Origin of the sequence: Neisseria sp. P0017.S009 (genome assembly GCF_051957375.1) — a bacterium.
In the GTDB taxonomy this organism is placed as follows: domain Bacteria; phylum Pseudomonadota; class Gammaproteobacteria; order Burkholderiales; family Neisseriaceae; genus Neisseria; species Neisseria perflava.
The window spans coordinates 1-110,215 of record NZ_JBQCWL010000006.1 but is presented as its reverse complement, the minus strand read 5'-3'; the positions used below and the strand labels follow the sequence as shown (position 1 = coordinate 110,215).

General features: G+C 49.8%; 121 protein-coding genes, 6 tRNA genes and 1 pseudogene (1 of these 128 cut by a window edge). 37 read left to right on the top strand and 91 right to left on the bottom strand.

Features of this window, described 5'->3' with window-relative positions; all coding sequences use genetic code 11:
- Positions 1-600, top strand: partial view of a biliverdin-producing heme oxygenase gene (locus ACTHTG_RS08590; RefSeq protein WP_440360641.1) — the 3' portion only. 24 nt of this gene lie to the left of the window's left edge; 600 of the gene's 624 nt are visible here — the last part of the coding sequence; its start codon lies off the left edge, out of view; it ends in the stop codon at positions 598-600.
- A gap of 175 nt (positions 601-775) precedes the next feature.
- Positions 776-3,148 (top strand): TonB-dependent hemoglobin/transferrin/lactoferrin family receptor, encoded by a 2,373-nt coding sequence (locus ACTHTG_RS08585; RefSeq protein ID WP_440360640.1) that lies wholly within the window; start codon positions 776-778, stop codon positions 3,146-3,148.
- Between the two features lie 77 nt (positions 3,149-3,225).
- Here the strand turns inward: ACTHTG_RS08585 and mnmC are convergent, their stop codons facing one another.
- Entirely contained in the window at positions 3,226-4,836 is a 1,611-nt protein-coding gene (gene mnmC, locus ACTHTG_RS08580) for an FAD-dependent 5-carboxymethylaminomethyl-2-thiouridine(34) oxidoreductase MnmC (protein ID WP_440360639.1), read from the bottom strand.
- 133 nt (positions 4,837-4,969) lie between these two features.
- Here mnmC and ACTHTG_RS08575 point away from each other — a divergent pair, with 133 nt between their 5' ends.
- Positions 4,970-5,560, top strand: coding sequence for a tyrosine-protein phosphatase (locus ACTHTG_RS08575; protein WP_440360638.1), 591 nt, complete (start codon positions 4,970-4,972; stop codon positions 5,558-5,560).
- Positions 5,561-5,634: 74 nt separating this feature from the next.
- Here the strand turns inward: ACTHTG_RS08575 and cysE are convergent, their stop codons facing one another.
- A complete protein-coding gene (cysE, locus tag ACTHTG_RS08570) occupies positions 5,635-6,453 on the bottom strand; it encodes a serine O-acetyltransferase (RefSeq protein ID WP_070873812.1) in 819 nt (272 codons plus the stop codon).
- A gap of 150 nt (positions 6,454-6,603) precedes the next feature.
- Between cysE and grpE the strand changes: the two genes are divergently transcribed.
- The 3 genes from grpE (at position 6,604) to ACTHTG_RS08555 (ending at position 9,884) form a co-directional block, all read left to right on the top strand.
- Positions 6,604-7,164 carry a nucleotide exchange factor GrpE gene (gene grpE / locus ACTHTG_RS08565; RefSeq protein WP_049336248.1) on the top strand — a complete coding sequence of 187 codons (561 nt, stop codon included), beginning with the start codon at positions 6,604-6,606 and terminating at the stop codon, positions 7,162-7,164.
- Positions 7,165-7,468: 304 nt separating this feature from the next.
- Entirely contained in the window at positions 7,469-9,397 is a 1,929-nt protein-coding gene (dnaK, locus tag ACTHTG_RS08560; RefSeq protein WP_049336246.1) for a molecular chaperone DnaK, read from the top strand.
- 268 nt (positions 9,398-9,665) lie between these two features.
- The gene (locus ACTHTG_RS08555; protein ID WP_049336244.1) at positions 9,666-9,884 is read left to right on the top strand and encodes a hypothetical protein; all 219 of its coding nucleotides are present in this window, start codon (positions 9,666-9,668) and stop codon (positions 9,882-9,884) included.
- 73 nt (positions 9,885-9,957) lie between these two features.
- Here the strand turns inward: ACTHTG_RS08555 and ACTHTG_RS08550 are convergent, their stop codons facing one another.
- Entirely contained in the window at positions 9,958-11,298 is a 1,341-nt protein-coding gene (locus ACTHTG_RS08550; protein WP_049336242.1) for a DUF2868 domain-containing protein, read from the bottom strand.
- 162 nt (positions 11,299-11,460) lie between these two features.
- Positions 11,461-11,545, bottom strand: a tRNA-Leu gene (locus ACTHTG_RS08545).
- A 161-nt stretch (positions 11,546-11,706) separates the two neighbouring features.
- Here ACTHTG_RS08545 and ACTHTG_RS08540 point away from each other — a divergent pair.
- From ACTHTG_RS08540 to ACTHTG_RS08525, 4 genes are all read left to right on the top strand, one after another.
- On the top strand, positions 11,707-12,372 hold the full coding sequence (locus ACTHTG_RS08540) for a hypothetical protein (protein WP_039862446.1): 666 nt from the start codon (positions 11,707-11,709) through the stop codon (positions 12,370-12,372).
- Entirely contained in the window at positions 12,365-12,958 is a 594-nt protein-coding gene (gene ribA / locus ACTHTG_RS08535; protein WP_004520747.1) for a GTP cyclohydrolase II, read from the top strand. The genes ACTHTG_RS08540 and ribA overlap by 8 nt, the downstream gene beginning before the upstream one ends.
- A 125-nt stretch (positions 12,959-13,083) precedes the next feature.
- A tRNA-Val gene (locus ACTHTG_RS08530) sits at positions 13,084-13,159 on the top strand.
- A 32-nt stretch (positions 13,160-13,191) separates the two neighbouring features.
- Positions 13,192-13,268: transfer RNA gene (locus tag ACTHTG_RS08525), tRNA-Asp, on the top strand.
- Positions 13,269-13,569: 301 nt separating this feature from the next.
- Here ACTHTG_RS08525 and ACTHTG_RS08520 read toward each other — a convergent pair.
- The 33 genes from ACTHTG_RS08520 to ACTHTG_RS08360 all read right to left on the bottom strand — a co-directional run bounded on the left by ACTHTG_RS08520 (position 13,570) and on the right by ACTHTG_RS08360 (position 39,994).
- Positions 13,570-14,349 carry a DNA adenine methylase gene (locus ACTHTG_RS08520; protein WP_249552299.1) on the bottom strand — a complete coding sequence of 260 codons (780 nt, stop codon included), beginning with the start codon at positions 14,347-14,349 and terminating at the stop codon, positions 13,570-13,572.
- An 81-nt stretch (positions 14,350-14,430) separates the two neighbouring features.
- Positions 14,431-14,544, bottom strand: coding sequence for a zinc finger domain-containing protein (locus ACTHTG_RS08515; protein WP_079453713.1), 114 nt, complete (start codon positions 14,542-14,544; stop codon positions 14,431-14,433).
- A gap of 162 nt (positions 14,545-14,706) precedes the next feature.
- Entirely contained in the window at positions 14,707-15,195 is a 489-nt protein-coding gene (locus tag ACTHTG_RS08510; RefSeq protein WP_249552269.1) for a hypothetical protein, read from the bottom strand.
- A 2-nt stretch (positions 15,196-15,197) separates the two neighbouring features.
- On the bottom strand, positions 15,198-15,821 hold the full coding sequence (locus ACTHTG_RS08505; protein ID WP_440360637.1) for a hypothetical protein: 624 nt from the start codon (positions 15,819-15,821) through the stop codon (positions 15,198-15,200).
- Positions 15,802-18,099 (bottom strand): tail fiber domain-containing protein, encoded by a 2,298-nt coding sequence (locus ACTHTG_RS08500; RefSeq protein WP_440360636.1) that lies wholly within the window; start codon positions 18,097-18,099, stop codon positions 15,802-15,804. Before ACTHTG_RS08500 ends, ACTHTG_RS08505 begins: the two co-directional genes overlap by 20 nt.
- 2 nt (positions 18,100-18,101) lie before the next feature.
- Positions 18,102-18,668 (bottom strand): YmfQ family protein, encoded by a 567-nt coding sequence (locus tag ACTHTG_RS08495; RefSeq protein WP_004520434.1) that lies wholly within the window; start codon positions 18,666-18,668, stop codon positions 18,102-18,104.
- The gene (locus ACTHTG_RS08490; protein ID WP_004520435.1) at positions 18,665-19,732 is read right to left on the bottom strand and encodes a baseplate J/gp47 family protein; all 1,068 of its coding nucleotides are present in this window, start codon (positions 19,730-19,732) and stop codon (positions 18,665-18,667) included. Before ACTHTG_RS08490 ends, ACTHTG_RS08495 begins: the two co-directional genes overlap by 4 nt.
- Positions 19,729-20,082, bottom strand: coding sequence for a phage GP46 family protein (locus ACTHTG_RS08485; RefSeq protein ID WP_004520436.1), 354 nt, complete (start codon positions 20,080-20,082; stop codon positions 19,729-19,731). The genes ACTHTG_RS08490 and ACTHTG_RS08485 overlap by 4 nt, the downstream gene beginning before the upstream one ends.
- Positions 20,083-20,193: 111 nt before the next feature.
- Complete coding sequence (locus ACTHTG_RS08480; protein WP_004520437.1) at positions 20,194-20,823, bottom strand: phage baseplate assembly protein V; 630 nt, start codon at positions 20,821-20,823, stop codon at positions 20,194-20,196.
- Positions 20,824-21,990 carry a phage baseplate assembly protein gene (locus ACTHTG_RS08475; protein WP_440360635.1) on the bottom strand — a complete coding sequence of 389 codons (1,167 nt, stop codon included), beginning with the start codon at positions 21,988-21,990 and terminating at the stop codon, positions 20,824-20,826. It lies immediately after the preceding gene.
- On the bottom strand, positions 21,974-23,341 hold the full coding sequence (locus ACTHTG_RS08470) for a DNA circularization protein (RefSeq protein ID WP_070587411.1): 1,368 nt from the start codon (positions 23,339-23,341) through the stop codon (positions 21,974-21,976). The genes ACTHTG_RS08475 and ACTHTG_RS08470 overlap by 17 nt, the downstream gene beginning before the upstream one ends.
- Before the next feature lie 9 nt (positions 23,342-23,350).
- Positions 23,351-25,483, bottom strand: a complete 2,133-nt coding sequence (locus ACTHTG_RS08465; protein WP_070587415.1) for a phage tail tape measure protein — start codon at positions 25,481-25,483, stop codon at positions 23,351-23,353.
- Positions 25,480-25,647 carry a hypothetical protein gene (locus ACTHTG_RS08460; protein ID WP_263339393.1) on the bottom strand — a complete coding sequence of 56 codons (168 nt, stop codon included), beginning with the start codon at positions 25,645-25,647 and terminating at the stop codon, positions 25,480-25,482. The genes ACTHTG_RS08465 and ACTHTG_RS08460 overlap by 4 nt, the downstream gene beginning before the upstream one ends.
- 41 nt (positions 25,648-25,688) lie before the next feature.
- Entirely contained in the window at positions 25,689-26,081 is a 393-nt protein-coding gene (locus ACTHTG_RS08455) for a hypothetical protein (RefSeq protein WP_440360634.1), read from the bottom strand.
- Positions 26,082-26,192: 111 nt separating this feature from the next.
- On the bottom strand, positions 26,193-26,663 hold the full coding sequence (locus tag ACTHTG_RS08450) for a hypothetical protein (protein ID WP_440360633.1): 471 nt from the start codon (positions 26,661-26,663) through the stop codon (positions 26,193-26,195).
- 58 nt (positions 26,664-26,721) lie between these two features.
- Positions 26,722-27,096 (bottom strand): hypothetical protein, encoded by a 375-nt coding sequence (locus ACTHTG_RS08445; RefSeq protein WP_004520443.1) that lies wholly within the window; start codon positions 27,094-27,096, stop codon positions 26,722-26,724.
- 12 nt (positions 27,097-27,108) lie between these two features.
- Positions 27,109-28,536 (bottom strand): phage tail sheath subtilisin-like domain-containing protein, encoded by a 1,428-nt coding sequence (locus tag ACTHTG_RS08440; protein ID WP_049335909.1) that lies wholly within the window; start codon positions 28,534-28,536, stop codon positions 27,109-27,111.
- Complete coding sequence (locus tag ACTHTG_RS08435) at positions 28,533-28,715, bottom strand: DUF2635 domain-containing protein (RefSeq protein ID WP_004520445.1); 183 nt, start codon at positions 28,713-28,715, stop codon at positions 28,533-28,535. Before ACTHTG_RS08435 ends, ACTHTG_RS08440 begins: the two co-directional genes overlap by 4 nt.
- Positions 28,708-29,379, bottom strand: coding sequence for a DUF1834 family protein (locus ACTHTG_RS08430; protein WP_004520446.1), 672 nt, complete (start codon positions 29,377-29,379; stop codon positions 28,708-28,710). Before ACTHTG_RS08430 ends, ACTHTG_RS08435 begins: the two co-directional genes overlap by 8 nt.
- Complete coding sequence (locus ACTHTG_RS08425; protein WP_004520447.1) at positions 29,363-29,788, bottom strand: gp436 family protein; 426 nt, start codon at positions 29,786-29,788, stop codon at positions 29,363-29,365. The genes ACTHTG_RS08430 and ACTHTG_RS08425 overlap by 17 nt, the downstream gene beginning before the upstream one ends.
- Complete coding sequence (locus tag ACTHTG_RS08420; protein ID WP_004520448.1) at positions 29,788-30,213, bottom strand: hypothetical protein; 426 nt, start codon at positions 30,211-30,213, stop codon at positions 29,788-29,790. The genes ACTHTG_RS08425 and ACTHTG_RS08420 overlap by 1 nt, the downstream gene beginning before the upstream one ends.
- A 41-nt stretch (positions 30,214-30,254) precedes the next feature.
- A complete protein-coding gene (locus ACTHTG_RS08415) occupies positions 30,255-31,157 on the bottom strand; it encodes a Mu-like prophage major head subunit gpT family protein (RefSeq protein WP_004520449.1) in 903 nt (300 codons plus the stop codon).
- Positions 31,158-31,179: 22 nt separating this feature from the next.
- Positions 31,180-32,235: a phage protease gene (locus ACTHTG_RS08410; protein WP_039862366.1), complete on the bottom strand. Its 1,056-nt coding sequence runs from the start codon at positions 32,233-32,235 to the stop codon at positions 31,180-31,182.
- A gap of 217 nt (positions 32,236-32,452) precedes the next feature.
- A complete protein-coding gene (locus ACTHTG_RS08405; protein WP_440360632.1) occupies positions 32,453-32,749 on the bottom strand; it encodes a phage virion morphogenesis protein in 297 nt (98 codons plus the stop codon).
- A gap of 306 nt (positions 32,750-33,055) precedes the next feature.
- Entirely contained in the window at positions 33,056-34,393 is a 1,338-nt protein-coding gene (locus ACTHTG_RS08400; protein WP_070587420.1) for a phage head morphogenesis protein, read from the bottom strand.
- Positions 34,386-35,939 (bottom strand): DUF935 domain-containing protein, encoded by a 1,554-nt coding sequence (locus ACTHTG_RS08395; RefSeq protein ID WP_440360631.1) that lies wholly within the window; start codon positions 35,937-35,939, stop codon positions 34,386-34,388. Before ACTHTG_RS08395 ends, ACTHTG_RS08400 begins: the two co-directional genes overlap by 8 nt.
- A gap of 77 nt (positions 35,940-36,016) precedes the next feature.
- Positions 36,017-37,639 carry a phage terminase large subunit gene (gene terL, locus ACTHTG_RS08390; RefSeq protein WP_070624800.1) on the bottom strand — a complete coding sequence of 541 codons (1,623 nt, stop codon included), beginning with the start codon at positions 37,637-37,639 and terminating at the stop codon, positions 36,017-36,019.
- Positions 37,640-38,467, bottom strand: coding sequence for a phosphoadenosine phosphosulfate reductase domain-containing protein (locus ACTHTG_RS08385; protein ID WP_141750523.1), 828 nt, complete (start codon positions 38,465-38,467; stop codon positions 37,640-37,642).
- Complete coding sequence (locus ACTHTG_RS08380) at positions 38,460-38,966, bottom strand: DUF1804 family protein (RefSeq protein ID WP_049337983.1); 507 nt, start codon at positions 38,964-38,966, stop codon at positions 38,460-38,462. Before ACTHTG_RS08380 ends, ACTHTG_RS08385 begins: the two co-directional genes overlap by 8 nt.
- Before the next feature lie 2 nt (positions 38,967-38,968).
- A complete protein-coding gene (locus ACTHTG_RS08375) occupies positions 38,969-39,166 on the bottom strand; it encodes a hypothetical protein (protein WP_440360630.1) in 198 nt (65 codons plus the stop codon).
- The gene (locus ACTHTG_RS08370) at positions 39,163-39,429 is read right to left on the bottom strand and encodes a hypothetical protein (protein ID WP_004520458.1); all 267 of its coding nucleotides are present in this window, start codon (positions 39,427-39,429) and stop codon (positions 39,163-39,165) included. The genes ACTHTG_RS08375 and ACTHTG_RS08370 overlap by 4 nt, the downstream gene beginning before the upstream one ends.
- Before the next feature lie 11 nt (positions 39,430-39,440).
- Entirely contained in the window at positions 39,441-39,779 is a 339-nt protein-coding gene (locus ACTHTG_RS08365; protein ID WP_070588180.1) for a hypothetical protein, read from the bottom strand.
- Positions 39,776-39,994 carry a hypothetical protein gene (locus ACTHTG_RS08360; protein ID WP_049227008.1) on the bottom strand — a complete coding sequence of 73 codons (219 nt, stop codon included), beginning with the start codon at positions 39,992-39,994 and terminating at the stop codon, positions 39,776-39,778. The genes ACTHTG_RS08365 and ACTHTG_RS08360 overlap by 4 nt, the downstream gene beginning before the upstream one ends.
- Positions 39,995-40,006: 12 nt before the next feature.
- Here ACTHTG_RS08360 and ACTHTG_RS08355 point away from each other — a divergent pair, with 12 nt between their 5' ends.
- Complete coding sequence (locus tag ACTHTG_RS08355; RefSeq protein ID WP_070588178.1) at positions 40,007-40,177, top strand: YegP family protein; 171 nt, start codon at positions 40,007-40,009, stop codon at positions 40,175-40,177.
- Between the two features lie 44 nt (positions 40,178-40,221).
- Here ACTHTG_RS08355 and ACTHTG_RS08350 read toward each other — a convergent pair whose 3' ends face one another.
- The 21 genes and pseudogenes from ACTHTG_RS08350 to ACTHTG_RS08250 form a co-directional block, all read right to left on the bottom strand.
- Positions 40,222-40,527, bottom strand: coding sequence for a hypothetical protein (locus tag ACTHTG_RS08350; protein WP_193388906.1), 306 nt, complete (start codon positions 40,525-40,527; stop codon positions 40,222-40,224).
- Entirely contained in the window at positions 40,424-40,843 is a 420-nt protein-coding gene (locus ACTHTG_RS08345) for a hypothetical protein (RefSeq protein WP_070624795.1), read from the bottom strand. Before ACTHTG_RS08345 ends, ACTHTG_RS08350 begins: the two co-directional genes overlap by 104 nt.
- Entirely contained in the window at positions 40,815-41,051 is a 237-nt protein-coding gene (locus ACTHTG_RS08340) for a hypothetical protein (protein ID WP_049350587.1), read from the bottom strand. The genes ACTHTG_RS08345 and ACTHTG_RS08340 overlap by 29 nt, the downstream gene beginning before the upstream one ends.
- A gap of 160 nt (positions 41,052-41,211) precedes the next feature.
- The gene (locus ACTHTG_RS08335) at positions 41,212-41,388 is read right to left on the bottom strand and encodes a hypothetical protein (protein ID WP_168163219.1); all 177 of its coding nucleotides are present in this window, start codon (positions 41,386-41,388) and stop codon (positions 41,212-41,214) included.
- The gene (locus ACTHTG_RS08330) at positions 41,385-41,930 is read right to left on the bottom strand and encodes an N-acetylmuramoyl-L-alanine amidase (RefSeq protein WP_440360629.1); all 546 of its coding nucleotides are present in this window, start codon (positions 41,928-41,930) and stop codon (positions 41,385-41,387) included. The genes ACTHTG_RS08335 and ACTHTG_RS08330 overlap by 4 nt, the downstream gene beginning before the upstream one ends.
- A 144-nt stretch (positions 41,931-42,074) precedes the next feature.
- Entirely contained in the window at positions 42,075-42,755 is a 681-nt protein-coding gene (locus tag ACTHTG_RS08325; protein ID WP_083300560.1) for a hypothetical protein, read from the bottom strand.
- 1 nt (position 42,756) lies between these two features.
- A complete protein-coding gene (locus tag ACTHTG_RS08320; RefSeq protein ID WP_002233845.1) occupies positions 42,757-43,197 on the bottom strand; it encodes a Mor transcription activator family protein in 441 nt (146 codons plus the stop codon).
- Positions 43,197-43,598 carry a gp16 family protein gene (locus ACTHTG_RS08315; RefSeq protein WP_070588173.1) on the bottom strand — a complete coding sequence of 134 codons (402 nt, stop codon included), beginning with the start codon at positions 43,596-43,598 and terminating at the stop codon, positions 43,197-43,199. The genes ACTHTG_RS08320 and ACTHTG_RS08315 overlap by 1 nt, the downstream gene beginning before the upstream one ends.
- Positions 43,599-43,759: 161 nt before the next feature.
- The gene (locus tag ACTHTG_RS08310) at positions 43,760-44,005 is read right to left on the bottom strand and encodes a hypothetical protein (RefSeq protein ID WP_049336424.1); all 246 of its coding nucleotides are present in this window, start codon (positions 44,003-44,005) and stop codon (positions 43,760-43,762) included.
- Positions 44,005-44,526, bottom strand: coding sequence for a host-nuclease inhibitor Gam family protein (locus tag ACTHTG_RS08305; protein WP_049336426.1), 522 nt, complete (start codon positions 44,524-44,526; stop codon positions 44,005-44,007). Before ACTHTG_RS08305 ends, ACTHTG_RS08310 begins: the two co-directional genes overlap by 1 nt.
- 23 nt (positions 44,527-44,549) lie before the next feature.
- The gene (locus ACTHTG_RS08300; protein ID WP_049336428.1) at positions 44,550-45,038 is read right to left on the bottom strand and encodes a hypothetical protein; all 489 of its coding nucleotides are present in this window, start codon (positions 45,036-45,038) and stop codon (positions 44,550-44,552) included.
- Positions 45,035-45,520 carry a hypothetical protein gene (locus tag ACTHTG_RS08295; protein ID WP_049343887.1) on the bottom strand — a complete coding sequence of 162 codons (486 nt, stop codon included), beginning with the start codon at positions 45,518-45,520 and terminating at the stop codon, positions 45,035-45,037. The genes ACTHTG_RS08300 and ACTHTG_RS08295 overlap by 4 nt, the downstream gene beginning before the upstream one ends.
- Positions 45,517-45,957 carry a hypothetical protein gene (locus tag ACTHTG_RS08290; RefSeq protein ID WP_049343886.1) on the bottom strand — a complete coding sequence of 147 codons (441 nt, stop codon included), beginning with the start codon at positions 45,955-45,957 and terminating at the stop codon, positions 45,517-45,519. Before ACTHTG_RS08290 ends, ACTHTG_RS08295 begins: the two co-directional genes overlap by 4 nt.
- Complete coding sequence (locus ACTHTG_RS08285) at positions 45,957-46,124, bottom strand: hypothetical protein (protein ID WP_168162677.1); 168 nt, start codon at positions 46,122-46,124, stop codon at positions 45,957-45,959. Before ACTHTG_RS08285 ends, ACTHTG_RS08290 begins: the two co-directional genes overlap by 1 nt.
- A 79-nt stretch (positions 46,125-46,203) precedes the next feature.
- Positions 46,204-46,326: a hypothetical protein gene (locus ACTHTG_RS08280; RefSeq protein WP_256388733.1), complete on the bottom strand. Its 123-nt coding sequence runs from the start codon at positions 46,324-46,326 to the stop codon at positions 46,204-46,206.
- Positions 46,323-46,478, bottom strand: a complete 156-nt coding sequence (locus ACTHTG_RS08275; RefSeq protein WP_162837291.1) for a hypothetical protein — start codon at positions 46,476-46,478, stop codon at positions 46,323-46,325. Before ACTHTG_RS08275 ends, ACTHTG_RS08280 begins: the two co-directional genes overlap by 4 nt.
- Before the next feature lie 99 nt (positions 46,479-46,577).
- Entirely contained in the window at positions 46,578-46,817 is a 240-nt protein-coding gene (locus ACTHTG_RS08270; RefSeq protein ID WP_049336928.1) for a hypothetical protein, read from the bottom strand.
- 27 nt (positions 46,818-46,844) lie between these two features.
- Positions 46,845-47,087: a toxin PIN gene (locus ACTHTG_RS08265; protein ID WP_070588169.1), complete on the bottom strand. Its 243-nt coding sequence runs from the start codon at positions 47,085-47,087 to the stop codon at positions 46,845-46,847.
- Positions 47,088-47,102: 15 nt separating this feature from the next.
- Positions 47,103-48,016: pseudogene (locus tag ACTHTG_RS08260) on the bottom strand (AAA family ATPase).
- Between the two features lie 35 nt (positions 48,017-48,051).
- Positions 48,052-50,052: a transposase gene (locus ACTHTG_RS08255; protein ID WP_308538421.1), complete on the bottom strand. Its 2,001-nt coding sequence runs from the start codon at positions 50,050-50,052 to the stop codon at positions 48,052-48,054.
- A 74-nt stretch (positions 50,053-50,126) separates the two neighbouring features.
- Positions 50,127-50,375, bottom strand: a complete 249-nt coding sequence (locus ACTHTG_RS08250; RefSeq protein ID WP_039862369.1) for a helix-turn-helix domain-containing protein — start codon at positions 50,373-50,375, stop codon at positions 50,127-50,129.
- A gap of 237 nt (positions 50,376-50,612) precedes the next feature.
- Between ACTHTG_RS08250 and ACTHTG_RS08245 the strand changes: the two genes are divergently transcribed.
- Positions 50,613-51,332 carry a S24 family peptidase gene (locus ACTHTG_RS08245; RefSeq protein ID WP_004520485.1) on the top strand — a complete coding sequence of 240 codons (720 nt, stop codon included), beginning with the start codon at positions 50,613-50,615 and terminating at the stop codon, positions 51,330-51,332.
- 231 nt (positions 51,333-51,563) lie between these two features.
- On the opposite strand, the gene parE is transcribed toward ACTHTG_RS08245, so the two are convergent.
- Complete coding sequence (gene parE, locus ACTHTG_RS08240; RefSeq protein WP_004520486.1) at positions 51,564-53,549, bottom strand: DNA topoisomerase IV subunit B; 1,986 nt, start codon at positions 53,547-53,549, stop codon at positions 51,564-51,566.
- A 68-nt stretch (positions 53,550-53,617) separates the two neighbouring features.
- The gene (locus ACTHTG_RS08235) at positions 53,618-54,154 is read right to left on the bottom strand and encodes an RNA pyrophosphohydrolase (RefSeq protein WP_004520487.1); all 537 of its coding nucleotides are present in this window, start codon (positions 54,152-54,154) and stop codon (positions 53,618-53,620) included.
- A gap of 118 nt (positions 54,155-54,272) precedes the next feature.
- Between ACTHTG_RS08235 and ACTHTG_RS08230 the strand changes: the two genes are divergently transcribed.
- The 4 genes from ACTHTG_RS08230 (at position 54,273) to ACTHTG_RS08215 (ending at position 57,369) form a co-directional block, all read left to right on the top strand.
- Positions 54,273-54,485: a hypothetical protein gene (locus ACTHTG_RS08230; RefSeq protein WP_440362642.1), complete on the top strand. Its 213-nt coding sequence runs from the start codon at positions 54,273-54,275 to the stop codon at positions 54,483-54,485.
- Positions 54,482-55,618, top strand: a complete 1,137-nt coding sequence (locus ACTHTG_RS08225; RefSeq protein WP_004520489.1) for a polyamine ABC transporter substrate-binding protein — start codon at positions 54,482-54,484, stop codon at positions 55,616-55,618. The genes ACTHTG_RS08230 and ACTHTG_RS08225 overlap by 4 nt, the downstream gene beginning before the upstream one ends.
- Before the next feature lie 107 nt (positions 55,619-55,725).
- Entirely contained in the window at positions 55,726-55,998 is a 273-nt protein-coding gene (locus ACTHTG_RS08220; RefSeq protein ID WP_204789055.1) for an ACT domain-containing protein, read from the top strand.
- A gap of 15 nt (positions 55,999-56,013) precedes the next feature.
- Positions 56,014-57,369 carry a PFL family protein gene (locus ACTHTG_RS08215; RefSeq protein WP_440360628.1) on the top strand — a complete coding sequence of 452 codons (1,356 nt, stop codon included), beginning with the start codon at positions 56,014-56,016 and terminating at the stop codon, positions 57,367-57,369.
- A 66-nt stretch (positions 57,370-57,435) separates the two neighbouring features.
- Here the strand turns inward: ACTHTG_RS08215 and ACTHTG_RS08210 are convergent, their stop codons facing one another.
- A complete protein-coding gene (locus ACTHTG_RS08210; protein ID WP_285071011.1) occupies positions 57,436-58,965 on the bottom strand; it encodes a helicase HerA-like domain-containing protein in 1,530 nt (509 codons plus the stop codon).
- A 241-nt stretch (positions 58,966-59,206) separates the two neighbouring features.
- On the opposite strand from ACTHTG_RS08210, the gene ACTHTG_RS08205 reads away from it, so the two are divergent.
- Both ACTHTG_RS08205 and murI read left to right on the top strand, forming a co-directional pair.
- A complete protein-coding gene (locus ACTHTG_RS08205) occupies positions 59,207-60,436 on the top strand; it encodes a multidrug effflux MFS transporter (protein WP_440360627.1) in 1,230 nt (409 codons plus the stop codon).
- A gap of 61 nt (positions 60,437-60,497) precedes the next feature.
- A complete protein-coding gene (gene murI / locus ACTHTG_RS08200; RefSeq protein WP_049343929.1) occupies positions 60,498-61,307 on the top strand; it encodes a glutamate racemase in 810 nt (269 codons plus the stop codon).
- Positions 61,308-61,369: 62 nt separating this feature from the next.
- Here murI and nadC read toward each other — a convergent pair whose 3' ends face one another.
- Together nadC and ACTHTG_RS08190 are read right to left on the bottom strand one after the other, a co-directional pair.
- Complete coding sequence (nadC, locus tag ACTHTG_RS08195; RefSeq protein ID WP_440360626.1) at positions 61,370-62,251, bottom strand: carboxylating nicotinate-nucleotide diphosphorylase; 882 nt, start codon at positions 62,249-62,251, stop codon at positions 61,370-61,372.
- 72 nt (positions 62,252-62,323) lie between these two features.
- Entirely contained in the window at positions 62,324-63,262 is a 939-nt protein-coding gene (locus tag ACTHTG_RS08190) for an NUDIX hydrolase (RefSeq protein ID WP_070607558.1), read from the bottom strand.
- 157 nt (positions 63,263-63,419) lie between these two features.
- Between ACTHTG_RS08190 and nadA the strand changes: the two genes are divergently transcribed.
- On the top strand, positions 63,420-64,532 hold the full coding sequence (nadA, locus tag ACTHTG_RS08185; RefSeq protein WP_070607555.1) for a quinolinate synthase NadA: 1,113 nt from the start codon (positions 63,420-63,422) through the stop codon (positions 64,530-64,532).
- A gap of 51 nt (positions 64,533-64,583) precedes the next feature.
- Positions 64,584-66,092 (top strand): L-aspartate oxidase, encoded by a 1,509-nt coding sequence (nadB, locus tag ACTHTG_RS08180; RefSeq protein ID WP_070607552.1) that lies wholly within the window; start codon positions 64,584-64,586, stop codon positions 66,090-66,092.
- Between the two features lie 162 nt (positions 66,093-66,254).
- Here nadB and pgmB read toward each other — a convergent pair whose 3' ends face one another.
- The 3 genes from pgmB to ACTHTG_RS08165 all read right to left on the bottom strand — a co-directional run bounded on the left by pgmB (position 66,255) and on the right by ACTHTG_RS08165 (position 70,618).
- On the bottom strand, positions 66,255-66,920 hold the full coding sequence (gene pgmB / locus ACTHTG_RS08175) for a beta-phosphoglucomutase (protein WP_440360625.1): 666 nt from the start codon (positions 66,918-66,920) through the stop codon (positions 66,255-66,257).
- A gap of 12 nt (positions 66,921-66,932) precedes the next feature.
- Positions 66,933-69,191 carry a glycoside hydrolase family 65 protein gene (locus tag ACTHTG_RS08170; RefSeq protein ID WP_440360624.1) on the bottom strand — a complete coding sequence of 753 codons (2,259 nt, stop codon included), beginning with the start codon at positions 69,189-69,191 and terminating at the stop codon, positions 66,933-66,935.
- A 74-nt stretch (positions 69,192-69,265) separates the two neighbouring features.
- Positions 69,266-70,618: an SLC45 family MFS transporter gene (locus ACTHTG_RS08165; protein WP_308538419.1), complete on the bottom strand. Its 1,353-nt coding sequence runs from the start codon at positions 70,616-70,618 to the stop codon at positions 69,266-69,268.
- 339 nt (positions 70,619-70,957) lie between these two features.
- On the opposite strand from ACTHTG_RS08165, the gene ettA reads away from it, so the two are divergent.
- Complete coding sequence (gene ettA / locus ACTHTG_RS08160; protein WP_107769254.1) at positions 70,958-72,634, top strand: energy-dependent translational throttle protein EttA; 1,677 nt, start codon at positions 70,958-70,960, stop codon at positions 72,632-72,634.
- A 65-nt stretch (positions 72,635-72,699) separates the two neighbouring features.
- Here the strand turns inward: ettA and mtrR are convergent, their stop codons facing one another.
- Positions 72,700-73,335, bottom strand: coding sequence for a multidrug efflux system transcriptional repressor MtrR (gene mtrR / locus ACTHTG_RS08155; RefSeq protein WP_308538418.1), 636 nt, complete (start codon positions 73,333-73,335; stop codon positions 72,700-72,702).
- A 232-nt stretch (positions 73,336-73,567) separates the two neighbouring features.
- On the opposite strand from mtrR, the gene ACTHTG_RS08150 reads away from it, so the two are divergent.
- The 3 genes from ACTHTG_RS08150 to ACTHTG_RS08140 are packed head-to-tail and all read left to right on the top strand — an operon-like array spanning position 73,568 to position 79,523.
- Positions 73,568-74,836, top strand: a complete 1,269-nt coding sequence (locus ACTHTG_RS08150; protein WP_440360623.1) for an efflux RND transporter periplasmic adaptor subunit — start codon at positions 73,568-73,570, stop codon at positions 74,834-74,836.
- A gap of 11 nt (positions 74,837-74,847) precedes the next feature.
- Entirely contained in the window at positions 74,848-78,060 is a 3,213-nt protein-coding gene (locus tag ACTHTG_RS08145; protein WP_049336203.1) for an efflux RND transporter permease subunit, read from the top strand.
- A gap of 56 nt (positions 78,061-78,116) precedes the next feature.
- Complete coding sequence (locus tag ACTHTG_RS08140) at positions 78,117-79,523, top strand: efflux transporter outer membrane subunit (protein WP_107811059.1); 1,407 nt, start codon at positions 78,117-78,119, stop codon at positions 79,521-79,523.
- A 70-nt stretch (positions 79,524-79,593) separates the two neighbouring features.
- Here the strand turns inward: ACTHTG_RS08140 and ACTHTG_RS08135 are convergent, their stop codons facing one another.
- The gene (locus ACTHTG_RS08135; protein WP_049336199.1) at positions 79,594-80,931 is read right to left on the bottom strand and encodes a GTPase/DUF3482 domain-containing protein; all 1,338 of its coding nucleotides are present in this window, start codon (positions 80,929-80,931) and stop codon (positions 79,594-79,596) included.
- A gap of 573 nt (positions 80,932-81,504) precedes the next feature.
- On the bottom strand, positions 81,505-81,966 hold the full coding sequence (locus ACTHTG_RS08130) for a winged helix-turn-helix transcriptional regulator (protein ID WP_079453694.1): 462 nt from the start codon (positions 81,964-81,966) through the stop codon (positions 81,505-81,507).
- Positions 81,967-82,182: 216 nt separating this feature from the next.
- Between ACTHTG_RS08130 and alr the strand changes: the two genes are divergently transcribed.
- The gene (gene alr, locus ACTHTG_RS08125) at positions 82,183-83,241 is read left to right on the top strand and encodes an alanine racemase (protein WP_440360622.1); all 1,059 of its coding nucleotides are present in this window, start codon (positions 82,183-82,185) and stop codon (positions 83,239-83,241) included.
- Between the two features lie 59 nt (positions 83,242-83,300).
- Here the strand turns inward: alr and ACTHTG_RS08120 are convergent, their stop codons facing one another.
- On the bottom strand, positions 83,301-84,044 hold the full coding sequence (locus ACTHTG_RS08120; protein ID WP_036493902.1) for a pseudouridine synthase: 744 nt from the start codon (positions 84,042-84,044) through the stop codon (positions 83,301-83,303).
- Between the two features lie 330 nt (positions 84,045-84,374).
- On the opposite strand from ACTHTG_RS08120, the gene ACTHTG_RS08115 reads away from it, so the two are divergent.
- Entirely contained in the window at positions 84,375-86,456 is a 2,082-nt protein-coding gene (locus ACTHTG_RS08115) for a carbon starvation CstA family protein (RefSeq protein ID WP_049336196.1), read from the top strand.
- Positions 86,446-86,640, top strand: a complete 195-nt coding sequence (locus ACTHTG_RS08110; RefSeq protein WP_003747442.1) for a YbdD/YjiX family protein — start codon at positions 86,446-86,448, stop codon at positions 86,638-86,640. Before ACTHTG_RS08115 ends, ACTHTG_RS08110 begins: the two co-directional genes overlap by 11 nt.
- Before the next feature lie 117 nt (positions 86,641-86,757).
- Here the strand turns inward: ACTHTG_RS08110 and ACTHTG_RS08105 are convergent, their stop codons facing one another.
- The 5 genes from ACTHTG_RS08105 to ppsA form a co-directional block, all read right to left on the bottom strand.
- Positions 86,758-87,048: a chaperone modulator CbpM gene (locus ACTHTG_RS08105; RefSeq protein WP_049336193.1), complete on the bottom strand. Its 291-nt coding sequence runs from the start codon at positions 87,046-87,048 to the stop codon at positions 86,758-86,760.
- Positions 87,049-87,063: 15 nt separating this feature from the next.
- Entirely contained in the window at positions 87,064-88,023 is a 960-nt protein-coding gene (locus tag ACTHTG_RS08100) for a DnaJ C-terminal domain-containing protein (RefSeq protein ID WP_063068882.1), read from the bottom strand.
- Between the two features lie 205 nt (positions 88,024-88,228).
- Positions 88,229-88,711, bottom strand: a complete 483-nt coding sequence (locus ACTHTG_RS08095; RefSeq protein WP_107738035.1) for a hypothetical protein — start codon at positions 88,709-88,711, stop codon at positions 88,229-88,231.
- Positions 88,712-88,883: 172 nt separating this feature from the next.
- A complete protein-coding gene (locus ACTHTG_RS08090; RefSeq protein WP_440360621.1) occupies positions 88,884-89,588 on the bottom strand; it encodes a peptidoglycan DD-metalloendopeptidase family protein in 705 nt (234 codons plus the stop codon).
- Positions 89,589-89,858: 270 nt separating this feature from the next.
- Positions 89,859-92,243: a phosphoenolpyruvate synthase gene (gene ppsA / locus ACTHTG_RS08085; protein WP_440360620.1), complete on the bottom strand. Its 2,385-nt coding sequence runs from the start codon at positions 92,241-92,243 to the stop codon at positions 89,859-89,861.
- A 412-nt stretch (positions 92,244-92,655) separates the two neighbouring features.
- On the opposite strand from ppsA, the gene ppsR reads away from it, so the two are divergent.
- Positions 92,656-93,477 (top strand): posphoenolpyruvate synthetase regulatory kinase/phosphorylase PpsR, encoded by an 822-nt coding sequence (gene ppsR / locus ACTHTG_RS08080; RefSeq protein WP_004520520.1) that lies wholly within the window; start codon positions 92,656-92,658, stop codon positions 93,475-93,477.
- A 55-nt stretch (positions 93,478-93,532) separates the two neighbouring features.
- Here ppsR and dcd read toward each other — a convergent pair whose 3' ends face one another.
- The 4 genes from dcd to ACTHTG_RS08060 form a co-directional block, all read right to left on the bottom strand.
- Entirely contained in the window at positions 93,533-94,099 is a 567-nt protein-coding gene (gene dcd, locus ACTHTG_RS08075) for a dCTP deaminase (RefSeq protein WP_003680541.1), read from the bottom strand.
- Positions 94,100-94,225: 126 nt separating this feature from the next.
- The gene (locus tag ACTHTG_RS08070; RefSeq protein WP_004521094.1) at positions 94,226-94,657 is read right to left on the bottom strand and encodes a hypothetical protein; all 432 of its coding nucleotides are present in this window, start codon (positions 94,655-94,657) and stop codon (positions 94,226-94,228) included.
- 22 nt (positions 94,658-94,679) lie between these two features.
- Complete coding sequence (locus ACTHTG_RS08065; protein ID WP_039862574.1) at positions 94,680-95,462, bottom strand: ADP-ribosylglycohydrolase family protein; 783 nt, start codon at positions 95,460-95,462, stop codon at positions 94,680-94,682.
- A 78-nt stretch (positions 95,463-95,540) separates the two neighbouring features.
- The gene (locus ACTHTG_RS08060) at positions 95,541-96,440 is read right to left on the bottom strand and encodes a recombination-associated protein RdgC (protein WP_004521096.1); all 900 of its coding nucleotides are present in this window, start codon (positions 96,438-96,440) and stop codon (positions 95,541-95,543) included.
- A gap of 133 nt (positions 96,441-96,573) precedes the next feature.
- Between ACTHTG_RS08060 and ACTHTG_RS08055 the strand changes: the two genes are divergently transcribed.
- A tRNA-Glu gene (locus ACTHTG_RS08055) sits at positions 96,574-96,649 on the top strand.
- Positions 96,650-96,774: 125 nt separating this feature from the next.
- The gene (gene serS, locus ACTHTG_RS08050; protein ID WP_308538413.1) at positions 96,775-98,070 is read left to right on the top strand and encodes a serine--tRNA ligase; all 1,296 of its coding nucleotides are present in this window, start codon (positions 96,775-96,777) and stop codon (positions 98,068-98,070) included.
- Positions 98,071-98,135: 65 nt separating this feature from the next.
- Here the strand turns inward: serS and ACTHTG_RS08045 are convergent, their stop codons facing one another.
- From ACTHTG_RS08045 to ACTHTG_RS08035, 3 genes are all read right to left on the bottom strand, one after another.
- On the bottom strand, positions 98,136-98,375 hold the full coding sequence (locus tag ACTHTG_RS08045) for a putative hemolysin (RefSeq protein WP_440360619.1): 240 nt from the start codon (positions 98,373-98,375) through the stop codon (positions 98,136-98,138).
- A 129-nt stretch (positions 98,376-98,504) separates the two neighbouring features.
- Complete coding sequence (locus tag ACTHTG_RS08040) at positions 98,505-99,308, bottom strand: transporter substrate-binding domain-containing protein (protein ID WP_440360618.1); 804 nt, start codon at positions 99,306-99,308, stop codon at positions 98,505-98,507.
- A 76-nt stretch (positions 99,309-99,384) separates the two neighbouring features.
- Entirely contained in the window at positions 99,385-99,636 is a 252-nt protein-coding gene (locus ACTHTG_RS08035) for an NGO1151 family protein (RefSeq protein ID WP_070588139.1), read from the bottom strand.
- 166 nt (positions 99,637-99,802) lie between these two features.
- Between ACTHTG_RS08035 and ACTHTG_RS08030 the strand changes: the two genes are divergently transcribed.
- The 4 genes from ACTHTG_RS08030 (at position 99,803) to ACTHTG_RS08015 (ending at position 102,888) form a co-directional block, all read left to right on the top strand.
- Complete coding sequence (locus tag ACTHTG_RS08030; protein ID WP_440360617.1) at positions 99,803-100,603, top strand: hypothetical protein; 801 nt, start codon at positions 99,803-99,805, stop codon at positions 100,601-100,603.
- A gap of 117 nt (positions 100,604-100,720) precedes the next feature.
- The gene (locus ACTHTG_RS08025; protein WP_440360616.1) at positions 100,721-101,278 is read left to right on the top strand and encodes a DUF3465 domain-containing protein; all 558 of its coding nucleotides are present in this window, start codon (positions 100,721-100,723) and stop codon (positions 101,276-101,278) included.
- A 144-nt stretch (positions 101,279-101,422) separates the two neighbouring features.
- Positions 101,423-102,592 (top strand): O-succinylhomoserine sulfhydrylase, encoded by a 1,170-nt coding sequence (metZ, locus tag ACTHTG_RS08020; protein WP_004521103.1) that lies wholly within the window; start codon positions 101,423-101,425, stop codon positions 102,590-102,592.
- An 89-nt stretch (positions 102,593-102,681) separates the two neighbouring features.
- Positions 102,682-102,888 (top strand): DUF2788 domain-containing protein, encoded by a 207-nt coding sequence (locus tag ACTHTG_RS08015; protein WP_004521104.1) that lies wholly within the window; start codon positions 102,682-102,684, stop codon positions 102,886-102,888.
- 67 nt (positions 102,889-102,955) lie between these two features.
- On the opposite strand, the gene ACTHTG_RS08010 is transcribed toward ACTHTG_RS08015, so the two are convergent.
- Both ACTHTG_RS08010 and ACTHTG_RS08005 read right to left on the bottom strand, forming a co-directional pair.
- A complete protein-coding gene (locus ACTHTG_RS08010) occupies positions 102,956-103,747 on the bottom strand; it encodes a Cof-type HAD-IIB family hydrolase (protein ID WP_004521105.1) in 792 nt (263 codons plus the stop codon).
- Between the two features lie 198 nt (positions 103,748-103,945).
- Positions 103,946-105,337 (bottom strand): 3'-5' exonuclease family protein, encoded by a 1,392-nt coding sequence (locus ACTHTG_RS08005; protein WP_039862575.1) that lies wholly within the window; start codon positions 105,335-105,337, stop codon positions 103,946-103,948.
- Positions 105,338-105,452: 115 nt separating this feature from the next.
- Between ACTHTG_RS08005 and ACTHTG_RS08000 the strand changes: the two genes are divergently transcribed.
- A tRNA-Arg gene (locus tag ACTHTG_RS08000) sits at positions 105,453-105,529 on the top strand.
- Positions 105,530-105,541: 12 nt separating this feature from the next.
- A tRNA-Glu gene (locus ACTHTG_RS07995) sits at positions 105,542-105,616 on the top strand.
- Positions 105,617-105,741: 125 nt separating this feature from the next.
- Here the strand turns inward: ACTHTG_RS07995 and ACTHTG_RS07990 are convergent.
- From ACTHTG_RS07990 to ACTHTG_RS07970, 5 genes are all read right to left on the bottom strand, one after another.
- Positions 105,742-105,972: a hypothetical protein gene (locus tag ACTHTG_RS07990; protein ID WP_049336972.1), complete on the bottom strand. Its 231-nt coding sequence runs from the start codon at positions 105,970-105,972 to the stop codon at positions 105,742-105,744.
- Positions 105,973-106,055: 83 nt separating this feature from the next.
- Positions 106,056-106,466 (bottom strand): tetratricopeptide repeat protein, encoded by a 411-nt coding sequence (locus tag ACTHTG_RS07985; protein WP_239661361.1) that lies wholly within the window; start codon positions 106,464-106,466, stop codon positions 106,056-106,058.
- A gap of 18 nt (positions 106,467-106,484) precedes the next feature.
- Positions 106,485-106,994: a hypothetical protein gene (locus ACTHTG_RS07980; protein ID WP_049336973.1), complete on the bottom strand. Its 510-nt coding sequence runs from the start codon at positions 106,992-106,994 to the stop codon at positions 106,485-106,487.
- A 148-nt stretch (positions 106,995-107,142) separates the two neighbouring features.
- Positions 107,143-107,535, bottom strand: coding sequence for a hypothetical protein (locus ACTHTG_RS07975; RefSeq protein WP_049336974.1), 393 nt, complete (start codon positions 107,533-107,535; stop codon positions 107,143-107,145).
- Positions 107,536-107,537: 2 nt separating this feature from the next.
- Complete coding sequence (locus tag ACTHTG_RS07970; protein WP_049336975.1) at positions 107,538-107,831, bottom strand: hypothetical protein; 294 nt, start codon at positions 107,829-107,831, stop codon at positions 107,538-107,540.
- A 217-nt stretch (positions 107,832-108,048) separates the two neighbouring features.
- On the opposite strand from ACTHTG_RS07970, the gene ACTHTG_RS07965 reads away from it, so the two are divergent.
- Entirely contained in the window at positions 108,049-108,258 is a 210-nt protein-coding gene (locus tag ACTHTG_RS07965; protein ID WP_440362641.1) for a hypothetical protein, read from the top strand.
- Between the two features lie 2 nt (positions 108,259-108,260).
- On the opposite strand, the gene ACTHTG_RS07960 is transcribed toward ACTHTG_RS07965, so the two are convergent.
- Together ACTHTG_RS07960 and ACTHTG_RS07955 are read right to left on the bottom strand one after the other, a co-directional pair.
- Positions 108,261-108,506: a hypothetical protein gene (locus ACTHTG_RS07960; protein ID WP_049336976.1), complete on the bottom strand. Its 246-nt coding sequence runs from the start codon at positions 108,504-108,506 to the stop codon at positions 108,261-108,263.
- 5 nt (positions 108,507-108,511) lie between these two features.
- Positions 108,512-110,215, bottom strand: a 1,704-nt coding sequence (locus ACTHTG_RS07955; RefSeq protein ID WP_440360615.1) for an RHS repeat-associated core domain-containing protein, incomplete at its 5' end; no start/stop codon positions are given.

Sequence of the window (110,215 nt, the reverse complement as noted above, 5' to 3'; positions counted from 1 at the left end):
TTCGCCAAACGCTTGAAAGAGCAAACCACGACAACGCACGACAGCGTTGATAACTTGGTTATGTCCGTTCAGCCTTTTGCCAGCAAAGAAAACTACATCAAATTCTTGAAACTTCAATCTGTTTTCCACAAGGCTGTCGATCACATCTATAAAGATGCCGAATTGAACAAAGCCATTCCAGAGCTTGAATACATGGCACGTTACGATGCCGTGACTCAAGACTTGAAAGACTTGGGCGAAGAGCCTTACAAATTTGACAAAGAATTGCCACACGAAACCGGTAATAAAGCCATCGGCTGGCTGTATTGCGCCGAAGGTTCTAATTTGGGCGCGGCATTCTTGTTCAAACACGCTCAAAAACTCGAATACACCGGCGAATTCGGCGCACGCCACTTGGCCCCGCATCCAAACGGCCGAGGCAAACACTGGCGCGCATTTGTCGAGCATCTGAACGCTTTGAACTTGACTCCGGAAGCTGAAGCGGAAGCCATTCAAGGCGCACGCGAAGCTTTTGAATTCTATAAAGTGATTCTGCGTGAAACCTTCGGTTTGCCGGAAGGTACGGAAGCGCCTGAAGGTATGACGCCGCACAGACTCTAAAAAAATAATTAAATCAAACAGACAAGGTCTCGGCGTAGATGTTTGCAGAGGCCTTTAATTACACTACAAAGTTTTGTCTGAACGGGTTGCTGTCTTATTAATCATTAATGATTATCAGAAATTTTTTATGCATTAACTGATGGATGAACAATCCATTACATCTTGAGTTGATAATATGAAACCATTACAAATGCTCCCTATTGCCGCACTGGTCGGCAGTATTTTTAGCAATCCAGTATTAGCAGCAGATGAAGCTGCAACTGAAACCACACCCGTTAAAGCAGAGATAAAAGAAGTCCGCGTTAAAGGTCAGCGCAATGCGCCTGCAGCCGTGGAACGTGTCAACCTTGGCCGTATCCAACAAGAAATGGTACGTGACAACAAAGACTTGGTACGTTATTCCACCGACGTTGGCTTGAGCGACAGTGGCCGCCATCAAAAAGGCTTTGCCGTACGCGGCGTGGAAGGCAACCGTGTCGGCGTCAGCATTGACGGTGTAAACCTGCCTGATTCCGAAGAAAACTCGCTGTATGCCCGTTACGGCAACTTCAACAGCTCGCGTCTGTCTATCGACCCCGAACTCGTGCGCAACATCGAAATCGTGAAGGGCGCAGACTCTTTCAATACCGGTAGCGGTGCATTGGGTGGCGGCGTGAATTACCAAACCCTGCAAGGTCATGATTTGCTGTTGCCTGAGCGTCAGTTCGGCGTGATGATGAAAAACGGTTACAGCAGCCGCAACCGCGAATGGACAAATACACTTGGGTTCGGTTTGAATAACGACCGCGTGGATGCCGCTTTGCTGTATTCGCAACGTCTCGGCCATGAGACTGAAAGCGCGGGCGAGCGTGGTTATCCGGTAGAGGGCGCCGGCAGCGGAGCGAATATCCGTGGTTCTGCGCGCGGTATTCCTGACCCGTCCAAACATAAATACCACAGCTTCTTGGGTAAGATTGCTTACCAAATCAACGACAACCATCGTATCGGCGCATCTCTCAACGGTCAGCAGGGCCACAATTACACGATCGAAGAGTCTTATAACCTGACCGCTTCTTCTTGGCGCGAAGCCGATGACGTAAACAGACGGCGCAATGCCAACCTGTTTTACGAGTGGACGCCCGATTCGAATTGGTTGTCGTTGTTGAAAGCGGACTTCGATTATCAGAAAACCAAAGTAGCGGCGGTTAACAACAAAGGCTCGTTCCCGATGGATTATTCTACCTGGACGCGCAACTACAATCAGAAGGATTTGGACGAAATCTACAACCGCAGCATGGATACAACCTTCAAACGCATTACATTGCGTATGGATAGCCAACCATTGCAAATGGGCGGCCAACATCGCTTGTCGTTTAAAACTTTCGCCAGCCAGCGTGAGTTTGAAAACTTAAACCGCGACGACTACTACTTCAGCGGCCGTATTTTACGCACGTCCAGCACGATTCAACATCCAGTGAAAACCAACAACTACGGTTTCTCGCTGTCTGACCAAATCCAATGGAACGATGTGTTCAGCAGCCGCGCAGGTATCCGTTACGACTACACCAAAATGACGCCGCAGCAACTGAATGCCGAGTGTCATGCCTGCGACAAAACACCACCTGCAGCCAACACTTATAAAGGCTGGAGCGGTTTTGTCGGCTTGGCTGCACAGCTGAGTCAGACATGGCGTTTGGGTTACGATGTAACTTCCGGTTTCCGCGTGCCGAATGCGTCTGAAGTGTATTTCACTTACAAACACCGCTCAGGTAACTGGTTGCCTAATCCGAACCTGAAAGCCGAGCGCAGCACCACCCATACCCTTTCTCTGCAAGGCCGCAGCGAAAAAGGTACTTTGGATGCCAACCTGTATCAAAGCAATTACCGCAACTTCCTGTCTGAAGAGCAGAAGCTGACCACCAGTGGCGATGTCGGCTGTACTCAGATGAATTACTACTATGGTATTTGTAGCAATCCTTATTCCGAAAAACTGGATTGGCAGATGCAAAACATTGACAAGGCCCGAATCCGGGGTCTTGAGCTGACAGGCCGTCTGAATCTGGACAAAGTAGTCTCTTTCGTACCTGAAGGCTGGAAGCTGTTCGGCTCGCTGGGCTACGCGAAAAGCAAACTGTCGGGCGACAACAGCCTGCTGTCCACTCAGCCTCTGAAAGTGATTGCCGGTGTCGATTACGAGAGCCCGAGCGAGAAATGGGGCGTGTTCTCCCGTCTGACTTATTTGGGTGCGAAAAAAGCCAAAGACGCACAATATACCGTTTATGAAGACAACGGCTGGGGTACGCCTTTGCAAGAAAAAGTAGTAGATTATCCATGGCTGAACAAGTCGGCTTATGTGTTTGATATGTACGGCTTCTACAAACCGGTGAAAAACCTGACCCTGCGTGCAGGCGTGTATAATGTGTTCAACCGCAAATACACCACTTGGGATTCCCTGCGCGGCCTGTACAGCTACAGCACCACGAACTCTGTGGATAAAGACGGCAAAGGCTTAGACCGCTACCGCGCCCCTGGCCGCAACTACGCCGTATCGTTGGAATGGAAATTCTAATCAGTTAACGGATAGCTAAAGGCCGTCTGAAAGTTTTGATGACTTTCAGACGGCCTTTTTTATTTAAAACGAAATCTTTAAACGGATAACAACGGCTGCTGCCGAACAATCGCGCGGATGATGGCGCGGTTGGGGTGTAGTGCGGTTCTCAGTCTTTGTGATAGCGGATGCGGCAAGCCGAGTATTTCGGCTGCAATGGCGGCGGCGCAGATGGGGGCTGTCGCCAGGCCGCGTGTGCCGTGTGCCGTATTGATGTAGGCATGGGGCAGGTAAGGGCAGGGGATATTGTCGAGGCGGTAGTTTTTGTCCAATGCCAGCTTGGCGTAGGCGGACTGCATGGCGGCGATGTCGCCGAGTGCGCCGACAACGGGCAAGTGGTCGAGGCTGTCGCAACGCAGGGCGGCATGGCCTTGTGTGTCTTGAAGGCCGTCTGAAAACGAATTTTGCTCAAACAGGGATTGTGCCAATGGCGGATTAAGCTGGTGCAGGGCGGCACGGTTGTCGGCTTCTTCGTGCGGATACCAAGTTTCATTGTTGCTGTTGAGGACAAATGTTGCGCCGTAGCAGTGGCAGCCTTGCCAGCTCGGGCTGATGTAGCTTTCTCCGGAAATGGGGCAACGCAGCTTTTGTGAAAACGGGCTGGCGGACACAACGCCGGTTTGTCCGCGGATTTGGCGGAAAGGCAGGGCGGAGACGTTGGTGTCGGCGGCATTCGGGCTGTGCGCGCCCATACAGTAAACGATATGGCTGGCATTGAAATGCGTATTTGGCGTGTGTGCCGTCCATTGTGCGCCGTTATGCGATACGGTGGTCAGCGGCGAGTGTTCGTGTAACTCGATCAGCGGATGGTTCAATAAGGCATGCACGACGGCTGGCGGATTCAGCCATACGCCTTGCGGCCAGTAAAGGCCGTCTGAAAATACGTCTATGCCTGCGATGGACGCAGCCTCTTCGGCAGATACGCTGCGGTAGAGGTGTTTATGCTGGTGTTGCAAACCCAAGGCTTGATTGCGTTTGCGTTCGCTGTCGTCAAAATTCAAATGCAATACGCCGTTGCCGCCCCATACGTCGGAGTCGGGCAGCAAGTCTTCCAGCAATCGGCGCGTGTAGCCGTAGCCTGTCAGCAGTAACTCGGTTTGTTCGGTATCGTGTGGCGAAATTTTGGCGTAGAGCAAGCCTTGGCGGTTGCCGCTGCCTGCCTGCGCTGCTTTTCCGGCCTCTAAAACGGTAACGCGTACGCCGTGTTCCGCCAGTTTGCGTGCGGTCGCTGCGCCGGCAATGCCTGCGCCGATAATCAGGACGTGTTCGGGCGCGGCTTGATGTTCTGGCCGCCTGAACCAAGGTTTTAGGGGAGTTGGGGCGGATTGGGGTATGGCTTTGGTTTGCCATTCGATATGAGGGAAATGTTCGTATAAGCGGTCGGCGCGGTGTGGTGGAACCAGCCAAAGGTGCACGTCAGGCAAGAGGTTTTCTAAAACATTGACGCTGTTGAACTGAAGGCATTTCATAGCTTGAACGAGGCTGTTGTTCAGACGGCCTTCAAGCTCGGAAGGATGATTTGACAGCGGAAAATCGGGAATATGGTTTTCAGGCAGGCAGACAATCAAATAAAGCGGCGCGGTATGTTGTTCGATGGCGCGGCAAAGGGTAGCAAGGGGAGGTGTGGTGTTCCAAGCAAGGCAGGTCATGATGAAAGGCCGTCTGAGAAAAGAGGCTTTATTGTAACGATTGTAACGCGGTTTGCGCGGATAGAATATCCGGACGGGTTTTGATAAAATCTTTCGATATTTGTTTTCTCATTGATTTTCATACAGGAATTTTATGCGCCGTCTTTTATTGTGCCTTCTCGCTTCCGGCTTGCCCGTTGCCTGTTTATCCGCGCCGCCGGATAACGGCGGTCAAGCCTTTCAGCCCGAACGGTGGGCAACACCCATTAAACACGATGCCAACCTTTATCGCATCGATGACAAGCTTTACCGCAGCGAGCAGCCCGTTGCCGAAGATGGCGAAGCCATCGTCAAGCTGGGCATTCAAAGCGTGATCAACCTGCGTTTTTTCGACCGCAACGATGACGACCATTTGAATGCGTATGGTTTGACCTTGTTAAACCGTCCGTTGCTGTCATGGAGCATTAAGCCGAAAGAGATTGCGGAAATCCTATACCTGATTGAAAAACAACAGCAAAACGGTGCGGTACTTATCCATTGTTATCACGGTGCGGACCGTACCGGTTTGATTGCCGGAATGTACCGCATCATTTATCAAGGCTGGCCGGTGGAAGAGGCAAAAGCCGAAATGCAACACGGGCCTTACGGTTATCACAGCATTTGGAAAAACATTGCCAAGCTGTTTACCGAAGAGAAAGTCAAGCAGGTTAAAACGCATTTGGAAGCCTTGCGCAAACGCGGTTGACGCCAAGATTCAAAACATAAAAAGGCCGTCTGAAAGATTTGTTTTTTCAGACGGCCTTTTTAATGGCAGACGGTTTAAATCACAAAATCCGTAGATGATAATTGAATGCTTTGATCCATATCGGCAGACGGGGTTTTGGAAGAGCGGCCGACCGGTTTGGCCGGTACGCCGACAACGGTAATTGAAGACGGTACGTCAGCAACCACCACGCTGCCTGCGCCGATTTTGGCATTTTCGCCGATGCGGATGTTGCCCAGAATCGAAGCGTTCGCACCAATCATCACGCCATTGCCGATTTTCGGGTGGCGGTCGCCGCTTTCTTTGCCCGAACCGCCCAGCGTTACGCCGTGGAGGATGGAAATGTTGTTGCCCAAGACGGCGGTTTCGCCGGCCACAAAACCGGTGGCATGGTCGAGCATTAAACCATGACCGAAACGGGCAGCCGGGTGGATATCGACACCGAAGACTTCCGACATGCGGTTTTGCAGGAAATACGCCAGCGTTTTACGGCCGTTTTGATAGAGCCAGTGGTTGATGCGGTGTGCCTGTACGGCGTGGAAGCCTTTGAAATACAACAGCGGCAGCGAATATTCGTCACAAGCCGGGTCGCGCTCGTAAATAGCTTTCAAGTCGGCCTCGACACATTTGCTGATGCGGGTGTCCGCACTTAAAGCCTGCTGATAAATTTCAAACAGCGCACGCACGTCCATAATCGGACTGCCGAGCTTGCTGGAAAGATGGTAGGCCAATACCGAATCGAGAGACTGGTGGCGCAATACGGTTTGATGCAGGAAGCTCGCCAGCATCGGTTCGGCCGCGGCGGCGGTTTCGGTTTCTTCGCGGATGGTGTGCCACAGATTAAAATCAGTTGAATTCAAATGGTCTTTTTTCATATTCGAGGCCGTCTGAAGAATAAAATCAGATGGCTATCTTACCGTTTTCCAACGTCTTTTAACAAGGCATTTGATAATCGACGTTCAAATGCTTGAAGTTTTTTCAGACGGCCTTATATATGAAACATCGAATATCAACACGCTAAAAGGATGTCAGAAATGACGGAGCATAACGAACAACATCAACACGAAGCAGAAGAAGCGGCAGCCGTAGAAACTGCCGAAACCGTTGAAACCGAACAAGCAGAACCGACTTACGAAGAGCTTCAGGCGCGTGTCACCGAGTTGGAAGGCCAACTCAAAGACAGCGAGTTGCGCGGTTTGGCAAACGAGCAAAACCTGCGCCGCCGCCATCAGCAAGAAATTGCCGATACCCATAAATTCGCCGGACAAAAATTTGCGGCCGAAATGCTGCCTGTCAAAGACTATCTTGAAATGGCGCTGCTCGACCAAAGCGGTAATTTCGATGCCCTGAAAATGGGCGTGCAAATGACTTTGAACGAGCTGCAAAAAGCATTTGATGCCACACACATTAAAGAAATCAACCCACAGCCGGGTGACAAACTCGATCCGCACCAACATCAAGCGATGCAGGCAGTCGTCAGCGAGCAAGAGCCGAATACCATCGTCAGCGTGATGAAAAAAGGCTACACACTATCTGACCGTGTGCTGCGTCCTGCGATGGTTGTCGTGGCGAAAAAAGAAGATTGAAGGCACCGCTTGATAAAGTTTATCAAGCATAAAATCTTCAGACGGCCTTATCTGGTTTTAAAGCCTGATGTTCCGCTATTGGAAAATCATTCCGATAAACCGGAATCGGAAAATTAAAGCCGGCCATCTGAAAAAAGAATAAACGGCTTGTGGATAAATAAATCAAATACTTGAATTTAATTTAAAAAAAAATTCAAATTAAGCCTTGAAAAAAAATGAAGCAACCTTATTTACAAGCCATCGGAACGAAATGTTCCACAGGATTATTAATTTAGAAAAGTTTATTTATTAGGAGCAACATAATATGGCAAAAGTAATCGGTATTGACTTAGGTACAACCAACTCTTGTTTGGCCATTTCTGAAAACGGTCAAACCAAAGTCATCGAAAATGCAGAAGGTGCACGCACCACTCCTTCCGTTATCGCTTATTTGGACGGCGGCGAAGTCCTCGTCGGCGCACCGGCAAAACGCCAAGCCGTAACCAACGCTAAAAACACCATCTACGCTGTAAAACGTTTGATCGGTCATAAATTTGAAGACAAAGAAGTCCAACGCGACATCGAATCCATGCCTTTCGAAATCATCAAAGCCAACAACGGTGACGCATGGGTGAAAGCGCAAGGCAAAGAGTTGTCTCCGCCGCAAGTTTCCGCAGAGGTCCTGCGCAAAATGAAAGAAGCCGCTGAAGCTTACTTGGGTGAGAAAGTCACCGAAGCCGTGATTACCGTTCCTGCCTACTTCAACGACAGTCAACGTCAAGCGACTAAAGACGCAGGTCGCATCGCAGGTTTGGACGTAAAACGCATCATCAACGAGCCGACCGCTGCCGCTTTGGCATTCGGTATGGACAAAGGCGACAACAAAGACCGCAAAGTAGCCGTATATGACTTGGGTGGCGGTACTTTCGATATCTCCATCATCGAAATCGCCAACCTCGACGGCGACAAACAATTTGAAGTATTGGCTACCAACGGCGATACTTTCTTGGGCGGTGAAGACTTCGACCAACGCTTGATCGACTACATCATTGACGAGTTCAAAAAAGAACAAGGCATTGATTTGAAACAAGACGTAATGGCTCTGCAACGTCTGAAAGAAGCTGCTGAGAAAGCTAAAATCGAATTGTCCAGCGGTCAGCAAACTGAAATCAACCTGCCATACATCACTATGGACGCAACCGGTCCGAAACACTTGGCCATGAAAATTACCCGCGCCAAATTCGAAAGCCTGGTTGAAGACTTGATCCAACGTTCTATCGAGCCTTGTAAAGTTGCATTGAAAGATGCCGGCTTGAGCACCAGCGACATCGACGACGTGATTTTGGTCGGCGGTCAAAGCCGTATGCCGAAAGTACAAGAAGCCGTTAAAGCCTTCTTCGGTAAAGAGCCTCGTAAAGACGTGAACCCTGACGAAGCTGTTGCCGTAGGTGCAGCGATTCAAGGCGAAGTATTGAGCGGCGGCCGTAGCGACGTATTGCTGCTGGACGTAACTCCTCTGTCTTTGGGTATCGAAACCATGGGCGGTGTGATGACCAAGCTGATTCAAAAGAACACTACTATTCCGACTAAAGCGTCTCAAGTGTTCTCTACTGCCGAAGACAACCAAAGCGCAGTAACCATCCACGTACTGCAAGGCGAACGCGAACGCGCTTCTGCCAACAAATCTTTGGGTCAGTTCAACTTGACCGACATCGCACCTGCACCACGCGGTATGCCACAAATTGAAGTTACTTTCGACATCGACGCCAACGGTATCTTGCACGTTTCTGCCAAAGACAAAGGTACTGGCAAAGCAGCCAACATTACCATCCAAGGTTCTTCAGGTTTGAGCGAAGAGGAAATCGAACGCATGGTAAAAGATGCCGAGGCCAACGCTGAAGAAGATAAAAAACTGACTGAATTGGTCGCTTCCCGCAACCAAGCCGAAGCTCTGATTCACTCTGTGAAAAAATCTCTGGCTGACTACGGCGACAAACTCGACGCTGCCGAGAAAGAAAAAATCGAAGCTGCGTTGAAAGAAGCTGAAGAAGCAGTTAAAGGCGACGACAAAGCCGCTATCGATGCCAAAGCCGAGGCTTTGGGCGCAGCCAGCCAAAAATTGGGCGAAATGGTTTACGCTCAAGCGCAAGCCGAAGCACAAGCAGGCGAGGGCGCACAAGCCGAGTCTTCAGTTAAGAAAGACGACGACGTTGTAGATGCCGACTTTGAAGAAGTAAAAGACGACAAAAAATAATTGATGCCATCTGAAAAAAAGCGCGAATCGAAAGGTTCGCGCTTTTTGTCGTTTGGGAAATGTGTAAAGACGTTTTGTCAAAATTGACGGTAAACTTTCAAAACCTTGCTACATCATTGTGTCGCCATACTTCTATTGCCAAATTTTGAACAGATTTCGCCGAATGCTGACAGCAGCTGACAGTCAAAGCCATTAATATTTGTCCATCGCTTGAGTGCGAATAAATTCTTATTTTTACCTCAAATCAACTCCTTGAAAGAAGATAAATATGAAAAAACTGATTCAAATGACCTCTTTGATGGTTGCGGCTGCCGGCTTGGTATTTGCTCCTGTCGCTTCTGCACACGGCAAACACGAAATGCATCCGAAACAAGAGCGTATGCACGAAAAAGCCAAACTGCAAAAAATGAAAAAACCTGCACCTAAAGCCAAACACCACGCAGCCAAGCCCAAACATCATCAAGAGCATCGCCACGAACATCATTAAGATGAACCCTCAACAATAAATAAGGCCGTCTGAAACCCAAACATCAGTTTTCAGACGGCCTTCGGTTTATCTGTCAAATAGCGCTTTGCCGTTTTTCTTGTGCCAAACGGGTCGGCTCCAGCCAGGCAATGTTTCTCTCTGCCAGCGCATCGCGCCAATAATCCAGTTTGGTATCCAAATCTTCAGAGAAACTGTCTTGATTCAAAAGCTGAATGATAACGCCGCCGTCCGTAGCTTCGGCCAAGCGGCTGATTTGACGCAAAATGCCGCGGTCGGGAACAGTTTGCGTGCGTACGCCGATGAGAAGTTGCGCCGGAGTTTGTTTCAATTCGGCTTCTAATTGTTCCAAATCTTTTCTGCCGGCGGCCACGCCTTTGTCTATCCATTCTTGCGCCAAAACGCCGGAAAACCAAAGCGGATCAGGCCATTCCGTTTCCAGTGTAACAGCCCATTTGGGCGCATTATTCAGCGTAATTTTAGATGAAACGGGAACGATGTTTTCCTGAAAATCATCGGCGTCGACAATTTTCGTTTGCCATGTGCGGAGGATGTTTTGATAGTAGGGCTGATTCAAATCCAAACGTTCGCGAAGGGTTTTTAAAGTAATCTTGCAAGCCAGCCAAGCAAGCAAGCGCGGCAGAATGCCATAGCAGATAATGCTGCCGATGAGTAAACCCGCCCAAGCGCGTGCATCTTCGATATGATTGTTCAGACGGCCTGCAATTACTGCCTGACTGTCGGGAACAGGAAAGCCCAAACGTTCCGGCAGCCATGACAAAGCCTCAACCGTTTTCACCAATGCCGTATTACTTAAAAGCGTACTTTCCCAGTTGAACGTATATTGACGCACCAAAAGCAGCAGCAAAACAGAAACCAACATTCCCGACAGCGTGCATAGCCACAGACCGTGTGAAGTTGCACCAATCAGCCAACGCGTTTGCGGTTTGCGCCATTCATCCACATAAAGCCGCAAAATTGCCTGATTGACAGGATCTTTGCCTCGGAACCAAGTTGCCGGACTGCTGATAAAGTGCACATTTTTCAAATGCAGGAATAAAGTCGCCAGCCACACCAGCAGCATGACTGTATTCATGCCCAAAATCCCGGCCAATACCAGAAAAAAGTTCAGCCCCTGATTGTCCATCAAAAGATAAGTACTGGAAAAACCGACCGTAAACAACAACGTCGCCGCAACAATCCAAAGCCAAAACGAGCCTGTCTCCACCTGTTGCAACACATATTTCAAATGCTGGTCGCGGTCAATAATTTGGGCACGGTGTATCAGTTTTTCCTCGTTGCCGCCATCAATATGTCGCAACGCTTCCGTCGCCTGAACGGGATCTCCCGGAAAAATATAGGCACGTTCTTCAAGGATACGGACCAATTCGACAAGTTTTTGCGATGGATTCAACATAAATGATAGGCCGTCTGAAAGATAAGTGGAAACGTCTGTTATACCCCCAAATAAACCCCTTTTTTGCAAAGGTCAAAAAATTAAAAGCAGTTTTGATTTTGAATAGGGTATATAGTGGAATAGATGTAAAAAAAGCAGCCCGAAAGCTGCTCATTTTGAGTGTGGTGCGGACGGAGAGACTCGAACTCTCACACCTCGCGGCGCCAGAACCTAAATCTGGTGCGTCTACCAATTTCGCCACGTCCGCACTAATTTGAACCGTGGATTATACACAAGATTAATGGGGGTGCAAAGTCTTGTTTGCTTGAATTTTTCGGCTTATCCCTTATATAATGGTTTATTCCGGCCGTCTGAAAGCAGGGTTTGTTTTCAGACGGCCTCAACTTTACTATTGGTGAGGAAGGGCAGATGCCTGCTTTATTGATTAAAGATTTTTTGCAGACGCAAGGTTTGAAGTTGCCTGCGGATGAGATACATGTTGCTTATTTGACTGCCCAGGCTGTGATTAAAATGGGAAATGCTTCTGTTGAGCGTTCGATTTTGTGGCCGTCTGAAGACGGTTGGCAGTTGGCGGATTATGTTGATGCCGAACATGAATTGTTGCTGAAACAGATTTTTATGGCTTTGGATTCGGTTGCCGAGCGCACCGAGCATTTGAAAAGCGCAGCGGTTTATACAGCGTTTCCGAAAGATGGCGCGTTGTCTCTGGTTCGACTGAGCCGTTGGGGCGTGCCGTTGGAAAATGTGATTCCAATCGACGAGCAGTCCGGACAGGCTTTTTTGGCTGTGCGTACGGCGCAAAGCGGTTGGATGAATGTTTGTCAGAATGTGGCGTATTGGCAGGAAATTGGTGAATTGTCGGACGAACGCAATCATCCCGGTTTGAGTCAGATTTCAGTTCCTGTCTGTATGCCCAGCGGTGCGGTTTTGGGTGTGGTACATGCCGAGTTTGATGTCAAAGACGGCGCGCCCGATGAAGTATTGGTGGCTTGGATTGCCCTTGCCTTGGCGCTGTTGGATTCTTTGAAAAATCTGTTGGGCGTGGCTGAAAGCGAGGAAGCGGAAAATGAGTAACGCGTTGAAGTTTGTCGCGTCATGCCGTTTGCCTACGGAATGGGGCGAATTTACCATGCACGGCTTTGAAGAAGAGAGTGGTCAGGAGCATGTTGCATTGACGATGGGCGATGTTTCAGACGGCCTGCCTGTGTTGTCACGTATTCATTCCGAGTGCTTGACTGGCGATGCTTTATTTTCGGTGAAATGTGATTGCGGCCCTCAGCTTCAAGCAGCAATGCAGACCGTTCAGAAAGAAGGGCGTGGCGTTATCGTATATTTGCGCCAAGAAGGCAGGGGCATTGGTTTGATAAACAAAATCCGTGCTTATCGTCTGCAAGATCAGGGCTTGGATACGGTTGAGGCCAATGTAGCGCTCGGCCTTCCTGTTGATGCACGCGACTTCACTTTGGCCAAGCAGATTTATGATTATCTGCATATTCGTGAAGTCAAGTTGTTGACCAATAATCCTGAAAAAATCCAAACATTGAAAGATTCCGGCATTAATGTGGTCGAACGGATTGCATTACATGTCGGCGAAAATGTGGAAAATGAACGTTATCTGCATACTAAAGCGGATAAATTGGGACATTTGATTTTTGATTGATAGAACGGTATATTGGTAATTTTTGAGGTTAAATAAAATATTCCATATTCTTTCAATGGGATATATTTTTATTTAAATAAAAATCTTGCGCGTAGCCTGATTTTTTGATTTAATGTCAGCTTATCGGGTGATTAGCTCAGTTGGTAGAGCGTCTGCCTTACAAGCAGAATGTCGGCGGTTCGACTCCGTCATCACCCACCAAGTTTCCTTTCATTGTCTTTGACAGTGGATGCGCGGTGGTAGCTCAGTTGGTTAGAGTACCGGCCTGTCACGCCGGGGGTCGCGGGTTCGAGCCCCGTCCGCCGCGCCATTATTTAAAAAGCACTGATTATATCAGTGCTTTTTTATTTGTCTTAAAGACACATCAGCTGCGAAAATAGGAACAGGTAAGTACAGGGTATTGAAATACTGTTTAACCTTAAATTCTGATGATTTTGAAAAAGGTCGTCTGAAACTTTTAAAGTTTCAGACGGCCTTTTGTAAGCCGCCGCCGACTTTTGCACTTTGTTGCAGTAACTTTTGCACTCTATGCCCCGCGAAAGTTTCGGCAGCTTTTGCACTATATCGGATGATGAGAAATAAGAAAAGCGACGCTACCGTCGCTTTTTATTTTACCAATTACATACGACCAATTCTCCACTGGTTTTACCAGTTTTATTTCTTCCGACCGTATAAGCCAATTCAAGTTGAGTGATACGGAAATCCTTAAATAATTCCCTAATATCAGGGTGGTCATTAATGGATAGCATGACCTTACCCTTACTCTCTGCCATTACCTTGGCCAGTAATTCATACTGCTCCCAGCCAAATGATTGGTCATAGCCTGCGGTCTGCCAATATGGTGGGTCTGCATAGAAGAAGGTGTGCTCACGGTCATATCGTTTGAAGCAACGATCCCACGATTCATTCTCGATATAAACACCTTTTAAACGGTCTTTAGCAGCCTTTAATTTAGCCTCAATCTGAGATGCATCCCACGCTTTTGACGTGGTAGCTGTCCCGAAATGCTGCTGGACGGTTTTGCCGCCGAAGGCATTGTGCTGAAGATAGAAGAAGCGAGCGGCGCGTTGAATATCTGTCATGCATTCGGGCGGCGTGTTTTGCAGGCAGGCGAATGTCTCGCGGCTGGTCAGCGTCCACTCGAACTGACGGACGAACTCGTCGAAATGGTGTTGTACCACACGATAGAGATTGATGAGCTGTCCGTTGATATCGTTGAGCACTTCAACTTTTGCAGGAACCGGGCGCATAAAGAACAATGCTGCGCCACCGGAAAACAACTCGACATAACAAGAATGCTCGGGGAACATAGGCAAAAGATGTTTTGCCAAACGACGTTTGCCACCCATCCAGGGGATAATAGGTAATGTCTGTTGCATTTTTTGCATCATATATACTCCTAAATTATGGCATTCGCGATGCTCTAAATCAGATTAAATATGATGCTCAAAGGCATTCTTTTGATTTATTAATTAGCTGAAAGAATTGATATTTTTACAACGAGCGCATTTTATTTGCACACAGCCGCTGCCTTTTGCCAGCAACTTCCCACAAAACTTACAGCGTAATTCACGATAGATTTGCATTTGCATCCACTCCTGTATCAGATAGAATGCCTCGGTCTCTAGAGACTAAGGCGGCCTTAGAAGTCAATGCAGGTATGCTCTGCTTGGCTGGCGTAACAGTGTTGCCGCACTGTTACGTCGCCGTCCCACTTATATTTAAAATCCTCCCGAAGGCCCCCTTATTCAGACGGCCTTTCTTTTACCTTGTGACAACTCTGCCAAGTTAACCGGCGAACGTAATGACGGCTCGGTCACTCCCATTACCTCACCGCACCATTCTGAGCAGAACCATTTATCTGCAGACTGCCTCAAAAAACGACGGAAAAATGATGTCACGCATAACACACCCAACAAATCATAACGCTTGCCCTTAGTGTTTCTCCATAAAGAAAACAAACGACCCATGACAATTTGTTGATTATCCAGCACAATCAAATCCCACTTTTCGGCAGGCAACGGCATACGTTTACAGCGCACACCGCCATCACGAAAAGATGATGAATAGCAGTCAAAAAGGCCGTCTGAAAACGCTACCGGCACCGCAATTTCACAGTGAGAATATTGACCGCCGGTAACTTTGCGTATTACCCATTCGACAATGCGGAAAGCTAAGTCCTTGGGTGTTTTTATCGTCTTGCGGCCTTTATATAAAGACAAATAGACTTTTGCCATTTTCAGACAGCCTCCGGCAAGGAGAATGCAATCTCGATTTTGTCTAAATCAGATTGTTTTTTAGCAGCCTCAATCTTGCTTTGCAGTGCTTGGCGCTGGCCTGCCACATGGGCGGCAAGTTGCTCATAGGCCAGCGTTTTACGTAAAGCAGCAGACTTAAGCACATCAGCGGGAATACCGCGAGCTGTGGCAATACCGTCAAGCACCGGAGTTGGCGCGTTTTTATCTAACTGCCAAGCCTTTGCTTCGGAAGCCTGAATTGACCAGCTTGCGAACTCAAATTCAGGTACGCTGTCGATGCCGGCATGCTTGTTAATAAAAGCCTGAGCGGCAGCATTTAATGCGACGAGTTTTCCGGATTTTACGCCGTCAATATTTGCCGATTCAGGCGGGGTCAGGCTGATGCCATCGGGCAAATCACCTAACTTATCCCACACCTGCTCTTGCTCACCGACAAAAACTACGCATCCGCGATAGTCGGGAATTATCTGCCAACCTTGCCCATCCCACTGGGCAGCCTGATATCGTGCGAGATCAGGCATTTCAGCTTCGATGCTGGCGCGCCCGTCATCAAAATATTGCTCCTCTACGAACAAGCCGTCTTGGTCAATCACGCATCTTGTCATTTTTTAACTCCTCAATCTGCTTCTTAAGGTCATCAATTTGAGCAGACATTTCTTGAATCGCTTTTGTTAAAACGGGCACAAATGTCTCGTACTCAATTGTGTAAGTGTCCATCCTGCAATTCACCATCGGCAGTTTGCCGTACTCAGCTTCTAATGCAGCAACATCTTGAGCAATAAACCAATGCTGGATGCGGTCTTCTTTGTAGCGTCCGTCTTTGGTTGGGGCCCGCCACCACTCCCGCAGTTTTTCTGCGCGCTCTTCCGGCGGCAAATCGGTAAAAAGTTCGTCGGTATAGGCGTCTCGGCGGTCATATACTCCAGTTACCGGTCGCAGCTTTTTAACAAAATCCAAACCGATATCCAGTGGTGCGATATCCGTTTTGTCGCGGGCATCCGAACGAATATTTACCGCTGTCGGGGCGTACAATGTTTGTCCCGACCCGCCAAGCTGAATCTCGTTACTTCCATTGATTCGCGCACCGTAACCAATCGCAATGGCATTAGTTATTTTCCCGCTTAAAACATTTCCCTGAACATTTCGATATCCTGCTGAATCGCCAATAAAAACGCACTGCTCACTACTAATAGTAGGCGCGCACCAATATCCCACAGCAACACTTGAATAATGCGTTCCATTTCTGAATGATGATGCCCCAACCGCTACAACTTTTTGGGGGTTACTGCTTGTCAACATGGCATCTGCACCAATAACAGTAGAATATGCACCGCTGACTGCATCTTTCAGTGCATTCGTACCAATCACTGTTAACTCTTCATTCTTCGCTGCCGAAGATGATGACGAATAGACATATTTAAGCTCCGCCACTCCTGATGCGTTAAGTTCTTTAGGACTACGGACTTTAATACTACTTTCTGTTACTTCAACCACTTCAGCAGGCACTACATCACCCTGAACTGTCTTGGCTTCGCCTGAAGTGAGGCGGATTCCCACCCAATAACCGACTTTTGCGCCGCGAATATTGCCAAATGTCAAAGTAATATTATTGCCGCTTTGGGTATAATTTCCGCTCTCAGTGCCAGTCCATAGCACATCGCCTCCATTCGGAGCGCTGGTTCGTTCTAAGTTCTCTAACGCCGAAGCACCAATCGCGGTCACTTTTTCAGCTTTTTTTGTATTTCTTGCGGCACCTCCACCGATTGCGGTTTGCGCATCTCGTCCTTGGTACATCTGTAAAACAGATTCGCCGATAGCTACGGTGCGAGATGTTGGGGACGGCCAAAAAACTTCAATATCGCCAGTCAGTCCTATTGGGGCAACACCGGCCAACGCTGCCGAACCTAATACCACATTCGAATAGCCAGTTCCCAGCCCCTGACCTGAATTTCTGCCGATTGCTACATTTGAAAAGCCGCTAGTGATACCGCGCCCAGCATTACCGCCGATACCGATGTTGCGCGTGCCGGACATCTTAGACTGGTCGTACCATTCCGTTTCGGCCTGTACATTAATAAGACTGTCTGGGCCAATAGAAATATTGTCGCGACTAATACGGGAAAAACCTTGTGAACGATCCCCAATTGCGATAGCTGAAACACACTTTTCAGTTTGATTCATTGCACCTTCGCCAATCGCTACAATTCCAGCACCAGTCCACTCATTCGATTTAATGTTCTCAGCGGCCCCTGAGCCGGAAATGAATCGACCGATACCGCTTCTGATAGGCTGGTATTGAACATCGACAGTTTTGCCGTTAATCACAAACTTGCCGTTTGTGTATTTGTTTTTTTGCGGGTAGGTATTACCCGTATCAATTGACAAACCCAAGCAGTCGACAACAATGCCAAGCGCGGCGGCTTCAGCGGCATTTAAAGTAGATAGTGCATTGTTTTTGCTGGCTACATATCCAAAATCATGCAGGTTAAGCATCCCTGAAAACACACGCTTCCAGCGCGTGCCGTCGGTAGAAACAATAACGGTACAGCCGTTATCGGCGGTAGATTTATCGGTTTTATCCGCCACAAACACGCCGCCGCCCACTGTTGTATTGGGGTGATAGGCGTTAACGTTTACATAACCATCACCGCTGTATTTACGCAAAGCCTCAATACTGGCAACTTGAGAAGCATCGGCGGCCAGCGTTTTAATAGCTGATAAGACTTGGGCATGGTCAGCTTTGTTAGGCTCAATGCCAACCGCGTTTAAAATGCTGTACAACTCGCCTTGCAACTGGTTCAGCCACCATGCGGGTACGGGAGTACCGGGCGTGCGGCGGTCGCCGTCGATAAATTGCTTACTCGGGGTTTGGATTAAGTCCATTTTTATACCTCTTCTTCATATTCAAAGCGGCAATATGTCCATGCCGGTTTTAATTCTTCAAACATCGTTTCGATAATCGGGTCGGTGTATACACTGATACGGTCGCCCGCACGGCTTTGTCCGGCTCTGAAAATATAGGCGGTGGCTTTTCCGTCGGCGATGTCGACGCACCAACGCCAAATAGCATCTTCAGTATTCAAACAATCTCCCGCACAGCTTTCACCGGCACGGAATTGGTCTTCTTCATAAATGTTTACGGTGTAGCCTGCCGATTCAGCAATGGCAGTAAAGTAGGCAATGCTCAAACCGCCCAAGGCGTTGAGTTTGGCCAGCACGGCATCAGTACGTTGTTGGGTATTGGCTCCAGCAGGCGGAGTGATGGCCAGCAGCTCTTCCCAGCGGTACAGGTAATCGTTTCCCGCGTCAGGGAACGGCGCATTTCTCACTCCTTCCGCATGATCGGCCACAATATCAAACACACCCGCTTCAGCTTTGATTTCTGCCGTATCTCCTACGGTGTCGTAGCTGACAGGCGGGCGCATGGCGGCAAGTAAGGCTTGATGGCTCACGTGGTGTACTCCACGCTAATACTGCCAGCACGCAGCCAGTAAATATCTTCGGCACTTTCCTGGGGCTTGATATTGCTCACGGGTGTGGTTAAGACACGGTCACGCACGCCGTACACCTCGCTGATTAAGGTTTCCAACTGGCTTTTAATTAGGGTGTCGCCGGGTTTTAAGGCATCAAAATAGGCGTTTACAGCTGATTTGATGGCAGCGGTGGCCGTATCGGTATCCGTACCGCTGCTTAAGGTAATGGTGACGGCTACATTCACGGTCTGGATACTGGGCGCAAGGGCTAGAAAGCCGTTTTTACGGGTAACAGGTCGCACCGCATCGACATGAGCCTGTACGGCGGCCAGTGTTTCTGCGCTGGGAATACCGTTTTCACCCAAAATAACGGCATCGACAAAGCCGTTACCACGACGCAAAGGGTAGATAAAGGCATCAACCACACCCGGCACTTCCAAGCACCAATTGCGGAAGTCGTATTGGTTACCGCCCGCAGCGGGTCGGCGCAGGCGTTCTTCGTAGCGTGCCAACAGGCTCTCATCGCTTTCGGCATCTGTACCGCCAACCATCGTTAGCAAGACGGCGGAACTGTCAATCCCTGCAGGTACGCTTTGCAGCGTAGCCGCGGTTTCGGCGGTTTGATTTTGAGCACTACCCGCAACAGTGGCGATAACGGCTATCTCGGTGCTTCCAAGCGTACCGATAACGGCAGATTCGGCGGCTAAATACACCTTATCGCCCACATTGATTTGTTGGCCAACAGGCACCGTTGCACCGACCGCGCCGCGAACACGCACCTTACCGCCCGCAAAGGTGGCAGTTTTTCGGTAAATCCCATATTTGGCAGCGTGTTTTTCGAGGTAGGCACTGTCGGCGGTATCGGCAAACGCTTGACGCAAAATCCACTCTTGATGCTGGTATTGGCCTTCACCCACAGCAGCAATAGCGGTAGCACGTACATGGTTGTCGCTGCCTGCGTGCACATGGGCGGTAGGGTTTTGGTTTTGTAGGTCGCGCAGATAATTGGCGCGGATTTGCTCGAAATTAAGTGCTTGCGTCATATCACGGCCACTTTGTGACTAAGAGTTACGGTATCGCCTGCGGCATCGACAGCTTCAATATGCAATTTCAGCCAGCCGCGCTGCGGTGTGGATGTGGTTACTTGGATGGATTGGGCGCGTTTAGACTGAAGCACGGGCTGTAATGCTTGCTCGGCGTATTGCTTGGCCAGAACTTCAATGCGCTTTAAATGCTTTTGGCGGCGTAATTCGTGCAGGCGGCTGCCGAGCGTGCGGTCTGCCCAGTAACTGCCCAAGGGTGTTACCAAGCGGATATACAGCTCGTTTTCGATGGATTGGGCGGATTGGTTGACCACATAGCCGCCTGTTTGTGGGTTGAGTAAAGCGTCCATACCTGAATTTTCGGATATGGACGCTCTTTCTTTGAGTGGATTGATGTCAGACAAATAGAAAAAGCCGCCTAAAAAACCAATAAGGATTCTTAGGCGGCCTTTAAAACCAGTTTAAATGACTTCACCGGTTTCCGAACCGTTGGTCTCAGTGTGTTTGTGGGTGCTGCCGACATCTTTACCGTTGTTGGTTAATGCGCCGGTAGTATTCAAATCGCCGACCATGTCCACGTTGCCGGTAAATGTCGTACCGCTACCGCCTTGCACGGCCATCCCTCCATTGCCGTTGATTTGGCCTTGTGCAGTCAACACCGCAGAACATTCGACCTTTTCTGAAGTGATATTTACGCCGCTAGGTGCTTTAATATTTAATTTATCGCAGTCAATCTCAATGACGCGCCCCTTTTTTAACACTATCTTGGCACCGTCGGCGTTATAAACAGCCGTTTCGCCATCAGACAAACCGGTAATGCGGTACGCGCCGTTTGTCGTGGTAACGATAATACCGTGGCTGGTTTTACCGCCCAAGGGCACAACAACGCAATCACTGCCGGCAGGCGGATTGCTGGTAAAGCCGAAGTTTTCGGCATGCTCCAAGTCTTGCACGGTTTCGCCGTCCAAGCCTTCGACTTGAATTTTTTGCACACCGCCACCTGCCTGGACTCTGGCAACCTTTCCGCGAAAGGCTTGCCGGACTGTGTTAAACGCCTGTTTGATACGCTTATCTATGGTTTTAATATCCATTTAAATAACCTGCAATTCCTGTTTTGGCTTTTTAGCCTGACGGCGTTTCTTCGGCTTGACTGGCGTTTGGCCGTTGGCTTTTCTATTTTCTGACGGCTTGTGTGCAGTTTTCTTGCCATCTTTTTTGCCTGCGCCTTGTTTTTTCTTAGGCGGATCGGCATCCAACACCCATGCACCGTCTTCTTTAAGCGTTAATACGGTTTCCGTGCCTTGGCCTCTGCCTCCGACAAAGGTACGCGCCATCAGGAAATACACCGCGTCGATGCCGTCCGGTTCGCTCAATACGTTGATTCGCTGACCCGGTTGCCATAAAGTACCGTCATCGGTTCGGTGTCCCTGTACCACCGCCGTGATGGTCAAGCCTTCCAAGCGGCTGTCCGCCAGGCGTTTCTTTGCTTTACGTTCCGCTTCCGCCTGACTGTCAACATCAGGCTCTGTCACAATTAAAGGCCGGCTCAGCTTAAGGGATTCATCTTTCACCGTCGCTTTGATATTGTGCTTGCCGGTATGACTTTGCCCCAATATCGTGACCTCACTGTACCGAGCGGCCATATTGCGCTCGACTTCCAAGCTCTTGATATTGTTATTGTCGCCACTGACCCGTAAGACCAACTCGGCAACAGGTGCCGTGGTGTAGTCAGGACCACCAACAACTAACGTGCCGTCAGGCTCCATCCAAGGCCATACCCCGTTGGCTTCGGCATATTGTGTCAAGGCATCCCATGCACGGCTTCCGGGCTCGATTTGAACTTTATGGGTTTTATTGGTTTTGGCTGCATCGATACGGATTTTTGACAGACCCAAAGGCTTGACGATTTTTTCAATAATTTGGTTTAAATCCATATCCTGCGCATTAAACAACGGCGCAGAACAGTCCAACAGGATACCGGCATCATCTCGACCTTGGATGGTCAGCGTTTTATTGCCTTTCTCCGTCGTAGTGTGCACACGGTCGATACGGCCGCTTAATACCGTATCCCCACCGACACGGACTTCTACTTTATCGCCTTCTTTCACAGCAGTTGGAACAGCATCCACAGGACGGCCTAGAGTGACTGAAAAGTCATCGGCGGGGGTGAGCAGGTCAGAAACGATGTCGTAATTCGTCCACTGCCCATGAGTTTTGCCGTTAATCATCAGAGTGACAGTATTATTTGGCGTAGGCATTTAACACCTCTCCTTTACTGAGAAAGTTCGGATGACGGATTTGTGGATTCAGACGCAACAACTCGCCAAAACGGCTGTAATCGCCATACCATTCAAACGCCAACAGATGCAGGCTGGTATCACGTCCTACAATTTTCTGCACTAACGGAGGACGCATATTCAAAACGGCAAAAGCCTGTTTTTGCAGCTTGTGCGCCGTATCACGCAAACTTTCAGTCAGTTCGGCGGCAGTTTCAAGATATGGTGTTTGCGGCAACAGGCCGGCAGCCTCAATGCGGCGATACACATCATCAGCACTGTCTGCTGGTGTTTGGTATAACCTTAGCAAGGAATAAGCCATCTTCTCGGCCTTTGCCTCATCTGCCAACATCATTGCCAAAATACGGTTTGCGGCCAGCGTGCGTTGTAAAGCAGCATGGGTATCGGATAATAGGCGTGAGATTTCCACGGGCGTCAAAGTTGGCGCATCAATTTGTGTTGCCAGAATATCTGCGGCCTGTTCTGCCAAAGCACACGCTCCAACAGTTGCGGTGAATGCTGTGAAAGCAGCGACATCTTCAACCTTTGCACGCTGAATCAAATCGATTGCCGAAACGCTGCCTTCTGTCCCGCGACTTACCTGCCACGGCGTAGTGGCGGCTTTTGACACTCCGCCAACCATATCGCGCCAGCCATCCAGCCCACTTTTACCTACGACGTGCATATTTGCCAACACACCGAATACTGATTTCAACTCAGCCACCAATACGCGCGGGTTGTTAAGAAGATTCATGGAGCCGGTGAATACGCCGTTTACCTGACCATACATAACGCCGATTGCCGTCAATACTGTGGCATGAAATGCGTTCCAACGGCTTTGTGCCTTCTGAATCTTGCCCAAGGCCGTCTGAAACACTTCAAAACCCTGCCATGAGGCCAAATCTGCCAGCCAATCGATTTCATCGGCCAGTGCAGACGGCAATTCACGGTCAAAAAACGGGGCGGCTTTGACACTTTGCTTAAAGGTCATCCGCACCGTACAGTAATCGGGATTTTCTTCATTATGAGCAGCTTCAAAATCAGCCACCACGCAATCGGGCACGCTGCCGTAAATCGGGTGGATCAATTCGCCCGCACCAGTCTCCCGCAAAACACCTAACAGGCTTTGCAGCCTGCTTTCATAATCATCCCCCCACAATACCGCCGTCAGGCTCATATCCATTGCCGATACGCCCGTGTCCTCAATATCCGAACCCTGAACAAACGGGTATTCGTGTTCGGCTAAGGCGTGCGTGCCACGCAACGTATCATCGATTACATCAAAGCCGACACCCTTGAAACTGGCATCAAGCAAAGTATCTTTCCAACTCATCACGGATCCTTAATTTTTAGCTGCCGCACGCGCCGCCGCTTGATTGATATAGGCCATAATATTGCCGTTTTGAACGGTGACTGTAACGGGTATCGGCTTACCTGCCGCCGCCTGCATTTGCGCCGCCGCCGCAGTCATCTGGGTGGCCGCATTGGTAAGCTGGGCAGTTGCAGCCTGATTTTCAGTTGCCGCTGTGACATACTGTTGGCTGGCTTGCTGATTGGTTTGTGCAGATTGACTGAGCTGCGCCATACTCTCTTTGAGAACAGGGCTGTCGAGCGGAGAGTTATTCCCACCCAATTCCTCCCGTTTTCTCATGTATTCGTTTTTGGCAGACGACATAAAATCAGGCAAAAACGACTGCAAGCGGTCGGCGAATGCCACCAACGGTTTACTCCAGTCGTCATATTTATCCCGTTGCGCCGCCAAATGTGTTACGCCGCCCATAGCGGCCAACGGAGCAGCACCTAAAGTAAAGGCACCCATTGAGCCTGCAGAAGGCAGAAAACGGCCGGCACCGGCAACACCTTGACCGCCTTGGAAGAACCGCCATCCGCCGCTTACCATTGAGCTTGTTCCCACAGTTGCGGATACTGCCGCAGCTCCTTGACCCGCCGCCACCGCTGTCTGCGCGGCTTCCTGATTACCTCTGGCCCAGTCGGCAATACCTTTAAGCTTATTGGCCACCATGTCGGTAAAGCTTGAGAATGCGCCATATTCAGCTTCGCTGTATGCCGTTTTGAGCTGTTCTTTTTTGAATCCGGAGCCTTCGGCCACAAATTGATAAGCCCCATCTACTGCACCGGCGGCGTTGGCTTGTCCTTGCTGCAGTCGTGCGGCTTCTTGCTTGTTGTTGATGAGCGAGAGCAACGCCATTAAGGCTTGGCGGTCTGAAACCAACTGGCCGACAGCCGTACCGTCAACCAAAGCTTTCTGGTTTTCCAGTAAAGCCAACTTAGCCTCATCGCCTTGAGCAGCAGCCATTTGTTTCATTAATGCCGCACTCTTTTCATCCTTGCTCACGATTTCACTGACAATATCGACCAATGCGTCCAGCGAGTTCATGCCTGCAGCCTGACGCTTATTCATACTGGCCGTGAAGTCAAAACCCTCTTGGCCGTTAATGTCGATTTTCTTTGCCTTAGTAACGATGTCCTGACTGCTGATTTTCGCCAGCAGATTGACCAGGTTGTTACCGGCTTCGTCTGTACTGCCTGCAGTCATAAACGCCAGTTGGTTTGCATTTAACAAACTGCTGAAATTATCCAGTGTCGCGCCCATACCTGCGGACTTCATTGCTGCCAACTGTTGCGGCAACCATCGCGCCATGTCTTTCAGCTCAAAACCGCCATCCGCGCCCGATTGCATGGCTCGGTCAAGCAAAGCAGGAATATCGGCTTCTTTAAACCCTGCCTGCTTCGCCTTGGTCACAATATTGGCAATATCATCGGCATCGGCATTGGCGGCCAGTGCTGTTTTCATTACGGTTGGCAACATCTGCTTCACGGCAGCATCACTCAACGAACCGCTGGCCACCATGGTATTCATTGCCTGCAAGGCTGCTTCCTTAGATGTTCCGCCAAGATAAGCGGCATCGTTTACCGTTTTATTAATTTCCTCCATGCCGGCACGTTTTTCCGCCAAAGTCTTGCCTGCATACATGGTATTGGTCGCGTGACGCAGCTCCGTGTCATAGTCCATTGTCCGGTTGACCGGCTGGGCCAACACATAACCGCCGGCCATGACACCGGCGGCAACCGAAGTCGCACCGCGCGCCAAACTTTTACCTCCTTGGATCATTCGGTTGAAACGGCTGCCGCTGTTCATTTCGGCATTTAACTCACGAATACGGCTGCGCGTCTGTTGAGCGGCTCGCGCCAGTTCATTGTGCGAAGCACGGCCGCTTTTGGCCATTGCGTTGTAGGCCGCTTGAGTACGTTGGATTTCACGGCGGATTTCACGCTCTGTGCGAATGCCCAAACGGGCGGCAGCTGCATGCATCAGCTGTTGTTGCCTGCCGGAAGATGATGCCGCACGGCTTTGAATCTGCATCGTACGGTTGGCCTCGGTCGCCAAGCGGCGCAGGCCGACACTTGCGTCATCTCGGAACTTGGCAACTAATTCGATTGTATTACGGCTCATTTTTTCTTCCGTTTACTGATAAAGGTTTGAGTGTGTCCGCCAGATGCAGATGGGGTTGAAGTTTTGGCAGACGGCGCAAACCAGGGCAGCACCACGGGAGCGGCACGGCCACGGTCAATCAAATCGGCCTGTTTGAGCCATCCATCAAGCTCCGGCTGAGTCATCTTGCCGATATCGTCGGCAGAGATACCGTAACTCCCCAGCTTTAAGACTGCGTATCGGTAGCGGTCGGCACGGGCTGAACGGACAGACGCTTTTTTGCCAGCAGCTCTTGGGCGAAATAAAGCGCGTCAAAATCGGTGGCGACCAACTCATCGGCCAAGAAGTCGAGCGTTAAGGCATCAGGTTGAATCGTACCGATATGGTCGAGAGAGGCTGAATAGGCTGCCAACATACGCGCCTGACCCTCCAGCGTTGGGTCAATAGCCATATCTTCGCGCACGGTCAGCAGATGCATGGCAAAATCACGATGGACTACACCGTCAACGGCCACACCGTATTTCAGACGGCCTGTCACAGTTTTGAGGTCGGCGGATACGCTCAAATTGTAGTCTTCGATGGCTTGAGTAAATTCTTGGAATTGGGATTGTTTAGACATAAAAAAGCCCTTAAACTTTGATTAAACCATTGGTAAAGTAGGTTTAATTGTCGTTTAAAGGCAGTTTTAAGATTGTCGGACAGAGGTCACTATCCGAGGTGGCACACTTTATTATTCAGCGGCCAATGCTGCACATTTGTCTTTTTGCTCACGGTAGTCTTGCAGGATATTTGAGCCATCTTGAGGATTAAGGGTACTACCCCATACCATCATCTGCCCTAAAAATAAGGTAGCCCCATAACAGCTACTGTATCGATGGCTATAAGGATTAGTCTGATTGCCCCAGTTTTTGCTCAGTGACGACAACATACCCGTCACTTCGTTGCGGCCGTCCAAGAGCACTCTTTTACCTTGGTCTTTGTCATGAGCAAACGGGATAATTGCAATAGAGGCTCGCTCCAACTGCTCGTTTGTTGTGACTGCCGCCAGCTTCATTTCGTTTTTGTCCCATTGCTTATCGGCTAGCCCCAATTCCTGCAAACTTGCGCCGTTTCGGGCTTTTTCCAGCTGCTCTGACGGGATGCCGCCGCAAGCGGCCAAAACAAAGGCCAGCGTCAATATTGAGTAAGGTAATCTTGTCATGATAATACTTATCCCTTATCGATAATGATAAAGAGATAAGTATATCACTAACATATTTTTACTCAATCACTTTACGGGTTGCAAAGCCGGTCACATCAATGACCAATTCGTTGTCCACCGTATAGCTTTCACCGGCTTCCTTCGCGCAAAAACCAAGATAGGAGGTTGGGCGTGCGCCATTAATATCAGGAACCAGCGAGATTTTTGCGTCTTCGATTTTGTCCCAATCGATAACCGTACCGTCTGTCGGCACGACGGCGGTAAAAGAAATATCATACTGGCCGACACCGCGCGTAAAGCCTTTGACGCGGCGTGTGCGGTTCATGGTTTTAACTTCTTTTTTGCCTGTGATGTTTTTCACATCAATCTTGGTGACTTCCACCTCGGTCGCACCGACATACAGCGTTACGCTGCCTACATATTCTGTACTCATGTTCTTTCCTTTTTACAGATACAGGTCGATAACCATGCCTACTTGGTGCAGGCCGTTAACCACATCGGACGGCACGCGGCAGTTGAGCATGCCGGTGTTTTGTGCATCGCGTTCCACAATCAGGTTGGCCAAATTGTTTTCAACGTCTTCGACGATTTCCAATTCTTCGCATTTCATCAACACGTCGATCAATTCGGAGCGGACACGGGCAATGGTGCGCTCGGTCATTTTGTCGCGCGGGAAACGCAATGCGATACGGTCGGCACACGCGCCTGATACATAAATCAATGTGCGTACGGTAGTCATATCGAGCAGACTTTCGTCTGCCGTGCCGTTGGCAGTTTTGGTATAAGTCGAAATAGCGCGGACGATTTGGGCGGATGTGCCGTCTGGGCTGGTTTCAATAGGAGTAACGCCGTTGTAGAGCGCGTTTTCCTGTTCGGTACGCATAGTCTTGTCTGCACTGTCGCACACACCGATGCCGTTGAGCTTCAGGGTATTGAGCGGACGAGCCGGGTCTTCCTCGCTGGCCACAACGGCCGCAAACGCGGCTGCCAGCTCACATGGCAGGCTAGGCGTTTTACGATACCAGGCCGAATACAGATAACCGCTGTTCAGACGGCCTGCCTGTGTCGTTGTTTGCGCCAATGCACCGGTTTGGCCATAAATACCCAATGCCCAGCGTTTTTCTTCAGGCGCACCGACAGTTTCCAAATGTGTGCGCAACTTCAAGAGGTTCGCCTCATCGGTACAGCCTACCGCAATCAAATTATGGCCTTCGGCAATCACTGCATTCAATGCAGGGCCGATATCGGCATCGGCATCGCCGCCGCTCATCGCTTTGACTGCAACGGTAATCCCTTCGGCGGTATTACCTGTGCGAATACGGATATGGTTGCCGTGCGTGCCTTTATTTTTAGCTGTCAGCGTTACCAAGCCTTCAGAGGCTGTCGCCGTTACCGGCAATGATGTTTCGGCATCAATGGCGGCTTTGACGGCAGAGGCTACGGTTGCGGCGGTTGCATTGGCGGCGACACCGACGGTCAGCGTATCGGCATTGCCGATGTTGACGCGTAAAACGCCTTGCGTATCGGCAGTGCCCGTAATCGTGATATTGCCGGTCGCCGCAACGCCTGCTTCATTGTCGGCAACGGTAATCAGGCTCAAATCTGCATATGCGTAAGCCTTGATAGCGGCCAATGCCATCAAATGCGCCTGAGAGCCGGCACCATACGCAGCTGCGACATCGGCCGCAGAATAGATATTTGCCAGCGCAGTCAGCTTGCCCGCCTTGGGATTGCTGTGTTGCGCAATCAGCAGTACACGTTGCTTGTTGGTTGGCAGGTTGCGTACAGCAAGCTTGGTGTTCCATTCGACGTAAACGCCCGGCTTACGCGTACTGGTCTGAATTTTGTCGAAACTGACGTTTGCGGAAGTCATGATTTGTTGCCTTTCGGGTTGTCCTCAACAATAACCAAGTCGCCGTAGTGAATACAGCGCAGGTAATACGCGGCATTCGGCACTTCGACCGCTTCTTGGTCGGTAATATATTCATGTGGCTTTCCTGCCATAGGTACTTGCAGACCTGTGGCGGCACGAACTTTAATGGTTTCAGTCATGTTTTACCTCGGTTTTAACGGTGGCCGCCATATCGGCGGGTTGGTTTGGTTTTTTGGGCGGGATACGCAGCTCAAGGTTTGCGCCTTTCAAGTCAGGATGTTCTGGATAGGTACAGCCATGGTATTCGGATACGTCGGCATATATTTGCGCCTGTTGAGCATCTGAAACCGTAGGCCGTGGCCAATCGCCGTCTCGCAGTGCGTCTTCGAACCAATGCGTTTCAAAATCCAGCGCAAATACGCTGATTGCGTCCAACTCCATTTGTTTAGAAAACAGGCTTTTTGCTTTGCCCGGCTTTAGACGGCCTATACACAAACCCATAGTCTGATTGATCAGCAACAGGCGCACGGCCTGCATCAGCCGGTAAGTGCCGACATCGTTTCGGTGTAAACCGCCGAAGCGGCTGTCCGCCTCGCTGCCGCTGGCACGGTCGCCGACCAAGACAGTAAAGTGACCAGTGACTTGGTAGCGTGTTCGGCGCGTATCATGGGGCTCGCTGTCGGTAATGCCGGCAAACATGACCCAAACGGCGGGGAACTGGTTGACCACTTGAGCCAAGCCTTCGCCGTCAAATTCGCCACCGTATGTATGCACACCGCTGACCATTTGGCCAAGGCCGTCTGAAAGACGCTGTTTGATGGCTTGTTCAATAGACGCTATCACGGCCGAACACCTTTTCCTTGGCGGCAAACATTACCGCATCACCTTGCACGGTCGGCTTGGGGTCGGCATTTTCAGCCACACCCAAACCAGCCTTGCCTGATGCCACCAATTTGAGATACGCAATCGCCGCCTCATATCGGTGCACCATATCTTCCGTCAGTTGGCGCTTGCCCGTTGCCAAACGGTAAACGGCAATGTCGCAGCAATAAAGGCTCAACAGGCGCACAGGGGCAGGCAACGGCAATTCATAGCGCGATGCCAGATAGCCGTCGATTTCGGCGGAGGCATCATCCAAACCTTGTTGCGCAATTTCGGCATTCACGCTTCCCAAGCGCGTCAGGTCGGTCAGACCTGCAATCGTCGGCTCGGTATAACGCGCCACCAAATCGGCAACCGTTGCGTAAGCCATTAATCCTGCTCCACAGGCAAGGCTTCACAAACAACAGCCATCGGTTCGGCCAGCAGGCGCTCCCACGCTTCGGGCTCGAAATCGGCACGTTTCACAAAGGTAAAATGCGGTTGAACGTGATACCCGCTGCGCCAAAACGCATGGCCATGTTTGGATTTGATGGCAACCACTTCGGCATCTGCCGCCGCTTCACCGCCTGCCTGATAGCGTTCTTGTGCTGCTACTGCTTCAACGGCAGGGCTTGCGGCCTGTTCCAATTGAGCTTCCAATTCGGCGATACGCACACGCGCCGCTTCAAGCTCGGCGTTCAATTTTTCGACTTCAGCCTCAAGAAACGCCTGCAACTTAACGTCTTCGGGGTTTACATCCACAGTTGCGCCAACCGTTTGCTCGGTTTTTTCATCTTCGTTTTTTACTTTTGCCATTTCTTATCCTTTCGGCGGGCAGAGCCCGCCTATCTAAAGGGTTACAGCAACCAAGGAGATACGATTACCTTGCATTTGCCTTTGTTCGGGTTGTACGCACCACTATCCAGGCGGTCGCCTTCCACTAATTTTTTGGCGGCGTTTTCCAAAGAAGGAGGAACCAGCAGCACATTCGGGCGGATACCCAGCGGTCGGCCGCCGTCGCCTTTCAGGCTGACCATTGCGTTGTAAGCCTTTTCAAAACCTTCGGCATCCAGGGTTTCTTGCGACTTAGCCGCCATTTGCCAGAAGCCCAAACCAACATTACAACGGCCGTCCACGCCGTAGCGGTATTCGTTGCGCATAAATACGCCTTCGTCGGTAGCGGCGGTCATGGCAGTGAACTGCTTAGGCTTGCGTTCCTGATAAATCAGAGGTTTCAGGGCGCGTGATGTATCCAGCAAATACCAAGCGGCTTCGGTACCGGTGAAAATATTGGATACAGTGGTGGATTGGCCGGTGCCATCGACTTTTTCATATACCGGGTGGTCGTTGTCGAAGAAGTTCTGACCGTCATAACACAACGTAGCATGCGCGTTTTTCAGCAGAGCAAATACCAATTCGTCAGGATGAACGGCGGAAGCACGGCCCATTTCGGTCATCATCGGCGCGTAAATGCCGACGTTGTCGTCTTCGATGTCGTTGCGGTTGACCTTGACCGAACTTTCAAAATGCTTGTTGGTGATGGCATAGCCGTGTGCCTTCATATCTTGGAATACGCGGTCGCCCACCCATTCGCGGAAGGCAGGCCATTGACCGAGCCAGCCGTAAGTATTGGAAGCAGTAGAGGACGGAATAACAGTGGCGATTTCCTTGTATTGGCTGTCCGCCATTTTCAGGCCGTCTTGGAAGTTTTTCTTAAAGCCGGTAAACAGCGCTTTCAGTGTATCTGGAGTGATAATCATGCTTTAATCCTTGTTTAAAGCCTTATTTGGCTTTTTGATAATCTTCGGCTGAAATGCCCAATTGCTTGGCCACTTCGATTTCTTCCGGAGTCAACGCAGGCTCACCGCCTTCAGCGCCTTTGCCACCGGTTTGCGTTTTACTCAACGCGGCCAATTTCAAACTGCCTTCCATCAGATTCTTAAATGCCTCTGGGTCTTTGGCAGCCAGTTGTCGTGCCGATGCTTCTTGATGCGGCAGCAGGCGGCCATCTGAAAGAGCGGCACGGATCAGGCCGTCTGAAGTACCGCCCACTTCCATTGCAATCACTTTCTTGCTCAACGCAGCCACTTGGGCTTTCAGTTCGGCAACTTCGCCGTCGTCGGCATTACCGCCTTGAGGATTGTCTTCGGGCTTGCCGGCATCGCCTTTACCGCCTTCGCCGCCTTGCGGTTCGTCTTTGTGTTCAGCCAGTGCTTCGGTCAGCGTTTTACCGCCCAGCTTTTCTTGTGCTTCGGCCAAAGCCGCTTCAATGGCTTTATCGTCGGCATCTGCCGCCAAGCCCAAGAGCTTGATTAAAGCTTCCTTGTTCATACTTGTTTCCTGTTTGGGGTTAATAGAGTTTTGGCGGCTCAATGCAGCCAGAGCCATGCCGTCCAGCGCAGGCGAATTGGTCAACGCCACACTGTGCAGCCCGCGCACATTGCCCAATGTGTCGTATTCGAGTACCGGCGACAGATAGCGGTATTCGCCGCTGTCTATCATGTCTTTTGCGCGTTGTGTCCATTTCACTTCGCCCATCAGACCTCGATCGTCATCCCACACATATTTGCTGATCCAACCGGCAGCAGGATTTTGCTGTCCGGTTTCCGCAGCTTTCAGTGTGGCGTGTTCGTAGTCCACAACAAGGTCTGTTTGTCCGGCATCAAAGGCGGCAATGATTTGCTGCGCCAAAGAGGCAGTCATCGTCCAGTGCGCCACGCCTGTATCGGTGCGCCCGTCGACTGGTGCAAATTGACCTTTGGGTACGATTTTGATAAGGCCGTCCGTATTTCCGACTTTGGCGGCAGATAAGGCGGCAAGAAAGGTTTTTGTATCCATTGCCGAATCATGAGCCATCAAGCCGGCACAAGAGGCTGAATCACTGTCAGTAAGGAACGAAAATGAGAAATATCGGAGAATGAAAAAGAGAGTATGTTTAAAACCGTTTCAGAAGCCTTTTAAGCCCCTCACAGATTGATTTAAACGTTTCGGGAAAGGGTAGATAAGGGGAAGATATATAAAAGCCGTCTGTGTGCAATTTCAGACGGCTTTTGTTTTAATTACCGAGAGCGGCATCCAAGTAATCATTTACCGCATCGACTAAAGCCTGTTCGTCGTCAGGTTGAAGAACCATAAACGGACGTGCAGGAATCTTACTGCCGGGGTGATTGACGCGTTTGGCAAACCGTCCGCCGAATTTTAAGGCTTTGCCGTTTTTCGGCAATATCGTATGCGGTGCAGTTTGTCCGCCGAAGTTATGAATGGCCGCATATTCAACATTGGTACCGACCACGGCTTCCGTGGCCGTACTGTTCTGCGTAATCGAATTGCGCAAACGCCCACTGGCCTGCAACAGCCCCGATCCTTCTCGCGCGGACGGATACTTGCGCGGAGCCCACGCGGGCGGCCGCCTGCCTCGAAGTTGTCCAGCACAGCGTTGCGCATGATGCGGGCAAGCTGCGTCATCAATGGCTGGGTATTGCTTGTACGTTGCGCAATGGCGTTTAAGCTGTTTTGCAACGTGTCTGTGTTGATTTTTATCTCAATCATCAGTATATTATCCTTAATACCAAGTTGTCGGCGGGTCGCCAACTGGAATGGCCTCGGTGGTTTATCCACTGTTTTATCCTGTTCGAATCAGGCAAAGCCGCCAACTTGGTTATTTCTTCCAGATTAATTCATATCTGTCATTTTTATAAATATCCCCATCTTCAGCATAATTTCCTGTATTAACCATATTGACGGCAACCGCTTCTTTTTTGCCGGTATAGGGATTTCTTGCCTTAGCCTGATAATCCACTGTTACAACCAATTTCCCTTTGTTATTCACTCCCGGATACACAAACAACAGAAACTGCTGGCCATCGGCATTGCGGCCTGCCGTGCCAATGAGTATTGCCTCCGGATTTTGCAGCTGTTCTGGCAGGTCTTTCCAAAATGCCAAAGGCAACGGTTTATTTTTACTGTTACGTATCGCGTGTAATATTCGCTCATCACTCATCGCGATCACAGCCGATTGCGGATAGACATTCTTTGCGGCCAGAGCTTCTAATACCGACGGAGCCAACGCTCCGATATACAGCATTTCACCCCTGGCAAATTTCTCCATATTTACCCGATCAACCATTTCCGATGCTTGTTTAGATATGGCTGCCCTCCATTTTGGCTCTTTTAAAGCTTCCTGAATCGCCACACTTGCCAGCTTCGGCGGCAAATCCACTGCACGCTGCATCTGCAACTGCCCCAAGTTGGCCAAATGGCTTTTACCCACATTATTCTGAAAACCTGCATCAGTATAAAAGCGACTGCCGTCGGCCAGCTTCACCGCCTTGGCCGGGCGGGTGTCGCCCTTGCGGTTGACCACCACTTCCGTATCTTCCAGTTGCGCTTTTTGCGGCAGCAGATTGCGCCGCTTCAAGTCACGGTCTGAAAACGCCCGCACGGTACAGCGGCAGTTGAAGCCGTTGGGAGGGTAGAAGTAATTCCAAAACGGGTCGTCGATGTGATACACCGCGCCATGCGCCGCAGCGTGGCTTTGTCGGGTACGGCTGTCAAGAATGGCCGAATACTGCAGCCAGGGCGCAGAGTCTCGACCATCTTCAAGAGCCTGCCAATGCCCGGACATATAGGCCGACTGCATTTGCGTACGGAAAATAGTTTCCAGTCGATGCCGCGTGATGCCTTTACCATCTACTTCGCCGGTGTTGGCATTCACAATGTCGCCATCTTTCAGCAGCTGCCAATCATGCTGTTTCAGACGGCCTACCACATCATCACGGAATTTCTCAAATGACGTACCGTTTTTCAGGCTTTCATACAAAGCACCGTGGATTTGCGCGACAATATCCTGCTTGTGAATGCCCGCAATCGCCCGTGCCTTAGCCTGCGCTTCATTCCACGTTACTTTCCAATCGGACGGCACATTAAAGCCCAGCCCCTCAAAATACTTGACGGCCTGTTCAGGCTCAAGGCCGAATGCGTAGCTCAAATCAGCCATTCATCCGTCCCCATAAGTCCGACACAAAAACCACACGCGCCAAGGCCATCTGAAATTGCTCGGCAGTCAGGTCGGGATAAACGCGCAGTAAACGCTCCTGCACATCCTCATAACTATCACCCTCGGTCAAAGCCTGGCCTAAGCCGCGTAAAAACGGCTCAATCATTTTTGGCAAGGCCACTTTGCTCAAGTCCGCATTATCCAAATCCGCCTGCGCCGCGCCGACAATCTCGCCAGTTTTACTCAAAGCCACACGGCGGTAGCTTAGAGAAGCGTTTTTTAAATCCGTTTTAACGTCGGTTTGAAAAGCCAATACCGGCTCGTCTTCGGAAGCCAAAGGAATGGCTAATTTTTCCTGCGCCCACGACAACGGAATCTTCATGCCGATCCCCACCAATTTAGGCAAAGAGTCGGAGTACACCGTCAAATCTTCAGGCAATTGCGTATCGAACACAAAGCGCGGCAGACGTGAAACATCGACATTGCCTTTATTGAGCTGCAACAATGGCAGGATCAATTGGCGCGTCAATGTGCCGGCCAGTTGTTTGGCATCGGACACCAGCAAATCATGGCGCACCTCGTTATGGATTTGCCCCAGCGCATTGGTAGCAGTCTTGCCGTCAGCCTGGCTGGTCAGCGTGCCGCCTAAAATCGCTTTTGAAGACGTTTTATCCGCCCAATCAATCATTGCCTGAAATGGATCCGCACTGCCATTGGCCGCGTTGAGCAGCTCAATCTGCATGATTTCAGGAATAATCCCCGCCGCGTTATGGCCGATTTCGCGCACCGCATTCAAAAGGGTGAGCTTATCTTTGTCGTCCGCACCGGAGGCATATTTACCGATTCGGGTCGGCAGGCCGTAAATCTCCAAAAACTCGGCCAAATCACGCACCGAGTAATTCTTGAACAAATAAGGCCACACCAGCGTGCGCATCAAACCGCTTCTTGCCAAAATACCCGAACGGCTGCGGTGCTTATGGACAATCCAGCCTAAATCCCACAGCTTTTCGCCATCTGGGCTGCCGTCTTTGCGCAATAACACCTCATCCATTGCATTGACCTTAAACCAAGCCTGCGGACGATGATGGAATGCCTTGGGCAACCATAACGAACCAAGGTTTTCCCATTCGATTTCCACGCAGGAGAAGCCGTGTCCGACCGCGTCCAAAAGGTCAAACATCATATCCTCTAAATCGGTCATCTGATTGAGCCAGCCATCAACCTCTTCGGCCAGCTTCCGTTCCGCTTCGCTGCTGTCCGGAGGCGGAACAATATTCCAATCCAAGCCGATTACCGCGCGCTTGCGTTTGCTCATCTCCGAAAAGATATGGCCATCCTTCTCCTCAATATCGACAAAGAGTTCGGACTGCGCCTGAATATCGCCGTTTTCCGCATCTTCCAAAATCCGATGGAGCGACTGCGGAGTCAGCCCTTTGCTCGGATGCTCATGGGTAGTGCGGTTTTTAACGATATCCGCCGTTTGGGATTGTTTATCGGGCGTTTTAGGTGCGGCTTTACTAAACAACGCACGGAGTAGGTTTTTCATGACGTAAAAAAGGGCAAGTTAAACTTGCCCCATTTTCAGCCGTGCCACTCCTTAGCAGGCTGTATCCCGTGTCAGTTTTACCATGCGCCGCTCCCCATCCGTCCGGACAAACCGTGCTCTCTAGGCACGGCAATATAGCCGCCGACAGTCGCGCTGCTTTGAACCAAACCCCACAGCATATGCACCGCATCGGGGCCGTCGTCATGGTCTGCCATCGGAAAATGGCGGAATTGGTCAATCAGTGTGCTTTGACTGGCGTGCAAACGGATTTGACCGTTTTGCATATACGGCTGCAGGCTTTCAATACGGAGCAACTTGTCCGCACTCGGCTTGATACCGCGTGCCGGAATCGGGATACCGGCAGCCGCGCCGCGTTTGACCAGCTCAGTCTTTAAAAACTCCTGAAACTGCACCGTCTCAATGCCCCACAACACACAGCGGTACCGCCGTTGCAGTTCGATAATGTCGGAAATAATCTTGTCCGGCAGGCGTTTCTTAATCAGAGCCTCCACCACATCCAACACACCCGTGCGGCGGTTGTACCCGCCGATACACAACGCAGACGGGTCACGGCTGTTGCCGGCCTTGCCCAAACTCGGGTCGCACGCACCATAAAAAATCCAATCCGAATCACGATTGACCCAAAAATTCAGGCTGTTCGCAAACGGCGCGGCCTCACCGGCAACCGGATCATTCTGATATTCCGAATCGAACGTCGCATGGCCGTCACGCGCACGGATTTTCATCAATGCCAATACGCCACGAGCCGCCCAAGAAGTGACCGCGCCGCGCTCCATTTCGTCCTTGTTTACCTGATAAAACGCCTCGGCCACCGTCTCGCCGTCGTTTCGGAAAAGTTCCTCCCAGCGGTCCCACAAATCCATGCGGTCGGGCCAGCGTTTCATCGCCTTAAACTTAATACCGTGCCAAAACGGGTTATTTAAAGTGCGGTTAAGTACGCTGTCGTAATGCAAAATCGTGCCGATATAGATCACATCGTATTTCTGGCCGACCCCGCCCAGAGGCAATACCGTTTTAGTCAGCCACGCATTGAGCTTGTCGCGCTGTTCGGGATTGCGGACTTGCTCGTCATTCTCAATATCGTCCAAAACAGTTAAGTCAGGACGGTAAGGGCCGTGACGCAAACCGCGCAGCTTTTTACCGCTACCGGCCACTTGCACCTTAACGTCATTGGCCGTAACAATCGTACCGGCCTGCCATACACGGCCTTGTCCGCATACTTCTGGGAAGTCGGTTTTCAGGCGCGGATTAAATTCCAATTCCGCCTTGATGGCTTCGAGCATCGGGTATGCCTGGTCTATGCTGTCCATCACAATAACGGCATAATGTTTTTGGCCGGTCACAATACACCACAGCGTAAACAGCTGGGTAACCTGCGTCGATTTACCCTCGCCGCGCGGCGCACCCACCGCCTCATTTTCCCCTTTGGGGGAGCGGATAATCTCCGGCAGACGGCTGAATAAAAACGCATGCAGTTCGGATTTCTCAGGCGAGCGGATATAATGGGGGAAGTAGGTATTTACGAAATATTCGTAACCGCCTACTGGGTCAAATACCTTGGTACGGCGTGCAGCAATAGCCTTGGGCGACGCATCAAAGCCGTCCACTTCCGCTTCGATGACTTGGCGCAGACTGGCAGCAAGGACGGACAGGGATTTGAGGAAATCTTTGTTCTTCATTCAGACAGCCTGTAAAAATTCGCACGATTCAGAACATCCACCTTGATGGGTATAACTTACTGTTGGTTCAACAATTTCTTTTAATTTTTCAAGGTCGGAAACGGTACGATGCCGACGAAAGAAAAAAACGGGCGAGCCATCTCTACCGTTCGGATATAGCCGCTCCATCATTTTTGGAAATTCAAAGTATTCGGAGGCATCATTTAACGCATTAAGTAACTTGGCATCCGACTTTTTAAAACACCAGACACAGTTGCCTAAATATTCGGGGATGTTTAAATCAAAAGGCTGTTTTTTCCAGAAATCTAAAACATCTTGCTTTTCAGACGGCCATATATCTACCAATGGATAAATAATTTTTCTTTGGACAGCATCTGCCTTAATGCGTCTCGATTCGTCAACTCTGATACCAATAGCTGTATCAACGGCTGCCGTACCGAATTTCTCACGCGCCCACGAATTTATAACTGCCAGTTTTAGTTCTCTTGTGCAATGCGGGTTGGATACGTTAGGTATCGTATATTTTGCAATCATCGCCTGATAAGGCTCGCCATTTCTTGATGCTATTTCAAAATTGACCACCTTATGCCGAGTACCCTTGCCATGTTCAGAATTAATCACCGCTTCCAACCATACTACCGGCCAGCCAAACACTGTCTCACATTGATGTATAAACTCAAGCGTTTGTTCGTGTTCGCAGCCCGTATTGGCAAAGACAATAAATGGGGTGTAATTAGTAAACAACCCAAGATTATTCATAATCAGATGTGTCATGTACGCGCTGGTGCGACCACCGGAAAAACTAATCAACAAAGGTTCTTTATCCAAACTTCTTCTCCACTTCCGCCCCAAACGGCTCCAATACCTCCACAAAGGCAGGCAAATGTTTGGGGTGTTTTTCTTGCACAAACGCCATCAAGAACTCAATCAATTCCAAAGCCGTCGCCAGTTTTGACGTTTCCGGCATCACACGGGCATTGGCTGATACGGTTTTCGTAAACGCATCGGCTAGGCTGGCCAACAGCTTCGCACGGTCCGACGGCGACAAATCTTCGGTACTCGAATCCTGCAGCATCGTCATCGTACTGTTGTACTGCACCATAAAACCGGCCAACATCGCACGGCTCAAGTCCTCGATACCGCCGCCGGCCAAAGTGTAGGCAGCGCGCATCTTGTCCCAGTCGTCGCCTTTTTCCTTATCCGCACGTTTCCACGCACGCGCAGTGGCCTGCGGGATTTCGCACATCAAGGCCGCCGTTTCCAAAGTTTGCTCGCCGCTCACATAGAGCCGGCGTAACTTTTCACGGATTTCTTGCGGGTGAGCCATAATTACAGTCCCATTTTCGCTTTAAGCAATTCCCAGCCGACCGTAATCACGCCGCCGCCCAGTGCGCCGAATGTAATGGCCGTGCGTTTCGTGTCTTGGCGGATTTGTGCAATTTCCGCCTGCATTTCCTTCTGATTTTTCAGAGTTTGATCAGTCTTGTTTTCAATACGCTCCAAGGCTTCCAAAATCGGGTCGCTCATGATTTGTCCGCTTTCCTGTCCAGTTTTTCGTTTACTTTTTCCAACTTGTTTTCAATTCGTTCTAAGGCCGCCGCAATATTAGTGCTGTCTGCCTTGGCGTCCGCCTTGGTGTGATAAGAGAGCTTCACCGCGTGCAGCTCCTCTTTAAGGTCGTCGATACGCTTGTCCGCCTCTTTCAGACGGCCTGAAATACCGTTGACCCAAAACCAAAACGCCGCCGTTGCAATCGGCCACAGGGTTTTAAACCCAAATTCAAAGTCCATTTAAAACCCCTTTAAACCGGCACGTCGCCGAATACGATACGGACGGAGTAGCCGTCAGGGCGATTACTGAAAATTTCGAGTCCATCTCCATCGTTACAAACGCAGTAATACGCCGAAATCGTCTGCCAAACTGCACGCTTAAAAGTGTCGTAGTTTGTATTTGGATATTCAAGGTTAAAGGTCGTCTGAAAATCCTTATTCATCCGTACCGTATATTCAAACCCTGCCTTATCCAGCAGATTAGAAACATGAATGACAAACGGCTCTTGTTCGCGGGAGCGGCTTAAGCCCAATTCCAAATCGGCATGGCGCACAGCCAACTGACGTTCAACTAATTCACGGTAGGTCATTCTTTGATACCCATTAAATATTTTATCCGTCTGTACAACTTCTTAACCCACGAAATATTTACAAATGTATAAATCTTTGTTACAACTTCGCCGTCATACTGCGCATTTTCCCGTGCAGCCCGAAATTTTGCCCGGGCTTCTTCAGGGCTGTCCGCCCAAATGCTCAATGACCAGGACTTACCGTCAAAGCGGTAAGAAAACGTGTACTCATTCATAGGAGAAACCTTATGTATTTTGAAATCTATAAAGACGCAAAAGGCGAATACCGTTGGCATTTGAAAGCAGCCAACCATGAAATCATCGCTCAGGGCCAAGGCTACACCAGCAAGCAAAACTGCCAGCACGCAGTCGATTTGGTGAAAAACACTACCGCCGCGACCCCTGTAAAAGAGTTATAAAATCCGCTTTTACCCTAAGCCCGCGCCCTACGCGGGCTTTTTTGTCAGTCGCCGACTTTGCGGGAGCGATTGCCCGCCCAGTCGCGCCACGCTGCGTTTTGGTTTTCCAGCTCCGAAACATAGCCGCCAAACTCAGCGGCGTGTTCGAGCAGCGTTGCCGTCTTGCCGTCCTTCGGAGGACTCGGGCGTACCGGCGCGACCATCAACGCAGCAGGCGGTGTCGGCATGATCGCCTTTTCGACAACCTTAATTTCCGTAGCCGAGGGCGCGGTTGTAGAGCTGCAGGCCGTGATGGCCAAAGCCGTCAATACAATTACCGCTTGCATTTTTACGGTCTTGAGTAAGGACATTTTCGATTTCCTTTTTATTTTCCGTTTTCAGACGGCTGACTTCCGCCTGTTTTTTCGCCAAAGCCATACCGACGGCGTGTGCTTTGACTTCATATTTTTTAGCTTCCGCACGCGACTGTTCCAATTCGCGCGCATAGTTTTGAGCCGACAACAGCAGGGCTTGCGCCTTATCGTGCTCCATCTTGTCGATGACGGCCTGCTGCTTTGCAAACGCCGACTTATAGCCTTGATGGTGCGACACCGCCAAACCCGTGCCGACAAGCGCGATAATGGCAATCGGTTGCCAGTTATTCGCCAGCAGTTTCACGAGATTCATTCTCGACCTCCTGCCGTTTGACACTGACCAGCGAGCGCGCTACCGCATAGCCGCCGACAATGCCCAAATACACCGCCCAAATCTCCGCCGACGGATCGGGCAACATCACAAACTTAAACGTCCCAGCCGCGCAGGCAACGTTTGCCCACAGTTTCGAGTGCGACACATTACCTGTCGCCGGGTTTTTAAAAATATCAAAAATGCGCATTATTTATCCCGTAGGTTGGGCATTTATGCCCGACAAAATCAGTGCTTTTTTCTCGCAATGATTGGGCGGTCGTAATAACCACTGCCAATACAACGTGTTTCAATTCGGACTTCCCAATCATTTGATACCAAATTCAAAATCCAACAAATCAGACGTGCTTTCAGCATTTTCTCGCCTTGCGTTTACGCGCCGCACGTTTCGCAGCCGCCACGCCCGACTTGCCCAGGCGCATAGACGGATGTTGTTTCAAATAGCCAATACTGGCAGGCTTAATCTCAAATTCAGGCATCTGCGGTTTCAAGACAGACAGAGCCAAAGCAATCAAAGACTTTTTCATACCTTCGCCGCTCCCAATTCCATCGCAATCGCGTCCGCAATCGCGCGGCAGATGCCCCATTTAGTAGTCTTAAACAAGGCCAAATCAGTGTCGTTACTGATAAAAAACAGCTCAAACACAATGCCGCCGGCTTGCGCATAAGCCAGGCGCGAATGCTGGCCCGCGTTGTCGGGTTTAAAGCCGTCTTCGCCGCGCAGTTTCCAGCCGGTTTTCTTGGCAACAGCCTTGCTCAACACCTGACACCAGCGTTTGTTTTTGACGGTACTCAACGCCTCAATGCCAGTGGCCGTTTTCGCGGTGGCCGCATTGGTATGGAACTCAATCGCCACATCCGAGCCGCGAATCAGCTTGACCGCTTCGCGCAGCGGCATATTGCCTTTGCCTTCGCCGTCGGTGCGTACGGTCAAGCCGTAATCGTTACGCAGGATTGAAGCCACGATGTTGCGCATATCCTGCGCCAAGTCCGCCTCACGGTCGGAGCCGTTGCACGCGCCCGGGTCGGTGTTGCTGTGTCCGGCAGTCAGACAAATAATTTTGCTCATTAAAGCCTCCCTCAAAATCAGATTAAAATGCACTTTCAGAGGCTTACATTTTCAATCGGCATGGCTTTTGCAGCGGTCGAAACAGTGTCAGTAGGCAACAAAAAGGCCGCCTGAAATTTCAGACGGCCTTGGCATGATTCAACCTTATTTGATTTTCATCGGACAAGTAAATGTGTCAAATGGTTCATCTCCGGTCAACACGGCTAAACAATCATTTATAGGCAGATTAATACCTTTACGGGCATAGACAGTTGCCTCAGCTTCAGGAGGATGTTTAATTTGCTCTTTACAAGCGGCCATAGCGTTGTCGTAGTTCTGTTTATAATTGGCAACCATAGCGTTTTGGTTTTGTCTGGCGGTAAAGTAGACATATGCAGCATTGGCGGCATTGGTACACTGATACAATCCAGCCTTATCTTCCAAAAATGGCCCACCGAAAGTTTCATCGGCTGATTTGGCGACAGCGACAAAAGCCTTGTTAAATGTCTTGACCTCCGCCAAATTGCTACCGTTTAACACCATGCCGCGGTTCTCCTTTTCAGCTTGAGTAAGCAATGCCACCAATTTTTCCGCATGGCTTTTCAGTTCGCCGTGCCGGCGGATTTTGTCTAAATTATTCTCCCCTATAAAGTATTCTTCGTTTTTCAGGCGCTCCACGATTTTCACTTTCGGGTCAGGCTGAGTTTCTTGCTGTGCTGGGGCTGTCGGTTTGACTTCCTCTGATACTTGCCCACACGCTGCCAAGCCCAACGCCAGCAGCACAAAATAAAACGTTTTCATATTCTTCTCCAAAATAAAATGCCATACATCTGCATGGCATTCCATTCTAGAACAAATTTTCCTGCTCCGCTTCCTTATCCGCCTGTTTCAGAATCCGCCACACATGGCGGTCGCTTAGGCGGTGTGCCAAGGCCAAATCGTTAACGGCCTCATAAGCAGGGGTACCGCCTGCCGTCTGTCGGTCAAACTGACTGCGGATTTTACGGTTACGCAGCTCATACAAGGCCGTCTCGCAACGGGGTATAAACAGATTGCACGGAGCCATTGCCTCCACCAGCCGACCGGCCGCCTCACTGCCGATAATCTCCTCCAAGTACGCAACACGGGATTGACTGTTTTTCGTATAACCCTGCCGCAACGGATAAGTCGTACCGCCCATCAGGCGCACCAACTCCAGCGTTTCATTAAACCCGATGACCGTAATCAACGCCTGCACACTATCAGGGAGCAGATGCTTGACCGCGCCAAAATCTGCCGTCTCATACATCACACAGCCCCTTTCTTACGGCGGTTCGCCGCAATCTGCAACGCCGCCACCAGCTTGTGCATATTGCCGTCGGACAACCATTCCACGCGGTCAACCTTAAACATCTTTTTCGCCGTACCGTGCGCATAATTCCAAGTCCAGCCGTTATCCAGCAGCAGGGCTTCGATTTTCCGCATCATAGGATCGGCAGAAGAGCGGCGGTTCGGCCGTCGGCCTGCCGTTTTTTTCGGCGCAAACCCATGCTGGCGCAAATCCTCGACCACGCGCTCCAGCTCAGGGATACTGCACTCCGTACACGACCGCTTGCCCGTCACGCGCTCCAACACCGCGCGATAGGTACCGTCGTCTAAGCCCAGCTCCTTTTGAGCAATCTTAATTTTCGCAATCAACGCCCGGCGCATTATTTCTCAAATACAACATATAGTATAAATTAGCGCATATTATACCAATAAAATACAATATATAGTATTAAGTCGATGTTTTTTTTGCGAAACTGACAGACACAAAAAAGGCCGTCTGAAACAGGTTTTAAACCCCATTTCAGACGGCCTTTAATCAAGCTTTAAACGCCAAAGAAAAATAAAATCAACGCAAGAAAAAACCAAACCACCCCGAAGCAGTAATAAATAAAGGCTTTTTTTCGGGCGCGCATAGCCTCTTTTTCTCCTTCTTTCACTTTTCCCCACACGAGAAAAGCGGTTTCCAATTTTCGGTTGGCATTTTCAACTTGAGCGTGGATGTAGAAGGAATCGCGTGCGGCAATTCTTAAAAATTCCAGCTCATCAGTATTTAAATTTCCGTTTTCCATCACACCAACTCCTGCTCCGTAGGCTCAATCACAAAATCCTCAAGCCCCGACACAATCTTAATTCCCGGCACTTGGCCGTCTGAAAAACGCTCTTTTTGATTCAGGATGGCGTCTTTGTCGATTTCCTTCTTCGTACGGACAAACTCGGCAAAGGCGGATTTCTCCGAGAGCCATGCCAAGACGGCGGCCACGCCCGTTACCTTGACGGATGGTGGACGGATGCGCCATTTAATCAGGCCGGTGGTAAAGTCCACGGTTTTGGTTTTACCGTTTTCCGTCAGCTCGTCCTTATGTGCCTCGCAGTATGCGGCCACACGTTCGGTCAGGCTCATGATTTCGGCACACATCGGCGCGGCTTTGGCGGCATATTCTTCTTCGATGACCGCTTTTTTGTCTCCAGCTTCGGTTTCCAGGCGTTTGACTTCGCGCTGCAAGTCGCCGATTTGGCGGATAAATGCGGTAACTTCCGCTTTGTCTTGTGCCGCTTCGATCGCGGGCTGTTTGATTCGGGTTTTAGCCATTTTCTTTTCCTTTCGGGTTGGGTTTAACATTTCGGCTTGCTCAAGCCTTGTTCGCGTTCGCGCTGGGCAAGTGCCTCAACTTTCGCGCGGTGTCTCAAAATCTGCTCGGTGGCGGTTTCAGCCGAAGGCGGTATAAGTGACTTGTCTCTTAACACCTCTTTAATTACGCCCTGTATGCGGCTTAAAGCCGATTTTCCCTTCGCTTTTCCCTCTTCCGTGAGGTGGTAATGGTGTTCCAGCTTCAACGGCTCCGGCGGTGGAGGCAGCTTGTCTAAAAAGTCTTTCGGACTCGGCCAGCGGTTGGTCTCATTCGCCAGCACCATAAAGGCCGTCTGAAAGCGCGATACATCTCGCGCTTCGTCCCACGCCCGGCCGTGCGCCAATACACGGCTCCATGTTTGCGCAGTCGCGGCCACAGTATCGGCAGCCGGCGAACCGCTCAGACGCAGGGTCAAAAGCATGGTCAGGCCGTCGATCATGGCGTTATGCAGTTGGGTAGGTAGTTCTTTCATTTCTTCAGTCCTTGCAGCGATGCGGCTGCGGTCAAGGTTTGGCTGGGGTTGGCCGGTAGTGTGGCGCGGCGGTTGGGTTGGTTTGTCTGATTCCCTGCGCTTGGCTGGCCAACCCAGCCCGCAAGGATTTCATACAGGTAGCCGTGCGACTTCAGCGGCGTTTTCAGACGGCCTTGGTCGCGTGCATTGACCGTCTCGTTAAAGCCATGAATCCAAGCCTCGGCAGGTGCGGGGAAACAAACCCCGTCGCGTGCCGCCTCCTGCGCCTTAATCATCGGCAGCAACTCATTCAGCAGTTTTGCGGTACGCGCCCAAGAGAGCTGGGACTTGGCAGGGCGGAACAAACCGATATACCGTATCGCCGCCTTGCCCATTTCAGCATCCATCTCCAACACAGCCTTTAATACCGCTGATGCGTCTGCGTCATTGATTAAGCTGTCCAGGCTATGCACCGCCCCGCAGTTCGGGCATTTGATGTTCATGACTCGCTCTCCCATAATGTTCGACGTTCAACCGTCTTAACGGTCTTGACGGCTTTCCGTTCCCATCTTCCGCAGTGGCGGCATTTGCGTGATTGTTTATTGGCATAAATCCATTTGTGATGCCATTCAGTTAATGCACACCCTCCGATACGTTCGTATTCGTCCCATTTGACTTCGGTAACCACCTCTGTTTCAGGGGTTTTCACAAAACAAAATGTCTCAACTTTTTCGGAGCTGTAATAAATCCTGCTGCCAATAAAGTCTCCAAGACCGTCTTCAATAAACCAGCCGATATACCAGCCGAACCCATCTTTAAACTTAACAATTCGCGGATAAGCTCCCGAAGCTTCAAGCAGTTTGGATTTTTTCTTCAAAAATCGGAAAATATAGCCAATGTATTTAGGGTCTTTTTTAGGGTTGTATTGCTCAATGTCCATCACACTTCCTCCCATAAAGTTATCGCCCGAGCCAAAGTTTCCGCCTCGGCAGTCTTCCACATCCCGTCCGGCGACCGCGCAGCAATCACAAATCCCTCGCCGTCCTTCTTCATCAACATCAGCTCGCCACGGTCTTCGATCCATTCTGCAATTTCTTTTTGATTCATTTCTTAAATCCTTTTAAATCAATACCTTATATTTTCAACAAGGCAAAAAAATATAGAGCAACATCAACGGCTTACCGTTTTAATTGTCGTCATACCCGTCATGGCCTTCACCTATCATGTGCAACACGACGATTCGGGCCAGCATTTCAAGCCAAATCCCCAGCAGCACCAACACCGCCAATCCGACAACAAACCAAATCATTTTTTCTCCTCCTTCTTCTCGGCAGGCCGTCTGAAACGCGCCTGATATTCCTCAATTTCGCGCTCTCTGTTTTTTTGCGCCATTCGCGCCGTCGCACGCCTGCGGTGTTGTCCCCAAGCCTGCCAATCCGTATTACGTCGTCCAAAACTCATTTCACACATCCTTTCACAATCGCCTTATCGCCATATTTCGCGCGGATTTCCTTGACCACCCGATCCAAAGCCTCTTGTTTCGCCGTAGGGCTCAATGGCTTATCGCTCATAAACAATCCCTTTCATTTTTTCCTCCGTACTCATCGACTCGTATTGCTCGCCCAAAGCTTGAGCCTCCAAATCCGCCATCCGCTCGCGGCGCGACATTTCCAACTTCGCCGCCGACACCACCGGCTTAGAGCAGCTATGCAGCATCGTTCCCGCCAAGACCGCCCAAAACAACAACCAAAAAGCCAAACCGATCCACTTGGTTTTCCGTTCGCAAAACAAATTAGACATTTTCCTATTTCCTTATAAATCAATTACTTAATATTTTTTCAAGGCAAAAAAATTATTGCGTACCCAATCCGCCTTAACCTGCGCCGCCCATTCCTTGGCTTCCTCTTTGCTCTCGAAGCGTTTCCGTAGTCGGCGGATTTGCAACCATGCAAAGCCTTCTTTGCGCTTGCCGCGTATATCCGCACGCCAAATCTTCCGCCGTTTATGGGTTTCATAATCGTGCCAAGTGTCCTCATAGACTCCGGCGTGTACCGCATATTCGTGTCTCATTTCAGACGGCCTTTCTTATCGGATAATCAGGGAGCTGTATTTCTTAACGATACCGGCCTGCATCTTGATACCGTTCTTGTTCGCCGTGCGTACCGCGCCGCGCATCAATTTGCTCATCCGGCGCGTATTGCCGTTACTATGTTTAACCAGTTCCAGGAGCGTTTCTTCGTCCGCATCAGGCAAAGCCGCTTTCGCAATCTCAAAGAGCTCGTCATCCGGCAAAGATTCGCCCAAATTCAGCGCAACAGACACGCGGCTATAAAGTTGCACCAGCTCGCCATGCTTACCGCGCAAATTCGCAACCAGTCGTGGCATACCGCTCAATACCAAGCCGCAGCCAGTCTCATCGTGCAGACGGCGTACAATTTCAAGGGCGCGTAAAGGCAGGTTTTCCGCTTCATCGACCACAATCAGACGGCCCGAATCGCGCAGGCGGTCAGATACAGACTCAAACAAATCATTCAGGCTGCCCATCGCTGATACCTTCGCCGCAGTCGCCAACTTGCGCATCAAGACCAAAGCCGTAAAGCTCGGATTAGCCTCAATCAAGATGGCCGCGGGGTTTTTCTCGCAGTAGTTTTGACCGCCTGCGTCTTGCCCAAGCCGGCCTGACCGTAGATCACCACCGTTTCACCACCTTCGTGCGCATCGCGCATCACTTCCGCGATTCGGCGTGTCGTCTTAGTCGATACAAAACCCAACACCAGCTCTTCACGTTGCGCTTTACTGTCCTGCATCTCCAAAAACGCCTCGATTTTCGGCTCGATGGTTTCATAATTGCCGCCTTTTTCCGCATAAGTGCCGTTCAGATACATACTGATGGATGCCGGCGAAGTACCGATACCGCGTGCCAGTTGGGTTTGGTTCATGCCTGATTTGGCTTTAAATTCAGCCAGTTTTTGTTGCAATGTATGATTGATTTGTTTCATTTTTTTAGTCCTTTTAAAAGAGGTTTAAAACCGTTTTAACTTCTATCCGCCTCAAATAGCACAAAATCGTCCGTGCCCGTTTTCGGCAATACCGCATACTCCGCCTCGATGACGTTTCCGCCCAAATGTCCCAGCTCGTCCCAAACCGCAGCCTGTTCCAAAGCCGGATTGACTTCCGCGTTTGCGAGCTTGATTGCATTTTCCGCCCGCTTGATTTTGCCTTTTCGGCGTTTTTCCGCCAGTTGGTCGATACGAGCCGTCGGGAAAGCCTCGCGGGTATTGCCGTTGGCCTGCGCCTTAGTGATAAACTTGCCGTCCATATCAAACACATTGACCGCCGACGCATCGCTCAAATCGTAGCTGACCCGTACCTCGTCCTTGTGATACTCCGCCAGCTCAGTTGAGAAATAAGAGTTGTTGAACAAATCCAGCCAACCGCGCTGTACCTTTCGCACCTCTTGCGGCATAAACATCGTCGCCAGTTCTTCCGCCGACAACATATCCGGCGCGATACCGTCCTGTTCCAGCCTCATTTCCCGATAAGCCTTCGGCGTATAATGCCCGCCGTCAGGATGTCGGGGCAGCTCGCCGTGCGGGCGGTTGTTGTATTCGTCGATACACTTGACCACATCCGCGATAAAGCGCGACCAGCTCGGCAGTTTTTTCAAATATTTCTGTTGTTCCTCCGTCAATTCCTTGCCTTTTTCCCAAGCGTTAAAAGCACTTTCCATCTTGCGGTACATCAGGTTCTTCGTGCTGCTGTCCATCCCCGCGCCCGCAAACGTCTCATACTGCCGCGCCATCTCAATAAGATTGTCTTTCCACCATCGCTCAATGATGCCGCGTCCTTGCGGATTGCCCGCGATACCCGTTTCATGCCGGATACCAAGTCGGGACGTAATACCCGTGATTTCATGGTCTATCGTCTTGCCGGTTTGGCCGCCGCCGTTATCCGAGTAATAGATAATAGGCAAACCAAAATGCTTGACCCCGATACGCAGAGCGTCCGATACCGCCACACAACTTTCAGCCAACGAAACCGAAAACCCAACCACAAACCGCGTACAACCATCAATAATCACCGTCACTTCCGGCTTAAACGGCCTGCCGTGTACCGGATGAGCCACCTTCGCCTTAAAGCTGTGGCCGTCGCCGATCCAAACATCGTTCGGCTTCAAAGCCCCCCAATCACGTTTCACATAAGGCAGCAGCGATTTATAAGCTGCCCCCGTTTTCCTGCCGCGCTCCTGCATAATCAACGGGAGCTTGTCCCAAACGCGCCGCACCATACTCAAGTTAGGCACATCATTGACCGGCATATTTTCCGCTTCCGCCCACTGCACAAACTGGCGGTAGCTGTGTGCCAGTTTCGGCGCTGACGGGATATTGTGAAACTGCATAAACATCGGCAACCAACCGTAGCTCTCAATCGGCTTAACCACCTTCGTCGTCTTCGGAGCCAAAGCAACCAACCGCTCTGTCGCGTTTTCCGCTTTCAAATAAGCAGAAATCCAGCCGTCTAAAGTACGTTCGCCAACCTTTGCCGACCGGCTGCGGTCATTGGCCTTTTCCAAATTCCCTAGCGTGACCGCGTCCAATTTACCTTCTGCCAGCAAGCCCAAAAACTGAGCCACCGCAGCCTTCGCAGAGCAACCGTATTGATATTTAATCCCCAACACCGCCGCCACCACCGCACATCGCGCATCCGCCACCGACCGTTGTTTCTCGTTCAACAGCTTGGCCGCTTCAGCCAGTGCCTGAGCCGACATCGCCGTCCCCGGTCTGACTTGGGGCAGGGTTTTCGGCATCTTCTCCGCCAGCTCGTCCGACTGCCGTTTCATGATGGCTGCTCGGATTTCGGCAGGGAGGGAAGCGATTAAGTATTTTTTCAGACGGCCTCCACGCGCTTTGCCAACTTCTTCGATGTACGGCCAGCCTTGTGTCTTGGCTCGCTTCTCAATCGCCTGTCTTGATACTTGTAGATTTGGCAACCGTAAATTTGCGAGTTCTGATGATGAAAGACTATCTGTTTGCATATAAAACTCCACTTATCCCGCTTTTAGTTCATTTGTAATCATTTGCATGATTTCTTTTAAACATCTGCGTATAATTAGTGCGAAGCACTTAATACTGGCTTGAAATTACGTTCTTCATAGCGTGTCGGCCAAATTACTTCAGGTGGGACGCCTATTGCATCTGCAATGATTTTTTCTCCTTTCAAATAAGGGAATTGCAATGCGCCTTTCAATGTATTTGGTGACAAGCCGGATGCAACACTAAGAGCTCTTACTGACCAACCACGTTTTTTGAGTGCTGCAACAATATCTGCGCGGTGCCAATCTGCGTTTTTTTGTACCATTTCACTTACTCCATACGTTAAACCGTTTTTCTAACCGTTTGTTCTTGGTTGATTGAATAATATATGCAACCAGATAATATGTAAAGCGGTTGCATAGAGAAAAATATAAGCTTTCGCTTAGGTTTTCTGTATGTTTTTGTTTATTAAACGAATTAATTTTATGCAACAAAATACATTTAGTTGCATAGAAAGTTGCATAGATATTTTTATGTATGCAACCACATATAGAGATAACTTATGAATACTTTTAAAGAAAGATTGACCTACTTATGGCGCGATAACCCAAAGCCTGCGGTTATTGCAAGAGATATTGGAATGAGCCCGCCCGGATTTAACCGGATTTGGTATAACGACGGCCTTCCAAACACTGAAACCCTTATAAAGATTCAAGAATCTACCGGGTGTGATTTGAACTGGCTGCTGACCGGCAAAGGCTTACCGTATCTTGATAAAGCCAGACCAGAAAACGCCGGGGCATTCTCTGTAAGCAGAAATTCTGATGGAATTACTGACACTATGGGCAACCCTGTCGACTTGTCAGAGTTTGTATTCGTGCCGCGCTACAACGTAGCCGCAGCAGCAGGGTATGGTGCACCGGTCTTCGGCGAAGAACCTTTGTTCTGCTTGGCTTTCCGGAAATATTGGATTGACAACTATGTGACCAAACAGCCGGAAAAGCTGTCTGTAATTACCGTTAAAGGCGATTCAATGGAGGGTGTGCTCAATCATGGGGATTCCATTCTCATCAATCACGCCGAAACCGACCCGCGTGACGGCCTATATGTCTTGCGTATAGGCAATGACCTCTTTGTCAAACGTGTGCAACGTATACCGGGCAAACTGCTTGTAACGTCTGAAAATCCACGTTACGCACCGTTTGAAATAGATTTGAGTAATGCCCAAGACGACATCGCCATCATAGGCCGTGTTGAGTGGTATGGCCGGAGTATTGATTAAATCCATTTTAAAAACCTCTTAAAACAGTTTTAAAAATTCCCTAATCTCGTCAGCTTTAAACAGAAAACCGCGCATTCCGGCGCGGTTTTGTGAAAAAGCTGGCGTAACTTTTCCGGATACAAAAAAACGCCGAAATCCACATCTTTCGAAGATTTCAGCGTTTTTTTACTCTATTTGTTCCTTGTGCAAAAACTAACAGTCCCCCACACTTTAGTCTATTGAAACAATAGATTAAATATCCAATTCTGCCGTATCGCCTTCTTTTTCCATCCATGCGCGGCGGGCAGCGGCTTCGCCTTTGCCCATCAGTTTGACGAAGATATCGCGTGTTTCGTCATCTGCACCTTCTGGGATTTGCACCTGCAACAGACGGCGGGTGTCGGGGTGCATGGTGGTGTCTTTGAGCTGGTCGGGGTTCATCTCGCCCAAGCCTTTGAAGCGGCTGATGGAATAAGCAGTTTCTTTGACGCCTTCTTTTTGCAGTCGCTCCAAAATGCTGTCGAGTTCGTTTTGGTCGAGGGCGTAGAATTTGCGGGCGGGTTTGCTTTTGCCTTGTGCGTTGACATCGACGCGGAATAGCGGCGGCTGGGCGACGTAGATGTGTCCGTCGGCGACTAGTTTCGGGAAGTGGCGGTAGAACAGGGTCAGCAGCAAAACTTGAATATGCGAGCCGTCCACGTCGGCATCGGACAGGATGGCGATTTTGCCGTAGCGCAGGCCGCTTAAGTCGGGATTGTCATTGATTCCATGCGGATCAACGCCGATGGCGACGGAAATATCATGGATTTCGGCGTTACCGAAGAGTTGGTCGGGGTGGACTTCAAAGCTGTTGAGCACTTTGCCGCGCAGGGGCAGGATGGCCTGTGTAGCTTTGTCGCGGGCAAGTTTGGCAGAGCCGCCGGCAGAATCGCCTTCGACGAGGAAGAGTTCGTTTTCGCGAATGTCTTCGCTTTCGCAGTCGGTCAGCTTACCGGGCAAGACAGCGACGCCGCTGCCTTTTTTCTTTTCAATCTTTTTAACCGAACGCATCCGCGCTTGTGCCTGACGGATGGCGAGTTCGGCGATTTTTTTGCCGTAGTCCACGTTTTGGTTCAGCCACAATTCCAAAGGATCGCCCGATACAGTGGCAACGAGTTTCAGCGCATCGCGGTTGGTCAGCTTGTCTTTGGTCTGACCTTGGAACTGCGGGTCGAGGACGCGGGCGGAGAGGACGAAGGCGGTTTTGCTGAACACGTCGTCGCTTTGCACTTTCACGCCGCGCGGCAAGAGGTTGTGCAGATTGATGAAGTTGTTGACGGCGTTAAACACGGCTTGTTTCAAGCCTGCTTCGTGCGTACCGCCCAGAGGGGTGGGGATGAGGTTGACGTAGCTTTCGTTGGCACACGAGCCTTCTTCCAGCCAAGTCAGGGCAAACGCGGCGCCTTCTCCGATACTGAAATCGCCGTTGTGGCCGTCTGAAATGTAGTTTTCACAAGAGAAGATAGGCACGGCTTCTTGCGCGTCGGCAATGAGGTCGGTCAGATAGCTTTTCAAGCCGTCTGGATAGTGCCAAGTTTGGGTGTATGTTTCGTTTTCGCCTTTAACCGGACGGGTCAGGGAAACGCGTACGCCCGGCAACAAGACGGCTTTGGCGCGCAATAGGCGCTCGAGTTCGGGAATGCTGTAATTCGGGCTTTCAAAATATTTGCCGTCCGGCCAGACGCGCACTTCGGTGCCGCTGTCTTTGACGGCGCATTTGCCCACTTCAGTCAATGACTCAATGACGTTGCCACCGGAAAAGACGATGCGGTGGACTTTGCCTTCGCGTTTGACCGTTACTTCAAGGCGGGTGGAAAGGGCGTTGGTCACAGATACGCCGACGCCGTGTAGGCCGCCTGAAAAGGCATAGGCGCTGCCGCCGTCTTTTTTGTTGAACTTGCCACCTGCGTGCAGACGGGTGAAGACGAGTTCGACTACGGGTACGCCTTCTTCAGGGTGCAGGCCGACGGGAATGCCGCGGCCGTTATCACGGACGGAAAGCGAACCGTCTTCATGAATTTGCACGTCGATTGCAGTTGCAAAACCACCTAACGCCTCGTCCGCCGCATTATCAATTACTTCCTGACAGATATGGGTCGGGCTGTCGGTACGGGTGTACATGCCGGGACGTTCTTTGACCGGCTCCAAGCCTTTGAGGACGGTAATGCTGGATTCGCTGTATTGATTGTTTTTAGCCATAGGAATAATGTAAAGGCCGTCTGAAAAGATGAAAAACAACGCTTTCAGACGGCCTGAAAGCGTTTGGGTTATAGGTTTTCTATTGGATTGCGACGGATAAAGTCTTCATAGCTTTCTATGCCGCGCAAGAAACGGGAGAGTTCGGTCAATGCGTCCAAATACACGCCGCGCTTGAAGTCGATGACTTCGTCAACTGGCGCCCAGTATTGGTGCCAACGCCAGCCGTCGAATTCAGGATGGTGGCAGGCGCGGAGGTTGACGTCGCTGTCGCGGCCGACCAAACGCAAAAGATACCAAATCTGTTTTTGTCCGCGATACGAACCGCGCCATTCGCGCCGCACCCAGTGGCTGGGCACGTCATAACGCAACCAGTCGCGCGTACGGCCAACGATTTTGATGTGTTGCGGCAACAGGCCGACTTCTTCGTACAATTCGCGGTACATGGCGGTCTCAGGGCTTTCACCCGGCTTGATGCCGCCTTGCGGAAACTGCCATGAATGTTCGCGTACGCGTTTGCCCCAAAAGACTTCGTTACGTTCGTTAATCAGGATAATACCGACATTGGGGCGATAGCCTTCTCTGTCTAACACGGTGTCGCCCTTCATTAAATTTAATCGTGCAATTTTCCCACAAATTGGACGGTTTTGACAAATCTTGAGGCCGTCTGAATAAGCACACAGTTTTTCCAGACGGCATGAAACCGTTTCTCAAAAAATGTTGTTTATGAATAAAACCATAGCTTCAGGCCGTCTGAAAAGGGAGAATTTTTTCTGCTTTAAGGTCTTGCATTCAAAAGCTTTTTGCCGTTTAATGCAAACCTTGCTGAATCAAGGGCAAAGGACACATGCCGGCCGCCCCCACAGTTTCCCTTTTGTAAGTGGCATCTGCCACCGCTGCAATATTTTTACCTCCCGAACAAAAGGTCTGAAACCATGAAAAAATCTTTGATGGCGGCGGCAATCTTGAGCCTCGTCTTGACTGCGTGTAGCGGCGGAAAAGAAACCGCCGCAGAATCTTCCGCATCTCAAACTTCCTCTCAAACGGATAAACTCAATATCTACAACTGGTCGGATTATGTCGATCCTGCCACGCTGTCTGCGTTTGAAAAAAATACGAATATCAACGTCCGCTACGATTACTACGACAGCAACGAAGCGCTGGAAGCCAAGCTGCTGACCGGCAAGTCGGGTTATGACCTGGTTGCGCCTTCTATTGCCAATGTCGGCCGCCAGATTAAAGCCGGCGCGTATCAAAAAATCGACAAATCGCAAATTCCCGATTACGCCAATATCGATCCCGATTTGTTGAAAATGATGGAAACCGTCGATCCAGGCAACGAATATGCCGTCCCTTATTTCTGGGGTATCAATACGCTAGCGATTAACAAACAGCAGGTTCAAAAGGCTTTAGGTACGGATAAGCTGCCTGAAAACGAATGGGATTTGGTGTTCAATCCTGAATACACCCAAAAACTGAAATCCTGCGGCATCAGCTATTTCGACAGCGCCATCGAGCAGATTCCTTTGGCTTTGCATTATTTGGGCAAAGATCCGAACAGTGAAAACCCTGACGACATCAAAGCAGCTGTCGATATGATGAAAAAAGTGCGTCCCGACATCAAACGCTTTACCTCGTCCGGCTACATTGACGATATGGCGGCCGGTAATCTTTGCGTATCGGTAGGCTACGGCGGCGACCTCAATATTGCCAAAACCCGTGCCAAAGAAGCCGGAAACGGTGTCGAAGTCGAAGTATTGGCGCCGAAAAGCGGCGTCGGTATCTGGGTGGATTCGCTGATGATTCCGCGTGATGCGCAAAATGTGGCCAATGCACACAAATATATCAATCACACGCTCAATCCGGAAACAGCGGCCAAAAACGGCAACTATGTGACTTATGCTCCTGCCAGCCGTCCGGCGCGTGATTTGATGGATGAAAAATATACTTCTGACGAATCGATTTTCCCAAGTAAAGAGTTGATGGAAAAAAGCTTCATCGTCTCTCCCAAGTCAACTGATGCGAGCAAACTCAGCGTTCGCCTGTGGCAGGCTTTGAAAGCAGGGCGATAATTAAAATTGAAATTTGGATACTCAGGCCGTCTGAAACAGTTTTTCAGACGGCCTGAGTGTTATAATTGTCAACACTTTTCAAATATCCTATCAGGAGAAACAGCGTTATGAACAATTCAGTCATCACCGTCATCGGCAAAGACCGTGTGGGCATTGTGTACGACGTTTCCAAAATTTTAGCGGAAAACCAAATCAATATTCTCAACATCAGCCAACAGCTGATGGACGATTTTTTTACCATGATTATTTTGGTGGACACTTCAAAATGCATCAAATCGCGTCAAGAGGTTTTGGATTTGTTTGCGGAGGAGAGCAAAAAACTCGCGCTTGATATCCGTATGCAAAACGAAGAAATTTTCCAAGCCATGCACCGTATTTAAGTCGGAGGAAGAGCCATGAGTATTCAATCCGGCGAGATTTTAGAAACCGTCAAAATGGTGGCCGACCAGAATTTTGACGTGCGCACCATTACCATCGGTATTGATCTGCACGACTGTATCAGCAGCGATATCAATGTGTTGAACCAAAACATTTACAACAAAATCACCACTGTCGGCAAAGACTTGGTGGCAACGGCAAAATATCTGTCTGCCAAATACGGCGTACCGATTGTGAATCAGCGCATTTCCGTTACGCCGATTGCTCAAATCGCCGCGGCCACCCATGCTGATTCTTACGTCAGCGTGGCGCAAATTTTGGATAAAGCTGCCAAAGCGATAGGCGTGTCGTTTATCGGCGGCTTTTCCGCGCTGGTGCAAAAAGGCATGTCGCCTTCGGATGAGGTGCTGATCCGTTCTATTCCCGAAGCGATGAAGACTACCGATATCGTGTGCAGCTCCATCAATATCGGCAGCACGCGCGCTGGTATCAATATGGATGCGGTCAAGCTGGCAGGCGAAACCATCAAACGTACGGCTGAAATCACGCCCGAAGGTTTCGGCTGCGCTAAAATAGTCGTGTTCTGCAACGCGGTGGAAGACAACCCGTTTATGGCGGGTGCGTTTCATGGTTCGGGCGAAGCAGATGCCGTTATCAATGTCGGCGTATCCGGCCCGGGTGTCGTAAAAGCCGCGTTGGAAAATTCAGATGCAACGACATTGACCGAAGTTGCGGAAGTTGTGAAGAAAACCGCTTTCAAAATTACCCGCGTGGGCGAACTTATCGGTCGCGAAGCCTCAAAAATGCTGAATATCCCATTCGGTATTCTCGACTTGTCATTGGCACCAACTCCTGCCGTCGGCGACTCGGTGGCGCGCATTCTTGAAGAAATGGGCTTGAGCGTCTGCGGTACGCACGGCACGACAGCGGCTTTGGCCTTGCTGAATGATGCCGTGAAGAAAGGCGGCATGATGGCTTCCAGCGCGGTCGGCGGTTTGAGTGGCGCGTTTATCCCTGTTTCGGAAGACGAGGGCATGATTGCCGCAGCCGAAGCCGGAGTGCTGACGTTGGACAAACTCGAAGCAATGACCGCTGTCTGCTCAGTTGGTTTGGATATGATTGCCGTTCCCGGCGATACGCCTGCTCATACCATTTCCGGCATCATTGCTGACGAAGCCGCCATCGGCATGATCAACAGCAAAACCACTGCCGTACGCATTATTCCGGTAACCGGTAAAACCGTCGGTGACAGCGTCGAGTTCGGCGGCCTGTTGGGCTACGCGCCTGTTATGCCGGTCAAAGAAGGTTCGTGCGAAGTATTCGTCAACCGAGGCGGTAGAATCCCGGCTCCGGTTCAATCGATGAAAAACTGATTGGATTGATAAACAAAAGGCCGTCTGAAATTGATTTTCAGACGGCCTTTTATTTTCGCAGGCTGATTATTTAAACATATTTTTAATAATGCCCATTACGCTGCGGGAAATGGCGTTGGTTACTTGGCGGTTGATTTGGCTGCCGATGGCGTCGGCAACGTTGTAGCCTAAACCTTGGCCGGATTTTTTACGTCCTCCGCTCAAACCGCCGATCAGTCCGCCGAGGATACCGGGATCGGCATTGGCAGCCTCTTTTTCTGCGGCTTTTTGTGCTTTTTCCTGCTCTTTGGCGACATTTGCGGCTTCTTTTTCAGCGGCAGCCTGGCTGTCTGCTTCGGTCAATGCTTCAAAAGCGGAGTAGTTGTCCACCATGTCTTTGTAGGTCGGATACAAGTCGTCATTTTGGAACAAGCGGTTGCGTTCCTCTGCGGCAAGCGGGGTTAAGGAAGATTGCGGCGGCAGGATGAGGGCGCGTTCTACCGGCTCGGGCATACCTTTTTCATCAAGGAAGGAAACGAGGGCTTCACCGACGCCGAGTTCGGCAATCGCTTCAGCAACTTTGATATTTGGGTTGCTGCGGAAGGTTTCGGCAGCGGCTTTGACTGCTTTTTGGTCGCGCGGTGTGAAGGCGCGCAGGGCGTGTTGCACGCGGTTACCCAGTTGGCCGAGAATGGTATCGGGCAAGTCGAGCGGGTTTTGGGTAACAAAATATACGCCCACGCCTTTGGAACGGATCAGGCGCACGACTTGTTCGATTTGTTCGACCAACGCATTGGCGGCATTGTCGAACATCAAATGCGCTTCGTCGAAGAACATCACGAATTTTGGTTTGTCCAAATCGCCGACTTCGGGCAGGGTTTCAAACAACTCCGCCAGCATCCACAGCAAAAACGCGCTGTACATACGCGGAGAGCGCATCAGTTTTTCGGAGTTGAGGATGTTGATGATGCCTTTGCCGTTGTCGGTTTGCATCCAGTCTTGCAGGTTGAGGGAAGGCTCGCCGAAGAATTTTTCTGCACCTTCGTTTTCCAAAGTCAGCAGTTGGCGTTGAATCGCGCCGATACTGGCGGCAGAAACGTTGCCGTATTGCGTGCGGTATTCCGAAGCGTGGTCGGAAACGTGTTTCAACATGCTGCGCAGGTCTTTTAAGTCCAGAATGTGCCAGCCTCTGTCGTCGGCAACTTTAAACACGAGGTTGAGCAGGCCTTCTTGCGTGTCGTTCAGATTCATCAGGCGCGCCAAAAGCATAGGGCCCATTTCTGAAACGGTTACGCGTACGGGAATACCGGTTTCTCCGTAAACATCCCAAAAGCGCACGGGGAAATTTTGCAGCCAGTGCTCGCCCAAATTAAACTCGGCGATGCGTTCGCCCACTTTGCCGCTGTTGGTACCGGCTTGTGCGATGCCTGACAAATCACCTTTGACATCGACCAAGAATACAGGGACGCCTTCGCTGCTGAAGGCTTCCGCCATGCGGCGCAGGGTAACGGTTTTACCCGTACCGGTCGCACCGGCGATCAAGCCGTGGCGGTTGGCCATTTTGCCTTGGATTTCGAGCGTTTTCCCGTCGGCACGCGCAATTTGAAATGTAGTCATGATTATTCCTTAGAATCCGTGATGTGAAACAATTTGTTGTCTTAAAAAACAAGCATTTTAACGTTTGCGGCAAGGGGATTCAACCAAGCAAAGTTTCAGACGGCCTTAAGTTTTGCAAAGGTTTTTTTGCAGTGATTGGACAAGGTTGAAATCTGCTATAATTCCATCCAATCCGCAACCGTCTGACAAGGCGGTTGTTTTCTTTGTTTTTTGAATATTTTTTACGAAAGCGAAAGTCGGAATGACTGCACAACAAGCCCCTTTGGGCGAAAAAACCATGGCCGTGCTGATGGCGATGTTGGTCGCGCTGATGCCGTTTTCTGTCGATGCCTATCTGCCTGCGATTCCCGAAATGGCGAAGTCGTTGGGTTCGGACATCCACCGCATTGAGCAAAGCCTGAGCTTTTTTATGTTTGGCGTGGCGTTTGGTCAGGTGGTCGGCGGTTCGGTTTCGGATATTAAAGGTCGCAAACCTGTCGCCTTGGTGGGCTTGAGCATTTACTTTGCCGCCGTTATCGGTTTGACGATGGTGAATAATGTCGAGCAGCTGCTGAACTTGCGTGCCGTGCAGGCGTTTGGCGCGGGGATGACCGTGGTGATTTCCGGCGCGATGGTGCGCGATTATTATTCCGGACGCAAAGCCGCGCAGATGTTTGCCTTAATCGGCATCATTCTGATGATTGTGCCATTGATGGCGCCGATGATTGGTGCAGGCTTGCAGAATTTGGGCGGCTGGCGCATGATTTTCGGCTTTCTGGCCTGCTATTCGCTGCTGCTTTGGGGTTTGATGTGGTATTTCCTGCCCAAGCCGCACCAAAAAGGCAAAATCAGCATGGACGTGTTCGGCGTGGTGGCAGGCAGGTTTAAACGTGTTTTGAGAACGCGCGCCGCGATGGGCTATCTGTTTTTCCAAGCTTTCAGTTTTGGTTCGATGTTTGCCTTTTTGACCGAATCGTCGTTCGTGTACCAAAATCTGTATCATGTTTCACCAAACCAATATGCTTGGATATTTGCGCTCAATATCATTACCATGATGTCTTTTAACCGCGTTACCGCATGGCGTTTGAAAACCGGTACGCATCCGCAAAACATCCTCAAATGGGGCATTATCGTCCAATTTTCCGCCAATCTGCTGATGACGGTTTTGGTGTTGTCGCTGTCTTTGCCGCCTTTGTGGGCTTTAGTGCCATGCGTGATGTTTTCAGTTGGTACGCAAGGCTTGGTCGGAGCGAACACTCAAGCCTGCTTTATGAGCTATTTCAGCGCAGAGGGCGGCAGCGCAAATGCCGTTTTAGGCGTGTTCCAATCCCTTATCGGCGCATCGGTCGGCATGGCAACGACTTGGCTACATAATGGTTCCGCCTTGGTGATGGCCGGTATGATGTTGAGTTCGACCGTATGCGGTATCGTGCTGTTGTGGGTTTGCTCGCATCAGGCTTGGATGGAAAACGATAAAAAAGAATATGTTTAACCTTCGGGCCGTCTGAAAAACGGTTTCAGACGGCCTCAACACTATATTGAAGAAATTAACCATGAGTACCAGCAAACAACGCCCCATCGGCGTATTCGATTCCGGCGTCGGCGGCTTGACCAACGTTCGCGCCCTGATGGAACGCCTGCCGATGGAAAACATCATCTATTTCGGCGATACCGCACGCGTTCCCTACGGCACCAAATCCCGTGCCACCATCGAAACCTTTGCCATGCAGATTGTCGATTTCCTACTGGAAAACGATGTCAAAGCACTCGTCATCGCGTGTAACACTATTGCCGCGGTTGCCGGACAGAAAATCCGCCAAAAAGCAGGCAATATGCCCGTATTGGACGTCATCTCCGCCGGTGCGGAAGCCGCTTTACAAACCACCAAAAACAACCGAATCGGCATTATAGCGACCAATACCACCGTCAACAGCAATGCCTACGCGCGCGCCATCCATTCGAAAAACAACGACACGCTGGTGCGCACACAAGCCGCGCCCCTGCTTGTGCCATTGGTGGAAGAAGGCTGGCTCGATCACGAAGTTACCCGCCTGACCGTGCGCGAATACTTGAAGCCGCTTTTGGCCGACGACATTGATACGCTGGTGTTGGGTTGTACCCACTTCCCACTGCTCAAACCGCTTATCGGCTGCGAAGCACAAAACGTTACCTTGGTCGACTCCGCCATCACCACCGCCGAAGCCACCGCCAAAGCCTTAGCGCAAGCAGGTTTGCTGAATACAGAAAACGACAACCCGGATTACCGCTTCTATGTCAGCGACATCCCACTGCGTTTCCGTACCATCGGCGAACGCTTCTTAGGCAGAAGTATGGAGCAGATTGAAATGGTAACGTTGGGTTGATGGGAAATATTAAAGGCCGTCTGAAATTTCAGACGGCCTTTGCTTTATAGCAAACTCGAAATTTAAGCCACGAAATCCAAACCTATATCCAACGAGCGGCTGCTGTGGGTCAGATAGCCGAGGGCGATGCCGTCCACGCCGGTTTGTGCCACGCGCTTCAGGCGGTCGAAGCCGATGCCACCCGATGCTTCGCAATAGATGGTGTGTGTGTGGACGGTTTGTGTGTGGCAGCGGTTTGCCGCTTCTTTCAAGGTTTCGTCGTCCATGTTGTCCAGCAAAATCCGTTCCGCGCCAGCCGCGATGGCTTCGTCCAGTTGTGCCAACGTGTCCACTTCGATTTCCACGCAAGTCAACGGTCCGACCGCCTGCTTCGCTTGCCGAACGGCTTGGGCGATGCTGCCGCAATAGGCGAGGTGGTTGTCTTTGATGAGTACGGCGTCGTCCAAGCCCATGCGGTGGTTTACGCCGCCGCCTGCCCTGACGGCGTATTTTTGCAGGACGCGAAGCAGTGGGATGGTTTTGCGGCTGCACACGATGTCCACATTGTAACCAGCAACTTCGGCTACTGCATGTGCGGTGGCGGTGGCGATGCCGCTCAAGTGCGTAAGATAGTTGAGCGCGGTGCGTTCGGCAGCGAGCAGCGCGCGGGCGTTGCCTTCGACGGCGGCAAGCATCTGACCTGCGCGGACAGCTTGCCCGTCTTGGATTTCTGCTTGGAAGCGGACGGACGGATCCATCGTCTGAAAGGCAAGGCGCGCCAAATCCATGCCTGCTATTACGCCGTCCTCACGACTGATCAGGAAAAGTTTGGCGGTTTTGTCGGGAGCGATGACGGCTGCGGACGTAATATCGCCTCGCCTGCCTAAATCTTCGCTCAAGGCTTGTTCTACCATGGGGCGCAACAGGGTATCGGGTAGAGGTAGAAGATTATTCTCAGACGACATGAAGGTTCCTTTGTTGAAAAATTGATATTGCCCAATGGGGCAAAATTTAATTTGAGGCCGTCTGAAAATCAGTCAGCGGCTGCCCAGCGGTAGTCCGATATCAGAAATCAGCTGATCGGGCAGAACGTCATCTCGGAAGCGGTAAAGCTGCGCAGGACGGCCTTTACTGCCTGATACGCCGGTATCCGACGGCTCGATGAGGTTTTGCTGCTGAATCTGGCGGCGGAAGTTTTGCTTGTGCAGCAATCTGCCGCTGATAGCTTCGACGCTGTTTTGCAGTTGCAGCAGTGTAAATTCGGGCGGCATCAGTTCAAAAATCACGGGACGGTATTTGATTTTGGCGCGTAGGCGGGATAAGGCTGTCGCCAGTACGCGGCGGTGGTCGTGGCACATAGGCTGCCCCGTGAGTGCGAAGTTGAAGTTTTCCTGAGGCTCGGCTGCTTCCGCTATCAGGCCGCTTTCATACAGCATTTCATAGCGTTGCAAAACGTATTCTTCCGACCAATTTTCAGGTTCTACCCCCCAGCACAAATGAATGCGCTTGAGCCGCTTCTGGCGCACTTCCTCCGTATCCGCCAAGTTTGCCCAAATGCGCAGGCGGCTGACGATGGTATCGCGCAGCCCGCCGTCGGTGCGCAAATCTTCCCACGGGAAATAGCCGTAGCAGTCCTGCCATTTCGCGTCGGGGTGCAGGATGCTGTCGGCTGCCTCGCGCACCAGTCCCAAATAGCTGACGTACAAGACAGGCATGCCTTGCTCGTTTTGACGGCGCGTATCTACAAACGTATAAAGCTGTTCTACATAGCCCATAGGCTGCGATGTCTGTTTGGCAACCCACATCCTAACCCCTGCCTGCAAGGAGTGGCGAAGCGGTGCAAGCAGGCCATTGGGTAATAGCTCTCCTTTGGCAACTGTCAAAACCCTCAAGCTGCCATTTGTAATGGCAATCAGTACAGGAACAAGCTCGACGATACTTTGCGTATTGGCTGCTGTTTCAGGATAGGCATCCATGCGTGGCTTTCATTCAAGAGAAAACCTTATTGTAAACCAAAGCGGTTTTCAGACGACCTTGCATATTATACTCAAGTTGAGCATAATATAAAAACTATTTCAAAATATAAACGGCAAACCTTTATGCCGTCTGAAAAAACAGCCACAAGGAAACATCATGCAAACCGCCGCCCGCCGCTCGTTCGACTACGATATGCCCCTCATTCAGACGCCGACTTCTGCCTGCCAAATCCGTCAGGCGTGGGCGAAGGTTGCCGACACGCCCGACCGCGAGACGGCAGGCCGTCTGAAAGATGAAATCAAGGCTTTGCTGAAGGAGAAAAACGCGGTCTTGGTGGCGCATTATTACGTTGATCCGCTGATTCAGGATTTGGCTTTGGAAACAGGCGGATGCGTGGGCGATTCGCTGGAGATGGCTCGTTTCGGTGCGGAACACGAAGCCGATACATTGGTGGTGGCAGGTGTGCGCTTCATGGGCGAGAGCGCGAAAATCCTCTGCCCTGAAAAAACGGTGCTGATGCCTGATTTGGAAGCGGAATGTTCTTTGGATTTGGGTTGCCCGGAAGAGGCGTTTTCAGCGTTTTGCGACCAACACCCCGACCGTACAGTCGTAGTGTACGCCAACACTTCCGCCGCCGTGAAAGCGCGTGCCGATTGGGTTGTAACGTCTTCGGTGGCGTTGGAAATCGTGTCGTATTTGAAATCGCGCGGCGAAAAACTGATTTGGGGACCCGACCGCCACCTCGGCGACTACATCCGCCGCGAAACGGGCGCGGATATGCTGCTGTGGCAGGGTTCGTGCATCGTTCATAACGAATTCAAAGGGCAGGAATTGGCGGCGTTGAAGGCGGAACACCCCGACGCGGTGGTGCTGGTTCATCCCGAATCGCCGCAAAGCGTCATCGAACTGGGCGACGTGGTCGGCTCGACCAGCAAACTGCTCAAAGCCGCCGTATCTCGTCCCGAAAAAAAATTCATCGTGGCGACCGATTTGGGCATCCTGCACGAAATGCAAAAACAGGCGCCCGACAAAGAATTTATCGCCGCCCCGACGGCGGGCAACGGCGGAAGCTGCAAAAGCTGCGCGTTCTGCCCGTGGATGGCGATGAATTCGCTGGGCGGCATCAAATACGCCCTGACAAACGCACATAACGAAATCCTGTTGGACAGAAAGCTGGGCGAAGCCGCCAAACTGCCTTTGCAGCGTATGCTCGACTTCGCGGCAGGACTCAAGCGCGGGGATGTGTTCAACGGTATAGGCCCCGCCTGATTTGCCGTCAATATTGCCGTTTCAGACGACCTCTCAAACAAGGACAACACCATGCAAACCGATTGCGACGTATTGATTGCCGGAAACGGGCTGGCGGCACTGACGCTCGCCCTGTCGCTGCCTGAGTCGTTCCGCATCGTCATTTTGTGCAAAAACCGGCTGGACGACACCGCCAGCCGTCATGCGCAAGGCGGGATTGCGGCGGCGTGGTCGGGAGAGGACGATATCGAAAAACACGTCGCCGATACTTTGGAAGCGGGCGCAGGTTTGTGCGACGAAGTCGCCGTCCGTACCATCTTATCGCAGGGCAAACCGGCAATCGAATGGCTGCTGGCGCAGGGCGTGGCGTTCGATCGGAATCATAACGACCTGCACCTGACGCGCGAAGGCGGGCATACCTGCCGCCGAATCGCCCATGTCGCCGACTACACGGGCGAAGCCGTCATGCAGAGCCTGATTACCCAAATACGCCGCCGCCTGAACATCCGCGTTTGCGAGCGGCAGATGGCGTTGGACGTTCAAACCGAATCAGGCGCAGCGTGCGGACTGACCGTCCTCGACTGCCGAACGCAAGAAATCGACCGCATCCGCGCCCGCCATACCGTACTCGCAGGCGGCGGCTTGGGACAGATTTATGCCGCCACCACCACGCCGCCTGAATGCACGGGCGACGCCATCGCCATGGCGATACGCGCAGGCTGCGCAGTCGAAAACCTCGAATTTATCCAATTCCACCCCACAGGCTTGGCAAGGCCGTCTGAAAACGGCCGCACCTTCCTGATTTCCGAAGCCGTACGCGGCGAAGGCGGCATCCTGACCAACCAATCGGGCGAACGGTTTATGTCGCATTACGACCGCCGCGCCGAACTTGCGCCGCGCGACATCGTTGCCCGCGCCATCGCCGCCGAAATCGCCAAACAAACGCAAGACTTCGTCTCGCTCGACATCAGCCATCAACCCGCAGCGTTCGTCCGCCGGCATTTCCCGTCCATCCATCGGCACTGCCTATCCCAATGCGGTTTGGACATCACGCGCCAAGCCATCCCCGTCCGCCCTGTGCAACACTACACCTGCGGCGGCATCCAAACCGACCCCTGCGGCAGAACCTCCCTGCCGCAGCTCTACGCCTTGGGCGAAACCACCTGCACAGGGTTGCACGGAGCCAACCGCCTTGCCAGCAACTCCCTGCTCGAATGCGTCGTTACCGCCAGACTTGCCGCCCAAACCATCGCGGACGGACAAGCATTCCAAGCCGTACTGTCCCAAAGATCGTCTGAACACCCCTCCGCCGAAGCAGACACCTTTTCAGACGGTATCCAAAGCGCATTCAGCCGCCCCGTCCTGCAAGCGTTCAACCAACGCCATCTGGGCATTCTCCGCAACGATACCGGCCTGCGCCGCGCCATCGCCCAACTGCAGCTTTGGAAGCAAAACCAAGCCGAGCCGCACACCGCGTCTGAATACGAAAACCGCAACCTGCTCGAATGCAGCCTCGCCGTCGCCCAAGCCGCATACGCTAGACGGCAAAATATTGGCGCGCATTTTAATAGTGATTGTTAAGGTTGGCTGGTTAGAAAAAAATCGTTCAAATAAATTTGAATAGCATGGTTGAGAAATTGGCATTCAGTTTTTAGGGTTGCGTAAGTTGGGTTATTATTTTGTTCTAAAAGCAGAAAGACCGTCTGAAATATTTTTCAGACGGCCTTTGACTTCCTTAATATTTTATCTGCCTGACTGTTTCCACACGTTTTGCAGGTAGGCGTAGGTCAGCTCGGCGGTGTCGGACACCAGCGCGATGTCGCTGCCCAAGTCTTCGGCTTTGCCCACGCCAATAGGCAAGGCGCCGGCGGCTTTGATGGCGGCGACGCCGGCGGCGGCGTCTTCGATGCCGATGCAGCAGCGGATGTCCGCGCCCACGCCCTCGGCGGCGGCGAGGAAGATGTCGGGGGCGGGTTTGGAATGTGCGACGGCGGCAGGGTCGGCAATGGCGTCGAAGAAGTGGGTCAGCCCCATGCGTTCGAGCAGGAACGGGCCGTTTTTGCTGGCAGACGCAAGGGCGATTTTTTTGCCGTTTGCCCTCAATGCTTCCAGCAGGGGCAAAATGCCGGGATACACGTCTTCGGGTTTGACTGCCTGAATCATTTCGACGTAGTTGTCGTTTTTACGGCGGGTCAGTTCGGCGAACTCGGCTTCGCTGACGGTTTTGCCGCCGTGCGCGAGGATGCGTTTGAGCGAATCGTCGCGCGACACGCCTTTGAGCTGCTCGTTAAACTTGCGGTCGATGCTGATGCCCAGTTCTTCGGCGAGCTTTTTCCATGCGCGGTAGTGGTATTCGGCGGTGTCGGTGATGACGCCGTCGAGGTCAAAGAGCACTGCGGTAAAAGTCATTTTGCGCCCTCCTTATTTTTCCAACGTGACAGTGTGGCTGCTGTTGAGCGTGATGTCTTTGCCGTACACCTGCAAATCGAGCGGTTCGCCTTTGAGCAGGGTGAAGACGACGTTTTCTTTGCCGACGGCGACTTTAATCAGACGGCCGCGGTAGTTGATATGGAAGGCGTAGCCTGTCCATGCACTCGGCAGGAACGGTGCGAAGCTGAGTTTGCCGCCCCAGGTTTTCATTTGGGCGAAACCTTGGACGATGGCGAGCCACGAGCCGGTCATGGAGGTGATGTGCAGGCCGTCTTCGGTATCATTGTTGTAGTTGTCCAAGTCCAGGCGGGCGGTGCGCTGGTACATTTCCACGGCTTTTTCTTCTTTGCCCAGTTCGGCGGCGAGGATGGAGTGGATACATGGAGACAACGAGCTTTCATGAACGGTCATCGGTTCGTAGAAGTCGAAGTTGCGGCGTTTTTCGTCGATATTGAAACGGTCGCCGAAGAAGTAGATGCCTTGCAATACGTCCGCCTGTTTGATGAAGGGCGAACGCAGGATTTTGTCCCACGACCATTTCTGGTTGAGCGGCAAATCGTCGGGCGAAAGCGCGGACACGGGGCGGATGTCTTTGTCGAGGAAGCCGTCGTGCTGCACGAATACGCCGAGTTCTCCGTCATGCGGACGGTACATATTCGCGCTGATGTCCGCCCATTTTTCCAACTCGGCGGCACTCACGTTCAAATCCGGACGCGGGTATTTCGCCAAGGCTTCGTGGGTGTAATCCAATACCCATGCAGCGAGGGTGTTGGTGTACCAGTTGTTGTTGATGTTGTTTTCGTATTCGTTCGGGCCGGTTACGCCGTGAATCATGTATTTGCCGTTGCGTTTGGAGAAGTGGACGCGGTCCGCCCAGAAGCGGGACACTTCGACCAAGACTTCCAAGCCTTCTTTGGCAAGATAGCTTTCGTCGCCGGTGTAGTTGGTGTAGTTGTAGATGGCGTAAGGAATCGCGCCGTTGCGGTGGATTTCCTCGAAGGTGATTTCCCATTCGTTGTGGCACTCGATGCCCGTAAACGTCACCATCGGATAGAGTGCGCCTGCCAAGCCTTGTTCGCGCGCGTTGTGTTGCGCCTGCGGCAGTTGGTTGCGGCGGTATTGCAGCAGGTTGCGGGTAACTTCGGGTTCCGCTAGTGCGAGGTAGAGCGGCACGGCGTAGGCTTCGGTGTCCCAATAGGTCGCGCCGCCGTATTTTTCGCCGGTAAAACCTTTGGGGCCGATATTCAGGCGCGCGTCTTCGCCGTAGTAGGTGGAGAACAGTTGGAACAGGTTGAAGCGGATGCCTTGTTGCGCTTCGTCGCTGCCTTCGATGACCACGTCGGCGATTTCCCAACGGTGCAGCCAGCCTGCTTTGTGTGCGTCCAGCAAGGTTTCAAATGCAACGCCTGCGATTTTTTCCGACAAGGCGCGACCTGCGGCTTTCACTGCTTCCAAGCCCTGATAATCGCGGCTGGTAGTAACAATCACGCGTTTTTCAAAGGTTTCGGGCGTGCTGCCGACTTCGGCTTGGAAAGAATTAGAGACCTGCCAGTCGGTTTGGCTGTCGCTGAGAGCTTTGAAGCTGCCGGCGAAGGTTTGCTCGGCGTTGACGATGAATTGTTCCACGCCGAAAGGGTTGGCAACGGTTTGGGTGGCAATGTAGGAGAGGCCGTCTGAAACGCCTTTGTCCAATACCTGCCAGAATTTTTCTTCGTAGTTGGAGTCTTCGTTTTTCACGTCGGCGTCGATGATGGAATCGATGCGGACTTGGTGTGTTTTGCCGTCGACGGATACGGCTTCCCAGCGGATGACCGCCAGCTCTTTTTGCGCGACGGACAGGAATTTGCACACATCGAAACACACGCCGAATACGGTGAACGAGCGGCGCAACACGCCGTGCTGCATATCGAGTTCGACGGAGAAGCCGGCAACGTCGTTTTTCGCCAAGTCCACTTCCTGCCCATCGACAAAGATTTTGACTTTGCTGAAATTGAGCGCGTTGATGGCTTTGCCGAAATATTTGGGGTAGCCGTTTTTCCACCAGCCGACGCGGGTTTTGTCTGGGAACCACACGCCGGCGATGTAGGTGCCCAAGTGGCTGTCGGCGGAATAGGTTTCCTCAAAGCTGCCGCGCATACCCATATAGCCGTTGCCCAAGCTGGTCAGGCTCTCTTGTAGCCGTTTGTGTTCTTTTTCCAGTTTTGCCGAACGCAGCGTCCAAGGGCTGATTTCCATGATTCTTGTATACATTTATGAAGCTCCTGTTATTAAAATTGTAAGTTCGGCAAAGGTTTCAGACGGCCTTTGCCGATGGTATTGATGGATTATTCGCCGTGGGTCTCTTTAATCAGACATACTGAGAAGGCTCCCAGCAGCAAGATTGCGCCTGCAACCAAGAACATGGTTGCCTGATGGCTGCCCAGCATAGGGAAGAGGATAAAGCTCAGCAGGGAGGCGACGATTTGAGGCATACAGATAGAGCCGTTAAACAGGCCCAAATAAGTACCCATGTGTTTGCCTGAGAGGGCATTGGTCACAATCGTCAAAGGATAGGTAATGATACCGGCCCACGCAATACCGATTAAGGTATAAGACAACACTAGCGCGTATTGATTGCTGATGAAGAAAACGGAGAAGAAACCAAGCGCACCCAAAGCCAAGCAACCGAAATAACCGACTTTATGGTATTTATTCGGTACTTTTGCCAGAATAAACGAGCAGATGACGGCAGCAATGGATTGTACCGCCGCCAAAACGCCGTACCAGTTGCCTGCTTCTTGGTAGCCTACAGAGGAGGCATCAGTTGTCTGCCAAACGTTTTCCGCAATCGCGCCTGCCGAGTAAGTCCACATATATTGGAAGGCAAACCAGCAGAAGAATTGTACCAAAGTAACCGTCCAAAACGCTTTAGGCGCGGTTTTCAAAAGTTCGAACCAGTTGGCTTTTTCCTGATTCGCGGCGACATCGATGCCGTGATAGCGGGCGTAGGTTTCCGGATCGTATTCTTTGACTTTGAAGATGGTGAACGCACTGGTAATAATCAGCAACGCTGCGCCCACATAGAATGCTACGACCACGGTCTGCGGCACGACGCCTTTTTCGGCCGTGTTCGCCAAACCGATATACGCAAACACAAACGGCAGAATCGCCGCCACAACCGCGCCCGTATTCGCTAAGAAACTTTGAATCCCGTAGGCGTAGCTTTTCTGCTCCTCGTTGACCATATCGCCGACCATCATTTTAAACGGCTGCATTGCCATATTGGAGGACACGTCCAACAGCGCAATCATCAGCGCGCCAAACGACAAAGCCGCCAAAGAAGCGTAGCCAAAACCGAAGCTGCCCGAGTTCGGCATCAGAATCATGACGATAACCGCAATCAGCGTGCCGTAAAGCAGATAGGGCAGACGACGGCCGCCCAGGCGTGGCATCCAAGTGCGGTCTGAGTAGTAGCCCACAATCGGCTGAACCAACATACCGGCTAATGGCGGCAGAATGAAAAACCAGCCCAAATTATGCGGGTCGGCGCCTAAAGTTTGAAAAATTCGGCTCATTTGTGAGCTTTGCAGGGTAAAGGCCGTCTGAACGCCGAGATAGCCGAAGCTCAGCATCCAAATCGTACTTTTTGCCAGTGACGGCAAACCTTGTTTTGCTGTTTTTTGCGTATTTTCCGACATGAGGTAAATCCTTTATTTGAAAAGTATTTTTATTGAGAAATCTGAAAGGTTCCTTGGTGTGGTGTTCTCTGTCGTTATTGTTTGTGTGCGTACTTTCAAGGATATAGGTGCATTTTATGAAGCGCGCCGGATGTTGGCAATGTTTGTTCAAAGATAAACTGGCTTAAATCAAATTTTTTACGGTTTCGTATTGAAAATTTTGGAGACTGAAGGCATTGGTTCGGCTCGGTGTATATTTTGATCTTATTTCTATTTTCAGATGGCATTTGAACAAGCAAGTATTTGGGCAATAGGTTAAAATGGGCCGTCTGAAATTTGTTTGACGGAAACGAGAAAACTATGTCCCAACAATACGTCTATTCTATGCTGCGCGTGAGCAAGGTTGTGCCGCCGCAAAAAACCATTATTAAAGACATTTCCCTTTCATTTTTCCCCGGTGCAAAAATCGGTTTGCTCGGTTTGAACGGTGCGGGTAAATCTACTGTACTGCGGATTATGGCGGGCGTGGATAAAGAATTTGAGGGCGAAGCCGTGCCGATGGGCGGCATTAAAATCGGCTACCTGCCGCAAGAGCCTGAGCTTGATCCTGAGAAAACCGTGCGCGAGGAAGTGGAAAGCGGTTTGGGCGAAGTAGCTGCTGCGCAGAAACGCTTGGAAGAAGTGTATGCCGAGTATGCCAATCCTGATGCGGATTTTGACGCATTGGCGGAAGAACAAGGCCGTTTGGAAGCGATTATTGCGGCGGGTTCGTCCACGGGCGGCGGTGCGGAACATGAATTGGAAATCGCCGCCGATGCGCTGCGCCTGCCGGAATGGGATGCCAAAATCGGCAATTTGTCCGGCGGTGAAAAACGCCGTGTGGCTTTGTGCAAACTCTTGTTGAGCAAGCCCGATATGCTTTTGCTGGACGAGCCGACCAACCACTTGGACGCGGAATCTGTCGAATGGCTGGAGCAATTCTTGGTACGCTTCCCAGGTACCGTGGTTGCGGTAACGCACGACCGCTACTTCTTGGACAACGCAGCCGAATGGATTTTGGAACTCGACCGCGGACACGGTATTCCATGGAAAGGCAATTACTCGTCTTGGCTGGAGCAGAAAGAAAAACGTTTGGAAAACGAGGCGAAATCCGAAGCTGCGCGCGTGAAAGCGATGAAGCAGGAATTGGAATGGGTGCGCCAAAATGCCAAAGGCCGCCAAGCCAAGTCCAAAGCGCGTTTGGCGCGTTTTGAAGAAATGAGCAACTACGAATACCAAAAACGCAATGAAACGCAGGAAATCTTTATCCCTGTTGCCGAGCGTTTGGGTAACGAAGTGATTGAATTTGTGAACGTTTCCAAATCGTTTGGCGATAAAGTGCTGATTGACGATTTGAGCTTCAAAGTACCTGCTGGCGCGATTGTCGGCATCATCGGCCCGAATGGCGCGGGTAAATCGACGCTGTTCAAAATGATTTCGGGCAAAGAGCAGCCTGATTCCGGCGAAGTGAAAATCGGGCAAACCGTGAAAATGAGCCTGATTGACCAAAGCCGTGAAGGTTTGCAAAACGACAAAACCGTGTTCGACAACATTGCCGAAGGTCGCGACATTTTGCAGGTTGGCCAGTTTGAAATTCCAGCCCGCCAATATTTGGGACGCTTCAACTTTAAAGGCAGCGACCAAAGCAAAATCGCAGGTCAATTGTCTGGCGGTGAACGCGGTCGTCTGCACTTGGCAAAAACTTTGTTGAGTGGCGGCAATGTGTTGCTGCTAGACGAACCGTCCAACGACCTTGACGTGGAAACCCTGCGCGCGCTGGAAGATGCATTGCTGGAATTTGCCGGCAGCGTGATGGTGATTTCGCACGACCGCTGGTTCCTCGACCGTATCGCTACGCATATCTTGGCTTGTGAAGGCGACTCTAAATGGGTGTTCTTTGACGGCAACTATCAGGAATACGAAGCCGATAAGAAACGCCGTTTGGGCGAAGAGGGCGCAAAACCGAAACGTATCCGTTACAAACCGGTAACACGTTAATTAGGTTTGAACCAAAAGGCCGTCTGAAACTTTTAATGTTTCAGACGGCCTTTTATTTTTGATGTTTATGATTGTTTTCTTAATTGCGGATGGTTTTCCAATGTATCAATGATGATTTCAATCATGCGTGGAGCAGTTTGCGCCAAATCGAAGCCTTGACCTGAGGAAAGCCAGCGCCAAATCAAGCCGTCTAATGAAGACTTGATGAAGATGACCGCCATATCGATATCTAAATTATCCGCCAACGCTTTTTGTTGTATTGCGTCGGTCAGGACGGCAACAATTTTTTCACGCCATAGTGATTGGTGTTTTTTAGCGATGGCAATGACCGCCTCATTTTGCTCGGTGTGTTCGCATTTTAGAAATAAAATGCTGTGGAATTTGTAGTGAAGATCGTTGTGTTGCAGGCGCTCAAAAAAACGGGTCAGGGTTAGTCGGAAGCTTGACCAAGCCTGTTCGTTATTGTTGTTCGAGTCTTCTTTTATGCAGCTTTCGATGTCGTCGCAAATCCGTTGAAACAAGGCGTCAAACAAATCTTCTTTGTTTTTGAAATGCCAATACAGCGCGCCGCGCGTTACGCCTGCGGCTTGGGCGATTTCGTTGAGTGAGGTGCGGGCAATGCCTTTCTGATAAAACGTATCCAATGCGGCAAGCATGAGATATTCTTTGGTTTTTAAGGCTTCGGTTTTGGTTCTTCTCATGGTTTTTTTGTAGGAAATGTAAATTTATGGTTCGGATTATAAAAAATTACTTCTGAACATGCAAGAATGTATGTATAATTCGATTCAATACTTGATAGTGTTTCTCAGCACTATATAATATAATCAGCCTGTTTTTTTATAAAAGCAGGCAATTTCTGTTTGTGAAATATGAGATTAAAGTAATCAATTTTTAATTAGTCAAACCCTTATTTATCATAGAGATAGGAAAATTATGGCTCTTTATGCTTCTAAAATGATGCGTGTCGCGGCAATTGCAGCAGCTACTGCGTTGGCGCTTTCCGCTTGCGGCAAAGGCGATGAAAAAGCAGCCGGCCAACAGGCGCAAGGCAGTCAGCAACAGCAAAAACAACCTGCGCCTGAAGTCCGTGTGGTTACTGTGCATCCGGAAACCGTTGCATTGACAACCGAATTGCCGGGCCGTCTGGAATCGTTGCGTACTGCCGAAGTTCGCGCCCAAGTCGGCGGTATTCTGCAAAAACGCCTGTTCCAAGAGGGCAGCTATGTGCAAGCCGGTCAGCCTTTGTACCAAATCGACAGCTCAACTTATGAAGCAAACTTAGAAAGCGCACGCGCCCAGTTGGCGAGTGCGCAAGCGACTTTGGCCAAAGCGAATGCCGACCTGGCTCGCTACAAACCGTTGGTTGCCGCCGATGCCATCAGCCAACAAGAATACGATGCGGCCGTAACGGCCAAGCGTTCAGCAGAGGCAGGCGTCAAATCTGCACAAGCAGCCATCAAATCTGCCGGTATCAGCCTGAACCGCTCCCGCATTACTGCGCCGATTTCCGGCTTTATCGGTCAATCTAAAGTTTCTGAAGGTACGCTGTTGAATGCCGGCGATACCACTGTTTTGGCCACCATCCAACAAACCAATCCGATGTATGTCAACGTTACCCAATCTGCCAGTGAGGTTATGAAACTGCGTCAACAGGTTGCCGAAGGCAAATTGTTGGCGGCAAACGGCGCGATTGCAGTGGACATCAAATTTGACGACGGTACGGTTTACCCTGAAAAAGGCCGTCTGCTGTTTGCAGATCCGACTGTCAACGAAACGACCGGTCAAATTACCTTGCGCGCCGCCATTCCTAACGACAGAAATATCTTGATGCCGGGCTTGTATGTGCGCGTGTTGATGGAACAAGTGGCTGTGGATAATGCATTTGTAGTGCCGCAACAAGCAGTTAGCCGCGGTACAAAAGATACTGTGATGGTGGTAAATGACAAGAGCGAAATGGAAGCGCGTGTCGTGACCGTTGCCCAACAGCAAGGTAGCAATTGGGTGATTACAGACGGCCTGAAAGACGGCGACAAAGTGATTGTTGAAGGCATCAGCATTGCCGCTATGTCGGGTGCTAAACAGGTAACGCCGAAAGAATGGACGCCGCCTGCAAGCGCTGCGGCAGCAACACCGGCAGTTTCAGACGGCCAAGCTGCATCCGAGGCCAAGCCTGAAGCTAAAGCTGCATCTGAAGCCAAATAAGGAACGCGTGAATGTCTAAGTTTTTTATTGACCGCCCCATCTTTGCATGGGTTATTGCGATTTTTATCATCGCAGCGGGTATTTTCGGCATTCAAAAACTGCCGATTTCCCAATATCCGTCCGTTGCTGCACCGACTATTACTTTGCGCGCTACTTATCCGGGCGCTTCGGCTCAGGTAATGGAAGACAGCGTACTGGCCGTTATCGAACGTAATATGTACGGTGTGGAAGGTTTGGACTATATGACGACTTCTGCCAATTCCAGTGGCAGCGGCAGCGTCAGTCTGACGTTTACACCGGAAACCAATGAAGATTTGGCGCAGGTAGACGTGCAGAACAAATTGTCGGAAGTGTTGTCCACATTGCCCTCTACCGTACAGCAATATGGTGTAACCGTATCTAAAGCGCGTTCCAACTTCTTGCAAGTGGTCATGCTTTCTTCTGAAAAGCAATCCATTGAGGAAATGAACGATTACGCCCAGCGCAATATCATTCCTGAACTGCAGCGTATCGACGGGGTAGGGCAGGTACAATTGTTTGGTGCGCAACGCGCCATGCGTATTTGGGTTGACCCGAAAAAACTGCAAAACTACAACTTGTCTTTTGCAACGGTAACCAACGCACTGGCTACTCAAAATATTCAAATTTCTGCAGGCTCTATCGGTTCTTTGCCGGCGGCTGCAGGTCAGACTATTTCAGCAACTGTGACGGCTCAAGGTCAGCTGAGCACTGCTGAAGAGTTTGGCAACATCATTTTGGTATCCAATACCGATGGTTCTAATGTCTATCTGAAAGACGTTGCCAAAGTCAGCTTGGGTATGCAGGACTATTCTACTTCCACACGTTTGAACGGCGTGAATACCACCGGTATGGCAGTGATGCTGTCCAACAGCGGTAACGCTTTGGCAACGGCGACTGCCGTGAAAGAAAAAATGGCGGTTTTGCAGAAGTATTTTCCAGACGGCATGAGCTGGAAAATTCCTTACGATACTTCCAAATTCGTGGATATTTCGATTGAGAAAGTGATCCATACGCTTCTGGAAGCCATCGTATTGGTATTCTTGGTGATGTATCTCTTCCTGCAAAACATCCGCTATACGTTGATTCCGACCATTGTTGTACCGATTTCCCTGTTGGGCGGTTTTGCCTTTATCTCATACATGGGTATGTCGATTAACGTATTGACCATGTTTGCGATGGTATTGGTAATTGGTATTGTGGTCGATGATGCGATTGTGGTCGTTGAAAACGTTGAGCATATTATGGCGAGCGAAGGTCTGCCGCCTAAGGCTGCAACCAAAAAAGCGATGAGTCAGATTTCCGGCGCGGTGATCGGTATTACTGCCGTGTTGATGTCCGTATTTGTGCCGCTGGCAATGTTTAGCGGTGCAACCGGTAACATTTACAAACAGTTTGCCCTGACCATGGTGGCATCGATCGGCTTCTCCGCATTCCTTGCTTTGACGCTGACTCCGGCATTGTGTGCCACCATGCTCAAGCCGATTCAGAAGGGTCATCACGAAGAGAAAAAAGGTTTCTTCGGTTGGTTTAACAAGAAATTCGACAACTGGACACACGGCTACGAAGGCTGGGTAGCCAAAGTCTTGCGCAAGACTTTGCGCATGATGGTTGTCTATATCGGTTTGACTGTTGTGGGCGTATTCCTGTTTATGCGTCTGCCGACTTCCTTCTTGCCGACTGAAGACCAAGGTAACTTGATGTTGAGCGTACAGCTGCCTGCCGGCGCGACCAAAGAGCGTACCGATGCAACTTTGGCTCAAATCACTCAACTGGCGAAATCTGTACCTGAGATCGAGAACATTGTTACCGTTTCCGGCTTTAGTTTTAGCGGTTCCGGCCAAAACATGGCTTTGGGCTTTGTCATTCTGAAAGACTGGAGCGAACGTACTGCTCCGGGCAGCGATGCGACTTCTATTTCCGGTAAGTTGACCGGCATGATGATGGCTACGCTGAAAGACGGTTTCGGTTTGGCGATTGTGCCTCCTGCCATTATGGAATTGGGTACAGGCTCCGGCTTGACGATTTACCTGCAAGACCGTAACAACAGCGGCCATGCCGCATTATTGGCCAAGCGCAATGAGTTGATTGACAAAATGCGCAAAAGCGGTTTGTTTAACCCAAGTACCGTTCGTGCGAGCGGTTTGGAAGATGCGCCGCAGTTGAAAATCGACATCGACCGCTCTGCCGCAGCAGCACAAGGTATTTCGTTCTCTGACATCCGTACTGCTTTGGCTTCTGCTTTGGGTTCGTCTTATGTAAACGACTTCCCGAATCAAGGCCGTCTGCAACGCGTGATGGTACAAGCTGATGCGAGTGCCCGTATGCAGCCTGCCGATATTCTGAACCTGACTGTACCGAATAAATCCGGCGTTGCCGTACCGCTTTCTACCATTGCTACTGTTTCTTGGGAAAACGGTATGGAACAAAGCGTCCGCTTCAATGGTTATCCGGCAATGGAGCTTTCCGGCTCGCCTGTTAATGGCGTGTCTTCCGGTCAAGCCATGGCTGCGGTACAGCAAATGGTTGATGACATGGGTGGCGGTTACAGCCTGGAATGGGGCGGCCAGTCTCGTGAAGAGGCCAAAGGCAGCTCGCAAACTGTCGTGTTGTATGCATTGGCCGCTGCCGCTGTATTCTTGGTATTGGCTGCTTTGTACGAAAGCTGGTCTATCCCGTTGGCGGTTATCCTTGTGATTCCGTTGGGCTTGATTGGCGCGGCATTGGGCGTGACCGGCCGCAACATGTTTGAAGCGCTGCTGGGCAGTATTCCGGCATACGCCAACGATATCTACTTCCAAGTCGGTTTCGTTACGGTGATGGGTTTGAGTGCGAAAAACGCGATTTTGATTATCGAGTTTGCCAAAGACCTGCAAGCGCAAGGCAAGAGCGCGCTTGAAGCTGCGCTTGCCGCCGCACACTTGCGTTTCCGTCCGATTATCATGACTTCGTTTGCCTTCATCTTGGGCGTGGTACCACTCTATGTTGCCAGCGGTGCCAGCTCCGCCAGCCAACGTGCGATTGGTACGACCGTGGTCTGGGGTATGTTGATCGGTACGATTCTGTCTGTGTTCCTTGTGCCTTTGTTCTATGTGGTTGTGCGCAAATTCTTTAAAGAAACCGCACACGAGCATGAGATGGCCGCCAAACACGCCGCTGAAGCCGGCATGATTGAAGACGGTAAACAAGATTCAGACAAGCACTAAAGCAAAGGCCGTCTGAAAAATTTTCAGACGGCCTCAAAATGCTAAAGGATTCTAAAATGAAGAAGATTACATTCAAACCTGTACTGACCGCCGTTGCCGCCGCCGTGGCTTTGTCGGCCTGTACCATGATGCCGAAATATGAGCAGCCTCAAGTTGCCGTGGCCGATACGTTTAAATACGACACTGTTGACGACGGTATCCGTGCAGCCGAATTGGGTTGGCAAGATTACTTTGCCGATCCTCGCCTTCACCGCCTGATCGACATCGCATTGGAACGCAATACCGATTTGCGTACAGCCGCGCTGAATGCGGAAATCTACCGCAAGCAATACATGATTGCGCGTAATAATTTGTTGCCAACCGTCAATGCCAGCGGTACAGGTTCGCGTCAAGGCAGTTTGAGTGGCGGCAGCGTTAGCAGCCAATACAGCGTGGGTTTGGGCGCAGCCTCTTATGAGCTTGACCTCTTCGGCCGTGTCCGCAGCACCAGCGAAGCCGCGTTGCAAGGTTATTTTAATGTGGCCGCAAACCGCGATGCCGCCCATCTGGCCTTGATTTCTACCGTGGCCAAAGCCTACTTTAACGAGCGCTACGCCGAAGAAGCCATGGCATTGGCACAACGCGTGTTGCAAACCCGTGAAGCGACTTACAAGCTCTCGCAATTGCGCCATAAGGCCGGCGTGATTTCCGCCGTTGATTTGCGCCAACAGGAAGCGCTGATCGAATCGGCCAAAGCTGATTACGCATCCGCGGTAAAGAACCGCGAGCAAGCGCGCAATTCTTTGGCTATGTTGATTAATCAACCTTTACCCGAAGACTTGCCTGCCGGTCTGCCTTTGAGTAAACAGTTCAAAATCACTAAACTGCCTGCCGGTTTGAGTTCGGACGTGTTGCTCAACCGTCCGGATATCCGTGCGGCCGAACACGCGCTCAAACAAGCTAATGCCAATATCGGTGCGGCACGTGCGGCGTTTTTCCCACGTATCAGCCTGACCGGTTCTGTCGGTACCGCTTCCGGCGAGCTGAGCGGTCTGTTTAAGAGCGGTACGGGTATTTGGGCTTTTGCACCGTCAATCACGCTGCCTATCTTTGACTGGGGCACAAACAAAGCCAATCTTGACGTAGCCAAACTGCGCCAACAGGCACAAATCGTTGCTTATGAAGCCGCTGTTCAATCCGCATTCAAAGACGTTTCCAATGCGTTGGTTGCGCGCGAACAGCTGGATAAAAGCTATGCCGCTTTGAGCAAACAAAGCCGTGCCTACAACGACAGCCTGCGCCTCATCAGCCTACGCTACAAACATGGCGTATCCAGTGCATTGGATTTGCTGGACGCCGAGCGCAGCAGTTACGGCGCAGAAACTGCTCTTTTGGCCAATCAGTTGACCCGTTTGGAAAACCTTGCCGACTTGTATAAAGCACTTGGCGGTGGTTTGAAACGAGAGACCAAAGCTGCTGAATAAGTATTTGCTAAGATTAAAAGGCCGTCTGAAACATTTGGATTTCAGACGGCCTTTTTGTTATGCCGCAATTCTAAGCTTTTAATTTCTCGCTTAAAGAACCGACATAGGCTGCGCGTTCGTTACGGCTGAGTTCGGGCTGGTGTGTGTTGAGCGAAGACCATTTGCGGTTGCTACGCGCTTTGTTGAGTTCGCTTGGCAATTTGGCCGCATTCCATGGCGCTTTGCGTTCTTTTAGCTCGATATGCGACTGAGCCGCATGGCCGCGCGTTTGCAAGACGTGCAACAAATCCAGTGCGCGTGCGGCGAGCAGGGTAAGGGTTTCCGGATCGGTATGCAGGGTTTGCCTGCCGTTGATTTTGTCGGTGATGTCTTGGGCATTGGGCAAAATGCCGCCCAACAGGCCGCCGATGGCCGTACCCAAACCAAGTGAGCCGCCAAGCGTGGCAATATCCAAGCCTAAGCCGATGAGTGCACCTGCGGTTGCGCCGGTACCGGTACGGATGCCGTAATGTTTGAGCAATTCGCTGTCAAACGGATCTTGTTTGAAGGCTTTGGGCATCCATGTGCTGTCGCTGCCGACTTCGTCGTGATAGAAGCGGTAAAGTGTGAACAGGCGTTGTTGCATTTGCCGCTCAAGTTGGCGGATTTCCGATTGCATGACTTCCAAAGTCGGGGCAGGGTCGTCGTTTTCGGCAATTTCTTGGGTAAATGCGGCGGCATCCAGCAGAAAATCGGCAATTTCACGGCGCGCTTCCGTATCCAGCAGTTGCCACTCGCGACGGCGCATATTGATGAGGCGGTCGAGGATGTCGCGCTTGGGTAACATGGTGGCAAGGTTGTCCCACAATCGGATTTCGCCTTCAAAGTCGAAGGCAACGGTATCGAAACCGGCGTAAACATGCAGGTTTCTGCGGGCGAGCATATTGGTCCAAGCGGTCAGGTCTTGATTTTGGGTGAAGTTGAACACGGGCATGATGGGCTTGGCGCACCAAGACAAAATAGTCAGCTCGTCTTTGTATTTGTCGAGGACGGGTTCCCGCGCATCGATGACGTACATGGCCATATCGCTTTGCATGACTTGGCGCAGAACTTTGGCCTCTTGGTTAAACTCGTGATGCGATTCATGGCTGTTGAGGAATTGCTGGATGCGCTCAATGCCGTCATCGCGTGCGGATGTATGGGTTTCCAGCCAGTCCAACACGCCGCCGGCATCTTCAAGGCCGGGTGTGTCGTAGAGATAAACCAGGCTGTCGTCGCCGTCGTTGATAAGGGCTTCTTCGACATGGCGCGTGGTGGAGGGCGCGTTTTTCACTTCGCCGAAGGTGCTGTCGCGCAAAAGCGTACGTAAGAGCGAGGTTTTGCCTGTGTTAGTATGGCCGACGACGGCAAGGGAAAGTGGGGTGGTCATGGTTGTGGGTTGGGTTGATATGGACTATGAATGTGTGAGTATGGAGCCGTTTATCTTTAGTGGCAATATATGTTTCAGACGGCCCTAAATTCTTTTTATATATGGGCGAAAATAGCAAGAAAAAGAGGGGAATAGTGGATTTGTTGTTTTTTAGCAAAATACTTGAAAATAGATGGGAAAACAGTTGACAGGAGGGTAGAAGGCTAGGATAATTCGCGCCGTTGAGTTGCTTGATGCAGCTTGATTTTTCTCCTCTATTTCTCCTTTGTAGACTTGGCGCATATCAAAACGGTATGCGCATTTTTTTATCTACATTGAAACATGATTACATTTAAGATCTGTTAATTGAATAATTAAGAAACTTTACAAGAAAAATACTTGCGCGGTTGAATATCTTGTTGCATAATTCGTTTCGTTAGCTGGTTCGAGTAGTCAGTTAATAGTTTCTCCTCTATTTCTCCTTTGTAGACTTGGCACACATTCTGTCGGATGTGTGCATTTTTTTTGCCTATTTAAAATAAAGGCCGTCTGAATGTTGTAATCTTTCAGACGGCCTTTGTTTGTTGAATAGAATTAGATGTCTAATACTACTTCTTCTTTGACTTCTTCCATGACAACATAGCTGCGGCTTTCGGAAGCAGCCGGCAGTTGCAGCAGGATATTGCCGAGCATATCGCGATAGGCGGACATATTGGGCAGGCGGACTTTGATAAGGTAGTCGTATTCGCCGGATACTAAGTGGCATTCCAGAATTTGCGGAATCTTCAGCACTTCGCGTTTGAAGTCTTCAAAAATATTGCCGGATTTGGAACGCAGTTTCAGCTCGACAAAGACCAAGAGGCTTTGGCCTAAAGCATGAGGATTCAGATGGGCGTGATAGCCGGTAATGAGGTTGTCGCGTTCCAAGCGGCGGACGCGTTCGGTTACTGGCGTAGTGGAGAGGCCGACTTTTTCAGCCAATTCAGTCATGGGGATACGTGCATTTTGTTGTAGGAGCTTGAGGATTTTTAAGTCGGTTTTGTCGAGTTCTTTCATGGCCTTGATGTCTGTCGTTTTCATTTGGATTGAATCATAACCTTAAAACAGGCTGAGAAGAAGCATAAATGCCTAAAGGTGCGCATGAGTTCTAAAATATGAATAGATTATTCTTGTGTATTTCATGGAATCCTGTGTAGTTTTTGACCTATAATATTTACTTCAAAGTAATAGGGCAGGCCGTCTGAAACGGAATGCCGATAAGAGGAATACATTATGCGTCCGCTCAATGCGCAAATCCGTTTGGATAATTTACGTCAAAATTATCGTTTTCTCAAAGAGTTGCATGGCAATAAATTGTTGGCCGTGATTAAGGCCGATGCTTACGGGCATGGTGCGGTCAGATGTGCACACGCGTTGGCGGATATTGCCGACGGCTTTGCGGTGGCAACGGTAGATGAAGGCGTGGAATTGCGTCAAAACGGCATTAAAAATCCGATTGTTTTGTTGGAAGGCGTGTTTGAGGCTGCGGAATATGCGGATGTTGACCGTTATGATTTGTGGCCGGCAATCGGTAGCCAATGGCAGTTGGAGGCGTTTGTGCATCATGAGTGGCAACGTCCGACGACCGTATGGCTGAAAATGGACTCGGGTATGCACCGTGCCGGTTTCTTTCCGCATAACTATGCCGCCGCCTATACTGCATTGAAACAATCCGAATCGGTTGAAAACATTGTGAAATTCAGCCATTTTGCCTGCGCGGATGAGCCGGAAAACGGTATGACCGAAATGCAGCTTGAAGCGTTTGATTTGGCCTGTGAGGGTTTGGAAGGCGAGGAGAGCCTGGCCAATTCCGCCGCGATTTTGAACGTGCCTGAAGCGCGCCGCGATTGGGGACGTGCCGGTCTGGCCTTGTATGGTATTTCGCCTTTCGGCGGCGTGGATGAGCGTTTGAAACCTGTTATGCGTCTGACTTCCCGCGTTTTCGGCGAACGCGTGTTGCAACCGCATTCTCCGATTGGTTACGGCGCAACGTTCTACACCAGCAAATCCACCCGTGTCGGTTTGATTGCCTGCGGCTATGCCGACGGTTATCCGCGTCGCGCTTCCACTAATTCTCCGGTCTCCATCGATGGCAAACGCAGCCGCATTATCGGCAGGGTGTCTATGGATATGATTACGGTTGAGCTGGAAGCCTCAAAAGAGGGCTTGGGCGCGGAAGTCGAGCTTTGGGGCGATGTGATTAATATTAATGAAGTTGCCGAAGTGGCCGGTATGATTCCGTACGAAATCCTCTGCAATATTAAACGTGCGAAGTTTACTTATATCGAGTAGGTAGTCAAAAATCAGGCCGTCTGAAATGTGTTTTCAGACGGCCTTTTTGTTATCTGCAATTAAAACGATTCGTCAGCGCGTAAATAACGCCATTTGCCCGGCGGCAGTCTGCCGAGTTTGACTTTGCCCATGCGGATGCGTTTCAAGCCGACAACGCGCAGGCCGACCAGCTCGCACATGCGGCGGATTTGGCGTTTTTTGCCTTGTCGCAAAATAAAGCGCAACTGGTCTTCGTTTTGCCATTCGACTTTGGCGGGGCGCAATTTTTCTCCGTCCAAACTCAAGCCGTGGTTGAGTAGGGCGAGGCCTTTGTCGTCCAGTTTGCCGCGGACGCGGACGAGGTATTCTTTTTCGCTGCTGCTGTTTTCGCCAATCAGTTGTTTGGCAATGCGGCCGTCCTGGGTGAGTACCAACAATCCTACAGAGTCGATGTCCAGGCGGCCGGCAGGGGCCAAACCGAATTTGTGCTTTTCACTGAAAGGGATACGGCTGTCGTCGCCTTCCCAATGGTTGTCGGCGGTAATGAGTTCGGCTGCGGATTTATAGCCTTTTTCTGCCTGCGCGCTGACGTAGCCGACGGGTTTGTTCAGCAGGATGGTTACGCGTGCTGCTTGTTTTTCATGGGCTTGTTTGTTGAGGTCGATGCGGTCGCGCTCGGTGACTTTTTGACCGAGTACAGCGGTTTGGCCGTTGACTTTGACCCAGCCTTGCTCGATGTAGCTGTCTGCCTCGCGGCGAGAGCATAAGCCTAATTGTGCCATGCGTTTGGAGAGGCGCATGGTTTCGGAATCGTTGTTTTGCATGGTATGGCAATATAGAGAAATGGGAATGTCGGATTATAGCATTGACTGTTTGTCAGGCCGTCTGAAAACTGAATTTTTGGGTTTTCAGACGGCCTTTCGTTTGTTATATGTTAAGGAATATTTAGTTTTGAAGTAAAAAATGAAGGGTATATTGTCTGTTTGTGTTAACCTTACGGACGAACTAATCATTTTGTTTTCAGTCGAATTTGGGTTGAAATGACATTTCACTCATGAAATCATGAAGACTATAATGACTGGTCTTTCTGAAGCGCATTAAGGCAGTTTGTCGCTAAAGCAAGCCTTGGTGCATCACGTTTTAAGGATAAATCAATGAAATCGCTCAAATCATTTTTGATCTGGGGCATTGTGGTTTTGGTAGGCTTGGCCTCCTTTACTACTTTAGCTCTCAGCCGTGGCGAGCAAGTCAGTGCGATTTGGATGGTTACGGCCGCCATTTCGGTATACTGCATTGCCTACCGTTTCTACAGTCTTTACATTGCCAACCGTGTGATGCAGCTTGATCCTAACCGTCTGACTCCGGCAGAACGCCACAATGACGGCTTGGACTATGTTCCCACACATAAAGGCGTACTGTTCGGCCACCACTTTGCCGCTATTGCCGGCGCAGGCCCTCTGGTTGGTCCTGTATTGGCAGCGCAAATGGGTTATCTGCCCGGTACTTTGTGGATTATCTTCGGCGTGGTATTTGCCGGTGCCGTACAGGATATGATGGTACTATTTGTTTCTATGCGCCGTGACGGTAAGTCTTTGGGCGATATCGTGAAACAAGAACTCGGTACCGTTCCCGGCGTGATTGCATCCATTGGTATTTTGATGATTATGGTCATCATTATGGCGGTGTTGGCGCTGATTGTTGTGAAAGCATTGGTTCACAGCCCTTGGGGTACGTTCACCATCGCAGCGACTATGCCGATTGCTCTGTTTATGGGTATTTACACCCGTTATATCCGTCCGGGCAAAATCGGCGAGATTTCCATCGTCGGCTTTATTTTGCTGATGTTGGCCGTGATTTACGGTGAAGATGTTGCCCACAGCTCCTTCGGTCACTGGTTCGACCTTGACGGCATTCAGCTGACTTGGGCGATTATGATTTACGGTTTCGTGGCTTCCGTATTGCCGGTTTGGCTCTTGCTGACTCCGCGCGACTATCTGTCTACCTTCCTGAAAATCGGTACGATTGCAGCTTTGGCTTTGGGTATCGTTATTGTTAACCCGACTCTGCAAATGCCTGCAGTTACCCACTTTATCGATGGTTCAGGCCCGGTATTCTCTGGTGCATTGTTCCCATTCTTGTTCATTACCATTGCTTGTGGTGCAGTTTCAGGCTTCCATGCGCTGATTTCTTCAGGTACCACTCCAAAAATGGTGGAAAACGAAACCCACGTCCGCATGATCGGTTACGGCGGCATGATTATGGAAAGCTTTGTGGCTATTATGGCGCTGGCTGCCGCCGCTTCGCTTGAGCCAGGCGTGTACTTTGCGATGAACAGCCCGGCCGCGCTGATTGGTACAGATGCCAACACAGCTGCCGAAGTCATCACCACTAAACTGAATTTCTCTGTTGATGCCGCAACCCTGTTGCACACTGCTAAAGAAGTGGGCGAAAACACCATTCTATCCCGCGCAGGCGGTGCACCAACCCTCGCAGTCGGTATGGCACACATCATGAGCCGTCTGATTCCGGGCGAAGCCATGATGGCGTTCTGGTATCACTTTGCCTTGCTGTTTGAAGCCTTGTTCATCCTGACCGCAGTTGACGCCGGTACACGCGTTGCCCGTTTCATGATTCAAGACTTGGGCAGTATCTTCTACAAACCATTCGGTAACACCGACTCAATCCCTGCCAACTTGGTTGCCACATTCTTTGCTGTGGCATTGTGGGGTTACTTCCTCTATACCGGCGTAACCGACCCTCTGGGCGGTATTAACTCGCTCTGGCCGTTGTTTGGTATCGCCAACCAAATGCTTGCAGGCGTAGCGTTGATTATGTGTACCGTCGTATTGGTGAAAATGAAACGCGACCGCTATGTTTGGGTAACTTTGGTTCCTGCTGTCGGCGTATTGTTCGTAACCTGCTATGCCGGTTTGCAAAAACTGTTCCACAGCGACCCGCGCGTCAGCTTCTTGGCTCACGCAGGCAAATACCGCGATGCCTTGGCTTCAGGCGAAGTCCTCGCTCCTGCTAAAGACATTGGCGAAATGTCACAAATCATCTTCAACGACCAAATCAATGCCGGTTTGACCGCTTTGTTCTTGGCAGTTGTCGTGATTGTCGCCGTGTACGGTTTCCGTACTGCCATGAAAGCCCGCAAAGTCGGTTGGCCAACTGCTAAAGAAATTCCGGCAGTGTACCGCGACGGTAAACAGCCGGAGACTCAAAGTGAAGCATAAGCTCGCATCTTGGTGGAAAACCATCAAGTTGACAGCGAACTTGATGGCCGGTGTCCCGGATTATGAAAACTACGTTGCCCGCCAGCGCAAACATAATCCCAACGCGCCGGTCATGACCGAGCTGCAATTCCAAGACTACTGCCGCAAACGCCGTTGCGGCGGCAACGGCGGACGCTGTTGTTAATGAAGGCATAAAAAGGCCGTCTGAAAATATTTTCAGACGGCCTTTCATTATGGAATATCAATAAAAATCAAAAACTTTGTCTTGTCATCAATATTTAATCGAACAACTTGCCAATATTTACTCTTCTTCGAGCAGGACCAGCGGACGCTGTATTTTTCTGAGTTCTTCCACCTCGTCCAACAGCCGCATAATCAGCCCCAATGCAGGAATGCCGGCCTCAAAATCACGGCTTAAGCGTTGTGCGCGACGGATGCGGGCAAGATGAAAACCACTGAAGGTGCTTTTTTCGGGCACTCCATCTATGCTGATGATGTCTTCTGCTATAAGTTCCAACAGCCAATCACGACGGCAGCGGCTGGCGGCAACGATTTCTTCAAAAGTAAGGGTAACATCGGAGGACTGAATCATAATTTATCCTTTCTCTTATGCTTGTTTCGCGGCAAAGTGTTCGGCCAATTTTTCCCATGCGGCACGGTCGGCTTCGCTCTCTACTGGCGGAACATTAATGCGGATATTGAGATAAAGGTCTCCGGCTTCTTTTGCAGGAATACCTTTGCCTTTGAGGCGGATGCTTTTACCGCTTTGGCTGTTGGCAGGCAGATTGACCTGCAAGCGGCCTGAAGCGGTAGGGACGATGATTTTGCCGCCCAATACGGCTTCCCAAGGTTTGACATCTATTGTTTGATATACGTCTTTCCTGTTTTTGACGTATAAATCAGGTTGGTCGTGGAACTTGATTTTTAAGTACAAGTCACCGTTTTCTCCACCGTTATATCCCGGCAAACCTTGACCGGCCAAACGGATTTGTTGGCCTTCTGCAATGCCTTTGGGGATTTTGACGTTGAGGGTTTTATTTTGATAAACCGCACGTCCGTATTCGTCTAGAGTCGGCACATTCAAAGTCATGCTACGTTCTGCGCCAACATACGCTGCGTAAATATCAATACTCAATTCAGCATGTTGATCCTCGCCTTTTATTGGGCCGCGGGGTTGCTCGGAACGAGTGTGGGATTGACGGAATGATGAAAACAGATCTTCAAAATTGAAGTCTCCCGCTCCGAACGGTTCGCCTTCATGACGTTCATAGTGGAAGCCGCCACCGTTAAATCCATTGCCAAACGGATTGCCGCCTTGACCGAACGGATTGCCTCCGGCGCTGCGTCCGTAAGGATTAGCCAACATTTCATCGTATTCGGCCCGCTTTTCTTTATCGGAAAGCGTTTCGTAGGCACGGTTGATTTCTACCGTACGTTCGGCTGCGTCAGGTTCTTTGCTGACATCGGGGTGGTATTTGCGCACCAGTTTTCGGTAGGCTTTTTTGATTTCGGCCTCATCCGCATCTTTGGCAACGCCTAGTATTTCATAATAGTTTTTTTCTGCCATGTTATTCCTTTGACTGCTAATATACAAAATTCTTATAGTTTTAATAATTGAGGGTAGATATTCTAAAATCAAGGGCGTTGGAAATAAAATTCTCTATTTCTGACAATGATTAATGGGTAATTTATTTCTTTGTTTTTAGAGAAATAGAAAATATAAAGGCCGTCTGAAATACGGTTTTTCAGACGGCCTTTATCAAATTGGGGTTTTATTTGTCTTGAGCATTTTTTTGTTCGCGAACCACCCATTGGGCAATATCTGAACCCAATACTTTAGAAGTGCGGTTCAAGACGGCGCAAGAGCTTTTATAAGCGCCAAACATGCCACCGGAAGAGTTGCGGGTAAAGGTTTTTTTATTAACTTGTTTGCCGTCAACATACAAAGTGGCTGAAACCGCCATCCCTTTGGCGTGACCGATAAAGGCATTGCCTGCACTCATGGCGGAAGTGATAGCGATATCTGCGTATGTGCCTTGTTTTTTACCGTCACGGACAACCGTTACATCGCTTTTGGCTGCAGTTTCTTGCAAGGATTTGGACATAATGCTGCCCACTTCTAAACACTCGGAAACAATACGGGTATCGATTTCTTCTTTATCGCGGTAAGGAATGCTTTCATCAATATGGACATCTGCGCTGGCAAATGCAGAAGCAAACAAGAATGCGGTTGCAAGGATGCGGTTAGGAGACATAGTAGGGTAACTAAAATAGAATGTTAAAAAGAGTTGTCATTGTATAACGGCATTTTCACTCAATCAACATAAGTTAATTTGGTAAATACTTTTTTGAAATGGGTGTTATGGTAAGACAAATTAAAAGGCCGTCTGAAATAATTTTGTTTCAGACGGCCTTTTGATTGAGGTATTAATTTGTTCTGGTCAAATAAGGCAGGGGATCGACTGCTTTGCCGTTTAGACGTACTTCAAAATGAAGTTTGACGCTGTCTGAATCGCTGCTGCCCATGGTGGCGATAACTTGGCCTGCTTGGACTTTTTGATCTTTTTGTACCAAAAGCGTGTCGTTGTGGGCATAGGCGGTAATGGTGTAGTCATTGTGGCTGATCAAAATCAGCTTGCCGTAGCCGCGGACTTCTTCGCCAACGTAGATAACGGTACCGGCTGCGGCGGAACGGATTTGTTGGCCTTGTGTGCCTGCAATATCTATGCCTTTGCTGGTTGTGCCGTTGTAGCGTTGGATAATGGAGGATGAAGCGTTATCGGTCGGCCATTGCAGGTTCAATCGGTTGATCGGGGTAACGGCAGTGGTTTGGCGTTGCTGTGTTGCAGTGCTGCGTGAGGCAACATGACGGCGAACGCGTAATACTTGGCCGACCTCGATTTGTGAGGCGTTGGGAAGGTTATTCCAGGCAACCAGTGTGTTGACATTTTGTCCGTAGCGTTTGGCGATTTGGGTCAGGGTATCGCCAGGGCGGACTTTATAGTAGCCGTCAGGTACGGCGCGGTTGGAAGAGGTATTGTTGCCGGCGCAGGCTGCCAAGACGGTAATGGCGCTGATGAGTGCCAGACGTTTCAAGGCCGTCTGAAAGGTGGAAATAAAGTTTGTATTCATGGGATATTTCAAAATGTATCGTTATGCTGTATATGATAGATAGGAAGAGTGAGAAAAGGTTCACTCAAAAGGCATGGGGTAAAATACAGAAAGGCGGTATATTAACATTGAAAATTTGTGGATATGGCGGCATATTTTTTTATCATTTTGATGATAAAGGATTTTTTTATTAAGGTAAAAGAAAGTGAAAGTTTTTTCAGACGGCATTGAATAAGGCAATAAAAATCCCCTGCCGGGATAAACGGGCAGGGGATTTTTGTCTCATCGAACTTATTTGTTCAATTCGTTAGCCAGATACAGCCAAGTTTCAATGACGGTATCAGGGTTGAGCGATACGCTTTCGATACCTTCTTCAACCAGCCATTTGGCAAAGTCCGGATGGTCTGATGGGCCTTGACCGCAAATACCGACGTATTTGTTTTGTTTGCGGCAAGCAGAGATTGCCAAGTGCAACATCACTTTAACGGCAGGGTTGCGCTCGTCGAAGGAGTCAGATACCAAACCGCTGTCACGGTCGAGACCGAGGGTCAGCTGGGTCATGTCGTTAGAGCCGATGGAGAAGCCGTCGAAGTATTGCAGGAATTGTTCTGCCAATACAGCGTTGCTTGGCAACTCGCACATCATGATCAGGCGCAGGCCGTTTTTGCCGCGTTCCAAACCGTTTTCTTTCAGGGCTTTAACAACAGCTTCTGCTTCACCCAAAGTGCGGACGAATGGAATCATGATTTCGACGTTGGTCAAACCCATTTCGTCACGGACACGTTTCAAGGCTTTACACTCGAGTGCGAAGCAGTCTTTGAAGTTATCGGCTACATAACGCGCTGCACCACGGAAGCCCAACATTGGGTTTTCTTCGTGAGGTTCGTAGATGCTGCCACCCACCAAGTTAGCGTACTCGTTGGATTTGAAGTCAGACATGCGGACGATGGTTTTGCGTGGATAAACCGAAGCAGCCAAAGTTGCCACACCTTCCGCGATTTTATCGACATAGAAGTCAACAGGAGAAGCGTAGCCGGCGATGCGGCGGGTAATTTCAGCTTTCAACTCGTCGTCTTGTTTGTCAAATTCCAACAAGGCTTTAGGGTGGATACCGATTTGACGGTTGATAATAAATTCCATACGTGCCAAGCCGATACCTTCGCTAGGCAGGTTGGCGAAGCTGAATGCCAATTCAGGGTTACCAACGTTCATCATCACTTTGACAGGGGCTTTAGGCATGTTGTCCAAAGCAACATCGGTAACTTGTACGTCCAGCAGGCCGGAGTAGATGAAGCCGGTATCGCCTTCGGCACAAGATACGGTAACTTCTTGGCCGTCTGAAAGCAGATCGGTAGCATCGCCACAACCTACAACAGCCGGAATACCCAATTCACGCGCGATAATCGCTGCGTGGCAAGTACGGCCGCCGCGGTTGGTCACGATGGCGGAAGCACGTTTCATCACCGGTTCCCAATCCGGGTCGGTCATGTCGGTAACAAGTACGTCGCCTGCTTCAACGGAATCCATCTCGGAAGCATCTTTCACTAGGCGTACTTTGCCTTGGCCAACTTTTTGACCGATGGCACGGCCTTCACACAAGACAACTTTTTCGCCGTTGATAGAGAAGCGGCGCAGGTTGCGGCTGCTGTCTTCTTGAGATTTTACAGTTTCAGGGCGTGCTTGCAGGATGTAGAGTTTGCCATCCAAGCCGTCGCGGCCCCATTCGATGTCCATTGGGCGGCCGTAGTGTTTTTCGATGGTCAGCGCGTAATGAGCCAACTCGGTTACTTCGGCGTCGGTAATGGAGAAGCGTTGACGGTCTTCTGCAGGTACATCAACGTTGGTTACAGATTTACCAGCTTCGGCTTTGTCGGTAAAGATCATTTTAATTTGTTTCGAACCCATGGTTTTGCGCAGGATAGCCGGTTTACCTGCTTTCAAAGTAGGTTTGAATACATAGAATTCGTCAGGGTTTACCGCGCCTTGTACGACGTTTTCGCCCAGACCGTAAGAAGAGGTAACGAAAACGACTTGGTCGTAACCGGATTCGGTATCGATGGTGAACATCACACCGGAGGCACCGCTGTCGGAGCGCACCATGCGTTGTACGCCGGCAGAAAGGGCAACGATGTCGTGTTCGAAGCCTTTGTGGACACGGTAAGAAATGGCACGGTCGTTGTACAGGGAAGCGAATACATGGTGCATGGCTTCTTTAACGTTTTCCAAGCCGTTGATGTTCAGGAAGGTTTCTTGTTGGCCGGCGAAAGAAGCGTCCGGCAAGTCTTCTGCTGTTGCGGAAGAACGTACGGCAACGGAAATGTCCGCACCGCCGGCATCGGCAACCATTTTGTTCCAAGCTGTTTCGATTTCAGCATCCAGCTGCTCAGGGAACGGAGTATCCAAAATCCATTGACGGATTTCTTTACCCACGCGCGCCAATTCGGCAACGTCTTCAACATCCAGTTGTTTCAGGGCTTCGGAAATACGCTCGCTCAGACCATTGTGAGCCAGGAAAGCACGATAAGCTTCGGCTGTGGTTGCAAAACCGCCGGGAACGCGCACGCCTTTTTCAGTCAGTTGGCTGATCATTTCGCCCAAAGAGGCATTTTTACCGCCCACTCGCTCAACGTCAGTCATACGCAGGTTTTCAAACCAAATAACGTAGTTTTCGGCCATTTGTGTGTCCAATCCAAAAAATGTTAAAAAAGAAACAAATCCGCCTGCTTATTGTAGCCATTCGTTTGATGGCTGTCATGTGTTTTATCTTTTTAAAAATCACAAATTCGTCTGTGATATTGTGCTTTTCAGGCGTGTAGCCTTCTGAAATGTGAATATCAGATTCATGTTTTTACGTGTTATCTTCTTGTTAAATATGGAAAACAAAATAAGTTAATAAATTTGATAAACAAGATTTATTTTGCAATTTTAGAATAAAATTCTACAAAATAGCAAAAAATAAAATTTTGTGCCAATTTAAAAATTGTTCAAATTTGTTGTAATCCTGTGTAATCTATCGGGAATCGCTTTATTGCAAAGGCTGTAACTGCTATGATTGCCGTCTGAAACGTTACCCTCAAGAGGATTCATTATGACTGATCCACGCCAAGTCTTCTATATTTCCGACCGAACCGGTCTGACCGCTGAAAATATCGGTGAAGCCTTGCTGAACCAATTTGGCAATGTTGAGTTCAAACGCCATACCTATCCGTTTATTGATACGCCTGAAAAAGCGCGTGCTGTTGTAGACAAAGTCAACCAGTCAGCTGAAAAATTCGGCGTGCGCCCGATTGCTTTTGTCAGTGTGGTCAATGACGAAATCCGTGAAATCATCAAGAAAGCTAATGCGTTCCATATTAATTTCTTTGAAACCTTTCTCGGTCTTTTGGAAAAGGAACTCAATACGGAGGCGGTTGCCGCCCAGCAGGGGCACCACAGTATCGGCAATACCCAACGCTATGATGCGCGTATGGAGGCGGTCAATTTTTCACTGAATCATGATGACGGCGTCAGCGATAAAAACCTGCAGGAAGCGGATGTGATTTTGATGGGCGTGTCCCGTTCGGGCAAAACGCCGACCTGTCTCTATCTGGCCCTGCAATACGGTATCCGCGCCGCAAACTATCCATTGATTCCCGATGATTTGGAATCGACCGATTTGCCGCGTATGGTCAAACCTTATAAAGACAAGCTGTTCGGCTTGACCATTCAGCCTGAACGCTTGCAGGCAATCCGTCAGGAACGCCGTCCTAATTCGACCTATGCCAAAATCGATACTTGCCGCAGTGAGATTGCCGATGCGCAAAATATGTTCAAACGCCACGGAGTACCGTTTACCAATACAACGGATAAATCAGTGGAAGAACTCGCCGTTCATATCTTGCAGGCTTGTAAGCTGAAACGCCGTTTCTAAATGAAATAAAAAAAGGCCGTCTGAAACTTCAGACGGCCTTTTTTTATTTTGTATATTAAGTCTTAGGCAAGGTAACACCGGTTTGTCCCATGTATTTACCGTTTCGGTCTTTGTATGAAGTTTCGCAGACTTCATCGCTTTCAAAGAACAAGACTTGAGCCACGCCTTCGCCGGCATAGATTTTGGCAGGCAGGGGGGTGGTGTTGGAAAACTCAAGCGTAACGTAGCCTTCCCACTCTGGCTCGAACGGGGTAACGTTGACGATAATGCCGCAGCGAGCATAGGTGGATTTGCCCAAGCAGACGGTTAGGACGTTGCGCGGGATGCGGAAATATTCGACTGTGCGCGCCAAAGCAAAGGAGTTGGGCGGAATGATGCAGCAGTCGTCTTCGACTGTAACGAAGTTTTTCGGGTCGAAGTTTTTCGGGTCGACGATGGTGCTGTTGATATTGGTGAAGATTTTAAATTCATTAGCACAACGGATGTCGTAGCCGTAGCTGGATGTGCCGTAGGAAATGATGCGTTGGCCGTTGGCCTCTTTGATTTGGTTGGGCTCGAACGGCTCAATCATGCCGTGTTCTTCGGCCATGCGGCGTATCCATTTGTCGGATTTAATGCTCATGGTGGTTGTCCTGGGGTAAGGGTTGTTTGGAAATTCTTTAAAATCAACACAACAGCCTTATAGGCAGGCTTGTTCATTGATGTTTCAGACGGCCTAGAAGATGGATAAGGCCGTCTGAAAGGCTGTTTATTTGGTTTTGGAAGCAGATTTCTTAGGCAGTTTGACTTCTTTAATCATACCGTCTTCGCATTTCATGATGAAGACTGGTGTGCCGTTTTGGGAGGCGGTAAAGTTTCCGTGCGCCCTGCCTTTTTTGAACACGCCCTCCAGCGTCATATTGCGTAATTTGGCGCTGTTGGAGGAGAAAGGTTCGATAAAGGTTTCGCTGTTGCTGGAAACGGTATATACGCCTTTGCCGTCAAATTTGCCGTTTTTAAAGGCTCCGACATAGCTGCGGCCGTCTTGGCATTTCCATGTGCCTTTGCCGGATGGTTTGCCGTCTTTGCCGACATCGCCATCGTAAACGCAACCTTTTTCCTGATAAGGATTGATGGTTTCGGCAATGGCAGGCGAACCCAGCATGAAGGCGATAGGGAGTAGGGCGAGGTATTTCATCATTCATTCCTTTTTGCAGGCAGTTTCAGACGGCCTGATATTGGGATTCAAAAGTCAGCAGGGTTTCAGCAATACGGCGTGGCAATATGGCTAAAGCGTGTTCGCGCATGGATGCAGGGATACCATGGTAGGCTTCGGCAATACTGCCGGTAATGGCTGCTAAAGTATCGCTGTCTCCGCCCAGGGAAACTGCCAGTCGGATGGCGTGTTCAAAATCATCGCTTTCAAGAAAGGCGGTAACTGCTTGAGGTACGGTTTCTTGACAGCTTTCGTTGAAATGATAATGCGGCCGGATTTGGTCGCAACTTTGGCTCAAGTTGTAGCCGAATTGTCGTGTAATGTCTTCTTTGATTTGCGCTTTGCCGATGCCAGTACGCGCCCAAAAGATGGCGGCGGCTACAGCTTGTGCACCTTTAATGCCTTCCGGATGGTTGTGCGTTACGGCGGCGGATTGTTCGGCAAAATGCAGGGTTTCTTCCAATGTGGCAAATGCCCAGCCAACGGCAGAAACACGCATGGCCGAGCCGTTGCCCCAGCTATTATAAGGTTCTGGATCTTTCCATTCTATCCATTGTGAAAAGCGGCCGCCATATGCGCCTTTAGGGTAGGGATATGCCCTACACCAGCCTTGTAAAATAGAGGCTAAATGATCGTTGCAGCCTTGTAAAACCCAATCGGCGATGGCAACAGTACAAATCGTGTCATCAGTAAAGTCGCTGTCGGGGCTGAAAATGTCAAAATCGATGTGACGGTAGTTGTCAAACTCAAATCTTGATCCGGCAATATCGCCAATGACTGCGCCCAACATCATGACATCCTTTCTGATACTTCTATTTATATTTCAGACGGCCTTTGATATTTCCCAATCAAAAGGCCGTCTGAAAAATTATTCTTGCCAGCCGCCCAAATAAGAAACCAGTTCTTCCAACATGGTGCTGATGGCTTCGGTCATCAGGATTTGCGAGGCAAAGGCGAGGCTGGCGGCATCGTCGCCGTTGCTTTCCGCTTCTTCTTGCAAAACGTCCAGATACTGGATGCGTTTGAGTGTAAAGTCTTGGGTAAGGATGAATGCGATTTGTTCTCGCCATACCAAGCCCAGCTGGGTAACAGTTTTGCCGTTTTTGACGTGTTGTACCACTTCATCGGCGGTCAGGTCTTGTTTGGAAACTTTGACGACCGGGACAACATCGCCTACGCCTTTGAGTTCGCAATCGCTGTCCAATTCAAAACCGCCTTCGCAATGGCCTTGCAGCAGCCAGCTGGTCATCAGGGAGGAGGGCGATTGTTTGGTGTTGGGCAGGGCTGCTTCAAGGCCGCCCAAGGCTTCGCGCAGTTTGGTCAGGATATTTTCCGCTTTGGCAGATGCGGCATTGTTGACCAAAAGATACCCGTGGCGCGTGTCGAAAATCACCTGTGTGCGGCTGCTGCGCGTAAAGGCACGGGGCAGCAGGTCGTCAGTAATCTGTTCTTTCAGTTCTTGTTTTTCCTTGCGGCCGACATTGCGCGCTTCGTTGTTTTGGATTTCCAAAACCTTTTCATCCAAAATATCACGGATGACGCCGGCAGGCAGGACTTTTTCTTCTTTTTTCAGGGCCACACGCCAAGTGTAATCGGCAGGGAAAACCAGCTCGGGCGAAAAGGAAACCGGCGTGGCAAAGCCTTCGCTAAACCAGTCCAAACCCTGACAATGGGCAAATTCGGATTGCGCCAATTTGTCGGCAAGGACTTCCAATTCGGGCAATTTGTCTTTGTTGAGCGGATAAAAACTGATTTGCTTAAACCACATGGCGAGTTTTCCTTTTTATTAAAACCGGCATTATACAGGGAAAATAACATACGGAAATCGGCAGCACCTTTAAAAATGCAGTAAAAGCGTTGACAGAAGAAAAGGCTTTCTGTATAGTTCGCGCTTCGGTTACGCGCCCATCGTCTAGAGGCCTAGGACACTGCCCTTTCACGGCGGCAACCGGGGTTCGAATCCCCGTGGGCGTGCCAAAATTCTTAAAAAACGCTCCTGCTTTTTTCAGGGGCGTTTTTTGTTTTCAGACGGCCTATCGCTGTGAAAATATCTTTAAATTGGTTTACAATAATGCCATTCTGAATCTTAACGAGAGAAAACAATGTTAGACATCCAATTGCTCCGCAGCAATACCGCCGCAGTTGCCGAACGTTTGGCCGCACGCGGTTACGAGTTTGATACCGCGCGTTTCAACGCTTTGGAAGAGCAACGTAAAGCCGTTCAAGTGAAAACAGAAGAGTTGCAGGCTTCACGAAACAGTATTTCCAAACAAATCGGTGCGTTGAAAGGTCAAGGCAAACACGAAGAGGCTCAAGCTGCGATGGATCAGGTTACCCAAATCAAGGCGGATTTGGAGCAGGCTGCCGCTGATTTGGATGCCGTTCAGAAAGAATTGGATGCTTGGCTGCTGAGCATTCCGAACCTGCCGCACGAAAGTGTGCCTGTCGGTAAAGACGAAACTGAAAACGTTGAAGTCCGCAAAGTGGGCACGCCGCGCGAATTTGATTTTGAAATCAAAGACCATGTTGATTTGGGCGAGCCTTTGGGCTTGGATTTTGAAGGCGGTGCGAAACTGTCCGGCGCGCGCTTTACCGTCATGAAAGGTCAAATCGCCCGTCTGCATCGCGCTTTGGCTCAGTTCATGCTGGATACGCACACGCTGAAACACGGCTATACCGAACATTACACGCCTTACATTGTGGATGACCTGACCCTGCAAGGTACGGGTCAACTGCCTAAATTTGCAGAAGATTTGTTCCACGTTACCCGCGGCGGTGATGAGAGTAAGAAAACGCAATATCTGATTCCGACTGCTGAAGTAACGCTGACCAATACCGTTGCCGACAGCATCGTGGCAGGCAGCGATTTGCCGTTGAAATTGACTGCGCATTCCCCATGTTTCCGCTCCGAAGCGGGCGCATACGGCAAAGACGTGCGCGGTTTGATTCGCCAACATCAATTCGACAAAGTGGAAATGGTGCAAATCGTTCATCCGGAAAAATCATACGAAGCGCTGGAAGAAATGGTTGGACACGCTGAAAATATTTTGAAAGCGTTGGAACTGCCATACCGCGTGATTACTTTGTGCACCGGCGACATGGGCTTCGGCGCGACCAAAACTTACGACTTGGAAGTTTGGGTTCCAGCGCAAAATACTTATCGTGAGATTTCCAGCTGCTCCAACTGTGAAGATTTCCAAGCACGCCGCATGAAAGCGCGTTTCAAAGATGAAAACGGTAAAAACCGTTTGGTGCATACTTTGAACGGCTCAGGCTTGGCAGTCGGCCGTACTTTGGTGGCAGTATTGGAAAACCATCAAAATGCCGACGGCAGCATTAATGTTCCTACTGCGTTGCAACCGTATATGGGCGGCGTGACCAAATTGGAAGTAAAATAATCGTTGTTTAAATAAAAAGGCCGTCTGAAACTTGAGTTCAGACGGCCTTTTCTATGATTGAACAATTATTTGTTATGTTGACGGAAATATTCCCATTCTTCGACAACAGTACCGTCAGGCAAGTGGCACACGCCGTATTCGCCACCGTCTTTGTCTTTTTTGATTTCGGATTTACCGCCTTGTTTGACGCAGAATTCAGAAGCCGGATTGGCCACGCCGACGTTAGGAGATTCTGGTTTTTCAGAAGCGGAGCAGGCAGCCAAAGCGGTTGCGGCAGCGAGACTGAGGATAATGGGTTTGATCATGGCGTGTCTTTCATTTGAAGGATAAAAACAAGCGGATTATAGGGGATACTTGCGTTTAATTGAGTTAACCAGATTAAAGGCCGTCTGAAAAGTTTTCAGACGGCCTTTAGTTTAAGAAGTCAAACCGGATTATTTGGCTGCTTCGGTTTTTTCGCCTTCTTTAGCAAAGTATTTGGCGTAAATTTTATCGTATTCGCCACTTTCGCGTACTTTTTTCAGCGCATCGTTCAACATTTTGATGGTGGCTTCGTCGCCTTTGCGTGCAGCGATACCGTAGTTTTCGATGGTAAAGTCAGGCAGGGAGATGAAATCCAGGCCTTTGGTCGGGTTGTTTTTCACATAGTTGGCAATAACCGCGCTGTCGCTGACGACGGAATCCAGACCGCCGTTTTCCAATTCTTTGATAATCAGGGGAACGCTTTCAAAGCGTGCGATTTTCGGATTGTCGTTGCCCAAGAGTTTGGAAACGGAGAAGTCGCCGGTGTAGCCGGTTACCACGCCGACTTTAGCCATGTTTTTCAGGTCTTCGGAAGAAGCTACTTTTTTGCCTTTGGGAACGAGGACGACTTGGGTGATTTCAAAGTATGGGTCGCTGAAGAGCATGCTTTGTTTGCGGTCGTCAGTGATGGTTACGCCGGACATAACGATGTCCACGTCGCCGTTGTTCAGAGAAGGGAAGAGGCTTTCCCATGGCTGGTGTTTGAATTCGACTTTGAAGTTGCCGGCTTTGGCCATGGCATTCATCAAATCTACGTCAAAACCTTCTACTTTGCCGGCAGAATCCAAAGATTCAAATGGGGCAAACTCGGCGTTAGAGCCGACACGGTACACTTTATCGGTAGGAGCAGAGGCATTGTTGCTTTGACCGCCGCAGGCAGTCAGGGCAAGGGCGGAACAAGCGAGGGCAGTGGCCAGCCATTTTTTCATGTTCATGATATGTGCTTTCTTAATAAAATGTTAACGGATAAAATCTTAGTTTAGCATAATTTTGCGAACATGCTAGCCGAAATCAGTGGTCTTTTTCTCGGAAAAATGCGTAGGTTACGTCATGGAAGAGGTCGGTGTGCGGACTGTCTTCATAGCTCAATTCCGCCAACGCGTCTTCAAAGGCAAGCTGGATGGATTCTACGGCATCGTTGGCCATGTCAGAGGGCAGGGAGCGGATAAGGCCTTTCAGCGCGGTAGCGAGGACGTGGTTTTGCATACGCAAAACGTCGTTGGCTTCTTCCAAGTATTCGAGGCGTTGTTCGATGCTGCTCATGATGTATCCTTGAGGGTATATTAAATAAAATAGTGATTATATAGTGAATTAATATTAAAATGTAACGCTTGCGCCGGCTTGCCGGATATGTCCAACCATCGGCCGTATTTCAAGTGATTTTAGGTTTGAATGCGGTTCACAATAAAAATGAAAAAAAGAGATTATTATGGAAAACAACCGTCTTGACCCCGCAACCCTCGAGGAAGAAGACCTGAATTGGGAAAAACGCCTGGAAAGATTGCGTCAGGCACGACAATTCAATACCGCGCCGACTCATGCGCCATTGGTCAAAAAATCGGACGACGCTGTCGATGCTGCGCCCAAAACCGCGCCTAAAAAAGAATATAAACTGGATGCGGGCAATCGTGAAAAAGTATTGGAAGAATATTTGTATCGCTGGCAGTTGGAACACAATACTGCCCTTGCAGACGATGGCGAAGCAGTGGAAACCGATGCAATGGTGGTTTTGCAGGACAACTGGTTGAGCGCGCAATCGGCATTGCAGGCTGCGGCTTCAGAGCGTCATATCGAATCAACGCGCACCGTCAGACTGAATCCGAAATCAGGTGCTGTAGATTTTGATGCGCCTGAAGTGGAAAAAACTGAAAAACCGGAAAATGATGATGCGCAAGCGGCTGAAGAGGCGGTTTCAGACGGCATTGAAAAAGAACCAGCCATCAATGTCCATATCAATGTATTGAACCCGCAGGCGATTGGCCGCCGAGAAGTATTCTGTGTTTCTGAAAAAGATTTGACCGAGCGTCTGATTAAGCGTTTACGTCCCCATGTGGCCGATGCGGTCAACGGCATGATTCGGATTGCCGTACAAAAACAAATGGCCTTGTTCACTTATCAGTTGCAGCAAATGCTGAACGAGCAGGCACCGGGCTTGGTGGAGGATGTATTGGAACACAACGTCAAACGTATCTTGGACGATATGAAGACTGAAATGAAATACCGCCGTTGAGTATCTGGGCTGTCTGAAAAGTTTCAGACGGCCTTCGGCGTAAAATTCCCTTAAAATTTTACGAAGTATAATAGTGGCTCACGTTTTCGTGATAAATATCCTTTCTAAATAGTTGATATGCCCGATGCAGAATCGGGCATTTTTTTTGAGATTGTTATGAATAAAAATAAAATCATTGTATTGCTGATTGCTTTGGTTGCCGTATTTGCCTATAACAAAATGCAAAACAAGCAGCCGCTACAATCGCAGAATCAGCAGAAAATAGAAGCCGTTCAGAAACAAAATAATGCGGGCGAAAATGCCGATACGGCTCAGCAGCAAATCGGTTCGGACAAGGAATCAGCCGAAGCGGTTTTGAAACAGGCGTTTGAAAACGAGCAAAGCGATATTCAGGTTGAGGGCGAGGGCACGGTATGGAAAATCCTGCCGGATGACAACAAAGGCACGCGCCACCAACGCTTTATCTTGAAGCTCTCCAGCGGTCAGACGCTTTTGGTGGCACACAATATCGACCTTGCCGATAAGATTAAGGGTTTGAAAAAAGGCGATAAAGTAGCGTTTTACGGCGAATACGAATGGTCGGAGCAGGGCGGCGTTATCCATTGGACGCACCATGACCCGTCAGCCCGGCATACTGACGGCTGGTTGAAACACGACGGCCGCCTTTATCAGTAAAAACGGTTTTCCTGTTTTTTCAGACGGTCCGAAACACGGCCTTCGGCTTGAAAGATAGTAGAAATCGGCGCAAAATGTTAACAAGTTAAACAGACGGAAAAATATTGTTCCGTCCATTGGAATACACAGTAGATTGGAAAATAAATGAACAAAAAACTTCATCCGCAAACGCTGGCCATCCGGGGCGGCAAAGAGCAAACCGAATATCGCGAACACAATCAGGCGCTGTTTTTGACCAGCAGCTTCATGTGGGAAAGCGCGCAACATGCGGCAGATTTGTTTTCCAAAAAAATTAAAGGCTTTACCTATACCCGTACAGCCAATCCGACTACTGCCGCTTTTGAAAAACGCATTGCTGCATTGGAAGGCGCAGAGCGCGCGGTAGCCACTTCGACCGGTATGTCCGCGATTCAGGCAGCGTTTTTTACCTTCTTGCAAGCCGGTGATCATGTTATTTCCAGCCGCAGCCTGTTTGGTACAACTGTCGGTTTCATCAATAACATCGTTACCAAGTTCGGCATCGAAGTCAGCCATGTATCGCCGGTTGATGTGGATGAATGGAAAGCTGCCATCAAGCCCAATACCAAACTGTTTTTCTTGGAAACGCCGTCCAACCCTTTGGGCGAAGTTGCCGATTTGGAAGCTTTAGCTGAACTGGCACACCGCATCGGCGCGCTTTTGGTGGTGGACAACAGTCTCTTGTCGCCAGCCGGTTCGCAACCTTTGAAACACGGTGCGGATATTTCCGTGTCTTCCGCAACCAAAGCCATTGATGGCCACGGCCGCGTGATGGGTGGCGTGTTGGCCGGTTCGGATGAATTGATGACGCAAGTAGCCATGTATTGCAACTCTTGCGGTTTGGCGATGTCTCCGTTTAACGCATGGCAGCTGTTGAGCGGCGTGGAAACCTTGTCGCTGCGTATGGAAAAACAATACGACAATGCGCTGAAAATTGCACAATGGTTGAAAGAGCAGCTGCAAGTCCAAGCTGTGTACTACACCGGTTTGCCCGACCATCCGCAAGCCGAACTGATCCGCAAACAGCAAAATGGCGGCGGTATTGTGGTAGGTTTTGAAGTCGCAGACCAAGAAACGGCATGGAAAATCGTGGACGGCGTAGAGCTCTTTTCCCGTACTGCCAACCTCGGCGATGTGCGCTCGACCATCACCCATCCGTGGACAACCACGCACGGCCGGATGCAGCCTGAAGAAAAACTCGCCGCGAATATCCGCCCGGGCTTGATCCGCCTCTCTGTCGGTTTGGAACACATCGACGATTTGATTGATGATTTGCAACAAGCATTGAACAAATAATCTAAAAACAAATTTCAGACGGCCTTAAATTTTAATAGGCCGTCTGAAAGCAATTAAACACACATCTTAAGAATAAAAGGAAAAAAATAATGTCTGAAGCAGAATTCGCCTCATGGGCAATGAAAATCCTACTGAGTGGCCTGATTATCTTTTTGGGCTTTATCGTTTGGAACTTGGGTAAAGAATCCAAAGCCGGCAAATTCGGCATTGCCATGCTCTTCTTGGTTTTGGGCTTGGGTGTGTTTGGGTTCGTATTTAAAGAATTGCTGATTAGCTTTTTGGTATTGCCGAAGTAGGCAGGAAGTTTATTGATAGAACAAGGCCGTCTGAAAAAATGTTCAGACGGCCTTTTGATTTGATGTTTTAAATTACGCCCAATTCTTGCAAGCCGCGCAAGACGCCGTCTTCATCAACACTTGGGCAGACGAATTGTGCGGCAGATTTGGCAGCGTCTTCGCCATTGCCCATGGCAACACCAAAGCCGACGGTTGACAGCATTTCCAAGTCGTTGAAGCTGTCGCCGAATGCCATCACTTTGTTCATATCAATCCCCAGTTTTTCCACTGCGTGGGCGATGCCCCGTGCTTTTGAACCTTCTTTGCGCAGCAGGTCCACAGCATATTCATGCCAGCGGACGGATTTGAAGCCGTGTTGCTGGGTTAGCGGTTGCAGGATTTTTTCTTCTTCCTTATCCACAAAGACCAACATTTGATAAACAGGTTGTTTGCGGAAATATTCTTTGTCAGTCAGGAAGTTGGGCAGGATATGCGATAAGCCTTCGACAACGCGTGGCGAATGGGAGGAAACGGCAATTTCTTGGTTGTTGACAAAGGCGTAGTCTATTTTGTGTTGTTCAAGCAGGTTGATGGCGGTTTCGATGTCGGCAATGTCCAAGGGGTAGCTTTGCAGAGGTTCGCCGCGAAAGGAAATATATTGGCCGTTGATGGTAACGAGCATGTCGATACCGCATTCTTGAATCAAGGCTTTGACTTTGGCGGGAATGGCGGCTTTCGGACGGCCGGTGGCAATGGCAGTTAAAATGCCTTTGGCTTTCAATGCGCGCATGGCTTGGGCAACCGAAGGACGCAGGGTATCCGTGTATTTGCGGTAGAGGGTGTCGTCGATGTCAAAGAAGATGATTTCAGGATTGTTCATGGTTTACTCATCGGGCTGGGTATACACAGCTTTCATTGAAAATTGTGTGAACAGCTTGTGTATAAATTGGTTTAGTATTTGATTGCTATTATAAAAATAAGTTCTGATTAAAATTTAGGCAGAGTTTTATTTTGAGAATAAAGCGGAAAGTTATTCACAATAGGCCGTCTGAAAATTTGGTTTTCAGACGGCCTTGTTTTAAGCAATCAAACGGATATTTTCTTTGTCTTGTCTGAATTTGTTTTTAATCACGAGAGGCAGGCTGCTGTCGAAATACCAGCTTCCATCAGGCAATGCCAACGCGCCGCCGGCGCAGAGCAGGGTAATGCTGTTTCCGGTCAGGGGGTCGGTTTCGGTAATTTCAATTTCGTGCGCTTTGCCCCAATCAGTTACGGGGAGTAGGGCAGCAAGCTCGGTAATGCGTTGGTTTTGATGTTTGATGCCGTTTGGCTGGCGGCAGTTGCCATTGCATTTTCCGACAGCCTCAACAGGGCAGGGTTCGCCCTTTGCGTAGCCGGTCGGCAAAATATTGAGCGAATCTGGGCAGAGTCTGTGTTCTTGCGACCATTGCGTCAAAGCGCGTTTGGCTGCTTTTTTGTGGGCAAACAAACCGTAAGGACGCCAGTTTCTGGTGCCGCTGTTTAACAAGACAATGCGTGCTTGAAGGCCGCCGTGTTCGTCAGCGATAAAGCGGACGGTAGAAAACGATGTGGACTTTTCAGACGGCATCAGTTGGTATTCCTGCATAGTCTGGGCTTTGAGCCATAATGTATGGAGCTGCCCGACTGCCGGAATAAAACGGATGGAGGCTGCGGCTTTGATGTGCGGCGGCAGTTTTTTGCTGTGCAGCAGGGTAGCGGTTTCACTGTATGTGCGTTCATGTGCTTCAATGGCTTGGGCTTTGCCGAAATAGTCAAACCAAACCAATACGCCGTAACTGTCGGGCAGGGCATAGAGCTGTTGGGCAAGCGAATCAGGCAGCCAAGTGGGCAACATTTTCGGATTCATCAATACACGGACGTGTTCGTCCCATTGTTGATGATTTTTTTCTGTCAGACTTAATTCGAGATAATCACACAATGCGGCCACATCGGTCATGGCGCGGTGGCGGTTGGTCGTCTGAATGCCGGTGCGTTCGATAATGCTGTCGAGGCTGTGTTTGTAAAACTCAGGATACAGGCGGCGCGACAGTTGAACCGTACAGAGCGAGGGAGCGGCAAAGTCAGTATGGATACGGGCAAACTCGTGGCGCAGGAAGGTGTAGTCAAAGCGGCTGTTGTGGGCAACAACCACTGCACCTTGCAGCAGCGGCAACAAATCGCCTGCAATATCGGCAAAGACAGGCGCGTTTTTTACCGTTTCATCATGAATTCCGGTCAGCCTGGCAACAAATTCGGGAATGCTGCGGCAAGGATTGACCAATTGCTCGTAATGTGAGGCGCGTCCTTGCTCAAAGCGAACAAGGGCGACTTCCGTTATCCTGTCTTGATAGAAATTTCCACCGGTCGTCTCCAAATCCACCACGACCACAGGCCGTCCCAAACGGGAAAATGCTTCGGATAAGAGCGGCCAGCGTGCGAAGTCTGACATTTTATTCTCTGTAAATTCAATAGCAAATGCGCATTTTACACGCTGTCTGCAAGTTTTCCAAATAAAACGCTTGACAATAAATAGCCCTCTCTTTATAATTCGAATCTTTCTTGATGCACCCGTAGCTCAGTTGGATAGAGTATCTGGCTACGAACCAGAGGGTCGGGCGTTCGAATCGCTCCGGGTGCGCCACAGAAAATCTCCGCGCCCATCGTCTAGCGGTTAGGACATCGCCCTTTCACGGCGGTAACCGGGGTTCGATTCCCCGTGGGCGTGCCAGTTACTTTAAAATAAGCCATCACTAAAGAATAGTGATGGCTTATTTTTTTCACATTTCCATATTTAAAAGTTTATAGTTATTTAATTTTTTAAATAACTTTCTTAGCTGTTCAGACGGCCTTTGCCTATCCTTCTGCCCAAGGCATCGTAGGTGTAGGGCCAAGTCTTTTTCGTGCCGTCATTTTGAAGATTTCGGCTTTAACCAGTTGGTCATGCAGGTCGTAAAAGTAGTTCTGTACTTCGCCGTTTGCCAGTTCACAGTGGATCAGGTTGCCAAGGTGGTCGTAGTAATAGCTGCTGCCGTTATATTCTTTAAGACTATTGTCTTGAACGGTAGGGCTATTGTTATCGGACACCCTACGTCGGGATTAGGGACGGCTTGCTTAATCCTCATTCAGAAGGTTTAGGTTTGTAACGATAATCTGCTCAAACTTATTAATTAATTGATATTTATTAGTATTTTTAATTCTTCTGGTAGTTTGGTACCATTTCTATGTGCCTTTTTAGCCCAAAATATGGCTTTTTCTTTATTGCCTTGTGTGAAAAATAAATCAGCTAAATTGGATTGGGCAATTGGATGTCCATTTTTTGCCGCTATCTCTAGCCATTTAAATTCTAAATCTTGATCTAAAGATACAAACATATGGTATTGATATAATTTGAATGCTGAGTTTTTATCTCCATTAGTGGCGTTCTTTTCGAGAATTTGAATTTCTTCATCTGGAATCCAATAAGTACTACCTGTTGATATAAAGTCAGTCATTTTCTCATTTCTTTCTGGATGTTGTTTACATGATATTAAAGGGGTTGATAACAAAAATAAAATTAAGAAATTTTTCAGTATTTCCATAGTTATCACGTTCCTTACTTATTTTTTACTTTGAGGAGTAAAGATCCTCATGGTGCCTAGTTTGCTTGTATCTTGCGAGCGATCAGCCTTCATTCCCATCGGTGTTAATTTCCCGTTACTTGAAAACCAAAGATATTCATTTGGTGCTTTAACTGTAGTATTTAATTCATTAGCAAGTTGTTGTTCAAGAGGGTTTGCTCCTTTTCCTGTATTACAGGATAAGATCTCAACCGTCATACCTGATTTATAGTTAGGATCTTTTTTAATTCTCGAGGCTAATTTTTTAGCATCTAATCTTTCACCTGTAGCCCCATCTACCATCAATGAAGGATTACCATGCCCTCCTACTTGGAAAGTATTCGGTTTATTGGCAACTTTATGAGCGTAAGAGTGTATGTCTTCATTACTTGGGAATAAATTCATATCAACTCCAGCTAAACCTAACCAATCGACCCATACTTGGGTATTAGGTGCAAATTGATAAAGATTATCCCACCCATCAACCCTATCGGATAGCGACGACGCCATCGCTTAATTAAAAATCCTGCCTTAAGATCGGCAGGATTTGAAAATAGCTTTCACATTATGAAATAAAACAGCACTTCATTTTTCTCAAAAAATCGTCTTATTTATCTCGGCACGCTTCAGTTTACAGCATATTCTTGAGATATATTTGTTAATATAAAGTTAAATTCTTTTCTGTGCTTTTATATATATCTGTATAGAAATAAATTCTATTACCTTTTATCTCTTTTAGATAAACCAAGTCTTCGATACCCCCAATATACTCAATTGATAAATCATCTAAATTTAATGTTGCAAGCCTAAATCCAACAACGCAAAATCGTCTAATGAAAACTGGAATATATATTTTTCTATTGAAATACAATAAAGGCCCTCCAAACCCCTGTTCTTTAATAATAACTTGACCGTTAATGGATAGACTCCCAACTAAGGGAGAACCTTGATTTACTTCCATCAAATCAAGGTAGCTGACTTCCCATTTGTCAAACAAAAATTTTTCTTGAAAATCTAAAGGAGTTTCATTCAATATTTTTAACTTAGACATTTTTATATTTTTCTTGTTAAATAATTGAAATCTTCTTCTAATTCTACAAGGAGTTTACCAACTTCATTATTAAATGGCCAAGAATCAATTACTATCCGAGACAATAAAAATTCTTTTCCTTTTTTTTGTTGAAAAATACTTTCTGAATTTAGATAATTAATCATGTCATATAGTTCATTTTTTATAGAAATCAACTGCCGTTTATTTGTATAACTATATTCATTACAATTATTAATCATTTTATCAATTTCGACTAAAACTATATTAATCTTTTTTATAAATTGCTCCTGATTCATTGTCTTATCAACCTTTCTAAATCATTAATATATTTTTGTGTTTGTCCACCAGACAACCCCAAACCTTGAGGTGCAGCTTTACCTTCAATAATAGCAAGCGTAGCCTGCATGCCGTAGGGTGTGTGGCTCTGCCACGCACGCGTTCTTTGGCATTTGGGAGGCCGTCTGAAATCTTCTGATGCTGTTCTCAGATGGTTTTTGGGTTTTCAGGCTACCTTTGGGGTTTGGAAACCGCGTGCGTCGCGGGGCGACACACCCTACCTTGATACAGGCTACGCTTGCTACCCATGTAGGCTACGCTTGCTGTTGGGGGTGGGGGCGTCTGAAAGGCAGAACCCGTGTGTGTGCATACCGCACACCTTACGTCGGGATTGGAAGTTTCATGTGGTCTACGGCTTGCTTGGGCTACTTTACAGTTGATAATTAAATTTAGAAAATTATGTCTAATACTCTATTTTTTAAAATAAATTCTTTTTTTAAATGTTCTAAAATATTATCTAACTCTTCCTTGCTTAAAATTTGGTTGGTCTTAGTAAATTTTGCTGTTTTCGCATATAGGGCAAAGTGAAACTCATTATTTGGAAAGAACATTTCTCCTTCAAATGAAATTTCATGTCCATTTAAAGAAACAATTAACATACCTCTTGAAATTTTTTCAATTACGAAATCATCCATAGTAATTACCTTTGAAATATAACAGTTGAAATCTTTGTTTTAGGATCTATTATTACTATTTTTGTTATATTAGGATTGTTCTTCAAAGCGGGTAATTCTCTATTTTCCCATATATTTCCTGGTCGCAGATCTTTGCCAATAACGCCTGTTACAGTACCAGAAGCGCATGTTGCATACTCTGATGAAATATCTTCCCATGCTTTAATGCTTGCTTGGTTATTTTGATCCCACTTAGGCATGATAATTTTTCTAGCTTCAATTAACATTTCTAATGTTGTTCCTCCATTAGATTTGGCAATATCGGCAGCAATATGTTGTCCACCAATACCATCTGTTCTACCTGACCAAAAAAATGCTGTGTTTGGTTCGGTTTTAACTTTGCTATTTTCACAGCATTTATTCAAACCTAGAGGATCAACCCACACCTGAGCATTAGGCGCAAAAGCATAAAAATTCTCCCCGCCCATCAACCCAATCGGATCCTGATTCACAAACCGACCCGCATCCGGCTCATAATACCTGAAGAAATTATAGTGCAGCCCCGTCTCACGGTCAGCGTACTGGTTCTGTAAGCGGAACGGCTGGTATGCGCTATCCGTTACGTTCGTTTCGCTCTTCAGTTTGCCCCAACCGTAATAATCTCCGAACCAAACCAGATTGCCGTCCTTATCGGTCATCTCTCTTGGGATGCCAACCTGGTCGCAGTGGAAGTAGTGGGTTTCCTGTTTGCTTTCACCTTCTTCGTTGGTCCGGTTATGTACCTGTGCCAAAGGTTCGTAGGAATCAGGGTCGGTGTAGATATAGGTATATCTGCCGTCCGGGTGGACTTCCTGCAAGAGGTGGCTGCCGTCCCAAACGAAGCGGGTTTCCTCTTCCAGGCCGTCTGAAACTTCTTCGTTTTTCAGACGGCCTTTGCCTATCCTTCTGCCCAAGGCATCGTAGCGGTAAGCCCAAGTCTCTTTACTGCCGTCTTTCTTAAAGATTTCCACTTTAACCAGTTGGTCGTGCAAATCGTAGAAATAGTTCTGCACTTCGCCGTCGGCGAGTTCGCGGTGGATGAGGTTGCCGAGGTTGTCGTAGTAATAGGTCGTGCCGTTGTAGGTTTTCAGGCGGTTGTCGGTGACGGCGGAGCGGCCGTCTGAAAGCGGTACGGTTGTTTTGCCCTCTCCCACGTCAGAGGGGGTAGGGTACGGTTTGACCTTTTCCGTCGGGATGTCGAGGATATTGTGCGCAGGGTCGAAGACGAACCGTTCGCTGCCGGCTTGGGTAATCCTACCCAGTTTGTCGTACTCGAAATGCGTCGTCCCCGTCCGCTGGTCGGTACTGTGGGTCAGGTTGCCGGTGCGGTCGTAGCCGTAGCTGCGTTTGACGGCATAAGCCGATGTTACTGCGTTTTTACCTGTCTCGGTATGCGTTAGGTCGTTAAGGGTGGCGATTTGCCTTTTCAGACGACCCAGGGAATCGAGTTCGTAACGGCTGGCGAGTTTACCTTGTGTGCGGAAGATTTCGCGGTGCAGCTTATCGCGTTCGATGTCGGTGATGACTTCGTCGTCAAGGCTGATTTGGTGCAGGTGGCCGCTGCCGTAATACAGATAGTTGATTTGTCTGCCGTCGGGCAGGACGGTGGCGGTGCGGTTGCCGTTGAAGTCGTAGTGGTAGCGGATGCTTTCGGTAACGGGCAGGTACAGCATGTCGTACTGCGCATCGCG

Excerpts from the sequence above, each read along its gene's own strand:
- ACTHTG_RS08585 (WP_440360640.1), top strand. The coding sequence starts at position 776 with ATGAAACCATTACAAATGCTCCCTATTGCCGCACTGGTCGGCAGTATT.
- mnmC (WP_440360639.1), bottom strand. The coding sequence starts at position 4,836 with ATGACCTGCCTTGCTTGGAACACCACACCTCCCCTTGCTACCCTTTGC.
- ACTHTG_RS08575 (WP_440360638.1), top strand. The coding sequence starts at position 4,970 with ATGCGCCGTCTTTTATTGTGCCTTCTCGCTTCCGGCTTGCCCGTTGCC.
- cysE (WP_070873812.1), bottom strand. The coding sequence starts at position 6,453 with ATGAAAAAAGACCATTTGAATTCAACTGATTTTAATCTGTGGCACACC.
- grpE (WP_049336248.1), top strand. The coding sequence starts at position 6,604 with ATGTCAGAAATGACGGAGCATAACGAACAACATCAACACGAAGCAGAA.
- dnaK (WP_049336246.1), top strand. The coding sequence starts at position 7,469 with ATGGCAAAAGTAATCGGTATTGACTTAGGTACAACCAACTCTTGTTTG.
- ACTHTG_RS08555 (WP_049336244.1), top strand. The coding sequence starts at position 9,666 with ATGAAAAAACTGATTCAAATGACCTCTTTGATGGTTGCGGCTGCCGGC.
- ACTHTG_RS08550 (WP_049336242.1), bottom strand. The coding sequence starts at position 11,298 with ATGTTGAATCCATCGCAAAAACTTGTCGAATTGGTCCGTATCCTTGAA.
- ACTHTG_RS08540 (WP_039862446.1), top strand. The coding sequence starts at position 11,707 with ATGCCTGCTTTATTGATTAAAGATTTTTTGCAGACGCAAGGTTTGAAG.
- ribA (WP_004520747.1), top strand. The coding sequence starts at position 12,365 with ATGAGTAACGCGTTGAAGTTTGTCGCGTCATGCCGTTTGCCTACGGAA.
- ACTHTG_RS08520 (WP_249552299.1), bottom strand. The coding sequence starts at position 14,349 with ATGATGCAAAAAATGCAACAGACATTACCTATTATCCCCTGGATGGGT.
- ACTHTG_RS08515 (WP_079453713.1), bottom strand. The coding sequence starts at position 14,544 with ATGCAAATCTATCGTGAATTACGCTGTAAGTTTTGTGGGAAGTTGCTG.
- ACTHTG_RS08510 (WP_249552269.1), bottom strand. The coding sequence starts at position 15,195 with ATGGCAAAAGTCTATTTGTCTTTATATAAAGGCCGCAAGACGATAAAA.
- ACTHTG_RS08505 (WP_440360637.1), bottom strand. The coding sequence starts at position 15,821 with ATGACAAGATGCGTGATTGACCAAGACGGCTTGTTCGTAGAGGAGCAA.
- ACTHTG_RS08500 (WP_440360636.1), bottom strand. The coding sequence starts at position 18,099 with ATGGACTTAATCCAAACCCCGAGTAAGCAATTTATCGACGGCGACCGC.
- ACTHTG_RS08490 (WP_004520435.1), bottom strand. The coding sequence starts at position 19,732 with ATGACGCAAGCACTTAATTTCGAGCAAATCCGCGCCAATTATCTGCGC.
- ACTHTG_RS08485 (WP_004520436.1), bottom strand. The coding sequence starts at position 20,082 with ATGGACGCTTTACTCAACCCACAAACAGGCGGCTATGTGGTCAACCAA.
- ACTHTG_RS08480 (WP_004520437.1), bottom strand. The coding sequence starts at position 20,823 with ATGGATATTAAAACCATAGATAAGCGTATCAAACAGGCGTTTAACACA.
- ACTHTG_RS08475 (WP_440360635.1), bottom strand. The coding sequence starts at position 21,990 with ATGCCTACGCCAAATAATACTGTCACTCTGATGATTAACGGCAAAACT.
- ACTHTG_RS08470 (WP_070587411.1), bottom strand. The coding sequence starts at position 23,341 with ATGAGTTGGAAAGATACTTTGCTTGATGCCAGTTTCAAGGGTGTCGGC.
- ACTHTG_RS08465 (WP_070587415.1), bottom strand. The coding sequence starts at position 25,483 with ATGAGCCGTAATACAATCGAATTAGTTGCCAAGTTCCGAGATGACGCA.
- ACTHTG_RS08460 (WP_263339393.1), bottom strand. The coding sequence starts at position 25,647 with ATGACTCAGCCGGAGCTTGATGGATGGCTCAAACAGGCCGATTTGATT.
- ACTHTG_RS08455 (WP_440360634.1), bottom strand. The coding sequence starts at position 26,081 with ATGTCTAAACAATCCCAATTCCAAGAATTTACTCAAGCCATCGAAGAC.
- ACTHTG_RS08450 (WP_440360633.1), bottom strand. The coding sequence starts at position 26,663 with ATGACAAGATTACCTTACTCAATATTGACGCTGGCCTTTGTTTTGGCC.
- ACTHTG_RS08445 (WP_004520443.1), bottom strand. The coding sequence starts at position 27,096 with ATGAGTACAGAATATGTAGGCAGCGTAACGCTGTATGTCGGTGCGACC.
- ACTHTG_RS08440 (WP_049335909.1), bottom strand. The coding sequence starts at position 28,536 with ATGACTTCCGCAAACGTCAGTTTCGACAAAATTCAGACCAGTACGCGT.
- ACTHTG_RS08435 (WP_004520445.1), bottom strand. The coding sequence starts at position 28,715 with ATGACTGAAACCATTAAAGTTCGTGCCGCCACAGGTCTGCAAGTACCT.
- ACTHTG_RS08425 (WP_004520447.1), bottom strand. The coding sequence starts at position 29,788 with ATGGCTTACGCAACGGTTGCCGATTTGGTGGCGCGTTATACCGAGCCG.
- ACTHTG_RS08420 (WP_004520448.1), bottom strand. The coding sequence starts at position 30,213 with ATGGCAAAAGTAAAAAACGAAGATGAAAAAACCGAGCAAACGGTTGGC.
- ACTHTG_RS08415 (WP_004520449.1), bottom strand. The coding sequence starts at position 31,157 with ATGATTATCACTCCAGATACACTGAAAGCGCTGTTTACCGGCTTTAAG.
- ACTHTG_RS08410 (WP_039862366.1), bottom strand. The coding sequence starts at position 32,235 with ATGGATACAAAAACCTTTCTTGCCGCCTTATCTGCCGCCAAAGTCGGA.
- ACTHTG_RS08400 (WP_070587420.1), bottom strand. The coding sequence starts at position 34,393 with ATGGCTGATTTGAGCTACGCATTCGGCCTTGAGCCTGAACAGGCCGTC.
- ACTHTG_RS08395 (WP_440360631.1), bottom strand. The coding sequence starts at position 35,939 with ATGAAAAACCTACTCCGTGCGTTGTTTAGTAAAGCCGCACCTAAAACG.
- terL (WP_070624800.1), bottom strand. The coding sequence starts at position 37,639 with ATGAAGAACAAAGATTTCCTCAAATCCCTGTCCGTCCTTGCTGCCAGT.
- ACTHTG_RS08380 (WP_049337983.1), bottom strand. The coding sequence starts at position 38,966 with ATGGCTCACCCGCAAGAAATCCGTGAAAAGTTACGCCGGCTCTATGTG.
- ACTHTG_RS08375 (WP_440360630.1), bottom strand. The coding sequence starts at position 39,166 with ATGAGCGACCCGATTTTGGAAGCCTTGGAGCGTATTGAAAACAAGACT.
- ACTHTG_RS08370 (WP_004520458.1), bottom strand. The coding sequence starts at position 39,429 with ATGGACTTTGAATTTGGGTTTAAAACCCTGTGGCCGATTGCAACGGCG.
- ACTHTG_RS08365 (WP_070588180.1), bottom strand. The coding sequence starts at position 39,779 with ATGACCTACCGTGAATTAGTTGAACGTCAGTTGGCTGTGCGCCATGCC.
- ACTHTG_RS08360 (WP_049227008.1), bottom strand. The coding sequence starts at position 39,994 with ATGAATGAGTACACGTTTTCTTACCGCTTTGACGGTAAGTCCTGGTCA.
- ACTHTG_RS08355 (WP_070588178.1), top strand. The coding sequence starts at position 40,007 with ATGTATTTTGAAATCTATAAAGACGCAAAAGGCGAATACCGTTGGCAT.
- ACTHTG_RS08350 (WP_193388906.1), bottom strand. The coding sequence starts at position 40,527 with ATGTCCTTACTCAAGACCGTAAAAATGCAAGCGGTAATTGTATTGACG.
- ACTHTG_RS08345 (WP_070624795.1), bottom strand. The coding sequence starts at position 40,843 with ATGAATCTCGTGAAACTGCTGGCGAATAACTGGCAACCGATTGCCATT.
- ACTHTG_RS08340 (WP_049350587.1), bottom strand. The coding sequence starts at position 41,051 with ATGCGCATTTTTGATATTTTTAAAAACCCGGCGACAGGTAATGTGTCG.
- ACTHTG_RS08335 (WP_168163219.1), bottom strand. The coding sequence starts at position 41,388 with ATGAAAAAGTCTTTGATTGCTTTGGCTCTGTCTGTCTTGAAACCGCAG.
- ACTHTG_RS08330 (WP_440360629.1), bottom strand. The coding sequence starts at position 41,930 with ATGAGCAAAATTATTTGTCTGACTGCCGGACACAGCAACACCGACCCG.
- ACTHTG_RS08325 (WP_083300560.1), bottom strand. The coding sequence starts at position 42,755 with ATGGAATGCCATGCAGATGTATGGCATTTTATTTTGGAGAAGAATATG.
- ACTHTG_RS08320 (WP_002233845.1), bottom strand. The coding sequence starts at position 43,197 with ATGTATGAGACGGCAGATTTTGGCGCGGTCAAGCATCTGCTCCCTGAT.
- ACTHTG_RS08315 (WP_070588173.1), bottom strand. The coding sequence starts at position 43,598 with ATGCGCCGGGCGTTGATTGCGAAAATTAAGATTGCTCAAAAGGAGCTG.
- ACTHTG_RS08310 (WP_049336424.1), bottom strand. The coding sequence starts at position 44,005 with ATGGAAAACGGAAATTTAAATACTGATGAGCTGGAATTTTTAAGAATT.
- ACTHTG_RS08305 (WP_049336426.1), bottom strand. The coding sequence starts at position 44,526 with ATGGCTAAAACCCGAATCAAACAGCCCGCGATCGAAGCGGCACAAGAC.
- ACTHTG_RS08300 (WP_049336428.1), bottom strand. The coding sequence starts at position 45,038 with ATGAAAGAACTACCTACCCAACTGCATAACGCCATGATCGACGGCCTG.
- ACTHTG_RS08295 (WP_049343887.1), bottom strand. The coding sequence starts at position 45,520 with ATGAACATCAAATGCCCGAACTGCGGGGCGGTGCATAGCCTGGACAGC.
- ACTHTG_RS08290 (WP_049343886.1), bottom strand. The coding sequence starts at position 45,957 with ATGGACATTGAGCAATACAACCCTAAAAAAGACCCTAAATACATTGGC.
- ACTHTG_RS08285 (WP_168162677.1), bottom strand. The coding sequence starts at position 46,124 with ATGAATCAAAAAGAAATTGCAGAATGGATCGAAGACCGTGGCGAGCTG.
- ACTHTG_RS08280 (WP_256388733.1), bottom strand. The coding sequence starts at position 46,326 with ATGATTTGGTTTGTTGTCGGATTGGCGGTGTTGGTGCTGCTGGGGATT.
- ACTHTG_RS08275 (WP_162837291.1), bottom strand. The coding sequence starts at position 46,478 with ATGAGTTTTGGACGACGTAATACGGATTGGCAGGCTTGGGGACAACAC.
- ACTHTG_RS08270 (WP_049336928.1), bottom strand. The coding sequence starts at position 46,817 with ATGTCTAATTTGTTTTGCGAACGGAAAACCAAGTGGATCGGTTTGGCT.
- ACTHTG_RS08265 (WP_070588169.1), bottom strand. The coding sequence starts at position 47,087 with ATGAGACACGAATATGCGGTACACGCCGGAGTCTATGAGGACACTTGG.
- ACTHTG_RS08255 (WP_308538421.1), bottom strand. The coding sequence starts at position 50,052 with ATGCAAACAGATAGTCTTTCATCATCAGAACTCGCAAATTTACGGTTG.
- ACTHTG_RS08250 (WP_039862369.1), bottom strand. The coding sequence starts at position 50,375 with ATGGTACAAAAAAACGCAGATTGGCACCGCGCAGATATTGTTGCAGCA.
- ACTHTG_RS08245 (WP_004520485.1), top strand. The coding sequence starts at position 50,613 with ATGAATACTTTTAAAGAAAGATTGACCTACTTATGGCGCGATAACCCA.
- parE (WP_004520486.1), bottom strand. The coding sequence starts at position 53,549 with ATGGCTAAAAACAATCAATACAGCGAATCCAGCATTACCGTCCTCAAA.
- ACTHTG_RS08235 (WP_004520487.1), bottom strand. The coding sequence starts at position 54,154 with ATGAAGGGCGACACCGTGTTAGACAGAGAAGGCTATCGCCCCAATGTC.
- ACTHTG_RS08230 (WP_440362642.1), top strand. The coding sequence starts at position 54,273 with ATGAATAAAACCATAGCTTCAGGCCGTCTGAAAAGGGAGAATTTTTTC.
- ACTHTG_RS08225 (WP_004520489.1), top strand. The coding sequence starts at position 54,482 with ATGAAAAAATCTTTGATGGCGGCGGCAATCTTGAGCCTCGTCTTGACT.
- ACTHTG_RS08220 (WP_204789055.1), top strand. The coding sequence starts at position 55,726 with ATGAACAATTCAGTCATCACCGTCATCGGCAAAGACCGTGTGGGCATT.
- ACTHTG_RS08215 (WP_440360628.1), top strand. The coding sequence starts at position 56,014 with ATGAGTATTCAATCCGGCGAGATTTTAGAAACCGTCAAAATGGTGGCC.
- ACTHTG_RS08210 (WP_285071011.1), bottom strand. The coding sequence starts at position 58,965 with ATGACTACATTTCAAATTGCGCGTGCCGACGGGAAAACGCTCGAAATC.
- ACTHTG_RS08205 (WP_440360627.1), top strand. The coding sequence starts at position 59,207 with ATGACTGCACAACAAGCCCCTTTGGGCGAAAAAACCATGGCCGTGCTG.
- murI (WP_049343929.1), top strand. The coding sequence starts at position 60,498 with ATGAGTACCAGCAAACAACGCCCCATCGGCGTATTCGATTCCGGCGTC.
- nadC (WP_440360626.1), bottom strand. The coding sequence starts at position 62,251 with ATGTCGTCTGAGAATAATCTTCTACCTCTACCCGATACCCTGTTGCGC.
- ACTHTG_RS08190 (WP_070607558.1), bottom strand. The coding sequence starts at position 63,262 with ATGGATGCCTATCCTGAAACAGCAGCCAATACGCAAAGTATCGTCGAG.
- nadA (WP_070607555.1), top strand. The coding sequence starts at position 63,420 with ATGCAAACCGCCGCCCGCCGCTCGTTCGACTACGATATGCCCCTCATT.
- nadB (WP_070607552.1), top strand. The coding sequence starts at position 64,584 with ATGCAAACCGATTGCGACGTATTGATTGCCGGAAACGGGCTGGCGGCA.
- pgmB (WP_440360625.1), bottom strand. The coding sequence starts at position 66,920 with ATGACTTTTACCGCAGTGCTCTTTGACCTCGACGGCGTCATCACCGAC.
- ACTHTG_RS08170 (WP_440360624.1), bottom strand. The coding sequence starts at position 69,191 with ATGTATACAAGAATCATGGAAATCAGCCCTTGGACGCTGCGTTCGGCA.
- ACTHTG_RS08165 (WP_308538419.1), bottom strand. The coding sequence starts at position 70,618 with ATGTCGGAAAATACGCAAAAAACAGCAAAACAAGGTTTGCCGTCACTG.
- ettA (WP_107769254.1), top strand. The coding sequence starts at position 70,958 with ATGTCCCAACAATACGTCTATTCTATGCTGCGCGTGAGCAAGGTTGTG.
- mtrR (WP_308538418.1), bottom strand. The coding sequence starts at position 73,335 with ATGAGAAGAACCAAAACCGAAGCCTTAAAAACCAAAGAATATCTCATG.
- ACTHTG_RS08150 (WP_440360623.1), top strand. The coding sequence starts at position 73,568 with ATGGCTCTTTATGCTTCTAAAATGATGCGTGTCGCGGCAATTGCAGCA.
- ACTHTG_RS08145 (WP_049336203.1), top strand. The coding sequence starts at position 74,848 with ATGTCTAAGTTTTTTATTGACCGCCCCATCTTTGCATGGGTTATTGCG.
- ACTHTG_RS08140 (WP_107811059.1), top strand. The coding sequence starts at position 78,117 with ATGAAGAAGATTACATTCAAACCTGTACTGACCGCCGTTGCCGCCGCC.
- ACTHTG_RS08135 (WP_049336199.1), bottom strand. The coding sequence starts at position 80,931 with ATGACCACCCCACTTTCCCTTGCCGTCGTCGGCCATACTAACACAGGC.
- ACTHTG_RS08130 (WP_079453694.1), bottom strand. The coding sequence starts at position 81,966 with ATGAAAGAACTCGACAAAACCGACTTAAAAATCCTCAAGCTCCTACAA.
- alr (WP_440360622.1), top strand. The coding sequence starts at position 82,183 with ATGCGTCCGCTCAATGCGCAAATCCGTTTGGATAATTTACGTCAAAAT.
- ACTHTG_RS08120 (WP_036493902.1), bottom strand. The coding sequence starts at position 84,044 with ATGCAAAACAACGATTCCGAAACCATGCGCCTCTCCAAACGCATGGCA.
- ACTHTG_RS08115 (WP_049336196.1), top strand. The coding sequence starts at position 84,375 with ATGAAATCGCTCAAATCATTTTTGATCTGGGGCATTGTGGTTTTGGTA.
- ACTHTG_RS08105 (WP_049336193.1), bottom strand. The coding sequence starts at position 87,048 with ATGATTCAGTCCTCCGATGTTACCCTTACTTTTGAAGAAATCGTTGCC.
- ACTHTG_RS08100 (WP_063068882.1), bottom strand. The coding sequence starts at position 88,023 with ATGGCAGAAAAAAACTATTATGAAATACTAGGCGTTGCCAAAGATGCG.
- ACTHTG_RS08095 (WP_107738035.1), bottom strand. The coding sequence starts at position 88,711 with ATGTCTCCTAACCGCATCCTTGCAACCGCATTCTTGTTTGCTTCTGCA.
- ACTHTG_RS08090 (WP_440360621.1), bottom strand. The coding sequence starts at position 89,588 with ATGAATACAAACTTTATTTCCACCTTTCAGACGGCCTTGAAACGTCTG.
- ppsA (WP_440360620.1), bottom strand. The coding sequence starts at position 92,243 with ATGGCCGAAAACTACGTTATTTGGTTTGAAAACCTGCGTATGACTGAC.
- ppsR (WP_004520520.1), top strand. The coding sequence starts at position 92,656 with ATGACTGATCCACGCCAAGTCTTCTATATTTCCGACCGAACCGGTCTG.
- dcd (WP_003680541.1), bottom strand. The coding sequence starts at position 94,099 with ATGAGCATTAAATCCGACAAATGGATACGCCGCATGGCCGAAGAACAC.
- ACTHTG_RS08070 (WP_004521094.1), bottom strand. The coding sequence starts at position 94,657 with ATGATGAAATACCTCGCCCTACTCCCTATCGCCTTCATGCTGGGTTCG.
- ACTHTG_RS08065 (WP_039862574.1), bottom strand. The coding sequence starts at position 95,462 with ATGTTGGGCGCAGTCATTGGCGATATTGCCGGATCAAGATTTGAGTTT.
- ACTHTG_RS08060 (WP_004521096.1), bottom strand. The coding sequence starts at position 96,440 with ATGTGGTTTAAGCAAATCAGTTTTTATCCGCTCAACAAAGACAAATTG.
- serS (WP_308538413.1), top strand. The coding sequence starts at position 96,775 with ATGTTAGACATCCAATTGCTCCGCAGCAATACCGCCGCAGTTGCCGAA.
- ACTHTG_RS08045 (WP_440360619.1), bottom strand. The coding sequence starts at position 98,375 with ATGATCAAACCCATTATCCTCAGTCTCGCTGCCGCAACCGCTTTGGCT.
- ACTHTG_RS08040 (WP_440360618.1), bottom strand. The coding sequence starts at position 99,308 with ATGAACATGAAAAAATGGCTGGCCACTGCCCTCGCTTGTTCCGCCCTT.
- ACTHTG_RS08035 (WP_070588139.1), bottom strand. The coding sequence starts at position 99,636 with ATGAGCAGCATCGAACAACGCCTCGAATACTTGGAAGAAGCCAACGAC.
- ACTHTG_RS08030 (WP_440360617.1), top strand. The coding sequence starts at position 99,803 with ATGGAAAACAACCGTCTTGACCCCGCAACCCTCGAGGAAGAAGACCTG.
- ACTHTG_RS08025 (WP_440360616.1), top strand. The coding sequence starts at position 100,721 with ATGCCCGATGCAGAATCGGGCATTTTTTTTGAGATTGTTATGAATAAA.
- metZ (WP_004521103.1), top strand. The coding sequence starts at position 101,423 with ATGAACAAAAAACTTCATCCGCAAACGCTGGCCATCCGGGGCGGCAAA.
- ACTHTG_RS08015 (WP_004521104.1), top strand. The coding sequence starts at position 102,682 with ATGTCTGAAGCAGAATTCGCCTCATGGGCAATGAAAATCCTACTGAGT.
- ACTHTG_RS08010 (WP_004521105.1), bottom strand. The coding sequence starts at position 103,747 with ATGAACAATCCTGAAATCATCTTCTTTGACATCGACGACACCCTCTAC.
- ACTHTG_RS08005 (WP_039862575.1), bottom strand. The coding sequence starts at position 105,337 with ATGTCAGACTTCGCACGCTGGCCGCTCTTATCCGAAGCATTTTCCCGT.
- ACTHTG_RS07985 (WP_239661361.1), bottom strand. The coding sequence starts at position 106,466 with ATGGAAATACTGAAAAATTTCTTAATTTTATTTTTGTTATCAACCCCT.
- ACTHTG_RS07980 (WP_049336973.1), bottom strand. The coding sequence starts at position 106,994 with ATGGCGTCGTCGCTATCCGATAGGGTTGATGGGTGGGATAATCTTTAT.
- ACTHTG_RS07975 (WP_049336974.1), bottom strand. The coding sequence starts at position 107,535 with ATGTCTAAGTTAAAAATATTGAATGAAACTCCTTTAGATTTTCAAGAA.
- ACTHTG_RS07970 (WP_049336975.1), bottom strand. The coding sequence starts at position 107,831 with ATGAATCAGGAGCAATTTATAAAAAAGATTAATATAGTTTTAGTCGAA.
- ACTHTG_RS07960 (WP_049336976.1), bottom strand. The coding sequence starts at position 108,506 with ATGGATGATTTCGTAATTGAAAAAATTTCAAGAGGTATGTTAATTGTT.